This window comes from Kitasatospora sp. GAS1066B (assembly GCF_041262605.1).
In the GTDB taxonomy this organism is placed as follows: Bacteria; Actinomycetota; Actinomycetes; order Streptomycetales; family Streptomycetaceae; genus Kitasatospora.
Window position 1 is genome coordinate 55,713 of record NZ_JBGCCO010000001.1, and the last position, 115,343, is coordinate 171,055.

Annotated in this window: 49 protein-coding genes (2 of these 49 cut by a window edge); 14 read left to right on the top strand and 35 right to left on the bottom strand. The window is 73.3% G+C overall.

Annotated features, from left to right (window positions below):
* The 5 genes in view from ABH937_RS00275 to ABH937_RS00295 are tightly spaced (at most 17 nt apart) and all read right to left on the bottom strand, a layout consistent with a single transcriptional unit that may run on beyond the window.
* Positions 1–234, bottom strand: the start of a protein-coding gene (locus ABH937_RS00275) for an ABC transporter ATP-binding protein (protein WP_280693375.1). It extends 768 nt beyond the left edge of the window; 234 of the gene's 1,002 nt are visible here — the first part of the coding sequence; the start codon lies at positions 232–234; its stop codon lies off the left edge, out of view.
* Positions 231–1,157: an ABC transporter permease gene (locus ABH937_RS00280; RefSeq protein ID WP_280693374.1), complete on the bottom strand. Its 927-nt coding sequence runs from the start codon at positions 1,155–1,157 to the stop codon at positions 231–233. Before ABH937_RS00280 ends, ABH937_RS00275 begins: the two co-directional genes overlap by 4 nt.
* Complete coding sequence (locus ABH937_RS00285; RefSeq protein WP_280693373.1) at positions 1,154–2,101, bottom strand: ABC transporter permease; 948 nt, start codon at positions 2,099–2,101, stop codon at positions 1,154–1,156. Before ABH937_RS00285 ends, ABH937_RS00280 begins: the two co-directional genes overlap by 4 nt.
* Positions 2,101–3,765, bottom strand: coding sequence for an ABC transporter substrate-binding protein (locus ABH937_RS00290; protein ID WP_280693372.1), 1,665 nt, complete (start codon positions 3,763–3,765; stop codon positions 2,101–2,103). Before ABH937_RS00290 ends, ABH937_RS00285 begins: the two co-directional genes overlap by 1 nt.
* A 17-nt stretch (positions 3,766–3,782) precedes the next feature.
* A complete protein-coding gene (locus ABH937_RS00295; protein WP_280693371.1) occupies positions 3,783–5,447 on the bottom strand; it encodes an amidohydrolase in 1,665 nt (554 codons plus the stop codon).
* 218 nt (positions 5,448–5,665) lie between these two features.
* On the opposite strand from ABH937_RS00295, the gene ABH937_RS00300 reads away from it, so the two are divergent.
* Both ABH937_RS00300 and ABH937_RS00305 read left to right on the top strand, forming a co-directional pair.
* Complete coding sequence (locus ABH937_RS00300) at positions 5,666–6,397, top strand: TetR/AcrR family transcriptional regulator (RefSeq protein ID WP_280693370.1); 732 nt, start codon at positions 5,666–5,668, stop codon at positions 6,395–6,397.
* Positions 6,398–6,424: 27 nt separating this feature from the next.
* Entirely contained in the window at positions 6,425–6,634 is a 210-nt protein-coding gene (locus ABH937_RS00305; RefSeq protein ID WP_280693369.1) for a hypothetical protein, read from the top strand.
* Positions 6,635–6,649: 15 nt separating this feature from the next.
* On the opposite strand, the gene ABH937_RS00310 is transcribed toward ABH937_RS00305, so the two are convergent.
* Complete coding sequence (locus ABH937_RS00310) at positions 6,650–7,609, bottom strand: alpha/beta hydrolase family protein (protein ID WP_370216704.1); 960 nt, start codon at positions 7,607–7,609, stop codon at positions 6,650–6,652.
* 179 nt (positions 7,610–7,788) lie between these two features.
* Between ABH937_RS00310 and ABH937_RS00315 the strand changes: the two genes are divergently transcribed.
* Complete coding sequence (locus tag ABH937_RS00315; protein WP_370216705.1) at positions 7,789–8,379, top strand: TetR/AcrR family transcriptional regulator; 591 nt, start codon at positions 7,789–7,791, stop codon at positions 8,377–8,379.
* On the opposite strand, the gene ABH937_RS00320 is transcribed toward ABH937_RS00315, so the two are convergent.
* Complete coding sequence (locus ABH937_RS00320; RefSeq protein ID WP_370216706.1) at positions 8,362–8,847, bottom strand: Lrp/AsnC family transcriptional regulator; 486 nt, start codon at positions 8,845–8,847, stop codon at positions 8,362–8,364. The genes ABH937_RS00315 and ABH937_RS00320 overlap by 18 nt on opposite strands.
* Before the next feature lie 94 nt (positions 8,848–8,941).
* On the opposite strand from ABH937_RS00320, the gene ABH937_RS00325 reads away from it, so the two are divergent.
* From ABH937_RS00325 to ABH937_RS00335, 3 genes are all read left to right on the top strand, one after another.
* Positions 8,942–9,805, top strand: a complete 864-nt coding sequence (locus ABH937_RS00325; protein WP_370216708.1) for an LLM class flavin-dependent oxidoreductase — start codon at positions 8,942–8,944, stop codon at positions 9,803–9,805.
* Positions 9,802–10,230 (top strand): nucleoside deaminase, encoded by a 429-nt coding sequence (locus tag ABH937_RS00330; RefSeq protein WP_280693364.1) that lies wholly within the window; start codon positions 9,802–9,804, stop codon positions 10,228–10,230. The genes ABH937_RS00325 and ABH937_RS00330 overlap by 4 nt, the downstream gene beginning before the upstream one ends.
* A gap of 85 nt (positions 10,231–10,315) precedes the next feature.
* Positions 10,316–10,912: a hypothetical protein gene (locus tag ABH937_RS00335; protein WP_370216709.1), complete on the top strand. Its 597-nt coding sequence runs from the start codon at positions 10,316–10,318 to the stop codon at positions 10,910–10,912.
* Positions 10,913–10,952: 40 nt separating this feature from the next.
* Here ABH937_RS00335 and ABH937_RS00340 read toward each other — a convergent pair whose 3' ends face one another.
* The 4 genes from ABH937_RS00340 to ABH937_RS00355 form a co-directional block, all read right to left on the bottom strand.
* Entirely contained in the window at positions 10,953–12,344 is a 1,392-nt protein-coding gene (locus ABH937_RS00340; RefSeq protein ID WP_370216710.1) for a lanthionine synthetase C family protein, read from the bottom strand.
* Positions 12,345–12,451: 107 nt separating this feature from the next.
* Positions 12,452–15,772 carry a lantibiotic dehydratase gene (locus ABH937_RS00345; RefSeq protein ID WP_370216711.1) on the bottom strand — a complete coding sequence of 1,107 codons (3,321 nt, stop codon included), beginning with the start codon at positions 15,770–15,772 and terminating at the stop codon, positions 12,452–12,454.
* Positions 15,773–15,967: 195 nt separating this feature from the next.
* A complete protein-coding gene (locus ABH937_RS00350; protein WP_280693360.1) occupies positions 15,968–16,138 on the bottom strand; it encodes an FDLD family class I lanthipeptide in 171 nt (56 codons plus the stop codon).
* A gap of 385 nt (positions 16,139–16,523) precedes the next feature.
* On the bottom strand, positions 16,524–20,783 hold the full coding sequence (locus ABH937_RS00355; protein ID WP_370216712.1) for a hypothetical protein: 4,260 nt from the start codon (positions 20,781–20,783) through the stop codon (positions 16,524–16,526).
* A gap of 352 nt (positions 20,784–21,135) precedes the next feature.
* Here ABH937_RS00355 and ABH937_RS00360 point away from each other — a divergent pair, with 352 nt between their 5' ends.
* Positions 21,136–22,119, top strand: coding sequence for a Gfo/Idh/MocA family protein (locus ABH937_RS00360; RefSeq protein ID WP_370216713.1), 984 nt, complete (start codon positions 21,136–21,138; stop codon positions 22,117–22,119).
* Positions 22,120–22,200: 81 nt separating this feature from the next.
* Here ABH937_RS00360 and katG read toward each other — a convergent pair whose 3' ends face one another.
* The gene (gene katG / locus ABH937_RS00365; protein WP_370216714.1) at positions 22,201–24,432 is read right to left on the bottom strand and encodes a catalase/peroxidase HPI; all 2,232 of its coding nucleotides are present in this window, start codon (positions 24,430–24,432) and stop codon (positions 22,201–22,203) included.
* Positions 24,433–24,741: 309 nt separating this feature from the next.
* Between katG and ABH937_RS00370 the strand changes: the two genes are divergently transcribed.
* Positions 24,742–25,152 (top strand): transcriptional repressor, encoded by a 411-nt coding sequence (locus ABH937_RS00370; protein ID WP_280694316.1) that lies wholly within the window; start codon positions 24,742–24,744, stop codon positions 25,150–25,152.
* Between the two features lie 74 nt (positions 25,153–25,226).
* Here the strand turns inward: ABH937_RS00370 and ABH937_RS00375 are convergent, their stop codons facing one another.
* Genes ABH937_RS00375 through ABH937_RS00385 form a run of 3 tightly spaced genes read right to left on the bottom strand, consistent with a single transcriptional unit; the run spans position 25,227 to position 28,449 of the window.
* Positions 25,227–26,090, bottom strand: a complete 864-nt coding sequence (locus tag ABH937_RS00375; RefSeq protein ID WP_370216715.1) for a hypothetical protein — start codon at positions 26,088–26,090, stop codon at positions 25,227–25,229.
* A complete protein-coding gene (locus ABH937_RS00380) occupies positions 26,087–27,967 on the bottom strand; it encodes a GMC family oxidoreductase (protein WP_370216717.1) in 1,881 nt (626 codons plus the stop codon). The genes ABH937_RS00375 and ABH937_RS00380 overlap by 4 nt, the downstream gene beginning before the upstream one ends.
* Positions 27,964–28,449 carry a hypothetical protein gene (locus ABH937_RS00385; protein WP_370216718.1) on the bottom strand — a complete coding sequence of 162 codons (486 nt, stop codon included), beginning with the start codon at positions 28,447–28,449 and terminating at the stop codon, positions 27,964–27,966. Before ABH937_RS00385 ends, ABH937_RS00380 begins: the two co-directional genes overlap by 4 nt.
* Positions 28,450–28,815: 366 nt before the next feature.
* Here ABH937_RS00385 and ABH937_RS00390 point away from each other — a divergent pair, with 366 nt between their 5' ends.
* A complete protein-coding gene (locus ABH937_RS00390) occupies positions 28,816–30,420 on the top strand; it encodes a flavin-containing monooxygenase (RefSeq protein ID WP_370216719.1) in 1,605 nt (534 codons plus the stop codon).
* Positions 30,421–30,486: 66 nt separating this feature from the next.
* Here ABH937_RS00390 and ABH937_RS00395 read toward each other — a convergent pair whose 3' ends face one another.
* Positions 30,487–30,789: a hypothetical protein gene (locus ABH937_RS00395; protein ID WP_370216720.1), complete on the bottom strand. Its 303-nt coding sequence runs from the start codon at positions 30,787–30,789 to the stop codon at positions 30,487–30,489.
* A gap of 348 nt (positions 30,790–31,137) precedes the next feature.
* Between ABH937_RS00395 and ABH937_RS00400 the strand changes: the two genes are divergently transcribed.
* On the top strand, positions 31,138–33,015 hold the full coding sequence (locus ABH937_RS00400) for a galactose oxidase-like domain-containing protein (protein ID WP_370216721.1): 1,878 nt from the start codon (positions 31,138–31,140) through the stop codon (positions 33,013–33,015).
* An 83-nt stretch (positions 33,016–33,098) separates the two neighbouring features.
* On the opposite strand, the gene ABH937_RS00405 is transcribed toward ABH937_RS00400, so the two are convergent.
* Positions 33,099–33,968 carry an LLM class F420-dependent oxidoreductase gene (locus ABH937_RS00405; protein WP_370216722.1) on the bottom strand — a complete coding sequence of 290 codons (870 nt, stop codon included), beginning with the start codon at positions 33,966–33,968 and terminating at the stop codon, positions 33,099–33,101.
* 421 nt (positions 33,969–34,389) lie between these two features.
* Here ABH937_RS00405 and ABH937_RS00410 point away from each other — a divergent pair, with 421 nt between their 5' ends.
* Complete coding sequence (locus ABH937_RS00410; protein WP_370216723.1) at positions 34,390–35,370, top strand: aldo/keto reductase; 981 nt, start codon at positions 34,390–34,392, stop codon at positions 35,368–35,370.
* Between the two features lie 40 nt (positions 35,371–35,410).
* Here the strand turns inward: ABH937_RS00410 and ABH937_RS00415 are convergent, their stop codons facing one another.
* The 3 genes from ABH937_RS00415 to ABH937_RS00425 form a co-directional block, all read right to left on the bottom strand.
* Complete coding sequence (locus ABH937_RS00415; RefSeq protein ID WP_370216724.1) at positions 35,411–36,505, bottom strand: chitinase; 1,095 nt, start codon at positions 36,503–36,505, stop codon at positions 35,411–35,413.
* Between the two features lie 201 nt (positions 36,506–36,706).
* Complete coding sequence (locus ABH937_RS00420; protein ID WP_280694306.1) at positions 36,707–37,780, bottom strand: acyl-CoA desaturase; 1,074 nt, start codon at positions 37,778–37,780, stop codon at positions 36,707–36,709.
* 191 nt (positions 37,781–37,971) lie between these two features.
* Positions 37,972–38,136, bottom strand: a complete 165-nt coding sequence (locus ABH937_RS00425; protein ID WP_280694305.1) for a hypothetical protein — start codon at positions 38,134–38,136, stop codon at positions 37,972–37,974.
* A 615-nt stretch (positions 38,137–38,751) separates the two neighbouring features.
* Between ABH937_RS00425 and ABH937_RS00430 the strand changes: the two genes are divergently transcribed.
* A complete protein-coding gene (locus tag ABH937_RS00430; protein ID WP_370216849.1) occupies positions 38,752–39,117 on the top strand; it encodes a tetratricopeptide repeat protein in 366 nt (121 codons plus the stop codon).
* 127 nt (positions 39,118–39,244) lie between these two features.
* On the opposite strand, the gene ABH937_RS00435 is transcribed toward ABH937_RS00430, so the two are convergent.
* Positions 39,245–39,988 (bottom strand): TetR/AcrR family transcriptional regulator, encoded by a 744-nt coding sequence (locus ABH937_RS00435; protein ID WP_370216850.1) that lies wholly within the window; start codon positions 39,986–39,988, stop codon positions 39,245–39,247.
* Positions 39,989–40,220: 232 nt separating this feature from the next.
* Here ABH937_RS00435 and ABH937_RS00440 point away from each other — a divergent pair, with 232 nt between their 5' ends.
* Positions 40,221–41,234: a medium chain dehydrogenase/reductase family protein gene (locus tag ABH937_RS00440; RefSeq protein WP_370216852.1), complete on the top strand. Its 1,014-nt coding sequence runs from the start codon at positions 40,221–40,223 to the stop codon at positions 41,232–41,234.
* 116 nt (positions 41,235–41,350) lie between these two features.
* Here ABH937_RS00440 and ABH937_RS00445 read toward each other — a convergent pair whose 3' ends face one another.
* The 8 genes from ABH937_RS00445 to ABH937_RS00480 form a co-directional block, all read right to left on the bottom strand.
* The gene (locus ABH937_RS00445) at positions 41,351–42,421 is read right to left on the bottom strand and encodes an alkene reductase (RefSeq protein ID WP_370216725.1); all 1,071 of its coding nucleotides are present in this window, start codon (positions 42,419–42,421) and stop codon (positions 41,351–41,353) included.
* A gap of 61 nt (positions 42,422–42,482) precedes the next feature.
* A complete protein-coding gene (locus ABH937_RS00450) occupies positions 42,483–43,415 on the bottom strand; it encodes a pseudouridine-5'-phosphate glycosidase (RefSeq protein ID WP_280694303.1) in 933 nt (310 codons plus the stop codon).
* Positions 43,412–44,392, bottom strand: a complete 981-nt coding sequence (locus ABH937_RS00455; protein ID WP_370216853.1) for a DMT family transporter — start codon at positions 44,390–44,392, stop codon at positions 43,412–43,414. The genes ABH937_RS00450 and ABH937_RS00455 overlap by 4 nt, the downstream gene beginning before the upstream one ends.
* Before the next feature lie 8 nt (positions 44,393–44,400).
* Positions 44,401–45,066 (bottom strand): uracil phosphoribosyltransferase, encoded by a 666-nt coding sequence (upp, locus tag ABH937_RS00460; protein ID WP_370216726.1) that lies wholly within the window; start codon positions 45,064–45,066, stop codon positions 44,401–44,403.
* A gap of 52 nt (positions 45,067–45,118) precedes the next feature.
* Positions 45,119–45,802: a phosphoribosylanthranilate isomerase gene (locus tag ABH937_RS00465; RefSeq protein ID WP_370216727.1), complete on the bottom strand. Its 684-nt coding sequence runs from the start codon at positions 45,800–45,802 to the stop codon at positions 45,119–45,121.
* Positions 45,803–46,101: 299 nt separating this feature from the next.
* Positions 46,102–47,868 (bottom strand): acyl-CoA dehydrogenase, encoded by a 1,767-nt coding sequence (locus ABH937_RS00470; RefSeq protein ID WP_370216728.1) that lies wholly within the window; start codon positions 47,866–47,868, stop codon positions 46,102–46,104.
* Positions 47,865–53,828, bottom strand: a complete 5,964-nt coding sequence (locus ABH937_RS00475) for a beta-ketoacyl synthase N-terminal-like domain-containing protein (RefSeq protein WP_370216729.1) — start codon at positions 53,826–53,828, stop codon at positions 47,865–47,867. Before ABH937_RS00475 ends, ABH937_RS00470 begins: the two co-directional genes overlap by 4 nt.
* On the bottom strand, positions 53,825–55,681 hold the full coding sequence (locus ABH937_RS00480; protein WP_370216730.1) for a methyltransferase: 1,857 nt from the start codon (positions 55,679–55,681) through the stop codon (positions 53,825–53,827). The genes ABH937_RS00475 and ABH937_RS00480 overlap by 4 nt, the downstream gene beginning before the upstream one ends.
* 166 nt (positions 55,682–55,847) lie before the next feature.
* Between ABH937_RS00480 and ABH937_RS00485 the strand changes: the two genes are divergently transcribed.
* The gene (locus ABH937_RS00485; RefSeq protein WP_370216731.1) at positions 55,848–56,048 is read left to right on the top strand and encodes a hypothetical protein; all 201 of its coding nucleotides are present in this window, start codon (positions 55,848–55,850) and stop codon (positions 56,046–56,048) included.
* Positions 56,049–56,084: 36 nt separating this feature from the next.
* On the opposite strand, the gene ABH937_RS00490 is transcribed toward ABH937_RS00485, so the two are convergent.
* The 6 genes from ABH937_RS00490 to ABH937_RS00515 form a co-directional block, all read right to left on the bottom strand.
* The gene (locus ABH937_RS00490; protein ID WP_370216732.1) at positions 56,085–57,476 is read right to left on the bottom strand and encodes a hypothetical protein; all 1,392 of its coding nucleotides are present in this window, start codon (positions 57,474–57,476) and stop codon (positions 56,085–56,087) included.
* Positions 57,477–57,797: 321 nt separating this feature from the next.
* Positions 57,798–61,280 (bottom strand): type I polyketide synthase, encoded by a 3,483-nt coding sequence (locus ABH937_RS00495; RefSeq protein WP_280694295.1) that lies wholly within the window; start codon positions 61,278–61,280, stop codon positions 57,798–57,800.
* Positions 61,281–61,346: 66 nt separating this feature from the next.
* The gene (locus ABH937_RS00500) at positions 61,347–76,802 is read right to left on the bottom strand and encodes a type I polyketide synthase (protein ID WP_370216854.1); all 15,456 of its coding nucleotides are present in this window, start codon (positions 76,800–76,802) and stop codon (positions 61,347–61,349) included.
* The gene (locus ABH937_RS00505; RefSeq protein ID WP_370216733.1) at positions 76,795–86,256 is read right to left on the bottom strand and encodes a type I polyketide synthase; all 9,462 of its coding nucleotides are present in this window, start codon (positions 86,254–86,256) and stop codon (positions 76,795–76,797) included. Before ABH937_RS00505 ends, ABH937_RS00500 begins: the two co-directional genes overlap by 8 nt.
* Positions 86,256–86,486 carry a hypothetical protein gene (locus tag ABH937_RS00510; RefSeq protein ID WP_280694293.1) on the bottom strand — a complete coding sequence of 77 codons (231 nt, stop codon included), beginning with the start codon at positions 86,484–86,486 and terminating at the stop codon, positions 86,256–86,258. The genes ABH937_RS00505 and ABH937_RS00510 overlap by 1 nt, the downstream gene beginning before the upstream one ends.
* 10 nt (positions 86,487–86,496) lie before the next feature.
* Positions 86,497–115,343: the 3' portion of a type I polyketide synthase gene (locus tag ABH937_RS00515; protein WP_370216734.1), read on the bottom strand. Its footprint extends 6,688 nt past the window's final position; 28,847 of the gene's 35,535 nt are visible here — the last part of the coding sequence; the start codon falls outside the window, past its right edge; the stop codon is at positions 86,497–86,499.

Consider the following 115,343-nt stretch of genomic DNA (forward strand, 5'->3'; position numbering starts at 1 on the left):
GCCGACGTCGGCGCCCTCGAAGCGGATCGTGCCCGAGGCCCGCGCCGCGGCCGGCAGCAGCCGGGTGATCGCGCGCACGGTCATCGACTTGCCCGAGCCGGACTCGCCGACCAGGCCCAGCGCCTCGCCGCGGGCGAGGGTCAGGTCGATGCCGTCGAGCAGCGTGCGCGGGGCGCCGTCCTCGGTGGCGATGTCGACCGTGAGACCCGACAGTTCCAGCAGTGGCCCGCTCATCCGACGGCTCCCACGGTCGTCTCCTTCTGGTTCGGCGTCCCCACGGGCGCCGTGTTCGGCACTCGCCGGTCGCCGGTGCGCTTCGCGCGGCGCAGGTAGCGCGGCGGTTTCTCGCCGCTGATCCGCGCGCCGAGCACGGTCAGTGCCAGGACGGTGAGCACGATCAGCACGCCCGGTGCGATCACCGGCAGCCAGTACCCCTTCAGCAGCGCGTCGGTGTCGCTGACCATGACGCCCCAGTCGGGCGTCGGGGCCTGGACGGCGAGGCCGAGGTAGGAGAGCGAGGCGAGGTCGAGCAGCGCGTAGCCGAAGGCGATCGCTGCCTGGCCGACCACCGTGGGCGCGATGTTGCGCAGCACGTGGCCGACCGAGATCCGCAGCACGCCGAAGCCCTGCACCGACAGGGCGTCGACATACGGGCTGACCCGCTGCTGGCGCGCCGCCGCCCGCACGATCCGGGCCAGGAACGGCACGTAGGCGATCGAGAGCGCGGCGACGGCCGGTGTCAGGCCGGGCCCGAACAGGGCCACCGTCAGCACCGCGAGCAGCAGCCCGGGCAGCGCGTAGATCAGGTCGAAGACCCGGGCCACCACCGCGTCGACCCAGCCGCCGTACCAACTGGCCAGCAGCGCCAGCGGGATGCCGACCAGCAGCGAGACGCCGACGACCAGCGCCGGGCCGAGCAGGCTGGTGCGCGCACCGAACATCAGCCGGGACAGGATGTCGCGGCCGATGCCGTCCGCGCCGAGCAGGTGCGCGGCGGACGGACCGGTGTAGGCGTCCAGCAGGCTCTGCCGGTTGGGGTCGGCCGGGGCGAGCAGCGGCGCGGCGAGCGCGATCAGCAGCACGACCAGCAGGAACACCGCCGAGGCGGTGCCGGCCAGGCCCAGCCTGCCGGTCGTCGTTCTCAGCTTCTCTCTCACGAGGTGCTCCCGGCCGTGCGCAGTCGCGGGTCGACCAGGGCCTGGATCAGGTCGCTCGCCGCGTTGCAGACCACGAACGCGGCGACCAGCAGCAGGGCCACGGCCTGGACCACCGGGAAGTCCTTCTGGGCCACCGACTGGATCGTCAACTGCCCGATCCCCGGCACCGCGAAGGCGGACTCGACGACCAGCGTCGAAGCGAAGGTGCCGGCGGTCAGCAGGCCGATGGCGGTGATGATCGGCGGCAGTGCGTTGCGCAGCACGTGGCCGCGGAGCACCACGAGCCGGGGCAGGCCGCGCACCAGCGAGGTCTGCACGTGCTCGCGCGCCAGCTCCTCGCGGACCGCGTTGCGGGTGACCCGGGCCAGGAAGCCGCAGGAGATCACCGCCAGCGCGCAGGCGGGCAGCACCAGCGCGTCGATCTTCCCGCCCAGTCCTTGGCCGACGCCGGAGGCCGGGAACCAGCCCATCCTGATCGCGAAGACCGAGATCAGCAGCGTGGACGCGACGAACGGCGGCACGCTCACCGAGACCGAGGTGAACGCGCTGACCGCGCCGTCGACGCGGCCGGGCCGCACGGCCGCGGCCAGCCCGAGGCCCAGGCCCAGGACCACCACCAGCACCATGGTCATCAGCACCAGCAGCAGCGTGGTGCCGAGCCCGGCGCTGATCCGGTCGGCGACCGGCTGACCGGTGACCATCGAGGTGCCCAGGTCACCGTGGAGCACGCCGGTCAGCCAGTCCCAGTAGCGGACCGGCAGCGGCTGGTCCAGGTGCAGCCGGTGCCGCACCGCCACGCGGGCGGCGGCGCTCGGCATCCGGCTGCCGAAGAGCACGTTCTCCGGGCTGCCGGGCGCGAGGTAGAGGCTGCCGAAGATCAGCACGCTGGACAGCAGCAGCGTGGTGAGCAGCCCGCCGAGGCGGTGCAGCAGCAGACGGGTCATCAGGGCGCCCCGATCGCGGTCACCCAGGCGTTGTCCATGTAGGAGAAGGTCAGCGGCGCACCGGTGACGTCGTGGCTCTGGAAGAGCAGCGCGCGCGGCGCGACGATCGGGATCCAGGGCAGGTCCTGCCCCAGCACCGTCTGTGCCTTCAGCACGGCCTGGGCCCGGGCGGTCGGGTCGTCGGTGGCCTGGGCCGCGTCCAGATCCTGCTGGACGGCCGCGCTGTCGTAGCCGTTGAAGTTCTGCGCGCCGGTCGCGGTGGCGTAACTCGCGTACATGGTCTGCGCTTCCGGGTACTCCATGTAGTTGATCGTCAGGAACCCGTCGTAGGCGGCCCGGGCCTTCGGGTCGGTGAACAGGCTGCCGTACTGCTGGTCCGGCAGGCCGACGATCTTGATGTCGAGGCCGATCGCCTGGCCGGTCTGCTGGAGCACCTGGGCCAGCTGCGCGGAGGACGGAGTGCCGGCCGCGTACGCGATGGTCACCGGCTTGCCGCTCGCGCCGGCCTGCTTGACCAGGGCGGTCGCGCCCGCGAGGTCCGGGCCCTTGGCGAGCTTGTCGTAGGCCGTGCGGTAGACCGACTCGGCGGGGTTGCCCTGCCAGAAGCCCGGCCCCGCGACGGCGTAGAGCGGGTCGGCGGCGCCGCTGTAGATGGTCTTGGCGATGCCGGCCCGGTCGATCGCCATGCTCAGCGCCTGCCGGGTGCGGGCGTCGGCGAGGCCGCCGCTGAAGCTGGAGACGACCAGGTCGACGTTCTGCGTGGTCGAGCCCTCGCCGCCGATGTAGAGCTTGCCGCCGGCCGCCCGGCTCAACTGGCTGATGGTCGAGGCCTGCAGGTCGAACGCGCCCTGCACGGCGTTCGAGGCGAGCGCGTTGGCGAGCGCGGACGGGTCGCCGAGGAACTTGAAGGTGACCGTGTCCGCCTTGCCCGCGTGGCTCGGGTCCCAGTAGTTCGGGTCGCGCTTGAGCACCATCTGGTTGGTGCCGTCGAACGACTGGACGGTGTAGGGCCCGGCGCAGACCACGCCGACGTCGGCGTTGCCGAAGTCGGTGCCGGCCTTGACCGCGAAGGCCTGCTCCACGACCGCCGCGCCCAGGGTGCCGAGGGTGCGGACGAAGACGTAGTCGGGCTTGGACAGCGTGACGGTCACCTGCGAGGGCCCGGTGGCCTTGATCGAGGCGACGTCGTTGTAGGAGTCGGCGTAGTTGCTGGCGACCTGCGGGTCCATGTTGCGAGTCAGGCTGTAGACCACGTCGTCGGCGGTGACCGGCTTTCCGTCGCTGAACCGCGCCCGCGGGTCGAGCTCGAGCACCACGTGCTCGGCGTCGGGCTGGCTCCAGGACTTGGCGATGCCGGGGTGGACCGAGTAGTCGGCGGCCACCCGGAGCACCGGCTCGCAGACGTTGCCGAGGATGGTCTCCTCGGGATAGTCGGCCGTCTTCACCGGGTCCTCCGCGTACGGCGCGCGGTAGTCCCCGGACCAGGTCAGCGAGTTGATCGGCTTGGTACCCGGCGCGGTGGTGACCTGCGCGGTGGAGAAGTTGCTGTTCGCGTGCGGCGAGGCGGCGCTGCCGCCCGAACCGCACCCGGTGGCGAGCAGGGCCACCGTCACGGCGCAGAGGGCGGCACGTGGGACTCTCGTGTTCACGGTTCCGGTGTTCATGGTGCTGACTCCTCGGCTCACTCGAACTCGGCGTAGTGGACCAGGTCGCCCTGGACGTAGGTGCGCAGCACCCGGGTCTCGGCGATGGCCTGGCTGGGGCCGGCGAAGGGGTTGCGGTCGAGCACCACCAGGTCGGCGAACTTGCCGGTCTGCACCGAACCGGTGCACTCGTCGAGGTGGTTCACGCGGGCGGTGCCGGCCGTGTAGGCGGCGAGCGCGGTGGCCAGGTCGATCCGTTCCTCGGGGACCAGCGCCCGGTCGGGGTCCTCCTCGCCGGTGCGGTTGACGGCCACGTGGACGCCGGCCAGCACGTCGGGGGTGCTCACCGACCAGTCGCTGCCGGCCGCGAGCATCGCGCCGGCTCGGACCAGCGAGCCGAACGGGTACTGCCAGCCGGCCCGGCGCTCGCCGAGGAACGGGATGGTCAACTCGTCCATCTGCGGCTCGTGGCAGGCCCAGAGCGGCTGGATGTTGGCGGTCGCGCCGAGCTCGCGGAAGCGGGCGATGTCGTCGGGGTGGACCACCTGGAGGTGCGCCAGGTGGTGCCGGTTGCCGCGGTCGCCGTTGCGGCGGATGGCCTCCTCGACGGCGTCCAGGGCGTTGCGCACAGCCCGGTCACCGAGCGCGTGGAAGTGCACCTGGAACCCGGCCGCGTCCAGTTCGGCGACGTAGCCGCCCAGTTCGGCGGGGTCGACGAAGTCCATGCCCGCGTTGGCCGAGGAGCAGCCGCAGCCGTCCAGGTAGGGCTCCAGCATCGCCGCGGTGTGGTTCTCCGCGACGCCGTCCAGCATGATCTTGACGGTGCCGGCCCGGAAGCGCTCGCCGTTGCGCTCGGCCTCGGCGCGGCGGTCCTGGAACCCCGGCAGCTGCTCCAGCCCGCCGTCCCGGTTCCACCACTGCGCGCCGCGGACCCGCGCGGTCAGCGTGCCCTCGCGGTCGGCCCGCAGGTAGGCGCCGTAGACGTCGCCGGGGCCGAAGTCGGCGCCGACACCGGCGTCCTGCCAGCCGGTGATGCCGAAGGAGTGCAGGTAGGCCTGGCCGGCCAGCAGGCCCTGGTAGAAGTCCTCGTCGGTGAGCGGCGGTATGTGCCGGGTCACCAGCTCGGCGGCGCCCTCCTGGAACATGCCGGTCGGGGTGCCGTCGGCGTCGCGCTCGATCCGGCCGTCGGCCGGGTCCGGCGTCTCGGCGGTGATGCCGGCGATCTCCAGCGCGCGGCTGTTGGCCCACAGGCCGTGGCCGTCACGGTTGGGCAGGGCGACCGGGCGGTCGGGGCAGACGGCGTCCAGCAGCGAGCGGTGCGGCGTGCCGCCCGGGAACGCCTCCATGCTCCAGCCGCCACCCGTGATCCAGGCGGCCTCGGGCCGCGCGGCGGCGTACTCGGCGACGGCCCGCTGGTACTGGTCGGCGGTGCTCAACTCGTGCAGGTCGCAGCTGCGCAGCGTGGTGCCGGCCAGCACGGGGTGCACGTGGGCGTCCTGGAAACCCGGCAGCAGCAGGCGTCCGGCGAGGTCCACGACTTCGGTGGCGGGGCCGATCAACGGCCGGACGTCGTGGTCCTGACCAACCGCGACGATGCGCCCGTCGCGCACGGCGACGGCGGTGGCCCAGGACCGGGCGGGGTCGACGGTATAGACCGGGCCGCCGTGGAAGACCAGGTCGGCGAACGGGGGATCGAGGTGCACGGGCGCTCCAGAGCAGTGGGGGGAGACAGGAGACGGCGGGACCTGAACGGCGGGCCACGGGGAGGGCACTGCCGGATGATGGGAGAAGAAAAGCTGATGACAATGGCGATGTCAATGGCATTGACACGGGCCCGCCGTTACGATCGAGTGAAGCGACCCGGCGTTTCGGCGCCGTCGTGGCGAAGCCGGAACCGAGCGAACGATGAGGAGCGGCCCGCGTGGAGGCCCAGGTGGCGGAAGAGTCCAAGGCGAAGCGACGCGCGGCGCTCACCAGAGAGTCGATCCTGGAGGCCGCGCTGCGCCTCTGCTCGCCCGAAGGCGGCGGCCAGCTCAGCTTCAGCCGCCTCGGCAAGGAGCTGGGCGCGGACCCGACGGCGGTCTACCGCCACTTCCGCGACAAGGACGAACTCATCCTCGCGCTCACGGATCTGACGATCCAGGAGGGGGTGCAACTGGCCCGGGCGGCGCTGCCCGACGGTCCGTCGGACGACTGGCGCGCCTGGCTCACCGTCACCGCGCGCAGCGTACGGAACGCCTACCTCGCCCGCCCGGCGGTGGCGGTGCTGGCCGCGGCGCGGACGACGGCGAGCCCGGCGGAGACGAGCAGCGTCGAGGAGCTGATCTCGGTGCTGCACCGGGCCGGCCTGCCGGTCATCGAAGCAGCCGAGTGCTACCGGCAACTCCTGGATCTGACACTGGCGATGACGCAGTACACGGCGGCGTTCTGCTCACTCGACCCGGCCACGCAGGCGAAGGACGACGCCGCCTGGGCGGTCAAGTACGGCATGCTGCAGGAGCGGGACTTCCCGCTCCTGCACGCCAGCGCCGCGCGGCTGACGGAGCTGTTCCGCAACGACGAGGAGGTCTTCGAGCTGATCCTGGCGACGTTCCTGGACGGCATCGCCGTCCGGATCGAGCGTGCGCGGGGTGTCCGGGAGAGCGCTGACTGAGACAACGGTCCCACCGGCCCGCAGTACATGAGCGACACCTCGGAGTTCGCGGCCAGCTTCCACGTGTACCTGAACGAGAACGAGCTCTCGATGGACTCGTACACGGCGGCCGACCTCAACCGCGACACGTTCCGCTACATCGACGAGCTCGACCACAAGGAGAAGGAGTTCAGGACCTATTCGGACCTCTCCTGGAACGTGCTCCGGAAGGTGCTCGCGGACACGGCACTCGACTGACTCGACTACTGCGCCTTACTTGGATTCGACCCGTCCGAGCGGGTCGGGTCCGGCCGTCAGCGCGTCACATGCCGCCTGCCAGGCGGAGTCCCCGGGGTAGAGCTCGCTGCGGAGGTAGGCCCAGGTGAGCCGCTGGACCACGGCGACGCGCTCGGGGTTCTCGTCCGTGGTCTCGGCGACGTCGTATCCGGAGACCCCGCCGAGCCCGTGCTCCGCATCGAACAGCGTGAGCAGGGACTTGGGGCCCGGCGCGAGGACGTACGGATCGGCGTGCCACTGCGGGCCCCGGACCGTCAGGTGGGCGGAGGTGTCCTTGTCACCGGCGACCACGAGCGCGGGCGTCGTCATCGCGGAGAAGTCCGTGGTCGAGAGGAAGGGATAGTTCTCGGCCACGACGTCGGTGACGGCGTCGCCGCCCCTGCCGGGCGCGGCGAGCAGCACACCCGCTTTGATCCGGGGCTCGGCCAGGTTCGCTTCCGTTCCGTCCTCCGGATCGGTGAGCCGGGCGCCCAGCAGCAGGCTCGCGGTGTGCCCGCCCATCGAGTGCCCGGCGACGGCGACCCTGCCGCGGTCCAGGCGCCCGCGGAGCTGCGGCACGGCGGCCTCGATCACGTCGAACCGGTCGAGGACGCGCTTCATGTCCTCGGCCCGCGATCGCCAGTGGAGCGGCGCCCCGGGAGTGTCGGGAGGCAGGCGCAGCGTCGTCGAGCTCAGGTGGGTGGGCTGGATCACGACGAAGCCGTGCGCCGCCCAGAAGTTGACGAGGGGGGCGTAGCCGTTCAGCGAGGAGAGGTTGTTCGAGTAGCCCTGCCCGTGCGAGAGGAGGATGACCGGCAGGTCGCCCCCGGTCACGGGCGCGGAGACGCGCACCTCGAGGTCCACGGCTCGGCCCGGAGCCGGCAGCACGACCGGACTGACCGAGAGGACTGGGGTGGGCGAGCCGAACGTGCCGGCTGGGTGAGTCGATTCACTCATGATGCGTACTTCCCTTCACTGACCCCTGCCGCCGGCCTCATGCGGGCGGCGGGGGTGAGGCGGTCAGGAGCGTTCCGCTTCCGCTACGCTTAAAGCGGATCGTTGTTCCGATTAATATACGGAACACTGTTCCGCTTTGTCAACGGCCGTCGGACGTCGGAAGTCGGAAGGAGAGCGTGGTGCCCACAACAGACCCGTCCGGGGAGGCGCCGGCCCGAACCAAGCGGGCCGACGCGCTGCGCAACCGGCAGACGCTGCTCGACGCGGCCGCCGCAGTGTTCGTCACCTCCGGCGTCGACGCACCGATCCGTGAGATCGCGGCCAGCGCGGGCGTCGGGGTGGGGACGATCTACCGCCACTTCCCGACCCGGGCGGACCTCGTCGTCGCCGTCTACCGCCACCAGGTCGAGGCCTGCGCCGAGGTCGGCCCGACCCTGCTGGCCGGGGCCGACTCGCCGTTCGCGGCACTGCGCCAGTGGGTCGACCTCTTCGTCGACTTCCTGGTCACGAAGCACGGGCTGGCCAACGCGCTGCAGTCCGACAGCAGCGGCTTCGACGCGCTGCACACCTACTTCATCGACCGCCTGGTACCCGTCTGCGCGCAGCTGCTCGACGCCGCGGTCGACGCCGGCGAGATCAACCCCGGTACGCACGCCCTCGAACTGATGCGCGGCATCGGCAACCTCTGCATCGGACGTGACAGCGACCCGCGCTATGACCCGCGCCGCTTGGTCGATCTGCTCCTCCGGGGACTACAGCGACTGCGGTGACGCGGCCCGGGTCCGTGCTGCCCGGGACTCTCGTGGGCCGCGGAACGGCAGCGTCCGGCTGAGGACCAGGTCGGTGGTCGTGCTCCCGAACTGGGCCAGCGCGTCGACGATCTCCTCCAGTTGGGCCATCGACGTGGCCGCCACCTTCAGGACGTAGCAGTCGTCCCCGGTGGTGCGCAGGCACTCCAGGATCTCCGGGCGCTCCCCGAGCAGCCGGCGAAGCGGCTCGTGCCGGGTTCCCGGGTACTTCAGCCGCACCACGGCCATCGCCAGGTAACCGGTCCGCTCCAGATCCACCTCGGCCCGGTACCCCGTGATCACCCCGGTCGCCTCCAGCCGCCGCACCCGCTCCGTCGTCGCCGACGCGCTCAGGTTCACCCGCCGCGCCAGCTCCGTGTACGCGATCCGGCCGTCCTGCTGGAGCTCATCCAGGATCGCCCAGTCCGTCGCGTCAAGATTCCCGGTCATCCGCCCAGATTACCGGTGAATCCACGGGCGAACCGCCCCTGAACAGGCAGGAATCCCTTCTGACGGCCCGTGACACCTGGCTAGGCTCGGCGGTGTGAAAATCGGCGTCAACGTCCCCAATTTCGGCCCCGGCACCGACCCGGGAGTCCTGCGCAGCTGGGCCCAGACCGTGGAGGGCCTGGGCTTCGACCTGCTGATGGTCTCCGACCACATCGCCATCACGCCCGACGTCGCCGAGCGGTACCCGGCGCCCTTCTACGAGCCCTTCACCACCTTGTCGTGGCTGGCCGGCCTCACCACCCGGGTCCGGCTCGGCACGACGGTCCTCATCGCTCCCTACCGGCACCCGCTGCTCACCGCCCGGATGGCGGCCAACCTGGACCAGCTGAGCGGCGGCCGGCTGGTCCTCGGCGTGGGAGTGGGTTGGGCACGGCAGGAGTTCGCCGCCCTCGGGATCCCCTTCGAACGGCGCGGACGGCTGACGGACGATCACCTGCATGCCATCCGGGCGGCCTGGTCGGACACCGCCGACCACGGCACCCGCAGGATCCCGGTCTGGGTCGGCGGCAACAGCGACGCGGGGCTGCGCCGGGCCGTCCGGCTCGGGGACGCCTGGCACCCGCTGCGCTGCACCATGCCGTGGCTGCGCGAAGCCGCGGTCAGGCTGCGGGCCGCCGCGGCCGAACAGCGCCTCCCCGTGCCCGCGCTGGCCCCCCGGATCGCCCTCAAGCTCACCGCGACGCCGGTCAGCGGACCGCAACGGCTCGCCGGGGAGGGCACGATCGACCAGGTCATGGACGACCTCGACCAACTGCGGCTGCTGGGCGCCGAGACCGTCGTCCTCGACCCCTACACCGGCGACCCCCGCGAGACGTGCCACCCGCAGCTGGGCCGGCAGGCACTCGCCACGGTGGCCGCACACTTCTACCCGCCCCGCGGCCGAACGGAGCTCTCATGACCACCCCCGACGACCACACCCTCCTCCGGCGAGCCATCGCGCTCGCGGCCGAGGCACACGCGAGCGGCAACCCGCCCTTCGGGTCGCTGCTGACCGGACCGGACGGAACGGTGCTGGCAGAGGAGCAGAACACCACCCTCACCGACCAGGACATCACCGCGCACCCGGAACTCAAGCTGGCGAGGTGGGCCGCGCGAGAGCTGGACCCGGCCACGGCTGCGGGGACCACGATGTACACCAGCTGCCAGCCGTGCGGGATGTGCGAGGCGGTCATCCAACGGGCAGGGCTACGCCGGGTGGTGTTCGCCCTGTCCAACGAGCAGCTCCTGGACATCCGGCCGGGCAGCGGCCAACCGCCCGTGCCGCAGGACGGCCCCGCGCTGCTCGACGAGGTCCGGGCCGTGGTCGCGGAGTACTACCGCTGATGGCGGCTCAACCGGCGTGATCTGCCTCGGGCGGCGTTCATCTCGTCTGTCAGACTGCTCGGATGATCGTCGAGGGAAGGGCCTGATGGCCACGACAACGCGAGCCGACGGCACCGCCCCCGCACGGCTGCGATCCCGGCCGCTGCTCGCCGCCGCGACCGGGGCCGGGGCCGCCTGCTACGGGGCCGCGATCTCCTGGATCCCTTCGCCGGATGATCCGCGCGTCTTCTGGGTGAGCAATCTCTTCGCCCCCTGGCTGGCGATCGCCTTCTTCGCCGGGCGCCTCCAACGGTCGTGGCACTGGGCCGTCGCCGCGGGGACGCTCGCCGAGTTCGCATGCCTGATCGCCTTCTACGCCCGCCAGTTCGGATCCGGACTGAGCGTGGCGGGCTGGCTGCACTACATCTTCCGGGGCTCGCCGCCGTGGGGCCTGATCGCGCTGCCCGTCGGGGTGGTCTACGGCTTGCTGGGCAGCAGGTACGCCGGCACCCGATCGGTGGCAGCCGGGGCCTGCCTGAGCCTGGCACTGGTCGCTGAGCCCTGGGCCTGGCCGGTCTACGAGGGCTTCCGCCGAGGCCCGTTGGTCCTGTGGATCGTCGAGACCGCGGTCGGTGTCCTCGCCACCGGCTGGCTGTTCCTCGCCCGCCGACGATCCGCGTCGCCGGGCGGTCCCAGGGGCTGACGGAAGGGCGGCAAGGGCGCGCGGAGGTTCTGACCCGGTGTCAGGACAGCAGCAGGACACGGTCCCAGACGGGCTCGTCCTGCTCGTGGTCCGACGAACCGGGGCCGGGTAGCACCGAGAGGAGGGCGGCCGCGACGCCGGCCGCGCCCTCCAGGATCCCGGGGTTGTCCTCGGCGCTCGGCGGCCGGCCGGGCTGCCAGCCGCGGTCGCGGTGGGCCGGCGCCAGGTGCCGGTAGCCGTAGACGGCCTCCTGGTCGAAGGCCGCGGCCAGCCGGTCGGCCAGGCGCGCGCAGTGGTCGAGCAGGACCGGGTCCTCGGCCTGCCGCCCGAGCCGCCACAGGCTCTGCAGGAAGCCCGCCTCGCCGTGGCAGACGGTGGGGCCCTTCAGGTGGTCCAGGGTGCCGGGGCGGGCCAGCACGGCGTGGGCGCTGTCCAGGGCGAGCCGGTGCCAGGCCTCCTCGCCGGTCACCCGAGCCGCGCGCAGCAGGGCGCCCGCGATGCTGACGGAGCCGTAGCACCAGGCAGCGGCGGCGGTGGCGACGGGCGCGGCGGACGAGGTGGGCCCGCCGCAGGCCCGGGCGATCTCCTCGTCCAGCGGCAGCCTCGGCTGCCAGTACGGCCCGGACGCGTCGTGGTCCGCCCGCGCGGCCAGCCAGCCGCCGATCCGCCGCACGGCCGCGAGCTGCCCGTCGACCGTCACGTCCAGCTCGGCGCTGCGGGCGAGCAGCGCCAGCGGGCCCGCGATGCCGTGGGCCGTCCCGAGGTTGATGTCACCGCGCGGGAAACGTGCGCGGTCGGCGGCCGTTAGCTGGCGGTGACCCGGTACCCACCAGCCGGGCACCTGCCGGCCGCCCACCCGCACCGGCCGGCTGAGCGCGACGAGGTGGGCGAGGGTGGCGCGCAGCGCGGGCTCGGCCGTCGCCCGCTCCTCGGCGTCGCCGTCGGTGACCGCGGTGAGCAGCACCCGGCCGGTGCCGCTGGCGCCGGCGATGGCGTCGTAGGACGACCAGTCCACACCCGGTCCGGCCGGCTGGGCCGCGAGGCGGGCGAGCTGCTCGGTCGCGACGTGCGCGGTCAGGGTGTGGCGCAGGCGCGGATAGTGACCGCCGAGCCTCGCGGCCGCCTGAACGGCCACCAACACCGCGGCCGGACCGTGGTGCAGACCGACCGAGGCGGTGTTGGTCAGGGCCTTGGCCGCCACCGTGAGCCGGCCGTGCGCGGCGGGCAGCCGGCCCGGGTCGCGGCGGGCGAGCTCGGTGAGCAGGAGAGCGACGCCGGCCGCGCCGCCCAGTGCGGCCGCGGGGGCGGCGGGCCGGCCGGGGCCGTGCTGCTGCGGCTCCTCGGTGAGGGCGGCGGCCACCCGCTCGACGGCCGCCTCGATGCGCCCGGTGGTGCCGGGCGCCGCCGCCGTGGTCGCGACCGGTGTCGTCACCGGTTGCCTCACCGGTGTCGTTACCGGATGCGTCAGCGCCTCCGTGGTCACCGCCGTCACCCTCCCTGTCGCCGTGGTTACGGCTGCCGTGGTCGCTGTTGCCGTGGTCACCGCTGGTGCTTCCTTCGGTCGGCGTTTCCGGTCACGCAGGCGCGGGCGAGGGCGTGCGCGCGCAGCTCGGCCTCCCGGTCGGTCCCGAGCAGCCGGTTGCAGGACATGTGGAGCAGGCTCGCCACCACCGTGGGCAGTGGCGACCAATCGGCGCCGCGGGCGGCGAGTTCGTCCAGTTGCTCGCGGTAGGCACGCAGGTGTCCGGCCTGGTCGGCCAGTGCCTGCGCCACCTGGGCACCGAGCGGGTGTTCGGCCAGTGCGGGCCAACCGCCGGCCGGGTCGATCAGTCGCAGCCACTTGGCCCGGTTGGCCCGGTAGCCGGCCGGCAGCTCCTGGTCGACCGCGCTGCCGGCCAGCCAGGCGGCGGCCGGCTCCTGGTAGCGGGCCGGGGCGACGGCCTCCGGCGGCAGGCCGGCGGCGTGCGCGATGGAGGCGAGGGAGAGCGCGGCCAGCGTCTCCTTGTCCCACGGCACGTCACCGCGCCCACCGTCACTGGGCCCACCGTCACCGCGCCCACCGTCACCGGGCATCGCGGCGGCCTGCCGGGCGGTCCGCAGCAGGGTGAGGGTCGTACGGCTGTCGGCGGCGAAGAAGCGTTCGGCGGCCGCCTGGGCCTCGGGGCCGCCGTAGCGCTCCCACTCGGGGTCGTAGCCGTCCAGCACGAACCGTCCGACCAGCCCCTGGGCCGTCCACTGCCGCACCGCGCCGCGCAGGGGCGGTAGCAGCTCCTGCCACAGGGTGTCCGCCGGCCCGTGGAAGCGCAGCCGCAGGTGGTCGTCCGGGTCCCGGTAGCGGATGAAGAACCAGCGGTCGATCACCGCCTGGGCCGGGCCGGGCAGTTCGGCCAGGAACGGGTTCAGCCGCTCCTGGAGGAAGGCATCCGTGTGCCGGCCCGCGAGGTAGAGCTTCGCGTAGAGCCACTCGCCGCCGGGCTCGGCCAGCCGCGGGCCGGCCGGGCGCGCCGGTGGCACGAGGCGCCCGGCCGGGGCAGGCCGGCCGGTCGCCGGTGGCTGGGTGGCCGGCTGCGGCTGGACCGCCTGCGGCCGGCGGGCGAAGGCCAGCGCCAGCTCGGAGCGGTGGGCCAGGCCCTCGGCGTCGCGCAGCCAGCCGTCGGTCCGCTGCTCGCCGCCGGGCAGCTCGACGGCCAGCAGGCCGGGGTCCTTGGCGAGCGCGTCGCGCAGCAACTCACGGTGCCAGGCGTCGGTCAGGTCCACCGGCAGGCGGTGGTCGTAGCGGGTCAGCACCAGCTGCCGTGGCACCTGCCAGCGCTCCCGCCAGCGCTGCACCGCCGCGCCCCAGCCGGCCGGGTCGAGTCCGGTGTGCTCGGCCAGCTCGTCCAGCCGCCAGGTGGCGGAGGCGAGCACCACCCGGCCGTAGCGCACCCGCGGCAGGAACGGCGCACCGGCGGCCGGTCCCCAGTCCCAGGGGGTGTAGGTCCGGTAGGCGTCCCGGCCCACGTCGAGCAGGAACCGGGCGACGTTCGGCGCCTGGCCTCGCACGTCGAGCGCGTGGTGGGCGTGCGGCAGCAGCAACCGGCCGGTGGGCAGGTGCACCGCGTACAGGTGGTCGACGGTGGCGGCCACGCCGATCTCCTCCAGGCGCACGGCGGTTGCGGCCGGGTCCGGCGGCAGCCCGATGGTCACCTCGTGGTCCGCGGTGCGCGGGCTGTTGGCGACGTTGAGCGCCCGGGTGTGCCGCGGCTGGTAGGCGACGGCGAGATGCAGCGCGTCCGGTTGCTCGGGGAAGGCGAAGGCGGCCAGCTCCTCGTTGACCGAGCCGGCCAGTCCGGCGAACCGCCCGAAGGTGGCGCCGGCCTCGGTCTGGCCCGGTCCACCGCCGCCGACCAGCAGGAAGTCGCCGTCGGACAGCGCCTGTTCGTCGGCGGCGACCAGCGTGCAGAACAGCTCGCAGGAGCGCGGCAGCCGCTCGGACCGCGGCTCTCCGGGGGCCAGCCGCGCCACCAGGGCGTCGTCCAGCACCACCTCCCGGGCGCCGTCGCGCACCGCCTCGGCGGCCAGCCGGCCCAGCAGCAGCTCCCGGTCCCGGGGCACCGACCGTGCCGGTTCCTCGGTGCGGGTCGAAGGCGGCCACGCGTAGCCGGCCGGCGCGCCGATGCCGACCGTGTCGTCCAGCGCCTCCAGCACCGGAACGACGCGGTCCACGCCGTAGCGCTCCAGGAAGTCCCGGTGGTAGCCGCGCAGCGGCGGCGTGCCCGGACCGGGCGCGGACAGTCGCCACAGCACGCCCAGCCCGCGGGCCGCCTCGTCTGCGACGGCCTGCGGCAGGCGCACCTCGGCGCCCAGCGCCATGTCGACGTGGATCAGCCGCTCGGCGTCGGCCAGTTGCCGCATCTTCCGCTCCAGTGCGGCGAGCGCCGCGCGGCGCTCGCCCGGGGCGGCGGCGTCGTACCGGTCGCGGTCGGCGGCGATCGCGCGCAGGGCGGCCAGCAGGGGCAGCGGCCGGCCGGCGGAGTGCTCCGCGGCGGCCAGCACGCCGATCACCCGGCCGAGCGGGTCGCCGCCGTCGAGCACCGGGCGCAGCCCCGTGATCAGGAACTCCTGGCGGACCAGCGTGGCCAGCAGCCTGGCGGCCGCACCGGCCGGGGCCGTGGGGAAGCGCCGCTCCAGCTCGGTGACGGCCGCCGTGGCGGTGGTGCCGGCGGCGGCCAGCTCCAAGGCGGCGGTGACCACCGGCGTGATCCGCACCGAGACCTCGCTTCGGGTGCTGTCGCCCGCGGTGGCACCGGGGTTGGAGGGTGCGGCCATCACCAGCCGGCCGCCGCGCGGGACGGTGCCGGCGTGGACGTGCAGGGTCAGGTGCGGGAGCAGCTCGGGGTCCTGCTCCAGCCGCTGGACCAGGCGCAGGAGCCAGTCGAGGTCGACCCTGGTCCGGCTGGTCGCCGGCTGCGACCAGGACACCTTCGCCGCCGGGCCGTCGGCCGTGGCGCCGACCCGGACCGGGGCGACGCCGGCGAAGAGCCCGAACGGGGTGCTGCGGGAGCGCAGCCGGATCTCGTAGCGCAGCACCGAGACCGCGGCGCGCCGCAGTTGGGCGTCGGTGCGGGTGGCGAGCCCGGTGGGCTGCGTGCTCGCCTCCACCAGGTTGGCCAGCGTGGGGCTGGCGACCCGCAGCGCCTCCATGAAGAATCCGTCACCGGCCGCGCCGCGCAGCAGCTGTTCGCAGGCCGCCCGGTCGGTGGGGTCCGAGGGGGTGGCCACGGCCCAGGCAGCGCGGCGGTCGTGGCCGCGGAGCGGCGCGCGCAACAGGGCGACGGGGGCGGCGCGGAAGAGCGGTGGGGTGGCGGGCGGCAGCGGCATCGGTGGCAGTCCCTCGGTGGCGGTCCCTCGGTGTGGACGGCGCGTCGGCGTGGTGGCCGGGCGCGCGGGTGGGCCCGGGACCGGCGGCGCGCGCCGCCGGTCCCGTGAGCCCTCAGCCGCCGGCTCCGCCGGGCGTGCGCCGTCGGCGGAGCCGGCCTGCGGCCGTCAGAAGCAGCAGAAGGATCCCGGTGGCCGTTACCAGCCGCAGCAGGCGGTCATGATGCAGGAGGCACAAGTGACGCTGCAGACGACGCTGGTGAACGCGGCCTCTGCGGCGGTCTCGCTCACCTCGATGCGCACGTCGAGGTCGAAGAGGTCCTCCAGCTCGGTCACGTCTACGGCGACCGGGAGAGTGGCAGTGCTCATGGGGTTCTCCTGTGGGTGGTGTGGGTGGGGCGGTAGCACGTGCACCGTCAGTGTCGGCCGGGCGCCTCGAATGGATCTGGAGCGGATCCGGTAGGCGTGCTGGATGCGCTGGCCAGGGGCCGGGCCGGCCGGCGGACGGGCCCGCGCCCGCCCGGGCGGCTGAGCGTCAGCAGAGGAACGGGATCAGCCACTTGATGCCGCGATGGTGAGTCCTAGGGCCTGTACGGCGGATCTTTCCGGGCCCGCGACGCCGGGCATCCCGGCTGGACGCACGCCCGAATCGCCCAAGTACGTCCAGTACGAGGACGACTCGAGCGCACGCCCAGCCGGGCGCCCAACGCCGCGGGCTCATCCGAAAAGATCCGCCGTACAGGCCCTAGGCCTCTTACGCGTGTCGACCGAAGACGGCGATGTCCCGGCCGAACGCGCAGGCGAGCCATTCGACGTCGGACAGGGCCAGTGCCGAGCACTGGGCCGGCAGGTCGAGCACGTCCACCGGTGCCAGGCCGAGGAGGTCCCAGAACCGCACCGTGTGGTCGTCGGAGCCGGTGACGGCGACGGGGCGCCCGTCCAGCACCGCGCACGCCACCGCGGTCACCTTGCCGGTGTGACCGGTGAGCGGCCGGCCGATCGGCTTGCCGGCCGCCAGGTCCCACAGCCGCACCGTGTGGTCCTCGGAGCCGGTGACGGCCACCGGACGCCCGTCCAGCACCACGCACGCCACCGCGATCACCTTGCCGGTGTGACCGGTCAGCGGCCGGCCAACTGGCTTGCCAGCAGCCAGGTCCCACACCCGCACCGTGGCGTCCCAGGAACCGGTGACCGCCACGCGCCGCCCCTCCAGCACCGTGCACGCCAGCGCCGCCACCGCGTTGGTGTGACCGGTCAACGGCAGACCGATGGCTCGACCAGCTGTCAGGTCCCACACCCGCACCGTGGCGTCCCAGGAACCGGTGACGGCCACCGGACGCCCCTCCAGCACCGTGCACGCCACCGCCGCCACCGCGTTGGCGTGGCCGGTCAACGGCAGACCGATGGCTCGACCTGCCGCCAGATCCCACACCCGCAGGGAGGAGTCGATGGAGCCGGTGACCGCGACCGGCCTGCCGTCCAAGCTGGTGCACGCCGCCGCCGTCACCATGTCGGTGTGACCGGTGAGGGGTTGGCCGATCGGCCGGCCTGCGGCCAGGTCCCACACCCGCACCGTGCGGTCCCAGGAGCCGGTGACGGCCACCGGACGCCCGTCCAGGACGGTGCACGCCGCCGCGGTCACCGTGTCGGTGTGACCACTCAGCGGCTGCCCCAACGGCCGGTCCACGCCCAGGTCCCACACCCGCACCGTGCAGTCCTTGGAGCCGGTGACCGCCACCGGCCGCCCGTCCAGCACCGTGCACGCCACCGCGGTCACCGTGTCGGTATGGCCGTTCAGAGCCTGGCCCACGGGCTGACTAGCCGTCAGATCCCAGACCCGCACCGTGCAGTCCTCGGAGCCGGTGACCGCCACCGGGCGTCCGTCCAGCACCGTGCACGCCACCGCCGCCACGATGTCGGTGTGGCCGGTGAGGGGTTGGCCGATCGGCCGGCCGGCGACCAGGTCCCAGACCCGCACCGTGCGGCCCCCGGAACTGGTGACCGCCACCGGGCGCCCGTCCAGCACGGTGCACGCGACATCCACCATCCCCCTGGTCTGGCGCAGGGGTTGGCCGAGGGGTTCGGCGGTGGTCAGGTCCCACATGCACACGGCGTCATAGGAACCGGTGACGGCGACGACGACGGGGCGGCCGGCCAGTTCCGTGCACGCCACCGCCCGCACCCCACTGCCGTGCCCGCTCAACGGCTGCCCGACGGGCTGCCCGGTCGCCAGATCCCACACCCGCACCGTGCCATCGTAAGAACCGGACACCGCCACAGGCCGCCCACCAAGTTCCGCACACACCACCGCCCGCACCCCACCACCGTGCCCACTCAACGGCTGCCCGACCGGCTGACCCGTCGCCAGATCCCACACCCGCACCGTGCCATCGTAAGAACCGGACACCGCCACAGGCCGCCCACCAAGTTCCGCACACACCACCGCCCGCACCCCACCACCGTGCCCACTCAACGGCTGCCCGACCGGCTGACCCGTCGCCAGATCCCACACCCGCACCGTGCCATCGACCGAGCCGGTCACGGCCACCGGGCGTCCGTCCACGACGGTGCACGCCACCGCGGTCACCGCGTCGGTGTGTCCGCTCATGGTGTTGCACAGGGCGGCGGACACGGTGCTGCCGGTGGCGTGCCGCGGCACCCAACCGCCTGGAGGGGCTGGTCTGTTGAGCGTGTTGAGCAGGCTTGGATGGTTGTAGCGGGCGGCGTCCAGCGCCAGGATCCGGCGGCGGCGACCGGGCGTCGTGGTGCGGTGCGTACCGATGGAGCTGCGGTAGACGGCCGCGGCCAGCCGGGCGGGCTCGGCCTGGGCGGCGTGCAGATGGGGGACGAGTCCGTCCGGGTCGGCGTGCACCAAGTAGCCGGTATCCGTGACGGCCGCGTCGAGAACCCCGCCCAGGGTGGCGTGGCCGGCCAGGTACCGCAGGACGTAGGGGTGGGCGCGGGACCAGTCCGGTGTGCCGTCGGCGCCGTAGGGGACGTGGTCGGTCAAGGTGCGGGCGAAGGCCGCGTGAACGGCGGTGTCGTCGGCGCCGCTGCGCAGGTGCTCCGCACGGAGGTGTTCGGCCAGCGCCTGGTGGTAGAGGCGGTAGGCGGAGCGGCCGTCCGCGACCGCCTCGACGACGTAGGCGCCGGCCTTCTCCCGCAGCCAGCTGATGTCCGCGTCGGTGTAGTGACGACCGCTGATGCCGCCGGCCAAGGCCGCCCACAGGTCCTCCCAGGGCAGGCCCTGGCCCTGGGCGTAGGCCAGCGGGCGCAGCAGGTCGGCCGCGCGAGCCGCGTCCGGCCCCAGACGCACCGTCAGGTCCTTCGCCATGGCCTCGTCCGCGTGCCTGGGCAGGCTCCGGTGCCAGGCGGGGTCGTGCAGGTCGGGGAGCTCGGGCACGGCCGCCAGCGTGCCGGCTGCCAGGCGGGCGACCAGGAACGAACGGCCCGCCGTGGCGGCGACGGCGACGGCGACCTGTCGGGTCAGGACCGGTTCGCAGCTGCGGTACGGCGAACCGGCGTGGGCCTGCAGCAGGTTGCGGACGGTGTAGGTCAGGACGGCCTCGGGGTCGGCGTAGCGGCCGGCGTCGAGGTCGATCTGCTGGTCGCGGGGCAGGCCAAGCCGGGGCAGCAGGTGCGGTCGGGTCCCCAGGAGCAACCGGATGCGGCCGTCCGCGTGAGCGATCAGGGGGCGCAACACCCCGGTGCACAGGGTGTCGGGGCTGTCGGCTTCGTCGAGGCCGTCGATCAGCACGGTGAGCGGCCGGCTGCGGCCGTCGAGCGCCGCGAGGAGTTCGCCGACCGTGGCCGCCCGGACCCGGACGGCTGCGGCGAGCGCGTCGAGGACCTGCTGGTCGGTCAGGGTCCGTGCGTAGACGGCGAGATCGACCAGCCGGGCCGACTCGACCGTCGGTTGCCCCAGGCCGAGCGAGTGGACGGGGACGGCGTGGCGCAGCACGGGATGCGCGAGGGCGGCGATGACTCCCAGGACGGCGGTCTTTCCCGAGCCGGGGCCCGCGGTGACGGCCAACGCGGGGCGCGAGAAGGCGGATCGGGGCGAGTCGGCGAGCCAGTCGGCGAGGTCGGCCAGGGCGGTGCGGCGGCCCGCGAACCACCAGCCCGAGCCGGTGCCGTGGTGGCCCGTGGCCCGGACCAGCAGCCGGGTGCTCAACTCGACGTCCCGCAGGTCGGCCTGGCGCTGCCAGGCGGCTTCCTGACGGACGGCCAGGTCCACGGCGGTCGGCTGCGGTTCGTCGCTCGGCCGCGCTTCGCGGCGCGGGTTGGGCAGGAACGGGGGGACTGCCCCGGTGAGGCCGACCTGGGTGAGGCCGATCCGCTGGCACCCGGGGGCGGCGTTCATCCGCTGCACGACGGCTTCCAGCGCCAGGGTGGCCGGTGCGTGGCCGGCGACGGCCAGGTCCTCGGCTGCCTCGCGGAGCAAGCGGGGGAAGGCCCCGGTCCGGGCCTGCTCCAGCGGCTGCGCGGAGGAGACGATCGCCAGGCCGGAGCCGGGCGTCGCACCCCAGCGCCGGCTCATCCGCTCCAGTGCCGAGGCGGTCAGCTCGTTGCCGCCCTGACCCGAGTAGCAGGTGTCCAGCATGAGCAGCAACCGGCGCACCCGGGTACCGGTGAGCATCTTGCGGGCCAGGGTCTCGGTCGGCAGGGCGTCGGCGATGTCGTCGGGCTCGCTGTCGTGGGTCAGCAGGACGTGGCCGCCGCCCTCGTCCTCGTCCAGCACCTCGCCGTGGCCGGCGACGTACACCGCGATCAGGTCGTCCTCGCGGCGTTCCGGAGACTTGCAGAACAGCCTCAGCTGCTCGGTGAGTTGATGCTCGGTCGGGTTCAGTCCCAGGTCGCTGACGTGCTGGTAGCCGAACCGCTGCGTGAAGAGGTCGATGACCTCCTGGCGGGCCTCGACCAGGCCGGGGCGGTCCCAGTCGGGCTCGTTCTTGTAGTGAGCGGTGGCGGTGGCGATCAGGAACCGGCGCGGCCCGACGGGCTCGGCGGCCATCCGCATCACCCGCGCCACAGTCCAACCCCCTACTCGACAGATCACCTGGAGCGCAGACCACTTTAGAGCCCGGTAGGACGATGCGGATCACCAGACCATGACGTCTGGCGTACGGGGCCGCCCGCCCGGCAGAATGCGGCTAGGGCCTGTACGGCGGATCTTTCCGGGCCCGCGACGCCGGGCATCCCGGCTGGACGCACGCCCGAATCGCCCAAGTACGTCCAGTACGAGGACGACTCGGGCGCACGCCCAGCCGGGCGCCCAACGCCGCGGGCTCATCCGAAAAGATCCGCCGTACAGGCCCTAGGGCCTCTCCCGTTCCGCACCGCGCAGACCCCGTAAGGGATTTCCCATGACGCAGCTCCGTATCGGTGTCCTCGGCGCCGCCCGTATCGTCCCCATGGCGCTGGTCCGGCCTGCGGCCCGGGTGCCGGAGGCCGTGGTGGCCGCGATCGCGGCCCGGGATCCGCAGCGGGCCCGCCGGTTCGCGGCCAAGCACGGCATCGCCACGGTCCACGACGGCTACCAGGCGCTGGTGGACGACCCGGAGATCGATGCGGTCTACAACCCGCTGCCGAACGCGCTGCACGCCGAGTGGACGTTGAAGGCGATCGCGGCGGGCAAGCACGTGCTGTGCGAGAAGCCGTTCACCTCGAACGCGGCGCAGGCGCGCGAGGTGGCCGACGCGGCGGCGGCCGCCGGCCTGGTCGTGATGGAGGCGTTCCACTACCGCTACCACCCGCTGGCCGCCCGGATGCGCGAGATCGTCGACAGCGGCGAACTGGGCCCGGTGCGCTCGATCGAGGTGGCGATGTGCTTCCCGCTGCCGAGCTTCGATGACATCCGGTACAGCTATCCGCTGGGCGGCGGCGCGCTGATGGACGCCGGCTGCTACGCGGTGAACTGCCTGCGTCTGCTCGGTGACGGCACGCCCGAGGTGACGACCGCCCGGGCCAAGCTGCGCGGACCGGACATCGACCGGGCGATGACCGCCGAACTGCGGTTCCCGGACGGGTCCGCCGGGCGGATCACCGCGTCCATGTGGTCGGCGAAGGTGCTGGACATCAGCGTCCGGGTGGTGGGTGACCGGGGCGAACTCAAGGTCGTCAACTTCGTCGCCCCGCAGATCTACCACCGCCTGTCAGTGCGGACCGCCGCCGCGCGGCGCCACGAGCGGGTGCGGGGCGAGCAGACCTACACCTACCAACTGCGCGCCTTCGCCGACGCGGTGCTGCGCGACGGTCCGGTGCTGACCTCGGCGGAGGACGCCGTGGTCACCATGACCCTGATCGACGAGATCTACCGCGCCGCCGGGATGCGCCTGCGCGGGGCGTGATCGTGCCCTGTTCCGGAAAGCAGTCCGGAAGCGTCCAGGCCGGCCCTCGCGGGCCGGCCTGGACGCTTGCACCACGAGTGATCAGGCGAGGTCGAACCGGTCGAGCTCCATCACCTTGGCCCAGGCGGCGACGAAGTCGTTGACGAACTTCTCCTCGGCGTCATCGCTCGCGTAGACCTCCGCGACCGCGCGCAGCTCGGAGTTCGAGCCGAAGACGAGGTCGGCGCGGCTGCCGGTCCACTTGACCGCCCCGGTGGCGGCGTCGCGACCCTCGAACGTGTGCGCGTCCTCGGACGTCGCCTGCCAGGTCGTGCCCAGGTCGAGCAGGTTGACGAAGAAGTCGTTGGTCAGCGACCCGGGGGTCTTGGTGAAGACGCCGACCGGCGACTGCTGGTGGTTCGCGCCCAGCACGCGGAGGCCGCCGACGAGGGCCGTCATCTCCGGGGCGCTCAGGTTCAGCAGGTTCGCCCGGTCGATCAGCAGGTACTCGGCCGGCAGCCGGGTGCCCTTGCCGACGTAGTTGCGGAATCCGTCGGCGGTCGGCTCGAGCGCGGCGAACGACTCCACGTCGGTCTGCTCCTGCGACGCGTCCACGCGGCCCGGCGTGAACGGAACCTCGACGTCGAAGCCGGCGTCCTTGGCGGCCCGCTCGACGGCCGCGCCGCCGGCGAGCACGATCAGGTCGGCGAGCGAGACCTGCTTGCCGCCGGTCTGCGCGGCGTTGAAGGTCTGCTGGATCCCCTCCAGGGTGCGCAGCGCCGTCGCCAGCTGGTCGGCGTCGTTGACCTCCCAGCCGCGCTGCGGCTCGAGGCGGATGCGCGCACCGTTGGCGCCACCGCGCTTGTCGCTGCCGCGGAAGGACGAGGCCGCCGCCCACGCGGTGGCCACCAGCTGGGAGACCGGCAGGCCCGAGGCGAGGACCTGACCCTTGAGGGAGGCGACGTCGCCGGCGTCGATGAGCTCGTACGTCACCGCGGGCAGCGGGTCCTGCCACAGCAGCGTCTCGGTCGGGACCTCGGGGCCGAGGTAGCGCGCCACCGGGCCCATGTCGCGGTGGGTCAGCTTGAACCACGCCCGGGCGAAGGCGTCCGCGAGCTCCTCGGGGTGCGCCAGGAAGCGGCGCGAGATCTGCTCGTAGGCCGGGTCGAGCCGCAGCGAGAGGTCGGTCGTCAGCATCGTCGGCGCGTGAGTCTTCGACGGGTCGTGGGCGTCGGGGACGGTGCCCGCGCCGGCGCCGTCCTTCGGCTTCCACTGGTACGCGCCGGCGGGGCTCTTGGTCAGCTCCCACTCGTAGCCGAACAGGGTCTCGAAGAAGCTGTTGTTCCAGGTCACCGGGGTCGGCGTCCAGGCACCCTCGAGACCGCTGGTGATCGCGTCGGCGCCCTTGCCGGTGCCGAAGCTGCTCTTCCAGCCGAGGCCCAGCTGCTCGAGCGGGGCGGCCTCGGGGTCGGGGCCGACGTGGTCGGCCGGGCCCGCGCCATGGGTCTTGCCGAAGGTGTGACCGCCCGCGATCAGGGCGACCGTCTCCTCGTCGTTCATCGCCATCCGGCGGAACGTCTCACGGATGTCGCGGGCCGCGGCGATCGGGTCCGGAGTGCCGTTCGGGCCCTCCGGGTTGACGTAGATGAGGCCCATCTGGACCGCGCCCAGCGGGTCCTCCAGCTCGCGGTCGCCGGTGTAGCGCTCGTCGCCGAGCCAGGTGGTCTCGGGACCCCAGTAGACGTCCTCGTCGGGCTCCCAGACGTCCGCCCGGCCACCGCCGAAGCCGAAGGTCTCGAAGCCCATCGACTCCAGGGCGACGTTGCCGGCGAGGATCATCAGGTCGGCCCACGAGAGGTTGCGGCCGTACTTCTTCTTGACCGGCCACAGTAGGCGGCGGGCCTTGTCGAGGCTCGCGTTGTCCGGCCAGCTGTTCAGCGGGGCGAAGCGCTGCTGGCCGGCCCCCGCACCGCCGCGGCCGTCGCTGATCCGGTAGGTGCCCGCGCTGTGCCACGCCATCCGGATCATCAGCGGGCCGTAGTGGCCGAAGTCGGCCGGCCACCAGTCCTGCGAGGTGGTCAGCGTCTGCGCGATGTCGCGCTTCACGGCGGGGAGGTCCAGGCTCGTGAACGCCTCGGCGTAGTCGAATTCCTCGCCGAGCGGGTTGGCCACGGCGGGGTTCTTGGCGAGGATCTTCAGATTGAGCCGATCCGGCCACCACTGGCGGTTTCCGCCGCCCTGAGTCGGGTGCGGGGCCCGCCCGTGCGCGACCGGGCAACCTCCCGCGCCCTCCGCCTTCGCGTCTGTGACGATTGCATCATGGTTCTCAGACATGGGATTCCTTCCGGACCAAGCGGATCATGGTGCTCAGTAACTGCGGACGGTGGAGCAGTCGGGGCACAGGACGCAGTATGTGACTCGGCCTCGTCGATCGAGCGGAACCGGGCCGTACTGTCGTCCGGTCCGCTGCGGGGGTGCCGTGCTGGTGCCGTACTGGAGTCTTCCTACCCCTTGGCTATCGCCAAAACCGATCCTACGATTGACCGAGTCCAAGTCAAGAAGAGCGTCAACTCCATACCTCATCGGAAACCGGACAGTACTGGTAGGGACAGCCGTCCACCGGACCTGAATAGGTGAGCTGATATGAGTGACCTGCTGGAGCGACTGCGGAGGCGTGGCTGGCGGATGACCTCCCAGCGGCGTGTCGTGGCGGAGGTGCTCGACGGCGACCACGTGCATCTCACGGCCGACGAGGTGCACGCCCGCGCGGCCCGGCGGCTGCCCGAGATCTCCCGCGCGACCGTCTACAACACCCTGGGCGACCTGGTCTCCATCGGCGAGGTCACCGAGGTCTCGACCGACGGCCGGGCCAAGCGCTACGACCCCAACGCGCACCGCCCGCACCAGCACCTGGTCTGCTCCAACTGCGGCACCATCCGCGATGTCCACCCGACCGGCGATCCGCTGGCCGACCTCCCGGCGGAGGAGCGGTTCGGTTTCACCGTGTCCGAGGCCGTGGTCACCTACCGGGGGCTGTGCGCGGCCTGCGCCTGACCGGGGCCTGATGAGGACAGCGGTCCGGCCGGCCCTGGCGTGGCAGACCGCCGGGACCGGCCGGACGGCTTCGCTCAGCGGGGCTGGCGGCTCGGCAGGTAGTAGGGGTGGTTGTGGGCGGCGACGGGCGCCGACTGGTAGGTCCAGGCGGCCACCGCGGGCGCCCGCCCGATCAGGGTGCTCAGGTGTTCGCCGATCTCTGACGCCTCGTCATGCACCGTGAGCAGCACCCGCTCAGCGTCCTGCGCCGCCAACGGGTGGTACTGGTAGGGCTGGTAGACGTTCATCGGGCCGGCCAGCGGGCGCCCGTCCGGATCGGTGCCGTAGCCGGTGATGGGCGTGTTGTTGACCGGCGTGCGGGCCAGTCCCGCGAGGTCGGCGTGGAAGGAGAACAGGCCCTCGGGCCGGCGGTCGAGACCGTCGCCGCCCTCGGTGAACGCGGCCCGCTTGCAGGTCACCGACCACGCCTCGCCCGCCGGGCCGTTGAGGGAGGGCATGGTGGACTCGAACCAGGCCGGGTACTTCGGCTCGCCGTAGAGCCTGGTGCCCGCGTCGATGGCCAGCGGGTTGTCGCAGAGCACGTGCAGCCGGGCGATCCCGAGGAGCTTGGTCTGGTCGCGGCCGTCGGCGAACTGACGGTACGTCAGGCGCGCCAGGCGATCGGCGCAGGCGGTGGGATGGGCGATGACGCTGAACTCCACCTCCTGGGTGATGCCGGCGCCGTTCGCGTACTGGGCGAAGTACAGCTGGTAGTTGAGCGTGGCGCAGGCCCGGCCGTCGAACTCGGCGAGCGTCAGGTCGGGATGGCGCTTGGCGAGCAACTCCCGCGCCGGGGTGGGGTCGACCAGGTAGTCGAGTCCGATGTTGTGCAGGGCCCCGTAGTGGAACGGGAGTTGGTAGGGAGCAGCGACGGGCGGCAGGGTCAGGTCGGGGTTCATCGGGCGGGTTGCTCCTCGCTGGGGATGTCCCCGGCCGACGGCTGGGGGAGGGTGACGGCACGGCGGGCCCGGGTCAGGTCGCGGTCGATCTGCTCGGCGCTGCGCAGGGTGAGGGCGGCCATGGTGAGGGTGGGGTTGGAGGTGCCCAGCGAGGGCATGCTGCCGCAGCCCACGGCATAGAGGTTGGGGTGGTCCCAACAGCGCTGCCAGGAGTCGACCACGGAGTCGGCGGGGCGGTGGCCCATGACGTGCGTGCCGCCGCCGTGGCCGGCGCCCCGGTAGACGTACGGGCGGCCCTGGTACTCGAACCAGCCCGGTGTGCTCGGCCCGGGCAGGTAGGCGGTGTGGTCCTCGGCGCCGAGCAGGGCGAAGATCTGGTCGGAGACCGCCTTGGCGGCCGCCATCCCGGCCTTGACGTGCTCGGACAGGTCGTAGGCGAGCACCGGACGCGGGTTGCCGAGCTGGTCCCGGTGGCGGTGGTCGAGGGTGACGCGGTTGCCGGGCTCGGCGCTCTGCTCCATCTCGAACTGCAGGGCGAACTGGCGGCCCACCCGGTCGCCGAGCACCCGGCGCAGGTCCTTTCCGAAGAGCCCCAGCCCGTTCGGTGCGGCCGGGTCGCCGGTGCCCAGGACGGCCGCGACCTCGTCGTCGGGCGGGGCGGCCGCCCAGCCCCAGCCCCAGTTACCGATCTCGATCCGGAACGGCGCGCGGTCCGCCCGGGTGGGTCCGAAGCGGAAGCCCTCCAGTCCGGAGGTGGAGCCCGGGCCGCGGTAGGCGCCGATCGGCTGCGGCATCAGGCCCCAGGTGAGCAGGACCGGATGGTCCATCAGGTTGCGGCCGACCTGGTCGCTGGAGTTGGCCAGGCCGGAGGCGAGCAGCAGCCGGGCGTTCTCGATCGCGTGCGCGGCCAGCACGACGATCTCGGCGTGCGCCGTGTGCACGGTGTGGGCGGCGCGGTGCGGGTCCTGGTAGCGCTGGTACTCCACGCCCACGGCCCGGCCGCCGGAGTCCACCAGGACGCGGCTGACCACGGCGCGGGTGAGCAGGGCGACGGACGGCGCCCAGCGGGCCTGGGTCCGCGCGGGGGTGTACTTCGCACCGGTCGGGCAGACCGGGATGCAGCTGGCGCTGCCGGCGCAGGCCGGTCCGTACGCGCTGCTCGGCTCGCTGTTGCGCCCGTGCGGCGTGCCCACCACGCGAAGCTCGGTCGGGCCGGGCGCGGTCGGATCCTTGACCTTCCGGCCGTCCAGCCGCGCGGCCAGCACCCGGTCGAGGTGGCTGGCGGGGATCGGGGCCATCGGGAACGCGTAGCCGTCGGCGAACGGCAGGCCGACCGCGTCCCGCTGTTCGGCGACATCGGCGGCGACCCCGATCTCCCGCTCGGCCGCCCGGTAGTAGGGCTCCAACTCCGGGTAGCCGATGGGCCAGTCGCGGCCGTAGCCGAAGTCCTCGGTGTGGAAGTCCTCCGGGTGCATGCGCGGGGTCAGCCCCGTCCAGGCGGTTCCGGTGCCGCCCTTGACCCGCAGGTAGCCGCTGGCGTACGGCAGCGGGCCGCGCTGGACGAAGTACCCGTCGGCGCGGAACCCGCCGCCGGCCAGACCCGCGAGGTCCAGCACCTCGGGCGAGGGGACCAAGGCGTTGCCGGCGATGGCGGCGCTGGGCACCTTCGCGAGCGCCCGCTGGAACCTCGCGACGTCGGCCTCGTGCCCGCCGGCGGCCCCGTGCTCGCCGGCCCGGTCGCTCGCGCCGACGCCGGCCTCCAGCACCAGGACCCGGCGTCCCCGCTCCCCCAGTCGCTTGGCCAGCAGTGACCCGGCGATGCCGGCCCCCACCACGATCACGTCGTACCGCTCAGGGCGGGCTGTCTCCAGGCTCACCGTCGCGCTCCTTCCACGGTCGCGGCGCGGTCGGCCCTAGCCGGCGAAGGCTGGGCCGGCGCTGGCGGTTCGGCCGCCGGTGGCGGTTCCGCCGGCGCCGGCGGTTCGGCCCAGCTGCCGAAGCCCGGCGCGTGCGTGCCGGGCGCGTGGCTGCCCATGGCCCGCCACAGCAGCCCCTGCGCGTACGCCGCCGCCGACGGCCGCACGGGCGCCTGGTCGCCCGGCTGCCCAGGGAGCCCCGGCCACACCCCCAGGTACCAGAGGTGGCAGAGCGCCCGCGCGACCTCCAGCAGTGCCGGATCGGCCAGGCCCCGCGGATCGCCACCCGCCTCGGCCAGCGCCTCGGCCAGGCGCCCCAGCGTGGTGTCGCCGAGTTGCCGGAGCACCAAGGCGCGGTAGGTCTCGACCATCCCGGTCTCGGCCAGCTCCGCCGCCTCGAAGCCCGTCAGCGCGACCGACAGTCGCACGAAGTCCGCACCCACGCCCCAACTCCCCCCTGCGGCCGGGCTCCGACTGCGAGTCCCGGATCATGGTCATGCCATGGTGATCCCTCAGTGATCCCTTCCTCGGAAGCGCCGGCTTCATGCATGAACCCGAGCCCTGGATCAACTGGCGCTCGCGGAGCCCGAGGTGACGCCGCGTTCGACGGCGGCCTCGCGATCCGAGGGTGACCTCCGGGCCCTCGCTCCCGTTCTTCAGGCGTGACTCCGGCGGCAACTCGCCGGAGTCACGCTCAGCCGAGCTGCCACCGGAGTGGCTCGCTCGGCAGCGCACACCGAACGCGACGGAGAGACGGCCCAGATGAGCGAGACCCAGCTGACCGCGACGAACGCCACAGGACCGGAACTGTGATCCCGGCGCAGGCCACTCGGCCGAGCGAACGCGTGGACGCCGTGGTCGTCGGCGCCGGGTTCTCCGGCATCGGCGCCGCCATCCGGCTGCGCCAGGCCGGATTCCGCAACGTCGTCGTCCTGGAGAAGGCGTCGCAACTCGGCGGCACCTGGCGGGAGAACACCTATCCGGGCTGCGCCTGCGACGTGCCCTCGACGCTCTACAGCTACTCGTTCGCCCCGGACACCGCATGGAGCAGGATCTTCGCCGGACAGCGCGAGATCCACGCCTACCTGCGGGCGACGGCCGAACGGCACGGGATCGACGAGGTGTTGCGCTGCGGAGTGGAGGTCCGGGGAGCCCGGTGGGATCCGGCGGCCGGGTGCTGGCGGCTGGAGACCAGCGACGGGCCCTACAGCGCCGCCGTCCTGGTCCTGGCCACCGGGCCGTGGCACCTCCCGCGCGAGCTCGACGTCCCCGGCGTCGAGGAGTTCGACGGGCCGGTCCTGCACACCGCCCGGTGGGACGAGAGCATCGATCTGACGGGCCGTCGGGTGGCCGTGGTGGGCAGCGGCGCCTCCGCCGTCCAACTCGTCCCGGCCATCGCGGATCGGGCAGCGGCCGTGCACCTCTTCCAGCGGACCGCCCAGTGGGTCCTGCCCAAGCCCGATCTGCCGGTACCCGCGGCGGTCAACCGGCTGCTGGACCGCCTGCCCGGTGCCCGGCGCGCCCTGCGCGCCGGGCAGTACGCCTTGCAGGAGGGCTTCAACTACGCCTTCCGCCACCCCCGGCTCGCCCGCCTGCTCGAGGTGGGAGCCCGCGCACAGCTGCGGCTCGCGGTCCGCGACCCGTTGCTGCGCCGGGCACTCACCCCGGACTACCGGCTGGGCTGCAAGCGGCTGCTGACCTCCAGCACCTTCTACCGCGCCCTGGCCCAGCCGCACGTCCGCCTGCACCCCACCGCCGTTGCGGCCGTGCACGGCAACGAGATCGTCGGCGCCGACGGCACCGCGGTCCAGGCGGACGTCCTCATCACGGCCACCGGCTTCCGGATCGGCGAACTTCCGCTGGCCCAGAGCCTGTACGGCCTCGACGGCCGGACCCTGGGCGCAGTCTGGGACGGCGAGCCGCAGGCGTACCTGGGCACCACCGTCACCGGCTTCCCCAACCTGTTCCTGCTGCTGGGGCCCAACCTGCTCGGCGGCTCCACCTCCGCGATCACCGTCCTGGAGGCCCAACTGAGCTACCTCACCGCTGCCTTGGCCCAGCTCGACCGGCGAGAGCGGCAGGCCCTGGAGATCGACGCGGCCACCCAGGCCGCGCACAACGCCGCGGTGCAGGAGGCGTTGCGGACCACCGTCTACAACTCCGGTGGCTGCAGCAGCTACTACTTCAGCCCGAGCGGGCGCAACACCTTCGCCTGGCCGTGGTCCACCGGGCAACTCGTGCGCCAACTGGGCCACTTCGACCCAGCCGCCTACAACTGGCATGCGGCGACCGGACCCGCGCCGCTGCCCGCGGTGGCCCTGCCCGCTGTGACGCTGCCCGCTGTGACCCTGCCCGCTCCGGGCAAGGCACCGGACGACAACCGGACGGCTCCGGCCCGGGGAGAGCCGCGGTGACATGCGGCCGGCCCACCCGCGCGAGAATCCGGCGCGGGCGGGCCGGCCCGGGAGGGCGCCCGTCGATCAGGCCATGGTGCTCGACTCGCCCTCGGTGCAGACGACCTGGAGCGTGAGATCGGCCGGCTCGGCACCGTTGCCGGCGGCTGACAGGTCCTGCTTGCGGACCGCCACGATCCAGCCGGTGGCGTCAGCGGTGGGCCGGCTCGTCAGGACGTCGGCCGGGGTCGACTCGAGGTGCCGCCCGGCCCCGGGAGAGACGCTGAAGCCGCCGCCCATGACGTTCTCCTCCGGCGGACACATCAGCGTCCGCTCGGTGCCGTCAGCACCGTTCTTGATGACCTCTCCGCTGACCGTGTGTGGCTGCATGGCCCTCCTCACGGGGCTTGCCGCCGCACTGGTGCCGGTGATGACCACGAGCAGTGCGGCACCTACGGCAGCGACCGTGCTGATGCGGGTGGTGCTGATCACTGGAGCGTTCCCTTCCGCCGAGCGGGTTTTGGGGTCATCTCAGCACGGGGCCGGCCAATTCCACTGGCCGACACGCAACGTGATGAGCAGTCGGTGAATCCATTCGGCGTTCTCCGGTGGACAAAGGCGTGTCTGCATGCGAACGGATTCCCGAAGTGGTTCTCTGATGACCGTCAGCCACCGTCCGCGCGACGCCCTGGCTGCCGTAGGCCCATGCGCCCCATGCAACCCCATGCAAGGAGTTCCATGTCCCGCAGGAGACTGTCAGCGGCGTTCGCGGCCGGCGCCGCCGCCCTCGCCCTGACCACCACAGCCGTACTGACCACACCGCTGTCGGAAGCCCCCGCCTTCGCCGCCGACCAGCCCGGCGGTTTCGGCGCGCTGCGCATCACTCCCGAACAGCTGAGAGGGGAGGTGCGCTCCGACGAGGTGGCGGTCTTCGGCCAGTCCACCGCCGAGTCGATGGCCAGGGACCGGATCGGCCTGCGGGCCGTCGGCGAGTACCCGGACCCGATCCGGACGATGCGGTTCAAGTCGCTGACCGACTCGCAGGCCGCGCTCAACGCCAAGTTCACCGACACGGCGAAGTTCGGGCGCTTCACCGACTACTTCAAGTCCCCGGACTTCGGTGACCACGTCGCCCTGCTGCCCACCGGCAAGGTGCTGCTGTTCTCCTTCGAGCGCATCGAGACCAATCCGCAGAAGGAGCCGGCCCCGACCCAGACCATCGGGAAGGAGAACGCCGGCCGCGCGTACCTGTGGGATCCGAGCAAGGGCACCGGCCCTGACGCGTTCAAGGCCGTCCCGCCGCCCACCGTCAACCTGGACGACGGCAAGAACGAACCGCGCCCCGCACCGCTCTTCTGCGCGGGACACTCCTACCTGCCCAACGGCATGGTCGGCGTCTTCGGCGGCAACTTCGGCGGCAACAACGGCGCCGGGGCCAGGTTCTCGATGGTGTTCGACCCCTGGAAGGAGACCTGGCTGCAGCAGCAGGACATGGCGGTCGGCCGCTGGTACCCGAGCGTGGTCACCACCTCGGACGGCCGGCAGCTGATCATGTCGGGCCAGACCGAACTGGGTTGGGGCACGCCCACCCCGCTCATCGAGCGCTTCCCGGTGAACACCTCCGACGTCCCCTACGGCGAGAACTTCACCGCGAACAACCCCGTGTACCAGTGGAAGAACGCGGACGCGCCCTACCGGATGGACTATCCGCACCTGTTCGCGCTGAACGACGGCAAGGTCTACGGCTTCGGCCGCGACGCCGACCAGCAGTTCCTGTTCGATCCGGCCAAGGAGACCCGCAGCCAGCTGCCCAACCGCCCGGACGGCGGCCTGCGGATGTACGGCTCCGCCGTCGCGCTGCCGAACGGCACCGCCGGCCCGAACTCCGTCATGGTCCTGGGCGGCAACCACGACGACAAGAACACCTACCGGTTCGCGGGCGGCCGGTGGACCACGGACACCCCGCGGGCGTTCGGCCGCGCCCAGGACGACACGCTCATCCTGCCCAACGGCCAGCTGTTCACCGTCAACGGCTCCTACGGCATCCGCGACTACGGCTTCGGGGACTACAACCCCAACGCCGACCTGAAGTACCGCCAGACCGAGCTGCGCGCCGCGAACGGCACCTGGACGCTCGGCCCGGCCGAGCGCCTGCCGCGCGGCTACCACTCCAACGCGGTGCTGCTGCCGGACGGCCGGATCATGGTGACGGGTGACGAGCTCCAGCAGCTCGCCAGCAACCCGGACATCAAGGACCCGAACGCGAACGGCACCATCGAGATCTACGAGCCGCCGTACCTGTTCCAGGGCCCGCGTCCGGAGCTGACCAGCGTCCCGAACACCCCGGTCGGCTACAACCACTACTTCCCGGTGGGCACCACCTCGACCGGGATCAGCAAGGCCGTCCTGGTCGCGCCGATCACCTCGACCCACTCGGTGGACACCAGCCAGCGGTACATCGAGCTGCCGATCGCCAACACCGGCCGCAACCAGCTCCTGCTGAAGTCGCCCACGAGCGCCGAGGCGGCCACCCCCGGCGTCTACATGCTCTTCCTGCTCAACGACAAGGGCGTGCCCAGCATGGCCAAGTGGGTCCAGCTCGACCCGAACGCCTGACCCGCACCCCGATCTCCCGCCCTGCCGTGACCTACTCTGCCCTGGCTGGTCGCCCCGACGGCGACCAGCCAGGGCAGGGCTGCTCACGGAGCATGGGCGAGCCACCGGTCGGCGAGGGCGCCCACCCAGCCGGCGGCCGCGTCCGGCCTCGCCGGTGGCGCGTCGACCACGACCAGTTCGGTCACGCCGGCTTCGGCCAGGCCGGGGAGCAGCTCGGGGGCGCCGTCGCTCAGCGCGACCGCGACGGTCAGCTCGTCCACCCGGCGGCCCTGCCGTTCGCAGTACCCGGCAAGGGCGCTGAGGCGCTCCGCGACGGTGGCGGCCGGGAGGTTGAAGCCGTACCAGCCGTCCCCGAGGGCGGCGGTCCGGCGCAGGGCCGCGTCGCTGTTGCCGCCCACCACGATCGGCAGCCGTCGCCCCCGCACCGGCTTGGGATTGACCCGGATCGCCTCGAAGCGCACGAACTCCCCGTCGAACGAGGCGACGTCCTGCGACCACAGCGCACGCATCGCGGTGATGTACTCGGCGGTACGCCGACCACGCCGGGCGAAGGGCACCCCGAGCGCGGCGAACTCCTCGGCGGACCAACCGACGCCGACGCCGAGGGTGAGCCGCCCCGCCGAGAGCACGTCCAGCGTCGCGGCCTGCTTGGCCACCACCACCGGATGGTGCTCGGGCAGCAGCAACACGCCCGTGGCCAGGCCGATCCGGCCGGTCACGGCCGCGGCGAAGCTCAGGGTGAGCAGCGGGTCCAACCAGTCGGCGGGGGCGGGGATCGGGATCCTCCCGTCGGCGGAGTACGGGTAGCGGGACATCGGGTCGTCGACCAGCACCACATGCTCGCCCACCCACAGCCTCGCGAACCCGCGAGCCTCGGCGGCTGCCGCCACCGCACGGATCACCTCCGGCCGAGCGCCGTTCCCGATGCCCAAGGCGTGCAGGCCGATCCGCATCCGTGCCACCTCCTGAGGCCGCAGCGCCGCGCCACCGCACCGCCGCGCCGACAGGGGCCCGAACGACCAGCGTATCGAGGGTTCGGACGGCCGGCCACGCGAGCGGACGTTCCCCTTCGGCAGAGCCGAACTGCCAATCATGCGAATCCAGTTGACCGTGGCCGGACGTCAGAGCAGCTTCCCTCGTCAAGCAAGGAAGCTTTCCTGACGGGAACTCCTCCCCCACGGGAGGGAACGCACATGAACAGATCGGCCAGAACACCGGGTACGCCCAGCAGCCGTTCGATCTGTCCGGCTACGCGGGGCAGACGGTGACGCTGAAGTTCACCGGGCGTGGCGGCGGCGTGGCAGCGGCGTGGTCCGCCGGGCGACGCGGGTACGGTGGCGGGAAACGTCACCTCCGAGCAGGGAGCACCCGCCCGTGTCCTTCGAGCACCTCGTTGCCGCCGCACCGACACCTCGGTTCGGGCTGGGCCTGGCCGCGCTGGGCCGGCCCGGCTACATCAACCTCGGCCGGACCGAGGACCTCCCGGTCGAGCGCACGGTGTCCGCGATGCGCGATCGCGCCCACGAGGTGCTCGACGCCGCGTACGCGCAGGGCGTGCGCTACCTGGACGCGGCCCGGTCCTACGGCCGTGCGGAGGAGTTCCTCGCCGAGTGGCTGGACCGCCGCCCCGAGGCCCGGGACGTCGTGGTCGGCAGCAAGTGGGGCTACACCTACACGGCCGACTGGCGGGACGACGCGGAGGTGCACGAGGTCAAGGACCACAGCGTGCAGACCTACGACCGCCAGCTGATCGAGAGCCGCAACCTGCTCGGCAAGCGGCTGGACCTCTACCAGATCCACTCCGTCACGCCGGACAGCCCCGCACTCACCGACCCCGCGCTGCACCGCAGGCTGGCCCGGCTCGGCGCCGAGGGCGTGCTCATCGGCCTGTCCACCAGCGGTCCGTCCCAGGCGGACGCCATCCGTGCCGCGCTCACCATCCGGGTGGACGGCGCGCCGCTCTTCCGCAGCGTGCAGGCCACGTACAACCTGCTCGAACCCTCGGCCGGCGCGGCCCTCGCCGCGGCGCACGAGGCCGGCTGCGTCGTCATCATCAAGGAGGGCATGGCCAACGGACGCCTCGCCGGGGGCCCCGCCGACGCGGCCTCGACCGCCGTCCTGCAGCAGGTGGCCAAGGAGGCGGGCACCAGCTGCGACGCGGCCGCCCTGGCCGCCGTCCTCCACCAGCCCTGGGCGGACGTGGTGCTGTCCGGCGCGGCCACCGTCGAGCAGCTCACCAGCAACCTGCGGGCCGCCACCGTCCAGCTCGACGCGGAGCAACTCACCCGGCTCGCCACGCTGGCCGAGCCCGCCGGCGCGTACTGGCAGCACCGGTCGCAGCTGCCCTGGAGCTGACCTCAACCTGCCCGGGGCCGGCGGTCGGTGCCGCAAGGGGTCAACCGGGCAGCTGCCAGGGATGGTTGACGGTGCCGGCGGCGCCCGTACCGCCGGCACCGGTCACGGCGTTGAAGGTGCCGGAGAACTGGTACGGGCGCTGCGCGGTGCCGCTGCAGGCGTCGGAGAGGGTGCCGGTGCTCGCGCAGGCCTGGTCGCGGCCGAGTGCCCAGAACGACAGCTCCTGGATGCCGTTGGCCGCCGCGAACCTCTCCAGGGTGGTGGCGTCGTCGGCGCTGAAGACCTCGTTGGTGGCGTCGTTGACCCCGATCATCGGCGTGTTGCCCTCCATCGCCCAGAGCTGGGCGGAAGTCTTGGCGCTCCAGATCCGGCCGAGCTGGTCGTGCAGCGCGCTCGCGGCGCCGGTGGCGGCCTGCCCCATGTCCAGCGAGTCGCCGTAGTCCATGGTCATGATGTTGACCAGATTGACGTTCAGGCCCTCGCTCCGGGCGTTGCCCAGCAGGCTCAGCGCGTTGGCGCTCAGGCCGTTCGGGTTCACCGGCAGGGTGTAGTCCACGTCCAGCGTCCGGCCGTCCGCGGCGTACTGCTGCTGGAGGTTGGCCAGGGCCTGGTCGCGCCGGTCGTTGGCGTCGGTGTCGTCCAGCGCGGCGCCCTCGATGTCCAGGTCGATCCTGGTCAGGTTGAGCGTGTCGATCACCTGCTCGTACTGGGCCTGGAGCGAGGGGACGTCGGGACACGCCTGGGCCAACTCGGTGCCGGCCGCCCCGCCGAAGGAGGCGATGACATCGCCGCCGGCGGCGCGCAGGCTGTTGATGGCGCCGGTCCAGCTCGCGTCGTCGACGGCGTCGTCGCCGTTGAAGGTGGCGTTGCAGCTGCCGTCGCTGAGGACGAAGGCCAGCGTGAAGTACTTCAGACCGGTGGCCGACTGGACGGCGGTCATGGCCGAGGGGGCGTTCCACGTCTCGACGTAGGGTGCGGCGTACTGCGCCGGGAAGCCCGGGCCGGGTTTGGCCGTGGTGTGCGCGGCCTGCGCGGCGTGTGAGGCCGTGCTGCCGCCGAGCAGCAGCGCGGTCGCGGCGAGCGCGACGGCAGCTGCCGGCAGCCTCCTTCGGGCGCGGGATCCGTATCGGGGCATGGTGGGTCCTCCAGCCGGCCGCAGGGCAGAGAGTCGAACTGATGGACCGTCAGTCGGCAGCTGGGGCAGCGGACTTCGCATCCAGAACGTGAACGCGAAGCACCGTTCCTTCGCCGCCTGGTTCAAGGCTTGATTGAACTGGTGCCGCATGGCCGCGTCAAGGATCCGGGCCGATGCCCGCCGGCACCGTTCTGATCACCGCTACTGCGCCGACCGCAGCGGTGCGCCCACCTCGTGCATGTGGCGAAACGCCTGCCGGTAGGAGTCGAGCAGTGACGTCTCGGCGTACGGGATCCCGACCGCCGCGCAGTGGGCCCGGACCAGAGGCTGGGCGAGCCGCAGGTGGGGCCGCGGCATGTTGGGGAACAGGTGGTGCTCGATCTGGTAGTTGAGGCCGCCGAGCGCCCAGTCGGTGACCAGGCCGCCGCGCACGTTGCGGGAGGTGAGCACCTGGCGGCGCAGGTGGCCCCAGCCTTCGCCGTCCGGGTCGGGCATCTCCATGCCCTTGTGGTTCGGGGCGAAGGTGAGGCCGAGGTGCAGGCCGAACAGGGCATGGTGCACCAGGGCGAAGACCAGGGCCCGGCCCGGGGAGAGCACGCTCAGCAGCAGCGCCGCGTAGCCGACCAGGTGGGCCACCAGGAGCAGCCCCTCGACGGCGCGTTCGCGCGGCGCCTGGCGCTTGAGGTCCTGGAACCCGTACACCTTCAGCGCGATGCCCTCCAGCAGCAGCATCGGCAGGAACAGCCGGGCCTGGTTGCGGGTGAGCCAGCGGGCGAAGCCCGCGCGCTGCTCGGCCTGCTGCTGGGTCCAGACGAGCGCGCCGACGCCCACGTCCGGGTCCTTGTCGACATGGTTGGGGTTGGCGTGGTGACGGTTGTGCTTGTCGTTCCACCAGCCGTAGCTCAGCCCGAGCAGCAGGTTGCTGTGCAGCAGGCCGACGGCTCGACCGGCCCGCTTGCCACGGGTGATCTGGGCGTGGCCCGCGTCGTGCCCGAAGAAGGCGGTGCGCGCCCACAGGACGGCCAGCGGCACGGCGAGCAGCACGGTCCACCAGGAGTCGCCGACGAGCACCATGGCCGCGACCGTGCCGGCCAGGGCCAGCAGGTTCGCCGTGGTGCCGGCCGCGTACCAGCCGATCCGGCGGTCGAGCAGACCCTGCTCCCGGACCGCCCGCAGCAGGGGTGCGAAGTCGCTGCCCGCACGGGGTTCGGCAGTGCTGGTCGGAGTGGTGCTGGTCGGAGTGGTACTGGTCAGGGTCGTGCTGGCGTGTGGCATGGCGTCTCCGGCCGGTCGTCGTCCCCCGCAGTGACCTGCGCTGACCCCATGAAACGTACGGACGCGGCACCTTCGACGACCATGACGGCACCACCCCGAAGCCGCCGGGGGCAGCCCCCGGGGCAGGGTGGTGCTAGCCCTACCGTCCGGTCCTGGTCCGGTCCTGGTCCGGCAAGGTCATTGACTACCGGTCAGCGGCCCCGGCTCCGGGCGTGCCGCAGCCCGGCCCGCGCGGCTTTCGCACCCGCCGTCGCGGCGACGGCACCGGCAACGGCGGCCCAGGCTCCCGCCGCGGCGGCGACGGCGCCGCAGGTGGCGGCCGCTCGCGTGGCCCAGCGGGTGTACGTGTCGTCCATCTCGGCTCTCCTCGCGACAAGGGGGCAGCGCCCCAGGCCGACCCCTCCCCCACCAGCATGCGCGACGAGAAGCGGATCGCCTCGTGGTGCCAGGCGGCAGCACCCCGCCGTCCCTGGCGACTACCGGCTGGCATATGCCGCGCCAGCCTGCACAGACACCGCCCGGCGAGCCGGACGGGCCGGCGGGCGGGCCCGGCCGGCGGACGAAGGATCCGGGCCGGACGACCTGATGGCCGGAACGGGACCCAGGAGTCCCAGCCGGTCTTGTGAGGCGCGATTCCTCCGCACAGACTCCATCACACAGAACCTGACCGAACGTGATCACTCCGTTTCCGTCCGTGGCCCTTGGGGCCCCTGAGGTCGGCAGCGAACGACGCGTCATCCTCGCGGGAAGGGTGAGTTGCATCAGTGCCGCTGCTTCTTGAAGAGCACGAGGCCCTCGACTCCGCACATCGAGAGCAGTTCGCGGACACGGGATATCGGGCGGCTGACCGTGGGGAATCAGACGGTGAAGTTGATGGTTCAACCACCCGAGGGCGAGGCAGCAGCCGACACCCTGGCACCACACCGGGAGGAGTTCTCGTGACCGTCCACTTCAACGCCTGGACCCCCGAGCTGCCGCCGTTCGACGGCGAGAACGGCTCGACCCGCACGGAGACCGTCACCGAGCGCTGGGGACGGGCGGAGCTGTTCTTCGACGCCAAGGACTACACCGAGGCGGCGCGCCTGCTCGCCACCATCGTCGAGCGGGTCCCCGAGCAGGTCGCCCCCCGGCTGCTGCTGGCCCGCGCCTACTACCACTCGGCGCAACTGCGGCGCGCCGAGGAGCAGTTGCGCGAGGTGATCGCGCGCGACCCCGTCGAGCACTACGCCCACCTGATGCTGGGCCGCACCCTGGAGCGCCAGGGCCGCGCCGCCGAGGCCGCGCCCTGGCTGCGCATGGCTGCCGCCTTCACCGGCGAGGCCGCTGCGCGGAGTTGAACCATCGGCGCCCCGACCGGGCTCACCGCCCGGCGGGCGCCGACCCGATCTCGACCACAGGGGCCCACTGGGGCAACACTCTTGCTGGAGGGCGGAGTCGGCCTCCACCTACGGCCGACCACTCCCGCTACGCCCGTGAGTCGCCGGGCTGCCCGAGCTCGCCCGGGTGCGGGTGCTGCGCCTGGTGGATGAGGCCGTCGACCTCCGCCTGGTAGAGCAGGGCGGGGTCGACGCCGGTGGAGGCCAGGTGGTGGCCCAGCTCCAGGCTGATCACTCCGTGCAGCCTGGTCCAGCAGAACAGACCCAGGGCGAGCACCCGCTGGGGGAGGTCGGGCAGGGCGGTGCGTGCGGCCCAGGCGCGGATCTGGTCGGCCAGGTGGTGGTCGTCGAGGCCCTGGGCCGGGCCGTCGGCCGTGGCGCCGGCGAGCGGGGCGAGGGCGCTCAGCAGGGCGACCATGCTGCGCGAGGCCGCGGGGATGGTGCGGTCGGGGGCGAGGTCCTGGCCCGATCCGCTGGTGGTCTGGAAGATCAGCCGGTAGGCGTTCGGGTGCTCCAGTGCCCAGGACCGGCAAGCCTGTGCCACCGCGGTGAATCGCTGGACCGGGGTGCCGAAGGGGCGACCGGCGGCCTCGATCTCGTCGGCCAGCGCGTCGTACACCTCGACCACGAGGTCGGCCAGCAGGGCGTCGCGGTTGTCGAAATAGCGATAGATGGCCGCCGGCGACATGGCCATGGTGCGGGCGATGCCGTTGAGCGAGACCGCGTCGGGGCCGCCGGCCGCGATCTGCTCCATCGCCAACGCCTTGATCTCCTGCAGCGTCTGCTCGCGCCGCTGCTCGCGCCGACTCGGCCGAGCCTCCCCTGCCACCATCTGCGTCACCCGTTCACTCTGCGATTGCCTTGACATCGTAACGGCTGCTCCATACTGTGATGGGTATTAACTTTTCTATAGAGCATAGCAAAGTACCGATCACCAACAAGGAGCGTGGGCCGTGAACAGCAAGCAGACCCAACAGGCCGAGAACGCCGCGCAGGCCGCACAGGCCGCGCAGGCGGCGCAGGCGGCGCAGGCGGCGAGCCGCGAGACCGACACCGCCGTCGAGATCGTGCTGCCAGGACTGGTCGAACCGGACGGGCTGATCGTCCGCCGGCGGCCGATACCGACCGCCGCCGCGGGGCAGGCACTGATCCGCGTGGAGGCGAGCGGGGTCTCCTTCGCCGAGCAGGGGATGCGCCGGGGTCGGTATCCGGGACAGCCGAAGTTCCCCTTCGTGCCGGGCTACGACCTGGTCGGGACGGTCGCCGCGGTTGGACCTGGCGTCGACGCCGCCCTCCTCGGCACCCGGGTGGCCGCGCTCACCAAGACCGGCGGATGGACCTCGCACGCGGTGCTGGCCGCCAACACCCTGGTCCCCGTGCCGGCCGGGGTGGGACCGGCCGAGGCCGAGACCGTCGTCGTCAACGGCCTGACCGCGTGGGGGTTGCTGCACCGCAAGGCCCGGGTCCGGCGCGGCCAGACCGTTCTGGTGCACGGCGCCAACGGCGGGGTCGGCACGGTGCTCGTCCAACTCGCCCGCCACGCCGGGGTGCGGGTGATCGGCGCCGCCTCGCCGCGCCACCACGACGCGCTGCGCGCCCTCGGCGTCGAACCGGTCGACTACGCCGACCCCGACGCCCTGGTCGCCCGGGTGCGGGAGCTCGCCCCGGGCGGGGTGGACGCGGTGTTCGACAACATCGGCGGGGCCACCCTGCACCGTTCCTGGCAACTGCTGGCTCCCGGGGGCACCTTGGTCAGCTACGCCATCGCCTCCGCGACCAAGGGCACCGGCGCGCTGGCTCCCCGGTTCATCGCACTGCTCGCCCGGCTGGCCGCCTGGACCATGCTGCCCAACAAGGGACGCCGCGCCACCTTCTACCACGTCTGGAGCGGCCACCGGATGCACGCGGCCCGCTTCCGCGCCCACCTGCGCCAGGACCTGAGCACGGTCCTCGGCCTGCTCGCCGACGGCACCCTGACCGCCGAGATCGGCGCCCGCTTCCCGCTCGCCGAGGTAGGCGCGGCGATGCGGCTGGCGGAGTCGCACACCGTCCGGGGCAAGGTCGTGCTGCTTCCGTGAAGCCCGAGGACGCACGCGGCCCCGGGCACCTGGATCGGTACCCGGGGCGGCGCGTCGTCGGTGCTACAGCGCGAAGATCTCCCGGACGTCGCGCTCGGTACCCCGGGCGGCCGACGTCACCGGCCGAGCACGGGGTAGTCGGTGTAGCCGTGCTGGTCGCCGCCGTAGAAGGTCGACTCGTCGGCCGCGTTGTAGGGGCCGTCGGCCTCGATCCGGGCGGGCAGGTCGGGGTTGGCCAGGAAGAGGGCACCCAGCGACACGGCGTCGGCCAGGCCCTCGTCGAGCACCTGCTGGGCGGTCTTCGCCGTCGCGGGGAACGAGTCCGGCGTGGCGTGCGGGTTCACGATCATGTTGCCCTGCCACAGGACCCGGATCTCGCGGGTGGCCGGGCGGTTGACGATCTCGCAGACCTCCAGGAAGGCCAGCTCCGGCAGGGCCGGGATCAGCGCGGCGTACAGCGCCTCGGTGTCGCCCTCGGCGATGTCGTTGTAGGGGTTGGCCGGCGAGACCCGGATGCTGGTGCGCTCGTTGCCGATCGCGGCGACGACGGCCTCGGTGGCCTCGACGGTGAAGCGGATCCGGTTGGTGATCGAACCGCCGTAGCCGTCGGTGCGCCGGTTGGTGTTCTCGGCGAGGAACTGGTGCGGCAGGAACCCGTTGCCCGCGTGCAGTTCCACGCCGTCGAACCCGGCCTCGACGGCGTTGCGGGCGGCGGTCACGAAGTCCTCGATGGTGGCGGTGATCTCGGCGAGGGTCAGCTCGCGCGGCACCGGGTAGTCCTGCGGGCCGTCCGGGGTGTAGTTCTGGCCGCCGGCGGCGATCGCGGACGGGGCGACGGACTGGTGCGCGCTCTCGTACAGCGAGGGGTGGCCGATCCGGCCGGCGTGCATGAGCTGGGCCACGATCCGGCCGCCCTTGGCGTGCACGGCATCGGTGACGGCCCGCCAGCTGCGCACCTGCTCGGGGTCGTGCAGGCCGGGCGAGTTGAGGTAGCCCTGGCCGACCTGGGAGGGCTGGATGCCCTCGGTGATGATCAGGCCGGCCGAGGCGCGCTGGCTGTAGTACTCGGCCATCAGCTCGGTGGCGTTGCCGTGCGGCGTGGCCCGGTTGCGGGACATCGGCGCCATCACGAGCCGGTTCTTCAGGGCGATCTTGCCGAAGGTGGCGGAATCGAACAGCGAGGTCATCTGAGTACGCCTTCTCGAACAGTGGGTCAGGAAACGGTGGGTCGGGGCGGGGACCAGTGGCTCAGGACTGGTCGGACAGGTGGCGGGTGTAGGCGGCGGCCAGCCGCCCGCCGACCTCGGCCGTCGAGATGAGGACCGCCATGTTGGCCTGCGCGGTGCGGCCGCCGGTGGCCCGGTCGACCGCGTGCATCAGGTACTTCGTCAGGCCCTGGCCGGTGACGCCGTCCCGCTCGGCCTGGGCGAGCGCGTCGTCGATGGCCGCCTCGGCCACGGCCGGGTCGACCGCGTCCTCGTCGCGCGGCGGCGCGGTGATCACCACGCCACCGGGGTGCCCGGCGGCCCAGTGGGTGCCGACCACCTTGGCGATCTGGTCCTCGTCGTCGATCCGGTGGGGTGAGCGGATGCCGCTGGACGCGCAGTAGAACGCGGGGAAGTCATCCGACCCGTAGGAGATCACCGGCACGCACTGGGTCTCCAGGTACTCCATCGTCAGCTTCAGGTCGAGGATCATCTTCGCGCCCGCGCAGACCACCGCGACCTTCGAGCGGGTGAGCTGGATCAGGTCCGAGGAGATGTCCATGGTGGTCTCCGCTCCCCGGTGCACCCCGCCGAGCCCGGCGGAGGAGAAGAACGGGATGCCGGCCAGCTCGGCGGCGACGAGCGAGGAGGCGACGGTGGTTGCGCCGCGGCCACCGCCGGCCAGCACCACGGGCAGGTCGCGGCTGGAGACCTTGGGGATCCCGGCCTGGGAGGCGAACCGCTCGATGTCGGGGCCGGTCATGCCGACCCGGATCGCGCCGTCCTCGATGCAGATCGTCGCCGGGACCGCGCCGCCCTTCCGGACGGCGGCCTCGACCTGCTGCGCGGTCTCGGCGTTGTGCGGGTACTTCAGGCCGTGCGTGATGACGTTGGACTCCAACGCCACCACCGGGCGGCGCTCGTGCAGCGCCTCGCGGACCTCTTCGCTGTAGACGATCGCGATGGTGGTGCTCATCGGATTCCCTCAGTCGGAACGGGTGGGGTGGTGGTGCCGCCCGTGGGACTCTGCTGGAGCGGCGCGGGCTGTGCTGCGGGCTCCGTTGCGGGCTGCGGCGCGCCGGACCGCGCGGCCCGGCCACGGCGGGGCTGGGCGATGACCACCGCGCCGATCACGGCGACCCCGCCGAGCAGTTGGAGCGGGCGCAGCGACTGGTGCAGGAACAGGTACCCGAGGACGGTCGCGCACAGCGGCGAGGCGAAGGAGAGGAACGAGGCCGCCAGCGCGGGCAGTCGGGCCAGGCCGCGGAACCAGAGGGCGTAGGCGATCAGCGCCCCGATGATGCCCAGGTAGGCGAAGCCGCCGATGTTCTTCCAGCTGAGGTGGTCGGGCAGGGTCTCGGTGGCCAGGGTGATCGGCAGCAGCAGGACACCGCCGACGGTGAGCTGCCAGCCGGTGAAGGTCAGCACGGTGACGCCCTCGGGCCGGCCCCAGCGCTTGACCAGCACGATGCCGGAGGCCATGCAGAGCGCGCCGAGCAGACCGGCCACCACCCCGATGCCGTCCAGGCCGGCCTTCGGTTCGAGCACCAGCAGCGCGACCCCGACCGCGCCCAGCACGCAGGAGACGATGTGCTGGGGCAGGATCTTCTCGCGCAGCAGCACGGCGCCGAGCAGCAGCACGATCATCGGCTGGATGCTCATCACCAGCGCCGCCACCCCGCCGGGCAGGTGGTAGGCGGCCAGGAAGAGGAAGTAGAAGAACGCGCCGATGTTCAGCACGCCGAGCACCACCGCCCGCCACCACCAGATGCCCTTGGGCAGCACCCGGGTGAACCCCAGCAGGATCAGCCCGGCCGGCAGGGCGCGCAGGGTGGAGGCCAGCAGCGGCTTGTCGGACGGCAGGAACTCGGTGGTGATCAGGTAGGTCGACCCCCAGACGAGGGGGGCGAGCGCGGTGACGGCGGAGGTGGTCGCGAGACGCTGACTGCTCAGCTGATTGCTCATTTCACGGCTCCGGAATCCGTGGTGCCGAAGAACCGGTCACCGAAGTCACCGATTCCGGGGATCATGAACGCGTGCTCGTTGAGCCGGTCCTCGATCGCGCTGGTGACGAGCTGCACCCCGGGCCGCTCGACGAGGACCCGTCGCAGCCCCTCGGGTGAGGAGAGGAAGTTGATCATGATGATCTTCTCCTCCCGCACGCCCGCCTCCAGCAGCACGTCGATGGCCGCCAGCGCCGAGCCGCCGGTGGCCAACATCGGCTCCAGCAGCAGCACATGGCCCTCGGCGATGTCGTCGGGCAGCTCCTTGTAGTACAGCCGCGGCAACTTGGTCCGCTTGTCACGCTGGATGAGGATCTTGCCGATCCGGATGCCCCGTTCGACCTCCAGCAGTTCGCCTTCCATCGCCTCGCCGGCCCGGATCACCGGCACCGCGCACACCTTGGTCCCGAACTCCAGCCCCGGGTACGTGGCGCCCGCCGGGGTGGTGACCTCCCGCTGCTCGAACGGCAGCAGGTCCATCCCGGCTTCGAGCAGATGGCGGATGATGCGCCGCGAGTAGAACCGGAAGTCCTCCTGCGTGCACTCCCTGTCGCGGATGATCGTATGCATGACGCGGAGCTCGTTCGTCTGCGGGAGCAGATGGACGTGCTGTTCGGCGCTCACGGCTCTACCTCCTCGGTGGTCGAGATCGCGACTTGACGGAACACCGAGCGGATCAGCCGATCTCGTCGAAGGCACCGCGCGCCTGCGCGATGAACTTGACGACCTTGGCACGGTCCTTGCGGCCGTCCGGGCCCTCGAGCCCGGTGTGGGCATCGATGGCGGCGGGCCGGACGGCGCGGATCGCGTCGGCGACGTTCTCGGGGTTCAGGCCGCCCGCCAGCATCAGCGGCTTCGGGGAGCGGCGGACCAGTTCGGCGGAGACGTTCCAGTCGTGAGTCAGGCCAGTGGCGCCCTTGGCGCCGGTCTTCGGGTCGAAGGTGTCCGTGATGTACATGTCGACGAACGGGTGGGTGTCGTCGACGAGTTGGAGCAGCTCGTCGAGGTTGTCCGCCTTGACCACCAGCGACTTCAGCACGAACAGCTCGGGACGCAGCTCCTTGAGCCGGCGCAACTGCTCGGTCGCCACCTCACCGTGCAGCTGGACCGCGACGACGCCGAGCTCGGAGCAGAAGTCGCTGACCTCCTGAGCATCCGTCAGATAGCTGATCAGCACGCCCGCGTGCGGAGCCTCGAGTCCCTTGATGATCAGGGCGGCATCCTGCTCGGCGATGTCATCCCGGCCGGACGGCAGGCGCAGCGCGAAGCCGATCCAGTCCGCCCCCTCACCGATGACCATCTCGGCCTCGTCGGCATCGATGATCCCGGCGACCTGAACGAGCTTGTTGACGGTGGTCATGAAGGTTCCCCAGTCAGTGGAATGTGAAGCGGCGACGGGCAGGCGAAAGCCGCCCCCACCGCTCCGGAGCACGTCGGCGCGCGCAGGCCTGGCCGACACGGGTCGGCACACGGTCCCCTACGTTCGCCCCCGATTCGACGTCAAACGTTCCGATATCGAGAGACTACGAAGAGATTGCCCGGATCTCAGCCTCTGGCGGCTACACGGGCTGGACTACGCCACGTTGGTGCACGGTGGACCGGCTCAGGCGTCGGGTTCCGGGTGTCAGGGGGCAGGCGTCAGGAGTCAGGGGTCAGGGGTCAGGTCAACGCCTCGACGTAGTCCGGCGCGGCGAGCGGACCCAGCAGGGCGGCTCGGGGTGTCGCCATCAACTCGACCAGTTCGTCGACTCGGGGCAGCAGGCGCCGACACAGCGCGTCGAGCCGGTCCGGCAGGGCTCGGGCCTGAGCGGGGGTCAGCAGTCCCTCGATCAGGAACCAGCCGACGTTCACGGAGACCTCCTCCAGCGCGCCGAACCGGCCGAGGTCGCGCAGCAACGCTCCAGCCGGGGCCTCGGCGGCCTCCAAGGCCTCGGTTTCCAGGGTCTCGGCGGTGGTGCGGGCCAGGTGGGCCTCGGCGAAGAGCAGCGCCAGGCCCGAGTGGTCGTCCCAGGCCTGGGAGGGCGCCACACCCGCGTCCTCCCAGGCCCTCAGACGGTCCGTCAACTGGGCGTGCAGCAAACGCTCGCGAGCCCGGAAGAGGGCACAGAATTCCTCCTCCTCGGCCTCGTTCTCGGCCGGCGGACGGTAGGCGAGCGATTCGGCCATGGCCCGGGCGGCGTCCAGCAGGATCAGCCGGTTGTCGCCGCCCGCCGAGTGGAAAGCCATGGTCAACGCCTGATACTCGATCAACCGGTTCTCCGAGAAGAAGCCGAGCGCACCGGCCGCCGAGCGACAGCGGGCCACCGCCTGGTCGGCGAGCCGGTCGACGCCCGCCTTGGTCAGCGCGAGTCCGCGCATCACCTCGGCCGGCGGGCCGCTGCCCCGGCCACCACCCGGGGGGATCCGCCAGCAGGCCGCCGTCGCCCGGCGAGCCAGCACGGTGGCCGTCTGCGCGGCAGCGGCCGCACCGAACAACAGCCGTTGTTGGTGCAGGAGTTCGAGGGCCGGCCGGTCACCGGCCGCTCGGTCGGTGGTGACTCGCCGCAGGGCGTGTGACAGGGAGATGGCAACGGCCGCCCGGGCGGCCGCGGCGAGCCCGGCGGTGACCGCGCCCCAGGCGAAACGGCTCATCGCCAGACTGCGGCGGGTGCGCTGCTCCGGCCCGCCGGTCGGATCGTGGAAGCCGCCGTCGGCCTCGAAGCCGGCGCCGTCGGCCAGCCAGCGGTGGCCGGGCACCCGGACGCCGTCGAACCGCACGGTGGCGTAGTCCAGCGGCAGCAGCGCGGTGGGCGGGCGGCGCCCGATGGTCACCCCGGCCGCCGGCCCGTCCTCGTCCCTGAGCGCCACCAGGAAGAGGAAGACACCCCGATCAGTGCCGTCCACCCGCAGCCGGGCGCTCACCACCGCGAGCCGGGAGAGCCCCTGTTCCCCCACGTTGGGCGGGTACTTGGCCGCCCCGGCCACCGGCGTGTGCAGCACGAACTCGCCGCTCGCCCGGTCCAGGACGGCTTCGGTCCGGATGCCGGCGCTGCTGTTGCCCCGGCCCAGCTCCGTCATCAAGGCCGCACCGATCGAGCGGCCCTGGGCGAGCTCGGCGACGTCGGCGGCGAGCGCGCCGTAGTCCAGCGCGGCACCGATGGTCATGCAGTGGTGCAGGAACATCACGTGGAACAGCCGGGGATCGGCGGCGGCGGTGACTTCGAGCAGCGCCCTCAGCGTGGCTTGGTCGGTGGCCAGCAGGGCTTCGCCGCCGCCGAGTTCGGCGGTGATGCGGCGCAGCGCCGGATAGGGCGAGACGTCGGGGCGGCCGGCGCCGGCCCGCAGGATCGCGCCGGCCAGGGCGTCACGGTCAGCGGCGTCGCGGTCAGCGGCGTGACGATCAGCGGCGTGACGATCAGCGGCGTCGCGGTCGAGGTCGGTGCTCACGGGGCGGGCTCCTCGGGGAGGGTGGGACCAGCCGGCGGCCCGGCGGCGGCCCAGGAGTCGATCTCCCGGGCCACCAGGGCCGCGTGCTCGGTCAGCATGGTGAAGTGGTCGCCCGGGACGTCGGCTCGGGCATGCGGAAGTGCCCACGGGGTGAGGGCGCCGACTCCGTCCAACGGCCGTTCGGCCCGGACCAGCAGGGTCGGCGTGGACACCGCGCCAGGGGTGCGGCCGTCCAGCAGCCGCAGGTAGGCGCCGGTCGCGGTCAGCCGGGTCGGGTTGACGGGCTCGGCGGCGAGCGCGCCGGGCCGGTCGGCCAGCAGGGCCAGGACGGCGGGCAGGGTGTCGGCCTGGAAGCCCCGGTCCGGCCAGGGCGTGTCGAGCAGCACGAGACCGGCCGCCGGCCGCCCGAGTCGCTCCAGATGCTGCGCGAGCGCCTGGGCGATGAGCCCACCCGAGGAGTGGCCGCACAGCAGGACGGGCGCGGCGCCGGCGTGCCGCAGCGCACCCTCGGCATGGGCGGCGATCAGCGCAGCCAGGTCCTGCGGCACCAACTCTCCAGGGAGGAAACCAGGTTGTGGGAGCACCGCCGTCTCCCACGCGCCGAGATGGCGGGCCAGCTCCGTGTACTCGTGCGGACCTCCGGTGGGCAGCACCGACGGCAGGCAGAGCAGCACGGGCGCCCGTCGCTCCGGCCCAGCCGCCTGACCGCCCATCCGCCCGGCCGCCTGACCGGACAGGCGGACGGCGACCGGTGCGTGCTCGGCCGCCACGTCGCCGGCGAAGGACGGCCGCAGCCGCGAAACGGTCCGCAGCAGGTCGGCGGCGACCGTACCGAGGCCGCTGCGGCAGGCGTGGCGGTACAGGGCATCCAGGCCGTCAGGCAGTTCGCCGTCGAGCGGCGCGCCGGTGGAGGGTGTGGCGCCGGCGGAGGCTGTGGCGGCGGCGGAGGCTGTGGCGGCGGGCCGGTGGCGCCGCTCCACCAGGTGGGCGGCGAGCCGCCGGGGCGTCGGGTGGTCGAGGAGGGCGGTGGCCGACAGCGCCAGACCGAGCTCACCGCCCAGCCGAACGCGGAGTTCGACGGCGGCCATCGACCCCGCACCCAGCTCCTGGAAGGCGACGTCAGCAGGCAGCCTGGCCCCCTCGGGGTGGCCGAGCACGGCGGCCGTGTGGGCCAGCACCACGGCCAGCACATCCGGCTCAGACTCCGCCGCGTGCGGTGTCTCGGCGCCGGGCACTTCGGGTGCGGGCCCGGGCCGGCCGGTGGACCGATCGACCGTCAGCCAGTAGCGCTGCCGCTGGAACGGATAGGTCGGCAAGTCGACATGGCCGTGCTCCACCCCGGTGAACGCGGCCTCCCAGTCGACCGGTACGCCGCTGAGCTGCGCTTCCGCCGCCGACAGCAGGAACCGGTGCGGGCCGTCCGCCGCCCGGCGCAGGGTGGCGACCGCCGCCGCGGTGATACCGGCGGCCTCCGCCGTCTCCTCGACGGCCTGGACCAGCACCGGGTGCGGGCTGATCTCGACGAACCTGCGGTGGCCCCGTTCCAGCAGGGCCCGGACCGTATCGTGCAGCCGGACCGGCTGCCGCAGGTTGCGGTACCAGTACTCGGCGTCCAGGCGGGTGGTGTCCAGCGGGCCCGGTTCGAACGCGCCGACCGGCCCGAGCGGTTCGAGCGCCCCGACCGTGGAGAAGAACGGCACGCTGCCCGGGCGGGCGACGATGCCGGCCAGGCTCCCGGCCAACTCCGCCGCCAACTCTTCGACCGCCGCGGAGTGCGAGGCGTACCCGACCGGCAGCACCCGGGCCGGGACGCCCCGCCCGGTGAGCTCGGCGACCAACTCCTCGACGTCCTCGACGCCGCCGGCGATCACGGTGGACCGTGGCGAGTTCTCCGCCGCCACCGCCAGACCGGGGCGCCGGGCCAGCAGGCCGCCGACCTCCCGGGCGGGCAGGCCCACCGCCGCCATCCGGCCGGGCGCCAACCGCCGCACCGCCCGCGCGCGGACCGCCACCACCCGGGCCGCGTCCGCCAGCGTGAGCGCGCCGGACACGTGGGCGGCGGCGATCTCGCCCTGGCTGTGCCCCACCACCGCGTCCGGGTGGACGCCGAAGGAGCGCCAGAGCGCGGCGAGCGAGACCATCACGGCGAAGAGCGCCGGCTGGGCGACGTCGTCGCGCGTCAGCGGGGGCGCGTCGGGTTCGGCGCGCAGCACCGCCCCGAGCGAGAAGTCGACGTGCGGCGCGAACGCCCGCTCGCACTGCGCGATGGAGTGGGCGAAGGCCGGGAAGGCGTCCAGCAGGTCGGCGGCCATGCCGGGCCACTGCGCGCCCTGGCCGGGGAACACGAAGACCGTCCGGCCCTCTCCCGCGCCGCCTGTCTCTCCCGCACTGCGTCCCTCCCCCGCGCTGCGGACCTGGACCACGTCCGCCGACCAGTGCCCTGACGCGACAGCGGCCAGCCCGGCCCGCAGGCCGTCCCGCTCCCGCCCGACGACGACAGCCTGGTGCTCGTAGCAGGGCCGCGACCGGACCAGAGCGGCCCCGACCGCGGCCGGAGCGGGGGCCGGATCCGTCCCGATGGCCGCGGCGAGCCGCACCGCCGCCGCGCGCAGCGCCTCGGGGCTGCGCGCCGACAGGACCCAGGGCACCGGCCGGCCCGCCCGCGCCCCCGACACCGCCGGCGCAGGCGCAGGCGGACTCGACGGCGCAGGCGGCTCGGCGAGGATCACGTGGGCGTTGGTCCCGCTGATCCCGAAGGCCGAGATCCCGGCGCGCCGCGGCCGGACCGAGCCGGGCCAGGGCCGCGCCGCGTGCAGCAGCCTCACGGCCCGGGTCACTTCGCCGGCCGACGGGTCGGTCGGCAGGGCGGCCCCGTCGACGTGAAGGGTGCGGGGCAGCAGCTCGTGCCGCAGCGCGAGCACCATCTTGATCAGCCCCGCGGCCCCGGCCGCCGCCTGGGTGTGGCCGAGATTCGACTTCACCGACCCGAGCCGCAGCGGGCGTTCGGGTGCCCGGTCCGGACCGAACACGGCGGTCAGCGCGCCCGCCTCGACCCGGTCGCCCAGCGGAGTGCCGGTACCGTGCGCCTCCACGACATCGATCTGATCCGGCGTCAGACCCGCGTCGGCCAGGGCCAGCTGGATCACCTGCTGCTGGGCGGGCCCGCTGGGTGCGGTGAGCCCGTTGCTGGCACCGTCCTGGTTCACCGCGGACCCGGCGACCACCGCGAGCACCGGGTGGCCGTGCGCGCGGGCGTCCGAGAGCCGCTCCAGGACCAGCACCGCGGCCCCCTCCCCCCAGCCCGCGCCGTCGGCGTCGGCGGCGAAGGCCTTGCACCGCCCGTCGGAGGCCAGCGCCCGCTGCCGGGCGAAGTCGACGAAGGAGGCCGCGGTGGCCATCACCGTCGCCCCGCCGGTGATGGCGAGGTCCACCTCGCCACGGCGCAGCGCCTGGACGGCGAGATGGAGGGCGACCAGGGAGGAGGAGCAGGCGGTGTCCACGGTGAGGGCCGGCCCGGTCAGCCCGAGCAGGTAGGCGAGCCGCCCGGACGCCACGCTCGAAGCGTTGCCGGTGAGCAGTTGGCCGTCGTAGAGCTCGGGTGCCTCGGTCAGCCGCGGCGCGTAGTCGGCGGCCATCAGGCCCAGGTACACCCCGGCCGCCGTGCCGCGCAGGGTCGCGGGGTCGATCCCCGCCCGCTCCAGCGCCTCCCAGCCGGTTTCGAGCAGCAGGCGCTGCTGCGGGTCCATGCCCAGCGCCTCGCGTGGCGAGATGCCGAAGAAGGCGGCGTCGAAGGCGCCGGCGTCGGCGAGGAAGCTGCCGCCGCGCGCGGTGGTGCGACCTGCCCTGCCCGGCTCCGGGTGGTGGAGCCGGTCGAGGTCCCAGCCCCGGTCCGTGGGGAAGCCGCCGACCGTCTCCCGGCCCTCGGCGAGCAGCCGCCAGAGGTCCTCGGGTGAGTCGACCCCGCCGGGGAAGCGGCAGCCGATACCGGTGATCACGACCGGATCAGCGCCGGACTCCGGGCCTGGGGCCTCTCTTACGGATCTTGCCGGGGAGACGGAGGAGGCCGGGGACGGGTCGGGTCCGGCCGCCGCGAGGATGTGCCGGGCCAGCTCCCGAGGGGACGGGTGGTCGAACGCCGCGGTGCTCGGCAGCGGCCGTCCGGTCAGGTCGGCGAGCCGCGCCGCTAGCCGGACAGCGCCGGCGGAGTCCAGGCCCAGCTCCCGGAACGGCGTTCGCGGGCCGGCCCCGCCGTCCGCCGGTGGCACACCCTCGGCCGGCCGCCCGGTGACTGCGGCGACCTCGGCCTCGACCATCGCGAGCACGGCGTCCAGGCTCGCCGAAGCAGGCGGAGCGGGGCGCGCCGGCGCACCGCCCTCCAGCAGTGGGGCGAGCCGCCCCCGCGCCACCTTGCCGGTCGGCGTCACCGGGATCCGGTCGACGATCAGCAGCTCCAACGGCCACTTGTACGGGGCGACCCCGGCGCCGGCCAACCAGGCGTGCACCTGCGCGAGTTCCAACGTGCACCCGGCGCGGAGCTCGGCCAGCAGCACCGGGTACTCGCCGAGCCGGTCGTCGGGCCGGGCGGCCACCGCGAGCGCCTGCGGCTGGGGCAGGCCGCCGAGCACCGTCTCGACCTCCGAGGCGGTGAACTTCAGCCCGCCCACGTTGATCAGCTCGGCGTGCCGGCCCCGGTAGCCGAAGGTGCCGTCCGGGTCGCGCCGGGCGCGGTCGCCGGTGCGCAGCCAGCCGTCCGGGGTGAAGGCCGCGCGGGTGGCCTGCGGATCGTCGAGGTAGCCGCGGAACAAGGACGGGCCGCGGTACTGGAGTTCACCGGTCTCCCCGTCGCCGCACGGTGTGCCGTCCGGTCCGGCCACTCGGGCCCGGGCGCCGGGGAGCGGCCGGCCGATGCTGCCGGCCGCCACCTCGGGCGGGTCATCCGGTCCGGTGACGGTGCCCGCGCCCAGCTCGGACATGCCCCACTGCACGACCGTTCGCGCACCGAGCACCTCGCGGATCCGGGTGACCAGTTCGGCGGGCACGGCCGCGCCGCCGGTCCTGACCTCCCGCAGGGTGCTCGAGACGACGTCGCCCGCCCGCACCAGGTCACGCAACTGCGCGGGCACGGCGAACAGCACGCTCGCGCCGCCGGCCCCGGCCAGCCGCCCGAAGGCGGCCACGTCCCAGCGCGGCAGCAGCGCCTGCCGCCCGCCGGTGAACAGACTGAGGTGGACGGAGAGCAGGCCGAAGAGATGGCTGAACGGGCTGGCGCTGACCAGCACGTCGTCCGCGGCGGCCCGGCCGTACTCGGCGACCGCCGCGGCGTTGGCGAGCAGGCCACCGTGCGCGTGCAGGCAGAGTTTGGGCCGCTCGGAGGTGGTGCCGGAGGACGGCATCAGGACGAAGGGGAGATCCGGCGTCACCACCGTCGGCCTCGGCCGGGCACCGAGGTGCCGGCGGATCAGTTCGGCGAGGTCCCCGGCGCCCGGCTCCGGCCCGACCAGCAGCAGCCGTTCGAGCGGCGGCGCCCCGGCCGGCGGGCGGGGCTCGGGGGCGCCACCCGGGGTCGCGGGCTCGGCCACCCGCACCAGGGCCCTGGCCCGCGCCCGGGCCAGCAGCGAGGCGACCTCCCGCTCCCCCAGGGCCAGGTGCAGCGGGAGCAGCACCGCGCCGAGCTCGGCCACCGCCACGTGGGTGACCAGGAACTCCCAGCAGTTGGGCAGTTGGACGGCCACCACGTCGCCGACACCGATGCCGTACTGCTGGAGGCCGGCGGCCAGCGCGGACGACTCGGCCCGCCACCGGGACCAGCTGTACGCGCGGCCGCCGCCGTGCACCGCGACCGCCTCGCCGAGCCGGCCGGCCACCGCGTCGAAGAGTGCGGGCAGGGTTGCGGTCAGCGTGGAGCGTTGGGCCGTCTCATCGGGAACCTCGACGAGGTAGTCCCCGGTGGTCACGGTCACGCGGCCGCCGTCGCCGGGTCGCCGTCGCCCGCGGCCGTCGCCAAGTCCCCGTCGTCCGGCCCGCGGCGGGCCCGGAGCAGGAAGCCGTCCAGCGGCAGCGGGCTGACGGCCACCAGGGACAGGCCCGCCGCCGCCAGCAGCCGCCGGTAGTGGTCGGCGGTCCGCTCCCGGCCGCCCACGTTGCAGAGCATGTGCACGTCCCAGGCGACCGCCAGCGAGACACCCTGGTCCGGCGCCGCTCCGTCCTCCTCGGGCAACAGCCGTTCCACCAGCAGAAGTTCGGCGTGCTCGGGCATCGCTGCCACGCAGCGCCGCAGGATCTCCACGCAGCGCGCGTCGTCCCAGTCGTGCAGCACCCGCGAGAGCAGGTAGCTGTCGCCGCCACCGGGCACCGCCCGGGTGAAGTCGCCGACCACCACCTCGCACCGGTCGAGCAGCCCGGCGGCAGCCAGCCGGTCCCGAGCGGCCGCCGCGGCGTGCTCGCGTTCCAGCAGGACGCCTCGGGCGTGCGGGGCGGCGGTCAGCACGCGGGCGAGCAACGCACCGTCACCACCGGCCACATCGACGACCGTCCGGGCGCCGGACGCGGCCACCGCCTCGGCCACCGGGGCGAACATCGGGGCGCTGGCGGCCATCGCGCCGTCGAACAGGGCGGCCAGGGTGGTGTCTTGGGCGAAGTGCTCGAAATGGCCCTGGCCGAAGACGTGCTGGAACGCCTCCTGTCCGGTGCGCACCGAGTACGCCAACTCGCCGAAGGAGCGGTAGAAGGGGCCGCCGTAGAGCAGCGCGAGCGGGCGCAGGCTGTGCGCGGCGTCGGCGCGCAGCGGCACGCCGAGCGGCCCGAGCCGGTAGGCGGGGGTACCGGTGTCCGGCACGGCAGTTTGCTCCTCCGGCGCCGCGGCCCCGTCCTCCGGTGCCGGTACCGGTGCCGGTTCCGCAGCCGCGATCCGCAGCGCCGCGAGGTGCCGCAGCAGCCGGCCCAGCGCGTCCGGATCCGTCCCGGTCCGGTGGGCCAACTCCGTTGCGTGCAGCGCCGGTCCGTCGCCCGGCGGCAGTGCGTCGACGATGCCGAGCGCGGCCGCCGTGGCGATCGTCTGGGTGGTCCAGGCGCCGGTCATCAGCTCCAGCAACCGCCGCTCCGGCTCGGGGGCCCGGGCCCGCAGGTGGGCGGCCAGCACGGCGGGGTGGCAGCCTCGGGCGTGCAGTTCCAGCCGCCGGCGTCGGCCCCGCTCCCCCGCCCCCGGACCGGGCGCGCCGCTGCGGAAGTAGAGGACGGTGCCGTCCTCGTGGGCGTTGTAGCCGCCGCCGTCGGGCAGCAGCTCCCCCCGGTCCACCAGCAGTGCCCGCAGCCCGTGCAGCACGACACCGTCCGGCCGGGTCACCCGGAGCGCGAGGTGGGCCTCGTTGGCTTCGGCCCGTTCCCGCTCGGCGACCCGATCGAGGCCCGATCCCGCCGGCACCGCCACGGCGAATATCTCCAGCTCCCGCGCGCTCCCGTCGGCCGCGGCGACCGGGGCCCGCAGGATGTCGACCTCCAGTCGCGCCGGGTCCAGGCCGTAGCGCTCGGCCAGTCGCTGCCGGACCACCACGCTCGGGGCCGGCTCGCCGACCGGCAGGCCCCAGGAGCGAAGCGCCTCGGGCAGTCGGTCGGGCGAGCGGGTGAAGACCGCGACCGCCGCGTGGATCAGCGTGCAGTGCGCCGCCAGATCGGCGCGCTCCGCCGAGGCGACGGCCGGCAGCAGCTCGGTGAGGACGTCCGTGAGGTCGGCGGAGCGGATGAGCTCGGTGGCCTCGGCGACCATCGCGAGGTCCGCCGGATCGATCGCCGGTCGGCGGGATATTCGGGTTGTCATGCACCTACCTCTGTCCACTTCCACCAACGACCATGCGAGCGGGGTCCGACCCCCTGCCGGTCCTCGAGTGGCCTCGCGAAGCGCGGCGCAGGACAGGACAGGTGATGACATCGAGGAGGCAGCAGAGTAGAAGAGAAGACAGACCACCGTTTGCGTGGGAGAGACGATGAACGAGACGTTCTCGCCGGGGTCGGCGCGCCCGACGCTGGTGCCGAGTCACGTCGCCGTGGCGCCGACCCGGGGCGGTTTCGGGTGCTCGGCGCTCACCCCGACGGTCCGGGTCGGCCGGACCCGGCGGCACAAGGTGCGGCAGCGGTGCGCGGCGGCCGACCGTGGCGCGCTGTGGGTGCTGCGGCACAGCAGGTGAGGCGCCAGGTCCTGACGGGCGCGCCGGACGGGCAGCTCAGCCGTCCTCGGTACCGGTGCCGGGCTGCGGGCCTGTGCCCGGCTGCGGGTCGCTGTCGGGCTGCGGGGCAATGCCCGGCTGTGCCAGACCCGGGCCCGGAGCCAGGAACTCGCGGATCCCGAACGCGGCCAGCACCGCGACGGCGAACCAGATGATGACCAGGCCCGTCGGATGATCCACCGTGATGAAGATCGCGGCGGCGATCAGCAGAATCGCGATCCCGATCCAGCGCTTGTGACGGCGGACGAACGGCTCGACCGGTCCGGCACGGAACCCGATCGACTCCGCGACCCGGCGAACCCCGCCGACCCCGGCGCTGCCCGCTTCACGCACGGTCGTCGCGACGCGGGACGGGCCGATCAGGAAGGCCCCGAGCGCCACGAGCAGCGCCAGCACGCCGACCGACCGCACCGCCTGCCGCAGGAAGTGCACCAGCGCGTCGTAGACGGCGCCGGCCGCCGCCGGGGAGGCGTCGGTGGGCAGCTGGTCCAGGAAGTAGGAGCGGAAGACGGCCAGTGCGACCCCGAGCAGCAGCATCGCCGCCGCGATCCCGAGGGCCGCCCCGATCAGCGCTCTGCGCCGGTTCCAGGCGAGGTAGACGCCCCCGGCCGCGACCAGCACCGCGATGACCGGGAGCCAGTTGCCGAGGATCTGCAGCAGCCGGAAGCCCGACCTGATCTTGGCGATCTGCGGCGACGCGAAGACGGTGAACTGGGTGTGCACGGTCGGGATACTGCCGGCGAGCGAGAATCCCGAGCTGACCAGCTGGGCCTTCACCTGGTCGATCACCGGCCCGAGGTCGATGTTGACCTCGTTGTTCGTGAGCTGGATGGCGCCGCCGCCCTGGCCGGTGAGCGCCTTCTCGATCGAGGAGTGGGCGGCGCGGATGGCGTTGGCCCAGATCGACGCGAACGCGTCGCTGGTGACGACCCGGTCGACCGCTGCGCCGACGAGGCTGTTCAGACCGCTGCCGATCGGGCCGCTGAGCCCGTTGATCAGATTGGCGGCCTGCGGCGGGACGCCGTTCTGGGCGGCGGCCTGGGAGAGCTGGTTCACCAGGCCGGGGACGTTGATCTGCTGCACGACCACGGTGGTCACCCGGTCGGAGACCGCGGCCTGGACCTGGGGGTCGCGCGCCAGCGGCGCCATGGTGGCGACGAAGCGATCGGTGTCCGTCACCTGGTCCTGTGCCCAGACGGAGAGCACGGACAGCAGCGACAGCACCGAGGCGATGATGATCAGCAGCACCGACCCGGTGGTCCGCAGCCGGTGGTGCGATGGGGCCTCCGGTGCGGTCGTGGTCTCCAACTGGGCCACCCGCCGCCGGAGTTCCGCCAGCTCGTCATCGTTCGGGCGCTCGGACGGCGGCTCGGCACCCGTGGACGACATGGCGGACTCCCGGTTCTCGCTGTGCTCTCTGCTCACTGCGCGAATGCCCGGTCGGCCGACCGGGCATCCACCCACCAAGCAAAGCCGCGCAGCCGACCCACCACGACCGGTGATCCCCCAGCCGGGTGGCGCGGCGTCCGCCGGCTCGGAGCTGCCGATCGCGGCCCGGATCTCCCCGGGGCCGCCCGTGAATGATGGGGCAGAGTGACGTCGAGATGTCCCGAGGGGTCTTGGCGCGGCGCCAGGTCAACTGAGACTGAGCCAACCGCGCCGAGACCGTCGGTCCGGCCGCCCCCATGGGCAGCCGGACCGACGGGCAGCTCAGGCGAGGTCGTTGATGAAGGCGAACAGCTCCTCGTCCGAGGCCTCGTCGAGACCGTCGATCTCCGCCTGGTCGGCGTCGGCCGAGGCGGCCTCCGCCGCAGGCTGCTGGGCCTCGCCGAGCCGGGCGGCCAGGGCGTTCAGGCGCATCTGCAGCCGGGCCCGGGTGACGCCGTCGGGGGTGCTCGCGGCCAGCGCGGCCTCCAGCCGGTCGAGCTCCTCGGTCACCGCGCTGTCCGGGTCCTCGCCGCCGGCCAGCAGTTCCTTGCGCAGGTAGGCCGCGAGCAGGGCCGGCGTCGGCTGGTCGAAGACCAGCGAGGCGGGCAGCGACAGGCCGGTGGCATCCGCCAGGCCGTCGCGCAGCAGCACCGCCAGCAGCGAGTCCACGCCGAGGTCCTTGAACGCCTGGCCGGGCTCGATCTCCTCCGGTCCGCCGAAGCCGAGGATGAACGCCGCCTCGGTCCGGACCAGGGCGAGGACCACGCTCTCGCGCTCGAACTCGGCCATCCGCGCCAGGCGGACCGCCAGCGGGGCGTCGGCGTCGTCCGGGTCTGTCATCTCCGGCTCGGCGGCCCGGTCCGTGGTGGTGGTCGGCGCCGCCGCGGGCTGCCCTTCGTGCCGGCTCTGGAACCAGGAGGACATCGCGGGCAGCGCCGCGCTGAGCGGCTGGTCGCCGTCCAGGCCCAGGGTGGCGAGCAGCGCGGCCAGGTCCTCGCTCTGGACGGCGGCCCAGAACTGCTCGTCCACGGCGAGCGGCGCCGGCTGCTCGTCCGCTGCCTCCTCGGGCCAGAAGCGGCGGCGCTGGAAGGCGTAGGTGGGCAGGTCGACCCGGCGGGCGTCGCTGCCGGCGAAGAAGGCCGACCAGTCGACGCCGATGCCACTGGCGTGCGCCTCGGCGAGCGCCCGGATCACCGCCTGGGTCTCGGGACGGTCGCGGCGCAGCACGGGCGCGAAGATGCCGTTGCCGGCGCTCTCCTTGCCGAGTGCGGTGAGGGTGCCGTCGGGGCCCAGTTCGAGGAAGGTGCGGGTGCCCTGGCGCTCCAGGGTCTGGACGGCGTCGGCGAACCGGACGGCCTCGCGGACGTGGCGGACCCAGTACTCGGGCGAGGTCAGGTCGGCCTGCTGGTCGAGCGTGGAGACGATCGGCAGCTGCGGCGGGTTGAAGGTCAACCCCTCGGCGATGGCACGGAACTCGGCCAGCATCGGGTCCATCAGCGGCGAGTGGAACGCGTGACTGACCGTCAGGCGCTTCGTCTTGCAGCCCTCGGCGGCCAGCTCCTCGGCGACCTCCAGAACAACCGCCTCGACGCCCGAGATCACCACCGAGGTGGGCCCGTTGACGGCGGCGATGCCGATCTCGTGCTCGCGGCCGTCGAGCAGCAGCAGTACCTCGTCCTCGGTCGCCTGGACGGCCACCATCGCGCCGCCGGCCGGCAGTTGCTGCATCAGGCGGCCGCGCGCGGCGACCAGTTCGGCCGCGTCGGCGAGCGAGAGGATGCCCGCGACGTGCGCGGCGGCCAGCTCACCGATCGAGTGCCCGGCCAGGAAGTCGGGGCGCAGGCCCCAGGATTCGAGGAGGCGGAACAGCGCGACCTCGATCGCGAAGAGCGCGGGCTGGGTGTAGGCGGTCTGGTCGATCAGCGCGTCGGCGTCCTTGAGCGGCGTCGCCAGGTGCCGGTCCAGCTCCGTGCAGATCTCGTCGTAGGCAGTCGCGAACACCGGGAAAGCGCGATACAGCTCGGCGCCCATGCCCGCCCGCTGGCTGCCCTGGCCGGTGAAGAGGAAGGCCAGCTTGCCCTCGCCCGCAGTGCCCCGGACCAGTTGCCGGGCGGCCGAGCCGGACGCCAACGCCGCCAGGCCGCTGAGCAGTTCGGCACGGTCTGCGGCCACCACGACCGCGCGGCGGTCCAGCGCCGCCCGGGTGGTCGCCAGCGCGTGCGCCACCTCGTGCGCGGTGAGAGCCGGTCGGGTGTCCAGGAACTCGTGCAGCCGCGCCGCCTGGGCGCGCAGCGCCTCGTCGCTCTTGCCGGAGAGCGGCACCGGGAGCACGGCATGCGGCGAGCGCGCGGGCCCGGCGGCGGCCGTGGGGGTGTCCTCGGCGGGGGCCTGCTCCAGCACGGTGTGCGCGTTGGTGCCGCTGATGCCGAAGGAGGAGACCGCGGCCCGGCGCGGGCGTCCGGTCTCGGGCCACGGCTGGTTCTCCGTCAGCAGCGCGACCGCGCCGGCCGACCAGTCCACCTGCGGGCTCGGCTCGTCCACGTGCAGGGTGCGGGGCAGCACGCCGTGCCGCAGGGCCATCACCATCTTGATCACGCCCGCGACACCGGCCGCCGCCTGGGTGTGCCCGAGGTTGGACTTCACCGAGCCCAGCCAGAGGGGCCGGTCCTCGGGACGGCCCCGGCCGTAGGTGGCGAGCAACGCCTGGGCCTCGATCGGGTCGCCGAGCTTGGTACCGGTGCCGTGCCCCTCGACCACGTCGATCTGGTCGGCCGTCAGCCGGGCGTTGGACAGCGCTTGCCGGATCACCCGCTGCTGGGACGGGCCGTTGGGGGCGGTCAAGCCGTTGCTTGCGCCGTCCTGGTTGACCGCGCTGCCCTGGACCACGGCGAGCACCTGGTGCCCGTTGCGCCGGGCGTCGGAGAGCCGCTCGACCAGCAGCAGGCCCACGCCCTCGGCCATGTTGGTGCCGTCGGCCGCCCCGGCGAAGGACTTGCAGCGGCCGTCGGCGGCCAGCCCGCGCTGGCGGCTGAACTCGATGATGGTGCCCGGGTTGGGCATCACGGTGATGCCGCCGGCCAGCGCCAGCGTGCACTCGCCGGTGCGCAGCGCCTGCACCGCCAGGTGCAGCGAGACCAGCGAGGCCGAGCAGGCGGTGTCGACGGTGACCGCCGGGCCCTCCAGGCCGAAGGTGTAGGAGAGCCGCCCGGACATCACGCTCGCGGTGTTGCCGGTGCCCAGGTGGCCCTCGAAGTTCTCGCTCGAGCGCATCAGGACCGGGGTGTAGTCCTGCCCGTTGGTGCCGACGAAGACACCGGTGCGGCTGCCGCGCAGCGTCGTCGGGTCGATGCCGGCCCGCTCGAACAGCTCCCAGGAGGTCTCGAGCAGCAGGCGCTGCTGCGGGTCCATGGCGAGGGCCTCGCGCGGCGTGATGCCGAACAGCGCGGCGTCGAAGCCGTCGATGCCTGCCAGGAAGCCGCCCTCGCGGGTGTAGGAGGCGCCCTGCGCGTCGGGGTCCGGGTCGTACAGCCCCTCGATGTCCCAGCCGCGGTCGGTCGGGAAGCCGGAGATCGCGTCACCGCCCGAGGCGACGAACTCCCACAGCTCCTCCGGGCTCTGCACACCGCCGGGGAAGCGGCAGCTCATGGCGACGATCGCGATCGGCTCGCGGGCCTTCTCGTCCAGGTCGCGCAGTTGGGTGTGGGCCTCGTCGAGGTCCTTCAGTACCCGCTTGAGGTATTCGCGGAGCTTGTCTTCATTGGCCATCGGAGCGCTGCCCATTCGGATCGTCGGGGTAGGGGGTGGGGGTGCGGAGCACGGCGGGCACGCCGCTCAGCCCCTGCCGAACTTCTTGTCGATGTAGTCGAAGATCTCGTCGTCGCTGGCCTCGTCGATGCCCGCCGCGTCCGCGCTCTCGTCGGCGCCGCGAGCGGCGTTCCAGCTCGCCAGCAGGGTCTGCAGGCGGACCGCGATCTGTGCGTGGGCGGCGTCGTCAGGGGCGACGGCGGTGTGCTCGTCCGCGCTGAGCGAGGCGACTGCCGCCTCCAGCCGGTCGAGCTCCTCGAGGAGTTGGGGCGCCGCCGGCTCGCCGGCCGGAGCCAGCTCGGCCAGCAGGAACTCGGCCAGCAGGGTGGGCGTCGGGTGGTCGAAGACCAGGGTCGCGGGCAGCCGCAGCCCGGTGGCCTCGGTCAGCCGGTTGCGCAACTCGACGGCGGTCAACGAGTCGAAGCCCAGCTCGCGGAAGGCCTGCCCGGCACCGACCAGCTCCACCGAGGTGTAGCCGAGCACGGCCACCACATCGCCACGCACCAGATCGAGCACCAGTCGTCGCTGCTCGGTCGTCGACAGGCCGGCCAACTTCTGTGCCAGCGTGGCCTGCTCGACCTCGGCCGGGGCCGCGCTCGCGACCGCACGACGGGCCGGCATGCGGACCAGACCCTGGAACGGCCCGGGCAACGCGTCAGGCACCGTCGCCAGCGCACGCAGCGCCCGCAGGTCCAGGTGCATCGGCACCAGCACCGGCTCGCCGCTGACCGCGAGGGCGTCGTCGAAGAGGGCCAGTCCCTGCTCGGCGGTCATCGGGAGCACCCCGCCGCGCGCCGACCTGGCCAGGTCCACCTCGCTCAACCGGCCTGCCATGCCCCGCCGTTCGGCCCACATGCCCCAGACCAGCGAGACCGCGGCCAGGCCCTGGGCGTGGCGGTGGCGGGCGAGTGCGTCCAGGAAGACGTTGGCCGCACCGTAGCTGCCCAGCCCCGCGCCGCCCAGCGTGCCGGCGGCGGCCGAGAAGAGCACGAACGCGTCCAGGTCCAGGTGCGCGGTGAGTTCGTGCAGGTGCACCGCCGCGTCCACCTTGGGGCGCAGCACCCGCTCGACCCGCTCGGGGGTGAGCCCGCCGATCACGCCGTCGTCCAGCACGGCGGCGGTGTGCACCACGGCCGTCAGCGGATGCTCGGCGGGCACCTGGGCCAGCAGCTCGGCCAGCTCCTCGCGGTCGGCCACGTCACAGGCCGCCATCGTCACCTCGGCGCCCAAGTCACCCAGTTCGGCGACCAGTTCGGCCGCACCCTCGGCGGCGAGGCCACGCCGACCGGCCAGCAGCAGGTGGCGGACGCCGCGCTCGGTCACCAGGTGGCGGGCGAGCAGCGCACCGAGTCCGCCGGTGGCGCCGGTGATCAGCACCGTGCCCTCGGGGTTCAACTCGCCTGCTGTGGGCAGCTGTTCGTCGCTCGCGGCCGGACGGGCGACCCGGGCCAGCCTGGGCACCCGCACGGTGCCCGCGCGCAGCGCGAACTCGTGCTCGCCGCCGGCGACCGCGAGCGGCAGCAGGCGGCGGGACTCCTCGTCGTCGTCCAGGTCCACCAGCACGAAGCGGTCCTGGTTCTCGAGCCGGGCGGCCCGCACCAGGCCCCAGATCGGGGCGTGGACCAGGTCGATCGCCCCGTCACCGGAGCCGGCCGCCACCGCGCCGCTGGTCACCAGCACCAGGCGGGACGCGGCGAGCCGGTCGTCGGCGAGCACGCCCTGCACCAGGCCGAGGGCCTGTTGGGTCGCCGCGTGGACCTCGGCCGCGAGCTTCCCGCTGTCGCCCGGCGCTACCGGGAAGGCTGCGGGGAACGCCGCTGGGAAGGCCGCCACGACGGCGTCCGGTGCGGGCCGGCCGGCTGCGACGGCTGCGCTCAGCTCGGCCAGGTCGGCGTAGAACTCGGTCTGCTCACCGGTCAGTTCGAGCGTCGCCCCGATCTTGAGCTGGTCGGCGCCGAGCACCGCCCAGCTCGTGGCGCGACGGGTCGCGGCCGGCGCCGACTGCGACTGCGACTGCAGATGCGGCAGCGGCGTCCAGTCGACCCGGAAGAGCGCGTCGTGCCGACCGGCCGCCGTGCCCCGGCTGAGCTGCTCGGCCGAAACCGGGCGCAGTTCCAGCGAGTCCACCGAGGCGACCGGCGCACCCGAGCTGTCCGCCACGGTCAGCGACACCGCATCCGTACCCGTGGGCGTGAGCCGCACCCGCAGCGCCGAGGCGCCGGCGGCGTGCAGGGCGAGGCCGCGCCAGGCGAACGGGTGCCGGCTCTGCGGCTCGTCCCGGGCCGGGTCGGCCGTACCCGGTGCGGGGGTGAGCGCCAAGGCCTGCAAGGCGGCGTCAAGCAGCGCCGGGTGCAGGCCGTAGGCGCCCGCCTGCGGCTGCAGCTCCTCCGGCAGCTGGACGGTCGCGTAGATCGCGTCCTCGTGCTGCCAGGCCTTGCGCAGGCCCTGGAACGCGGGCCCGTAGCACAGACCGGCCAGCGCCAGCCGCTCGTAGCGGCCTTCGACCGGCAGCTCGACGGCCCCGGCCGGCGGCCACGCGGCGGCCGGGTCGAGCGGCGTGGCGAGGGTGGCGGTGGCGGTGGCAGTGGCGCTGGCCAGGGTGCCGCTCGCGTGCCGGGTCCACGGCGCGGCCGGCGCCGCCTCGTCGGGTCGCCCGTAGAGGTTCAGCGACCGGCGGCCCGCGCTGTCCGGACCGCCGACGACCAGCTGCAGCTGAAGCGCGGCCTCCTCGGGCAGCACCAGCGGCACCTCCACCGTCAGTTCCTCGACCAGGTCGCAACCCACCTGGTCGCCGGCCCGGATGGCAAGCTCGACGAACGCCGCCCCCGGCAGCACCACGGTGTCGCCCACCGCGTGGTCGGCCAGCCAGGGGTGGGTGCGCAGGGCGAGCCGGCCGGTGAACAGGAACCCGTCGGAGTCGGGCAGTTCGACGGCCGCACCCAGCAGCGGGTGCTCGGCGGAGGCCAGACCGGCCGAGGCGACATCCGCGCCGGCGGCAGCGGTCAGGGCAGGCTGCACCCAGTAGCGTTCGCGCTGGAAGGCGTAGGTGGGCAGGTCGATCCGGTGGGCGCCGGTGCCGGCGAAGTAGGCCGGCCAGTCGACGGCCGCCCCGTTCGCGTGGGCCAGGGCGAGCGCGGTGGTGATCGTCCGGGCCTCGGGGCGGTTGGCCCGCAGGGTCGGTGTGAAGGCGCTTTCCTCGGCCGTGGCGCACTCCTGGGCCAGCGCGGTGAGGGTGCCGTCCGGACCCAGCTCCACGAAGGTGCGCACGCCCTCGCGCTCCAGCGTCACGATCGCGTCGGCGAAACGCACGGCCTCGCGGACGTGGCGCACCCAGTACTCGGGGGACGTCAGGTCGGCGGACTGGTCGAGCGTGGAGACGATCGGCAGCTGCGGCGCGTTGAACGTCAACTCCGCGGCGATGGACCGGAACTCGGCGAGCATCGGGTCCATCAGCGGCGAGTGGAATGCGTGGCTCACGGTGAGGCGCTTCGTCTTACGGCCCTCGGCGGCCAGCTTCTCCGCCACCTCCAGGACAGCCGCCTCAGCACCCGAAAGCACCACCGAGGTCGGACCGTTGACAGCGGCGATACCGACGTCCGAGCGGTCCGCGAGGAACGGCAGCACGTCCGTCTCGGCGACCTGCACCGCCACCATCGCGCCACCCGAGGGCAGCGCCTGCATCAGACGACCACGCGCCGCCACCAGCCGGGCCGCATCGCCCAGCGAGAACACACCCGCCACATGCGCGGCCGCCAGCTCACCGATCGAGTGACCCGCCAGGACATCGGGGCGCAGACCCCAGGACTCCACCAGCCGGAACAGGGCCACCTCGATCGCGAACAGGGCGGGCTGCGTGTACGCGGTCTGGTCGATCAGCGCGTCGGCGTCCTTCAGCGGCGTCTCCAGGTGCCGGTCCAGCTCCGCGCAGACCGCGTCGTAGGCCGCCGCGAACGTCGGGAAAGCGCTGTACAGTTCGGCGCCCATGCCGAGTCGCTGGCTGCCCTGGCCGGTGAAGAGGAACGCGAGCTTGCCCGGCGTCCCCGTGCCCCGGACCGCACCGGTGGCCGCGTCGCCCGACGCCAACGCGCCGAGCGTGTTCAGGACTTCCTCGCGGTCCTCGGCGACCAGCACCGCGCGGTGCTCCAGCTGGGCCCGGCTGGTCGCCAACGAGTAGGCCACATCGACCGGTTCGGTCTCCGGCCGGTCCGCCAGGAAGGTGCGCAGCCGCTCCGCCTGCGCCCGCAGCGCCGGCTCGGTGCGTGCGGAGATCACCAGCGGGAGGGCCGCCGGGGCCGGGGCCGCCGGCTCGGCCACCGCGTCCACAGCGGCGGCGGGGGCCTGCTCCAGGACGACGTGGGCGTTGGTACCGCTGAGACCGAAGGAGGAGACGCCGGCCCGGCGCGGCCGACCAGTCTCCGGCCACACCTGGTTCTCCGCGAGCAGCGCCACCGCACCCGCCGACCAGTCCACATGCGGAGTCGGCTCGTCGATGTGCAGGCTCTGCGGCAGCACACCATGGCGCATCGCCAGCACCATCTTGATGATGCCCGCGACACCAGCGGCGGCCTGAGTGTGACCGATGTTCGACTTGATCGAGCCGAGCCAGAGCGGCCGGTCGACCGCCCGGTCCTGCCCGTAGGTGGCCAGCAGAGCCTGGGCCTCGATCGGGTCACCCAGCTTGGTGCCCGTGCCGTGCGCCTCGACCGCGTCGACCTGGTCCGCCGTCAGGCCTGCGTTGGAAAGCGCTTGCCGGATCACCCGCTGCTGCGAGGGACCGTTCGGGGCGGTCAGACCGTTGCTGGCTCCGTCCTGGTTGACGGCGCTTCCACGCACGACCGCCAGCACCGGGTGCCCGAGGCGCTGAGCCTCGGAGAGCCGCTCCACGAGCAGCATGCCGACACCCTCACCCCAGCCCGTACCGTCCGCGCCGCCCGCGAACGGCTTGCAACGCCCGTCGGCGGCCAGTCCGCCCTGGCGACTGAACTCGACGAAGGCACCCGGCGAGGACATCACCGTCACACCACCGGCCAGCGCCATCGTGCACTCACCGCTGCGCAGCGCCTGCGCCGCCATGTGCAGGGCGACCAGCGAGGAAGAACAGGCGGTGTCGACCGTGACCGCCGGGCCCTCCAGGCCGAAGGTGTAGGAGAGCCGGCCGGAGACCACGCTGGCGGCGTTGCCGGTGCCGAGGAAGCCCGCGAGGTCGTCGGAGGCGTCCATGGCCAGCTGGAGGTAGTCCTGGCCGTTGGTGCCGACGAAGACGCCGGCCCGGCTGCCGCGCAGCGTGGCCGGGTCGATGCCGGCCCGCTCGAACGCCTCCCAGGAGGTCTCGAGCAACAGCCGCTGCTGCGGGTCCATCGCCAGCGCCTCACGCGGCGAGATGCCGAAGAAGGTCGGGTCGAACTCCGCGACCTCGTAGAGGAATCCGGCGCTGCGGGTGTGCGAGGAGTGTGCCTCGTCGGTGTCGGTGTCGAACAGCGACGCCAGGTCCCAGCCGCGGTCCGTCGGGAATCCGGAGATCGCGTCGCCGCCGGAGACCAGCAGTTGCCAGAGGTCCTCGGGCGAGCCGACACCGCCGGGGAAGCGGCAGCTCATCGCAACGATCGCGATCGGCTCATCATCCACCGCGGTCGGCGCGGCGGCGGTCGGAGTGGCCACCACCCCGCCGAGCAACTCGTCGCGCAGGTGGTCGGCCAGCGCGGCCGTGGTCGGGTAGTCGAACACCAGGGTGGCGGGCAGCACCAGTCCGGTCGCGGTGCCCAGCAGGTTGCGGAACTCGACGGCGGTGAGCGAGTCGAAGCCGAGTTCGCGGAACGCCTTGCCGACCTCGACGGACTCCGGGTTGCTGTAGCCGAGCACGGCCGCCACGTTGCCGCGCACCACGTCGAGCAGCGCGCGCCGCTGCTCGACCTCGGGCAGCGCGGCCAGGCGCTGCGCGAGCGCACCGGCTCCACCGGAGGTGGCGATGGCGTCGGGGGTGGCCGCCTCGATCGCCGCGCGGGCCTCGGGCAGCCCGTCGAAGAGGCGGCTGGGCCGGGCGGCGACGAAGGCCGGGGCGAACTGCGCCCAGTCCAGGTCGGCAGCGGTCACCGCAATGTCCCCGACGGAGAGCGCGCGGTGCAGGAAGGCCAGTCCCAACTCCGGTGCCATGGTGTGCAGGCCGCCGCGGCGCATACGCTCGGCCAGCGCCTCGTCGGCCGCCATGCCGCCCTGTGCCCAGGGGCCCCAGGCGATCGAGGTGGCGGGCAGGCCGTCGGCGCGGCGCTGCTCGGCGAGCGCGTCCAGATAGGCGTTGGCGGCCGCGTAGTTGGCCTGACCGGCGCTGCCGACGACACCGGCGATCGAGGAGAAGAGCACGAACGCGCCCAGGCTGCTGGTGAGTTCGTGCAGGTTGCGGGCGGCTTCCACCTTGGGACGGGCCACGACAGCGAACCGCTCGGCCGTCTGGCCGTCCAGCACGCCGTCGTCGAGCACGCCGGCGGTGTGGAAGACAGCCGAGACCTGGTGGGCCGCCAGCAGCTCAGCCAGCGCCGCACGGTCGGCCACGTCGCACGCCACGACGGTCGCGGCCGCGCCCAACTCGGCCAGCTCGGCGACCAGTTCCTCCGCACCAGGGGCCTGCGGGCCGCGTCGGCCGACCAGCAGCAACTGCTCGGCACCGTTGCGGGCCAGCCAGCGCGCCACCTCGGCGCCCAACGCCCCGGTGCCACCCGTCACCAGCACCGTGCCGGACGGCTGCCAGGCGACCGCCTCACTGCGCGGGGCGCGCAGCAGGCGGCGAGCGAGGGCACCGGACGCGCGGACGGCGACCTGGTCCTCACCACCGGCCCCGCCCAGCACGCCGGCCAGGCGGGACAGCGCACGGTCGTCCAGGTTCTCGGGGAGGTCGATCAGACCGCCCCAGCGGTCGGGGTGCTCCAGCGCCACTACCCGGCCCAGGCCCCAGAGTTGGGCCTGCTCGGGGTTCGCCAGCCGCTCGGCGGACCCGGTGGCGACCGCACCTCGCGTCACGCACCACAGCGGCGCCGCGATCGCGGCATCGCCCAGCGCCTGCACCAGCGCGAGCGTCCCGGCCACGGCCAGCGCCTCGTCCAATCCGAGCAGCGAGAGCACGCCCGCCACCGGGTCGGCGCCGGCCGCCTGCCGCAGGCGCTCGGCGAGCGGGGCGCGCTCGGCCTCCGCCGCGGTGAGGTCGATCCGCTGCACCGCGACGCCGCGATCGGTCAGCAGGCGCAACGTGTCCAGCACCGCGGCGTCCTCGGCGGCGCCGACCGGCACCGCCACCAGCCAGCGGCCCGCCGGGCCGCCATGGCCGGCGTCGGCGATCGGCTGCCAACCGGCCTGGTAGCGCCAGCCGTCCACGGTGGAGCGGTCGCGCTGCTGCCGGCGCCAGGCCGACAGAGCGGGCAGCAGCGAGCCCAGCGGCCCTTCGCTCCGGGCCTCGACGGCGAGCGCCGCCGCGAGGCTGTCCAGGTCGCCGCGCTCCACCGCGTCCCAGAACTCCGCGTCCACCGGGTCGGTCGCCGTGCTGCCGGAGGTCGGCGCCGCAGACTCCAGCCAGTACCACTCGTGCTGGAATGCGTAGGTCGGCAGGTCCACCCGGCGGGCATCCCGGCCGGCGAACACCGCCGTCCAGTTCACGGCCACGCCACGGGTGTGCAGCGCGGCGAGCGCGGTGGTCAGCGCGCGGGCCTCGGGGCGGTCGGCGCGCAGCACAGGCGCGAAAGCGCTTTCCTCAACGGTGGCACAGTCCTGGCCCATCGCCGAGAGCACCCCGTCCGGGCCCAACTCGACGAAGGTGCGGACGCCTTGGCCCTCCAGGGTGGCGATCGCGTCGGCGAACCGGACGGCCTCGCGGACGTGGCGCACCCAGTACTCGGGGGACGTCAGGTCGGCGGACTGGTCGAGCGTGGAGACGATCGGCAGCTTCGGCGCGTTGAAGGTCAACTCCGTGGCGACCGCGCGGAACTCGGCGAGCATCGGGTCCATCAGCGGCGAGTGGAACGCGTGGCTGACGGTGAGGCGCTTGGTCTTGCGGCCCTCGGCCGCGAGTTGCTCCGTGATCTCCAGGACGGCCGCCTCGGCGCCCGAAAGCACCACCGAGGCAGGCCCGTTGAGGGCGGCGACACCGACGTCCGAGCGGCTCGCCAGCAGCGGCAGCACCTCGTCCTCGGTCGCCTGCACCGCCACCATCGCGCCACCCGAGGGCAGCGCCTGCATCAGGCGGCCACGCGCCGCGACCAGTTTGGCAGCATCGGCGAGTGACAGGATGCCCGCCACGTGCGCGGCGGCCAGCTCGCCGATCGAGTGACCCACCAGGACGTCCGGGCGGATGCCCCAGGACTCGACCAGCCGGAACAGCGCCACCTCGATCGCGAAGAGCGCGGGCTGGGTGTACGCGGTCTGGTCGATCAGCGTGTCGGCGTCCTTGAGCGGCATCTCCAGGTGCGGGTCCAGCTCCGCGCACACGGCGTCGTAGGCGGCCGCGAACACCGGGAAAGCGCTGTACAGTTCGGCGCCCATCCCCGCCCGCTGGCTACCCTGCCCCGTGAACAGGAACGCGAGCTTGCCCGGCGTCACCGTGCCCCGGAGCACACCGGCCGCCGCGTCACCCGCCGCCAACGCGCCCAGCGCGCCCAGGAGTTCCTCACGGTCCTCGGCGACCAGCACCGCGCGGTGCTCCAGCTGGGCCCGGGTCGTCGCCAACGAGTAGGCCACATCAACCGGTTCGGTCTCCGGCCGATCCGCCAGGAAGGCGCGCAGCCGCGCGGCCTGTGCCCGCAGCGCGTCGCTGTCCTTCGCTGACAGCAGCCAGGGCAGCACGGTCGTGCGCACCGGCTCGGCGGCGGCCCGGGCCGGCTCGGCGGCCTCGGGGGCCTGCTCGAGGACGGTGTGCGCGTTGGTGCCGCTGATGCCGAAGGAGGAGATCGCCGCGCGGCGCGGGCGGCCGGTCACCGGCCAGGGGCGCGCCTCGGTCAGCAACTCGACCGCGCCGGACGACCAGTCGATGGTCGGCGACGGCTGGTCCACGTGCAGGGTGCGCGGCAGCACACCGTTGCGCATCGCCATCACCATCTTGATGATGCCCGCGACACCGGCGGCGGCCTGGGTGTGCCCGATGTTGGACTTGATCGAGCCGAGCCAGAGGGGCTCGTCCTGTGCCCGCTCGCGGCCGTAGGTGGCGAGCAGGGCCTGGGCCTCGATCGGGTCGCCCAGCGTGGTGCCGGTGCCGTGCGCCTCCACCGCGTCGACCTCAGCGGGTGTCAGCCCCGCGCTGGAGAGCGCTTGCCGGATCACCCGCTGCTGGGACGGGCCGTTCGGCGCGGTCAGACCGTTGCTGGCGCCGTCCTGGTTGACGGCCGAACCGCGCACCACGGCGAGCACCGGGTGCCCGAGGCGCTGCGCGTCGGAGAGCCGCTCGACCAGCAGCATGCCCGCGCCCTCGCCCCAACCGGTGCCGTCGGCGGCGGCGGCGAAGGACTTGCAGCGGCCGTCGGCGGCCAGGCCGCGCTGGCGGCTGAAGTCGACGAAGGTCTCGGGCGTCCCCATCACGGCCACGCCGCCGGCCAGCGCCATCGTGCACTCGCCGGTCCGCAGCGCCTGGATCGCCCAGTGCAGCGCGACCAGCGAGGAGGAGCAGGCCGTGTCCACCGTGACCGCCGGGCCCTCGAGGCCGAAGGTGTAGGCGACGCGTCCGGACACGATGCTGCCGGAGTTGCCGGTGCCCAGGTAGCCCTCGACGCCCTCGGGCAGTTCGCTGATCCCGCTGGTGTAGTCGTGGTACATCAGGCCGGCGAAGACGCCGGTCCGGCTGCCGCGCAGGGTGGCCGGGTCGATGCCCGCGCGCTCGAACGCCTCCCAGGAGACCTCCAGCAGCAGCCGCTGCTGCGGGTCCATGGCGAGCGCCTCGCGCGGCGAGATGCCGAAGAAGGACGGGTCGAAGAGGCCCGCGTCGTGCAGGAAAGCGCCTTCACGGGCGTACGAGGTGCCCTGGTGGTCCGGGTCCGGGTGGTAGAGACCGTCCAGGTCCCAGCCACGGCCGGTCGGGAAGCCGGAGACCGCGTCCTCACCCTCGAAGACCAGCCGCCACAGGTCCTCCGGCGAGGCCACCCCGCCCGGGTAGCGGCAGGCCATGCCGACGATCGCGATCGGCTCGTCGTCCGCCGCCGTGAACACCGGGCCTGCCACGGCCGTCTCGGCCTCGTCGCCCAGCAGCTCGGCCCGCAGGAAGGCGGCCAGCGCGAGCGGGCTCGGGTAGTCGAAGACCAGCGTCGCCGGGAGCCGCAGGCCGGTCACACCGTTCAGCTCGTTGCGCAGCTCGACGGCGGTCAGCGAGTCGAAACCCAGCTCCTTGAACGCCCGGCTGCCCTCGACGGCACTCGCGTCCGGGTAGCCGAGCACGGCCGCCACCCGGGCGCGCACCAGGTCCAGCAGCGCGGCCTCGCGCTCGCCCGCAGGCAGTGCCAGCAGGCGGGTTGCCAGCTCGGAGCCGCCGGCTTGGAGTGCGCGCGCGGCCCGGCGGGCGGGCGCCCGCAGCAGCCCGCGCAACAGCGGCACGATCTCCCGGCCTACGTCCTTACCCAACGCAGCCTTGCTCAGCCCCGCCAGGTCCAGCCGCATCGGGATCAGGGTCGCGGTGTCCGCGCCGAGGGCGGCGTCGAACAGCGCCAGGCCTTCGGCGGCGGCCAGCCCCTGGACGCCGGAGCGCGCCATCCGGTCGACGTCGCCGTCCCCTAGCGCGGCGGCCATCCCGGTGCCTTCGGCCCACAGGCCCCAGGCGAGCGAAGTAGCAGCGAGCCCCTGGGCCCGGCGCTGCTCGGCCAGGGCGTCCAGGAAGACGTTGGCGGCGGCGTAGTTGCCCTGGCCCGGACCGCCGAAGGTGCCGGCGGCGGACGAGAAGAGCACGAACGCGCTCAGGTCGCTGGTGAGTTCGTGCAGGTTGAGCGCCGCGTCCAGCTTCGGACGCAGCACGGTGTCGAGCCGCTCGGGAGTGAGCGAGGAGACGATTCCGTCATCCAGCACACCGGCGGTGTGCACCACCGCCGACACCGGATGCGCCGCCAACAGCTCGGCCAGCGCGTCACGGTCAGCCACGTCACACGCGGCGACCGTCGCGACGGCGCCCAACTCAGCAAGCTCAGCCACCAGTTCGGCCGCACCCGGCGCATCCACACCACGCCGCGAGACCAGCAGCAGGCTGCGCACCCCGTGCTCCGCCACCAAGTGGCGAGCCACCAGACCACCCAGGGTGCCGGACGCGCCAGTCACCAGCACCGCGCCGTCACCGTCGAAGACCGGCGCCGGGTCGACGGCAGCGGTGGCGCGGGCCAGGCGGGGCACCCGCACGGCGCCCGCACGGACGGCGAGTTCCGGTTCGTCGGTCGCCAGCATGCCCGCCAGGAGGGCACCGGAGGCACCGTCGGCGTCAAGGTCGAGCAGCACGAACCGGCCGGGGTTCTCGGACTGTGCCGAGCGCACCAACCCCCAGAGCGGGGCGTGCACCAGGTCGTTGAGACCAGTCGCGTCGGCGGCCACCGCACCTCGGGTCACCAGCACCAGGCGGGAGTCCACGAACCGCTCGTCCGCCAGCCACTCCTGGACCACCGCGAGCACACGGTGCAGGACAGATCGGACAGTTGACGCAGTGTCAGTCTCGGTTCCCGCATCCAGTGCGAGGAAGACCACCTCGGGCGCGGCCAGACCGCCGTCCACCGCCGCACCCAGCGCCGCCAAATCGGCGAAGGCCGGCGCACCGAACGTCTCTGCGCCCAGCGCGGCCCAGTCGCCGGCCGACCCGGTCGAGACCGCGAGTGGCTGCCACGCCACGCGGAAGAGCGAATCCGTGAACCCGCCACCGGCGGCGCGCACCTGCTCCTCGGACACCTCGCGCAGCACCAGCGAATCGACCGCGGCCACCGGCTGACCGGTCTCGTCGGCCAGTTCCAGCGCGATCGCGTCCGGTCCGGTGCGCGACAGGCGGGCGCGCAGCACGGCGGCGCCCGAGGCGTGCAGGGTGACGCCGCTCCAGGAGAACGGGAGCCGGCCGCGCCCGGTGTCGTCCAGCAGGGTGCCGATGCCCACCGCGTGCAGCGCGGCGTCCAGCAGCGCGGGGTGCAGGCCGAAGGCGGCCGCGCTGTCGCGGGCCTCCTCGGGCAGCGCCACCTCGGCGAACACCTCGTCCGCTCGCCGCCAGGCCGCCCGCAGGCCGCGGAAGAGCGGCCCGTAGCCGAAGCCGGCCGCGCTGAGCCGCTCGTACAGGTCGGTCACGTCGACGGCGTCCGCGCCGGCCGGCGGCCAGGCGGTCAGCTCGAACGACGGCTCGGCAGCCGTGCCCGGTGCGAGCACACCGGTGGCGTGCCGGGTCCACGGCTCTTCCGCCGGGGCGTCCTCCGGACGGGAGTGCAGGCTCAGCGGTCGCCGGCCCGACTCGTCCACCGCGCCCAGGGCCAGGCGTAGTTGGACGCCGCCGTGCTCGCGCAACACGAGCGGCGCCGCCAGGGTCAGCTCCTCCAGCACCGAGCAGCCCACCTGGTCGCCGGTGCGGATCGCCAGCTCGACGAAAGCGGTCCCCGGCAGCAGGATCGAGCCCAGCACGGCGTGGTCGGCCAGCCACGGGTGGGTCTGCACCGAGAGCCGGCCGGTGAACACCAGGCCGTCCCAGTGCGGGAGTTCGACGCTCGCGCCGAGCAGCGGATGCCCGGCGGCGGTGAGCCCGAGCGAAGCCGGGTCGCCCGTCGAGATGCCGCCTTCGAGCCAGTAGCGCTGACGCTGGAACGGGTAGGTGGGCAGGTCGATCCGGCGGGCGCCGGTGCCGGCGAAGACCGCCGACCAGTCCACGGCCAGGCCGCGCGCGAAGCCCTGGGCCAGGGCGGTGGTCAGCGCGCGGGCCTCGGGGCGGCCGGCCCGCAGGAGAGGCGTGAAAGCGCTTTCCTCGGCAGTGGCACAGTCCTGGCCCATCGCCGAGAGCACCCCGTCCGGGCCCAACTCGACGAAGGTGCGGACGCCTTCCCGCTCCAGCGTCTCGACGGCGTCGGCGAAGCGGACGGCCTCACGGACGTGGCGCACCCAGTACTCGGGGGACGTCAGGTCGGCGGACTGGTCGAGCGTGGAGACGATCGGCAGCTGCGGCGCGTTGAACGTCAACTCCGCGGCGATGGCGCGGAACTCGGCCAGCATCGGGTCCATCAGCGGCGAGTGGAACGCATGGCTGACCGTGAGCCGCTTGGTCTTGCGCCCCAGCTCCGCCAGCTGTCCGGCGACCTCCGACACGGCCTGCTCAGTACCCGAAACCACCACAGAGGTGGTCCCGTTGACGGCGGCGATGCCGATCTCGTGCTCGCGGCCCGCCAGCAGCGGCAGCACCTCCTGCTCGGTCGCCTGCACCGCCACCATCGCACCGCCGGCGGGCAGCGCCTGCATCAGGCGGCCGCGCGCCGCCACCAGCTTGGCCGCGTCGGCGAGCGAGAGGATGCCCGCGACGTGCGCGGCGGCCAGCTCACCGATCGAGTGCCCGGCCAGGAAGTCGGGCCGCAGGCCCCAGGATTCGACGAGGCGGAACAGCGCCACCTCGATCGCGAACAGCGCCGGCTGCGTGTACGCGGTCTGGTCGATCAGCGCGTCGGCGTCCTTGAGCGGCCTCTCCAGGTGCCGGTCCAACTCCGCACAGACCTCGTCATAGGCCGCCGCGAACGCCGGGAAAGCGCTGTACAGCTCCGCGCCCATCCCAGCCCGCTGGCTGCCCTGCCCGGTGAAGAGGAACGCCGACCGGCCCTCGACGACAGCGCTCTCGACGACGTTGCCCGCCGGCTCCCCCGCCGCCAGCGCGGCCAGCCCGCTCAGCAGTTCTTCGCGCTCGCCGGCCACGACCACCGCACGACGCTCCAGCGCCGCCCGACCCGTCGCCAACGAGTGCGCCACATCCACCAGTTCGGCGTCCGCGACGACCGGCAGCAGCCGCTCGGCCTGCTCCCGCAGCGCACCCGCGTCCCGCCCCGACAGCACCACCGGCAGCACCGGCAGCACCGAGGACGACGCCGCCGGCTCGGCCACCGGCTCCGCCTCGGCCGAAGGCGCCTGCTCCAGGATGGTGTGCGCGTTGGTGCCGCTCACGCCGAACGCCGAGATGCCGACCCGGCGCGGCTCGCCGGTCTGCGGCCACCCGGTGGTCTCGGTCAGCAGCGAGACCGCGCCCGCCGACCAGTCCACATGGGGCGACGGCTCGTCCACGTGCAGCGTCTTCGGCAGCACGCCGTGCCGCATCGCCATGACCATCTTGATCACACCGGCGACACCCGCCGCCGCCTGGGTGTGACCGAGGTTGGACTTGAGCGAGCCGAGCCAGAGCGGCCGTTCGGCCGCCCGCTCCTGGCCGTAGGTGGCGAGCAGCGCCTGGGCCTCGATCGGGTCGCCCAGCGTGGTGCCGGTGCCGTGCGCCTCCACCGCGTCGACCTGATCGGCCGTCAGCCGGGCGTTGGACAGCGCTTGCCGGATCACCCGCTGCTGCGACGGCCCGTTCGGCGCCGTCAGACCGTTCGAAGCACCGTCCTGGTTGACCGCCGAGCCGCGCACGACGGCGAGGATCGGGTGCCCGTTGCGGCGGGCGTCGGAGAGCCGCTCGACCAGCAGCATGCCGACGCCCTCGGACCAGCCGGTGCCGTCGGCCCCGGCGGCGAAGGCCTTGCACCGGCCGTCGGCGGCCAGGCCGTGCTGCCGGCTGAACTCGACGAACACGTCCGGGGTGGCGAGCACCGTCACGCCGCCGGCCAGCGCCAGCGAACACTCGCCGTTGCGCAGCGCCTGGACGGCCAGGTGCAGCGAGACCAGCGAGGAGGAGCAGGCGGTGTCGACCGTGACGGCCGGCCCCTCGAAGCCGAAGGTGTAGGAGACCCGGCCGGAGACCACCGCCGCCGCGTTGCCGGTCAGCAGGTAGCCCTCGACGCCGTCCGGCAGTTGGTCGGTCACGCCCGCGTAGCCGGAGGCGGAGGCCCCGACGAAGACGCCGGTCCGGCTGCCGCGCACCGTCTCCGGGTCGATACCGGCCCGCTCGAAGGCCTCCCAGGAGGTCTCGAGCAGCAGCCGCTGCTGCGGGTCCATGGCCAGCGCCTCGCGCGGGCTGATGCCGAAGAACGCCGGGTCGAACCGGTCGGCGCCGGCCAGGAACCCGCCGCCACGGGCGTAGAAGGTGCCCTGGCGGTCGGGGTCCGCGTCGTACAGGTCGGCCAGCTGCCAGCCGCGGTCGGCCGGGAACTCGCCGATCGCGTCCACGCCCTCGGCGACCAACCGCCACAGCGCCTCCGGTGACTCCACGCCGCCGGGGAAGCGGCAGCTCATCGCGACGATCGCGATCGGCTCCTTGGAAGCCGCGATCAGCTGCTGGTTCTGCCGGCGCAGCCGCTCGGTCTCCTTGATGGAGGCCCGAAGCGCGGCAACGACTTTTTCGTTCGGCGTGGTCATCATGGGCTCCGCTTCGGACGGGTCAGGAATCGTTGCTGTCTAGAGCGATGTCGATCAGGCTGTCGAGGTCGAGCGAGTCGATCAGGTCCAGCCCGTCGCCGCTGTCCGGGAGCACGCTGTCGGCACCGGGATCGGCCAGGCTCAACAGGGTTTCCAGCAGCCCCAGTTCGCGGAACCGGGCCAGCGGAATGGCTGCCAGCGCCTGGCGCAACTCGGCCTCCTGGGGGTCCAGGGCGGCTTCGCGGGCCTGGTCGGGGAACAGCTCGTCGCGCAGGTGCTCGGCGAGTGCCGCGGGCGTGGGGTAGTCGAAGACCGCGCTGGCAGGCAGTTTGAGGCCGGCCGCCCCGGCGAGCCGGTTGCGCAGCTCGACCGCCGTCAGCGAGTCGAAGCCGAGCGCCCGGAACGCCCGGGCGGGCTCCACCGCGTGCGCACCGGCGTAGCCGAGGACGTCGGCCACCTGGCCGCGCACCAGCTCCAGCAGTGCGCGATCGCGCTCGACGCCGCTCAACTCGGCCAGCCTGGACCGAAGTCCGCCCTCCTGACCGTCGGCGACCGGCGCGGCTGCGGCCTGCTCGGCAGCCAACGCCTGCCGCACCTCGGACAGTTCGCCGATCAGCGGGCGCGGCCGGGCGGCGGTGAAGGACGGCACGAAGCGGGCCCAGTCGACGTCGGCGACCACGCCCGTGGCAGCCCCGCTGTCCAGGGCCAGTTGCAGGCCGAGCAGCGCGGCGGCGGGATCCATCACCGGCAGGCCGAACCGGCGCAGGTGCTCCTCGGCCGCCTCGCCCGCCGCCATGCCGGCCTCGCCCCAGGGGCCCCAGGCCACCGAGGTGCCGGACAGGCCGCGGGCTCGGCGAGCGTCCACCAGGGCGTCCAGGAAGGCGTTGGCGGCGGCGTAGGCCGCCTGGCCGCCGCTGCCCCAGACTCCGGCGATCGAGGAGAAGGTCACGAAGGCGTCCAGCTCGGCGTCGCCGAGCAGCGCGTCCAGGTGCACCGCGCCGGTCACCTTGGCAGCGATCACCGCTGCCAGGTCGGCGAGTTGACTGTCCATCAGGCTGGCGTCGGCCACCACGCCGGCCGCGTGCACCACCGCACTGAGCGGGCGGTCCAGCGAGCCGAGCAGCGTCGCCAGTGCCTCGCGGTCGGCGACGTCGCAGGCCGCGATGGTGACGGTGACGCCCAGGGCGGTGAGTTCCTCGCGCAGCTCGGCCGCGCCGGGGGCCTGCGGGCCGCGCCGGCTGGTGAGCACCAGGTGCTCGGCGCCGCCCCGGGCCAGCCAGCGGGCCACCTGGGCGCCCAGCGCGCCGGTGCCGCCCGTGACCAGCACGGTGCCGCGCGGGCGCCAGGCGGTGCCGGTCGCGGGCTGCGACGCCCGGACCAGCCGGCGGGTGCGCAGGCCGGCGGGGCGCACGGCGAGCTGGTCTTCGCCGTCACCGGTGGCGAGCGCGCCGACCAGCAGGGCTTGGGCGCGCTCGTCCAGCTGCTCGGGAAGGTCGATCAGGCCGCCCCAGCGGTCGGGGTGCTCGAGCGCCACCACCCGGCCCAGTCCCCAGACTTGTGCCTGCCCGGGGTTGGTCAGACGGTCGGCACGGTCGGTGGCGACCGCGCCACGGGTCAGGCACCAGAGCGGTGCCGCCGACTCCACGTCGCCCAGTGCCTGCACCAGCAGCGCGGTGGCCGCCAGGCCCGCGGGCAGCGCGGGGTGCGCGGCGTGCGGGGTCTCGTCGAGGGCGAGCAGCGAGACGACGCCGGCCAGCGGGCCGGTCACGGCGAGTTCGGCGCGCAGCCGGTCGGCGAGGGTGGCGCGGTCGGCGTCCGCCGTGCCGACGGTGAGCTGCCGGACGTCGGCGCCGTGCCCGGTCAGCGCGGCGCGGGTGGCCGCGGTGAGCTCGGAGTCGGCGTCGGCGGCCGCGGTGACGAGCAGCCAGCTGCCGGTGAGCGCGGCGGCGGGCGTGCCGGTGACGGGGTGCCAACCGACCTGATAGCGCCAGCCGTCCACGGTGGAGCGGGTGCGACTCTGTCGACGCCAGGTCGACAGCGCGGGCAGCACCGAGCTGAGCGGCTGGTCGCCGTCCAGGCCCAGGGTCGCGGTCAGCGCTTCGAGGTCCTCGCGCTCGACGGTCTCCCAGAAGCGGTCGTCCGTGGTGTCCCGGCCGCGGTCTCCGGCGGACGGGGCGTCGGCGGACGGGGTCGGCCAGTAGCGTTCGCGGTGGAAGGCGTAGGTGGGCAGGTCGATCCGGTGGGCGCCGGTGCCGGCGAAGTAGGCCGGCCAGTCGACGGCCGCGCCGTTCGCGTGGGCCAGGGCGAGCGCGGTCGTGATCGTCCGGGCCTCGGGGCGGTTGGCCCGCAGGGTCGGCGTGAAAGCGCTTTCCTCGGCCGTGGCGCACTCCTGCGCCAGCGCGGTGAGGGTGCCGTCCGGACCCAGCTCCACGAAGGTGCGCACGCCCTCGCGCTCCAGCGTCACGATCGCGTCGGCGAAACGCACGGCCTCGCGGACATGGCGCACCCAGTACTCGGGGGATGTCAGGTCGGCGGACTGGTCGAGCGTCGAGACGATCGGGAGCTGCGGCGCGTTGAACGTCAACTCCGCGGCGATGGACCGGAACTCGGCCAGCATCGGGTCCATCAGCGGCGAATGGAACGCATGGCTCACGGTGAGCCGCTTCGTCTTACGGCCCTCGGCAGCCAGCTTCTCCGCCACCTCCAGGACAGCCACCTCGGCACCCGAAAGCACCACCGAGGTCGGGCCGTTGACAGCGGCGATACCGACGTCCGACCGGTCCGCCAGCAGCGGCAGCACGTCCGTCTCGGCGGCCTGCACCGCCACCATCGCGCCACCGGCCGGCAGCGCCTGCATCAGACGACCACGCGCCGCCACCAGCTTCGCGGCGTCGCCCAGCGAGAACACACCCGCCACGTGCGCGGCCGCCAGCTCACCGATCGAGTGACCCGCCAGGACGTCGGGGCGCAGACCCCAGGACTCCACCAGCCGGAACAGCGCCACCTCGATCGCGAACAGGGCGGGCTGCGTGTACGCGGTCTGGTTCAGCAGCTCGCCGTCGCCGGCTTCGAACAGCACCTCCCGCAGCGGACGCTCCAAGTGCCCGTCGAACTCCGCGCACACGGCGTCGAGAGCCTCGGTGAACACCGGGTACGTCTCGTACAACTCAGCTCCCATGCCCAGCCGCTGACTGCCCTGGCCGGTGAAGAGGAAGGCGAACCTGCCGCCCGTGGCCGAGCCCCGGATCACAGTCGCACCGGGGTCACCCGAGACCAACCCCTCAAGACCCCCCAGGAACCCCTCATTACCGCTGGTCACCACTACGGCCCGGTGCTCCAGCGCCGCCCGGCCTGTCGCCAGCGAGTAGGCCAGGTCCAGCAACCCGGCCGGGTCCGGCCGGTCGCCGGCCCAGGAGCGCAGCCGCTCCGCCTGTGCACGCAGCGCGGGCTCGGTGTGGGCGGAGAGCAGCAGCGGCACGGTGCCGAGGGTGCTGGGTGCGTCAGCCGACTCGGCCACGGCGGCTGCCGGTGCCTGCTCCAGGACGACGTGGGCGTTGGTGCCGCTCATGCCGAAGGAGGAGACGCCGGCCCGGCGCGGCCGCCCGGTCTCCGGCCACACCTGGTTCTCGGCCAGCAGCGTGACCGCGCCCGCCGACCAGTCCACATGCGGGGTCGGCTCGTCGATGTGCAGGCTCTGCGGCAGCACACCATTGCGCATCGCCAGCACCATCTTGATGATGCCCGCGACACCAGCGGCGGCCTGGGTGTGACCGATGTTCGACTTGATCGAGCCGAGCCAGAGCGGCCGGTCGGCCGGTCGGCCCTGCCCGTAGGTGGCCAGCAGAGCCTGGGCCTCGATCGGGTCACCCAGCTTGGTGCCGGTGCCGTGCGCCTCGACCGCGTCGACCTGGTCCGCCGTCAGGCCGGCGTTGGAAAGCGCTTGCCGGATCACCCGCTGCTGCGACGGTCCGTTCGGGGCCGTCAAACCGTTCGAAGCGCCGTCCTGGTTGACAGCGCTTCCACGCACGACCGCGAGCACCGGGTGCCCGAGGCGCTGAGCCTCGGAGAGCCGCTCCACGAGCAGCATGCCGACACCCTCACCCCAGCCCGTACCGTCGGCGCCGCCCGCGAACGGCTTGCAGCGCCCGTCGGCGGCCAATCCGCCCTGGCGGCTGAACTCCACGAACGCCCCGGGGGTGGACATCACGGTCACCCCGCCGACCAGCGCCATCGTGCACTCACCGCTGCGCAGCGCCTGCGCGGCCAGGTGCAGGGCGACCAGTGAGGAGGAGCAGGCGGTGTCGACCGTAACGGCCGGGCCCTCCAGGCCGAAGGTGTAGGAGAGCCGGCCGGAGACCACGCTCGCCGCCGTGCCGGTGCCCAACTGGCCCGAGAGCTCGTCCGCCGAGGTCGCGGCGAGGGTGAGGTAGTCCTGGCCGTTGGTGCCGACGAAGACGCCGCCCTGGCTGCCGCGCAGCGTGGCCGGGTCGATGCCGGCCCGCTCGAACGCCTCCCAGGAGGTCTCGAGCAACAGCCGCTGCTGCGGGTCCATCGCCAGCGCCTCACGCGGCGAGATACCGAAGAAGGTCGGATCGAACTCCGCGACCTCGTAGAGGAAACCACCGTCGCGGGTGTGCGAGGACTGCGCCTCATCGCTGCCGGAAAGCGCTTCCAAGTCCCAGCCGCGGTCGGTCGGGAAGCCGGAGATCGCGTCGCCGCCGGAGGCGAGCAGCTGCCACAGCTCCTCGGGCGAGCCGACACCGCCGGGGAACCGGCAGCTCATCGCGACGATCGCGATCGGCTCATCAGCCACAGCCGCGCTGCGCGCGGTGGTCGACTCGGCGGCGGCCTCCCGGCCGAACAGCTCGGTGCGCAGGTACTGGGCGAGCGCCGCCGAGGTCGGGTAGTCGAAGACCAGCGTGCTCGGCAGGCTCAGGCCGGTGACGGCGTTCAGGCGGTTGCGCAGCTCGACGGCGGTCAGCGAGTCGAAACCCAGTTCCTTGAACGCTCGGGCCGCGTCCACCGCGTCCGGCCCGGGATAGCCGAGCACGGCCGCCACCTCGGTACGGACGGCTTCGAGCAGCGCGCGGTCCCGCTCGGTCGGGGCCAGGCCGGCCAGGCGCTGCGCCAGCGGACCGTGCTGCGCCTCCTGCTCGGCACCGGAAGCGGCACCGGCCGACGCCAGGGCCTGGCGGGCCTCGGGGATCGCGTCGAACAGCATGGTGGCGCGGCGGCTGCCGGTGGCACCGCCGAGCAGCAGGTCCCAGCTGATGTCGGCGACCGCGAGTGCGGTGTCGCCGTTCTCCAACGCCTGCTGCAGGGCGGAGATCGCCGGGGCCGGGGCCATCGGCGGCACGCCCTCGCGGCGCAACCGCTGCTCCAGGGCCCCGTCGGTGGCCATCCCGCCACGACTCCACGGCCCCCAGGCGATCGACGTGGCCGGCAGGCCGTCGGCGCGACGCTGCTCGGCGAGCGCGTCCAGGTAGGCGTTGGCGGCCGCGTAGTTGGCCTGACCGGGGTTTCCGATGACGCCGGCGGTGGAGGAGAAGAGGACGAACGCGCCCAGGTCGCTGGTGAGTTCGTGCAGGTTGCGGGCGGCGTCCACCTTGGGACGGGCCACGCTCTCGAACCGCTCGGCGGTCAGGCCGTCCAACACGCCGTCGTCGAGCACGCCGGCGGTGTGGAAGACGGCCGAGACCGGCTGGGCCGCCAGCAGCTCGGCCAGCGCCGCGCGGTCGGCCACATCGCATGCCACGACGGTCGCGGTGGCACCCAACTCGGCCAGCTCGGCGACCAGTTCCGCCGCACCCGGGGCTTCCGGGCCACGCCGGCCGACCAGCAGCAGCTGCTCGGCGCCGTTGCGGGCCAGCCAGCGCGCCACCTCGGCGCCCAGCGCCCCGGTGCCACCGGTCACCAGCACCGTGCCGGACGGCCGCCACGGGGTCGCCGCGCCGCGCGGGGCGCGGACCAGGCGGCGGGCGAGCAGGCCCGCGGAGCGCACCGCGAGCTGGTCCTCGCCGCCGACGCCGCTCAGCACGGCGGCCAGCAGCGACAGCGCGCGGTCGTCCGGGGCTGCGGGGAGATCGATCAGACCGCCCCAGCGCTCCGGCTGCTCCAGCGCGGCCACCCGGCCCAGGCCCCAGAGTTGGGCCTGCACCGGGCTCGTCAGCCGCTCCGCGCGCTCGGTGGCGACCGCGCCGCGGGTCACGCACCACAGCGGCGCCGCGATCGCGGCATCGCCGAGCGCCTGCACCAGGGCCAGCGTCCCGGCCACGGAGGTGGCTTCGTCCAGCGTGAGCAGGGAGAGCACACCGGAAACCGACGTTCCGTCAGAGAGACTGTCATTGAGCTGAGTTGTGACGGAACCGCGCTCGGCGCCGGTCAGTTCCAGCAGCCGGACCGTCGCGCCGCGCGCGGTCAGCAGCCGCGCCACGCCCTGGACGAGCGCCTCGTCGCGCTGCCCGGCCGGGAGCGCCACCAGCCAAGTGCCCGACAGCGCAACCGATGCGGCGTCTGCGAGCGGCTGCCAGCTGATCCGGTAGCGCCAGCCGTCGACCGTGGACTGAGCGCGGCTCTGCCGGCGCCAGGCCGACAGGGCGGGCAGCAACTCGCCGAGCGCGCCGCCGTCCTCGACCGCGAGCGTCGCGGCCAGCTCCGTGACGTCCTCGCGCTCAACCGCTGCCCAGAACTGCGCGTCGGTCGCATCGGCCGCGGCGGCCCCGGCCAGGGTGCCCGCACCACCCGACTCCAGCCAGTACCAGTCGTGCTGGAAGGCGTAGGTCGGCAGGTCGACCCGGCGAGCGGGGCGGCCTGCGAAGAGTGCCTCCCGGTCCAGCGCGCCGCCGCGCACCTGGACCCGGGCGACGCCGGTCAACAGCGTCTCCACCTCGGGCCGATCGGCGCGCAGGGTCGGCGCGAAAGCGCTTTCCTCGGCGGTGGCGCAGTCCTGGCCCATCGCGGAGAGGGTGCCGTCGGGGCCCAACTCGACGAAGGTGCGGACGCCTTCCCGCTCCAGGGTCTCGACGGCGTCGGCGAAGCGGACGGCCTCACGGACGTGGCGCACCCAGTACTCGGGGGACGTCAGGTCGGCCTGCTGGTCGAGCGTGGAGACGATCGGCAGCTTGGGCGCGTTGAACGTCAACTCGGCGGCGATGGCGCGGAACTCGGCCAGCATCGGGTCCATCAGCGGCGAGTGGAACGCATGGCTGACCGTGAGCCGCTTGGTCTTGCGCCCCAGCTCCGCCAGCTGTCCGGCGACCTCCGACACGGCCTGCTCAGTACCCGAAACCACCACAGAGGTGGTCCCGTTGACGGCGGCGATGCCGATCTCGTGCTCGCGGCCCGCCAGCAGCGGCAGCACCTCCTGCTCGGCCGCCTGCACCGCCACCATCGCACCACCCGAAGGCAGCGCCTGCATCAGACGACCACGCGCCGCCACCAGCTTGGCCGCGTCGGCGAGCGAGAGGATGCCCGCGACGTGCGCGGCGGCCAGCTCACCGATCGAGTGCCCGGCCAGGAAGTCCGGCCGCAGGCCCCAGGATTCGACGAGGCGGAACAGCGCCACCTCGATCGCGAACAGCGCCGGCTGCGTGTACGCGGTCTGGTCGATCAGCGCGTCGGCGTCCTTCAGCGGCCTCTCCAGGTGCCGATCCAGCTCCGCACAGACCTCGTCATAGGCCGCCGCGAACGCCGGGAAAGCGCTGTACAGCTCCGCGCCCATCCCAGCCCGCTGGCTGCCCTGCCCGGTGAACAGGAAGGCGAGCCGGCCGTCGGTGACCTCGCCCCGCACGACCCGCTGACCAGTGGTCTCGCCGGCCGCCAGCGCGCGCAGCTCGCGGCGGAAGTCGTCCAGTTCGGCGGCGACCAGCACCGCGCGGTGCGACAGTGCGGCGCGGGTGGTCGCCAACGAGTAACCCAGGGCGGCCGGATCAAGGTCGGCGTCGGTGTCGGCGGTCAGCTGGGTCAGCAGCCGTCCGGCCTGGGCGCGCAGCGCGTCGGCGCTCTTCGCCGACAGCAGCCACGGCACCACCGCGGTCAGCACCGGGGCCGCGGTGGTGACCGGCGCCGCCGGCTCCTCGGCGACCTCGGCCGGGGCCGGCTCCGGCGCCTGCTCCAGGATGGTGTGCGCGTTGGTGCCGCTGACGCCGAAGGAGGAGACCGCGGCCCGCCGGGGCTCGCCCGTCCGCGGCCAGTCCCGGGCCTCGGTGAGCAGCTCCACGGCGCCCGCCGACCAGTCCACGTGCGGGGTCGGCTCGTCCACGTGCAGGGTCTGCGGCAGCACTCCGTGCCGGATCGCCATGACCATCTTGATCACACCGGCGACACCCGCCGCCGCCTGGGTGTGCCCGATGTTCGACTTCAACGAGCCCAGCCAGAGCGGCTGTTCGGTGGCGCGCTCGCGTCCGTAGGTGGCCAGCAGGGCCTGGGCCTCGATCGGGTCGCCCAGCGTGGTGCCGGTGCCGTGCGCCTCGACCACGTCGACCTGGTCGGCCGTCAACCGGGCGTCGCCCAGGGCCTGGCGGATCACCCGCTGCTGCGCCGGGCCGTTGGGGGCGGTCAGGCCGTTGCTCGCGCCGTCCTGGTTGACCGCGCTGCCGCGCACCACGGCGAGCACCGGGTGCCCGAGGCGGCGGGCGTCGGAGAGACGCTCGACCAGCAGCATCGCGACGCCCTCGGACCAGCCCGTGCCGTCCGCGCCGGCCGCGAAGGACTTGCAGCGGCCGTCCGCCGAGAGGCCGCGCTGGCGGCTGAACTCGATGAAGACGTCCGGGGTGGCCATCACGGTGACGCCGCCGACCAGGGCCTGCGAGCAGTCGCCGCGGCGCAGCGCCTGGCACGCCCAGTGCAGCGCCACCAGCGAGGAGGAACAGGCGGTGTCCAGAGTGGCGGCCGGGCCCTCCAGGCCCAGGGTGTAGGCGATCCGGCCGGAGAGCACGCTGGTCGCGTTGCCGGTCAGCAGCCGGCCCTCGACGCCCTCCGGCACCTCCTTCAGCTCCGAGCCGTAGCCCTGGTAGCTGCCGCCGACGTACACGCCGGTCCGGCTGCCGCGCAGCGTGGCCGGGTCGATGCCGGCCCGCTCGAACACCTCCCAGGACGCCTCGAGCAGCAGGCGCTGCTGCGGGTCCATCGCCAGCGCCTCGCGCGGGCTGATGCCGAAGAACTCCGGGTCGAAGCGCCCCGCGTCGTGCAGGAAGCCGCCGCCGGTCGCGTAGACCGTGCCGGGGTGGTCGGGGTCCGGGTGGTACAGGCCGTCGACGTCCCAACCCCGGTCGGCCGGGAACGGGGTGATGGCGTCCCCGCCGGTGGCGACCAGCCGCCACAGGTCCTCCGGCGACCGCACGCCGCCGGGCAGGCGGCAGGTCATCGCCACGATCGCGATGGGCTCCTGCTCGGCGTCCTCGACCTCGCGCAGCTTGCGGGTGGTCTTGCGCAGCTCGGCCGTCATCCACTTGAGGTGGTCGAGGAGCTTCTGTTCGTCTGCCATCAGAGGGCCACCTTCGGGGAAGCCGGAACACGTGCGGTCGGGGAGCGGAAGATCGCGGTCATGAGCTGACCGATGGTGAGCTGATCGGCTGTGGCGATGAGGTGATCAGCCGTCGGCTGATCGGCTGTGGGCCGGTCGAGCGCGAGCTGGTCGAGCGTGGGCCGGTCGAGCGTGGGCTGGCCGGGCAGCAGTTGCTCGGTCGGCGGCCGTTCGGGCGGTGCGGAAGTCATCTCGGTCGCCTCAGTCCCGGCCGAATTCACGGCTGATGATGTCGAAGAGGTCGTCGGCCGACGCGTTCGCCAGCTCGTCGTTCTCGGCGTTGTCGGCCGCTTCCTCGGTCGCGTTCCACTTCGCCATCAGGGCCTGGAGTCGGGCCGTGACCCGGGCCCGGTCGGCGTCGTCGGAGTCCATCGCGGCCAGCGACCGGTCGAGCGCGTCCAGTTCGGCCAGCACCGGCGCGGCGGCGTCGGCCGCATCGGGCACCAGCTCCGCGCCCAGGTACTCGGCCAGCGCCTTCGGGTTCGGGTAGTCGAAGACCAGGCTGGTCGGCAGGCGCAGACCGCCGGCCGCGTTGAGCCGGTTGCGCAGTTCGACGGCGGTGAGCGAGTCGAAGCCGAGCTCGTTGAAGGCCCGTTCGGCCTCCACCGCGCCGGCCCCGGCGTAGCCGAGGACGGCGGCGACCTCGGTGCGGACCAGGTCCAGCAGGGCGCGGTCCCGGTCGGCGGCGGGCAGCGCCCGCAGCCGCTCCTGGAACGCGGCCGACTGCTCGGCCGCGTCGCCCTCGCCGGCGGACGTGGTGTCCGCCAGGGCTTCGCGGGCCTCGGGGACCTCGTCGATCAGCGGGCGCGGCCGGGCCGCTGCGAACGCCGGGGCGAACAGCGCCCAGTCCACGTCGGCGACGGTCAGCGCCGTCTCCTGGTGGTCCAGTGCCTGCTGCAGGGCCGTGATCGCGAGCTCCGGGGCCAGCACCCGCAGGCCACGGCGGCGCAACTGGTCGGCGGCCTGCGGGTCCTCGGCCGCCATGCCGATCTCGCCCCACGGGCCCCAGGCCACCGAGGTGGCCACCAGGCCGGCCGCGCGGCGCCGCTCGGCGAGCGCGTCCAGGAAGGCGTTTGCCGCCGCGTAGCCCGCCTGGCCACCACTGCCCCACACCCCGGCGATCGAGGAGAAGAGGACGAAGGCGTCCAGTTCGGTGTCGCCGAGCACCGCGTCCAGGTGGATCGCGCCGGAGACCTTGGCGTCCATGACCCAGGAGAGTTCGCCCAGGTCGCTGTCGGTCAGCGCGGTGTCCTGGGTGACACCGGCCGCGTGCACGACCGCGCGCAGCGGCATGCCGTCGTACTCCTCCGCGGTGAGCCGCTTGAGCAGCGCCTCCACGGCCGAGCGGTCGGCGACGTCGCACGCCTCCAGGGTGACTCGGGCGCCCAACTCGACCAGCTCGTCCTGGAGTTCCTCGGCTCCGGGGGCATCGGCGCCGCGTCGCCCGGTGAGCACCAGGTGTTCGGCACCGTTGCGGGCCAGCCAGCGGGCCACCTCGGCGCCCAGCGCCCCGGTGCCGCCGGTGACCAGCACCGTGCCGCGCGGCTTCCAGGCCGGCACGGACGCCTGCGGCCGGCCGGCCCGCGCCAGCCGGCGGACCAGGACGCCCGAGCGGCGGATCGCCAGCTGGTCCTCGCCGGCGGTGCCGACTCCGGCTGTGGTTCCGGCTCCAGCTGTGGCTTCGGCGAGGACGGCGGCCAGACGGTCGGCCGCGCGCTCGTCGGCTGCCACCGGCAGGTCGACCAGACCACCCCAGCGCTCCGGGTGCTCGAGCGCCACCACCCGGCCCAGGCCCCAGATCTGGGCCTGCGCGGGGTTGCCGATGGTGTCGGCAGGACCGGTCTGGACCGCACCGGTGGTCGCGCACCAGAGCGGCACGCCGACACCCGCGTCACCGAGCGCCTGGGTCAGCACCGCGGTCGCGGCGAGCCCGGCGGGCAGCACCGGGTGGGTCGGGTGCGGCTCCTGGTCCAGCGCGAGCAGCGAGAGCACACCGGAGAGGCCGCCGGTCTCGGCGGTCGCGGTGCGCAACTCCTCGGCCAGGTCGGCGCGGTCGCACGCGGTGTCGATGGTGAGGCGTCGGACCTGGGCACCGGCGTCGGCCAGGGCCTGGTCGGCGGCGGACACCCAGCCATCGGCGGCCCGCGCGGCCGGGACGACCAGCAGCCAGGTGCCGGTCAGCAAGCCCGTCGGCTCGGCCGCCAGCGGCTTCCAGTCGACCCGGTAGCGCCAGGTGTCCACCAGCGACTGCTCACGCTGCTGGCGTCGCCAGGCCGCCAGCACCGGCAGCACCGGGCCCAGGGCGCTCAGCGACGACTGCGCGTCGTGGGCGTCCACCTCCAGGGTGGCGGCCAGCACGGAAAGGTCCTCGCTCTCGACGGCCTCCCAGAAGCGGGCGTCCGTGCTGTCCACTGCGGTCCGGCTCGCGCCGGGTGCGGTGGCGGCGGGCAGTCGCTCGGGCCAGTACGACTGGCGCTGGAAGGCGTAGGTGGGAAGGTCGATCCGGCGGGCGCCGGTGCCGGTGAAGACCGCCGACCAGTCCACCTCCAGGCCGCGCACGTGCAACGCGGCGAGGGCGGTGGTCAGCGTGCGGACCTCGGGGCGGGCGGCGCGCAGGGTCGGCTGGAAAGCGCTCTCCTCGCCGGTAGCGCAGTCCTGACCCATCGCGGAGAGGGTGCCGTCGGGGCCAAGCTCCAGGAAGGTGCGGACACCCTCGCGCTCCAGCGTCTCGACGGCGTCGCGGAAGCGGACGGCCTCGCGAACGTGACGCACCCAGTACTCGGGGGACGTCAGGTCGGCCTGCTGGTCGAGCGTCGAAACGATCGGCAGCTGCGCCGCGTTGAACGTCAACCCCTCAGCGATGGACCGGAACTCGGCCAGCATCGGCTCCATCAGCGGCGAGTGGAACGCGTGGCTCACGGTCAGACGCTTCGTCTTGCGACCCCCAGCCGCCAGCTGCGCGGCCACCTCCAAAACAGCCGCCTCGGCACCCGAAAGCACCACCGCCGTAGGCCCGTTGACGGCTGCGATGCCCACCTCGTCCGTGAGCAGCGGCAGCACCTCGTCCTCGCTCGCCTGGACGGCCACCATCGCGCCACCGGCCGGCAGCGCCTGCATCAGACGACCACGCGCCGCCACCAGTTTCGCGGCATCGGCGAGCGACAGGACACCCGCGACATGCGCGGCCACCAGCTCACCGATCGAGTGACCCGCCAGGAAGTCCGGGCGCAGACCCCACGCCTCAACCAGCCGGAACAGCGCCACCTCGACCGCGAACAACGCCGGCTGCGTGTAACCCGTCTGGTTCAGCAACTCGCCCTCAGCGGCGAACATCACCTCACGCAGCGGCCGATCCAAGTACTGGTCCAGATGCGCGAACACCTCATCCAACGCATCCGCGAACACCGGGAAAGCGCTGTACAACTCCGCGCCCATCCCCGCCCGCTGACTGCCCTGACCGGTGAACAGGAAGGCCGTCCGACCCTCCACCACCGAACCCACGACCACCTGAACCGCCGACTCCCCCGCCACCAACCCGCGCAGACCGCCCAGCAGTTCATCCCGCTCACCCGCCACGACCACCGCACGACGCTCCAGCGCCGCCCGACCCGTCGCCAACGACACCGCCAGATCAGCGATGTCGGCATCCGCGACAACCGGCAGCAACCGCTCGGCCTGAGCCCGCAGCGCAGCATCGGTCTTCGCGGAGAGGAGCACCGGCAGCACCGACGGCGACACCGTCGCCTCGACGACCGGCTCCGGCTCGCCCGAAGGCGCCTGCTCCAGAATCGTGTGCGCGTTGGTGCCACTGATGCCGAAGGCCGAGATGCCGACCCGGCGCGGGGCGCCGGTCTGCGGCCAGTCGGTCGTCTCGGTGAGCAGTTCCACCGCTCCTGCCGACCAGTCCACGTGCGAGGTGGGCTCATCGACGTGCAGAGTACGAGGCAGTACGCCGTGCCGCATCGCCATGACCATCTTGATCACGCCCGCCACACCGGCGGCCGCCTGGGTGTGCCCGATGTTCGACTTCACCGCACCGAGCAGCAGCGGACGGCCCGCCGGCCGCTCCTGCCCGTAGGTGGCCAGCAGCGCCTGCGCCTCGATCGGGTCACCGAGCCTGGTGCCCGTGCCGTGCGCCTCCACCGCGTCGACCTGGTCCGCCGTCAGCCCCGCGCTGGAGAGCGCTTGCCGGATCACCCGCTGCTGCGAAGGGCCGTTCGGCGCCGTCAGACCGTTCGAAGCACCGTCCTGGTTGATCGCGCTACCGCGGACCACCGCCAACACGGGGTGCCCGTTGCGCTGCGCGTCGGAGAGCCGCTCCACGAGCAGCATGCCCGCACCCTCACCCCAGCCCGTACCGTCGGCCGCACCCGCAAAGGCCTTGCACCGGCCATCGGCCGACAGGCCGCGCTGGCGGCTGAACTCCACGAACAGGTCAGGCGTCGACATCACCGTCACACCACCGGCCAGCGCCAGCGAGCACTCGCCGTTGCGCAGCGCCTGAACCGCCATGTGCAGCGCGACCAGCGAGGCCGAGCAGGCGGTGTCGACCGAGACCGCCGGACCCTCCAGGCCGAAGGTGTAGGACAGCCGTCCGGAGATCACGCTGGTGGCCGTCCCGGTCAGCCGGTGGCCCTCCACCCCCTCCAGGCCGTCGACCAGCAGGTTGGCGTAGTCCTGGCCGTTGGTGCCGATGAAGACACCGGCCTGACTGCCGCGCAGGCTGGTCGGGTTGATACCGGCCCGCTCGAACGCCTCCCAGGAGGTCTCCAGCAGCAGGCGCTGCTGCGGGTCCATCGACAGTGCCTCGCGCGGCGAGATGCCGAAGAAGGTCGAGTCGAACTCCGTGACGCCGTCCAGGAATCCACCGCCACGGGCATACGTGGTGCCCTGGTGGTCCGGGTCCGGGTGGTAGAGGTGCTCGATGTCCCAGCCACGGTCGGTCGGGAACCCGCCGATCGCATCCTCGCCGGAGAGCAGCAGCTGCCACAGCTGCTCGGGGGTGCTGACACCGCCGGGGAAGCGGCAGCTCATGGCAACGATGGCGATCGGCTCGTCATCGGCCGCGGCGGCGAAGGTGGCCGGGACGACCGTGGTCACCGGCTGCGCGCCGAGCAGTTCGGAGCGCAGGTGCTCGGCCAGCGCGGTGGCCGACGGATAGTCGAAGACCAGCGTCGCCGGCAGCCGCAGACCGGTCGCCGCGTTCATCCGGTTACGCAGGTCGACCGCCGTCAGCGAATCGAACCCGAGCTCCTTGAACGCCCGACCACCCTCGACAGCACTGCCGTCCGCGTACCCCAGCACGGCCGCCACCTGCGCCCGCACCAACTCCAGCAACGCCCGACCCTGCTCCACCGACGACAGCCCCGCCAGACGGCGCATCAGCGAGGACTCTCCGTCAGCGGCAGCGGCCGGCGCAAGCGCGGCCTCCATGACCTTTCGAGCTTCGGGGATCTCGTTGAACAGCTTGCTCGGGCGGACGGCGGCCGTCTCGGCCGCCACCTTGTCCCAGTCGACGGCTGCGATGGTGACGGCGGCGTCGCCGTTCTCCAGCGCCTGCTGCATCGCCGTGATACCCAACGCCGGTGCCATCCCGACCACACCATCGCGGCGCAGCCGGTCAGCGACCACCTCCTCCGTCGCCAACCCCGCCTCAGCCCAAGCACCCCAAGCAATCGAGGTAGCCGGCAGACCGTCAGCCTGCCGCTGCTCCGCCAACGCGTCCAGGAACGCGTTCGCCGCAGCGTAGTTGGCCTGACCAGCACTACCGACCGAACCCGCCATCGACGAGAACAGCACGAACGCACTCAAACCATCGGTCAGTTCATGCAAGTTGAGCGCCGCGTCCACCTTCGGACGAGCCACACTCGCGAACCGCTCCGCCGTCTGACCGTCCACCACTCCGTCGTCCAGCACACCCGCCGTGTGGAACACCGCCGACACCGGCCGCTCCGCGAGCAGCGCGGCCAACGCCTCACGATCCGCCACATCACACGCCGCGACCGTCACCTCCGCGCCCAACCCCACCAGCTCATCGCGCAGTTCCACCGCGCCCGGCGCCTCCAGGCCACGCCGGCTCGTCAGTAGCAGACGCTCAGCGCCGTTGCCCACCAGCCAACGCGCCACCTCCGCACCCAGCGCACCCGTACCACCCGTCACCAACACCGTCCCCGACGGGCTCCACGCCACCGCCTCACCACGCGGCGCCCGCACCAGCCGGCGACCGAAGACCCCCGACGCACGAACCGCGACCTGGTCCTCACCCCCCGCTCCGGCCAGCACACCCGCGAGGCGGGACAGCGCCCGATCGTCCAGCATCTCCGGGACGTCCACCAGACCACCCCAACGGTCCGGGTGCTCCAATGCCACCACCCGACCCAGGCCCCACAGTTGGGCCTGCACCGCACTCACCAACCGCTCCGAGCGACCCGTCGACACCGCACCCCGCGTCACACACCACAGCGGCGCACCAATCTCGACATCACCCAGCGCCTGCACCAACGCCAACGAACCGGCCACAGCGTCCACTTCGTCCAGCGCCAGCAGCGAGAGCACGCTGGCCATCCGGTCCTCGCCCGCTGCCTGCTGGAGGCCGGCGGCGATGAGGCCGCGCTCCGCGTCGGCAACCGTGACCTGGCGGACGTCCACGCCGCGCCCGGTCAGCATCGCCAGCACGCCGGCCACCGCCGGGTCCTCGGCCTGACCGGCCGGGACCACCACCAGCCAACTGCCCGACAGCACACCCGAACCCGCGTCCGCCACCGGCTGCCAGCTGATCCGGTAGCGCCACGCGTCCACGGTCGACTGCTCGCGGCTCTGCCGGCGCCAGGCCGACAGCATCGGCAGCACGGCACTCAGCTCGCTGCCGCCTTCGACCTCCAGGGTCGCGGCCAGCGCGTCCAAGTCCTCGCTCTCGACCGCCTCCCAGAAGCGCGCGTCCAGCTGGTCGACCGGCGCGATGGCTGCCACCGGCGCCATCGCCTCCAGCCAGAACAGCTCGCGCTGGAAGGCGTAGGTCGGCAGCTCGATCCGCCGCGCGCCACGATCGGCCAGGAACCCGTCCCAGTCCACCCGGATGCCGCGCACATGCGCCTCGGCCAGCGAGGCGAACAGCCGCTCCAGACGGCCCTCGTGGCGACGCAGCGTCCCGAACGCCACCGCGTCCCGCTCGCCGGCCTCGATGCTCTCCTGCACCGCCATCGCCAACACCGGATGCGCACTGACCTCGACGAACGTCCCGAAGCCGTCCGCCAGCAAGGACTGAACCGCCCCCTCGAACTCCACCGTCGTGCGCAGATTGGTGTACCAGTACTCGGCGTCCATGCCCGAGCCGTCCACCAGCTCGCCGGTCACCGTCGAGCGCAGCGGCACCTGCCCGGCGCGCGGCCGCACCGGCGCCAGCAACTCCAGCAACTCAGCGCGGATCGACTCCACCTGCGCCGAGTGCGACGCGTAGTCGACGGGGATCCGCCGCGCCCGAACCCCGTCCGCCTCACACGACGCCAGCAGTTCGTCCAGCGCCGCCGGCTCACCCGACACCACCACCGACGACGGCCCGTTCACCGCCGCCACCGAAATCCGCGACTCACCCCACACCGCAAGCCGCTCACGCACATCGGACACCGGCAAGTTGACCGACACCATGCCGCCCAGCCCCGCCAACCCACCCGCGATCGCCCGGCTGCGCAACGCCACTACCCGCGCGCCGTCCTCCAAGGACAGCGCACCAGCCACCACCGCAGCCGCGATCTCACCCTGCGAGTGACCGATCACCGCAGCCGGGCGAACACCCGCCGCCCGCCACACCTCCGCGAGCGACACCATCACCGCCCACAGCACCGGCTGGACCACATCCACCCGCTCCAACCACGCCTCACCAGCCGTGCCCCGCACCACGTCCAACAATGACCAGCCGTCCGCGAACGGCGCCAACGCCGCCGCGCACTCCGCCATCCGCTCCGCGAACACCGGCGAGCTCTCCAGCAACTCCACCGCCATCGCCGCCCACTGCGAGCCCTGGCCCGGGAAGACGAACGCCACCTTCCCCGCCGACCCCGTCACACCGCGCACGACCTCCGCCGCGACCTCACCCGAGGAGAGCGCTTCCAGCCCGCGCACCGCCGCCTCGCGGTCACCCGCGACCACCACCGCCCGGTGCTCGAACGCAGACCGCGACGCCAGCAGCGAGTGGCCCACGTCCAGCAGGCCCGCGTCCGGCCGCTCCGCCAGCAGCGAGAGCAGCCGCGCCGCCTGCCCCTCCAACGCCGCACCGCTCTTCGCGGACAACACCAGCGGCACCGGGCCGGTGGCGGCAGCAGCAGCCGGCTCCACCACCGGAACCTGCTCGAGGAGGACGTGGGCGTTGGTGCCGCTGATGCCGAAGGACGACACCGCCGCACGACGCGGCCGACCATGCTGCGGCCACTCCCGCGCCTCGGTCAGCAGCTCCACCGCACCCGAAGCCCAATCCACCTTCGGCGACGGCTCGTTCACATGCAACGTCCGCGGCAACACACCATTGCGCATCGCCATCACCATCTTGATGATGCCGCCCACACCCGCCGCCGCCTGCGTGTGACCGATGTTCGACTTCAACGAACCCAGCCACAACGGCTGGTCCGCAGACCGCTCCTGGCCGTAGGTGGCCAGCAGCGCCTGCGCCTCGATCGGGTCACCCAGCGGCGTCCCCGTCCCGTGTGCCTCCACCGCGTCGATCTGATCAGCCGTCAGACCAGCGCTGGAGAGCGCTTGCCGGATCACCCGCTGCTGCGACGGCCCGTTCGGCGCGGTCAGACCGTTGCTGGCGCCGTCCTGGTTCACCGCCGAGCCACGTACCACCGCCAGCACCTGGTGGCCGTTGCGCTCGGCGTCGGAGAGCCGCTCGACGAGCAGCATGCCGACGCCCTCGCCCCAGCCCGTGCCGTCCGCATCGTCCGAGAACGCCTTGCAGCGCCCGTCGGTCGACAGGCCGCGCTGGCGGCTGAAGTCGACGAAGACCTCCGGGGTGGACATGATCGCCACGCCACCGGCCAGTGCCATCGTGCACTCGCCGTTGCGCAGCGCCTGGATCGCCCAGTGCAGCGCGACCAACGACGAGGAGCACGCGGTGTCCACCGTGACCGCCGGGCCCTCCAGGCCCAGGGTGTAGGAGACCCGGCCCGAGGTGATGCTGCCCGAGACTCCGGTGCCGATGTGTCCCTCGACGCCCTCGGGCAGTTCGCTGATGCCACTGGCGTAGTCGTGGTACATCACACCGGCGAATACGCCGGTCCGGCTACCTCGCAGGCTGGCGGGGTCGATGCCGGCCCGCTCGATGGCCTCCCACGAGGTCTCCAACAGCAGACGCTGCTGCGGGTCCATGGCGAGCGCCTCGCGCGGCGAGATGCCGAAGAAGGACGGGTCGAACAGGCCCGCGTCGTGCAGGAAACCGCCTTCCCGGACGTACGAGGTGCCCTGGTGGTCCGGGTCCGGGTGGTAGAGACCGTCCAGGTCCCAGCCACGAGAAGCCGGGAACCCGGAGATCGCGTCCGCGCCGGAGAAGACCAGCTGCCATAGATCCTCGGGCGACTCGACGCCGCCCGGGTAGCGGCAGGCCATGCCGACGATCGCGATCGGATCATCGCCGACGACCGTGGTCGGCACGGTCGGCGCCGACTCGGAGTCGTCGCCGAGCAGTTCGGCGAGCAGGAAGGACGCCAGCGCCAGCGGGCTCGGGTAGTCGAAGACCAGCGTCGCGGGCAGCCGCAGACCGGTCACACCGTTCAGCTCGTTGCGCAGCTCGACGGCGGTCAGCGAGTCGAAACCCAACTCCTTGAACGCCCGACTCGACTCCACCGCACTCGCATCGGCGTAACCCAGCACAGCCGCCACCCGGCCACAGACCAGCTCCAGCAGCGCGGCCTCACGCTCACCGGCCGCCAGCGCCAGCAGCGTCCGTGCCAGGGAGGAGCCGGCCGCCGCACCAGCGGGGCCGGCCTCGACGGCGCGTCGGGTCGGCACCCGGACCAGCCCGCGCAGCAGCGGCGGCAGCGTGCCGGCCACGGCCTCGGCCCGCAGAGCGGTCAGGTCGAGACGCATCGGCACCAGCATGGCGTCGTCGACGGCGCACGCGGCGTCGAACAGCGCCAGGCCCTCGGCGGCCGTCATGCCCTGGACGCCGCCGCGGCTCATCCGCTGGACGTCGACCTCGGCGAGGCTGCCGATCATGCCGCCGTTCGCCCAGGCGCCCCAGGCGAGCGAGGTGGCGGTGAGGCCCTGGGCACGGCGCCGAGCGGCGAGGGCGTCCAGGAAAACGTTCGCGGCGGCGTAGTTGCCCTGGCCGAGTCCGCCGAAGATACCGGCGGCGGACGAGAAGAGCACGAACGCGCTCAGGTCGCTGGTGAGTTCGTGCAGGTTGAGCGCCGCGTCCAGCTTCGGGCGCAGGACGGTGTCGAGCCGCTCGGGGGTGAGCGAGGAGACGATTCCGTCATCCAGCACACCGGCGGTGTGCACCAGCGCCGACACCGGATGCGCCGCCAACAGCTCGGCCAGCGCGTCACGGTCCGCCACATCGCAGGCGGCCACCGTCGCGACGGCGCCCAACTCAGCAAGCTCAGCCACCAGTTCAGCCGCACCCGGCGCATCCGCACCACGCCGCGAGACCAGCAGCAGGCTGCGCACCCCGTGCTCCGCCACCAAGTGGCGAGCCACCAGACCACCCAGCAGGCCGGACGCGCCGGTCACCAGGACCGTGCCCTCGGCGGCGAAGACCGGCGCCGACTCCACGGCGGCGGCCACCCGGGCCAGCCGGGGCACCAGGACCTCGTCCGCGCGGATCGCCAACTCCGGTTCGCCGGACGCCAGGGCGCCGGGCAGCGAGCCGAACGCCTCCTCGCCGTCCAGATCCAGCAACACGAACCGGCCGGGGTTCTCCGACTGCGCAGAGCGCACCAGGCCCCACACCGGAGCGTGCGCCAGGTCGTTGATTCCGCTCGCGTCGGCGGCCACCGCGCCCCGGGTCACCAGCACCAGGCGGGAGTCGGCGAACCGCTCGTCCGCCAGCCACTCCTGGACCACCGCGAGCACACCGTGCAGGCCAGACCGGACAGTTGACGCAGTGTCAGTCTCGGTGCCCGCGTCCAGTGCGAGGAAGACCACCTCGGGCGCGGTCAGGCTGCTGTCCACCGACGCACCCAGCGCCGCCAGATCGACGAAAGCCGGCGCACCGAACGTCGCTGCGCCCAGTGCCGCCCAGCGGCCGGCCGACCCGGCCGGCACCGCGAGCGGCTGCCACGCCACCCGGAAGAGCGAGTCCGTGAACCCGCCACCGGCAGCGCGCACCTGCTCCTCGGACACCTCGCGCATCGCCAGCGAGCCGACCGAGGCGACCGGTCGACCCGACTCGTCCGCCAGCACCAGCGACACCGTGTCGCGGCCCGCCGGGGACATCCGCACCCGCACCGCCGACGCTCCGGCCGCGTGCAGGGTCACACCGTTCCAGGCGAACGGGAGCCGCCCGCCGCCGTCGGTCTCCAGCAGGTTGCCCAGGCCCACCGCGTGCAGCGCGGCGTCCAGCAGTGCCGGGTGCAGGCCGAAGAGCGCGGCATCGCCATGCGCGGCCTCCGGCAGCCGGACCTCGGCGTAGACGTCCTCGCCCAGGCGCCAGGCGGCGCGCAGGCCCTGGAAGACCGGGCCGTAGCCGAAGCCGGCGGCGGCCAGCCGCTCGTACAGGTCCTCGACGCCGACCACGGTCGCGCCGGTCGGCGGCCACTCGGTCAGCTCGAACGACGGCTCAACAACCGAGCCGGGCGCGAGCAGACCGGTGGCGTGCCGCGTCCACGGCTCCACGCCGAGCGCGTCCTGCGGCCGGGAGTGCAGGCTGACCACGCGGCGGCCCGACGTGTCGGCGGCCTCCACCGAGAGCTGCAGCTGGACGCCACCGTGCTCGGGGAGAACGAGCGGGGCCTCCAGCGTCAGCTCCTCCAGGACCTCGCAGCCGACCTGGTCGCCGGCCCGGATCGCCAACTCCACGAAGGCGGTGCCCGGCAGCAGCACCGAACCCATCACGGCGTGGTCCGCGAGCCACGGGTGCGACTGCACCGAGAGCCGGCCCGTGAAGAGGAAGCCGTCGGCGGCGGCGAGCGAGACGGCCGCGCCGAGCAGGGGGTGGCCGGCCAGCGCGAGGCCGACGGCCGTGACGTCACCGGTGGTGGCGAACGGGCGCTCGGGCCAGTAGTGCTGGCGCTGGAAGGGGTAGGTGGGCAGGTCGATCCGGCGGGCGCCGGTGCCGGTGAAGACCGCCGACCAGTCCACGGCCAGGCCGCGCGCGAAGCCCTGGGCCAGGGCGGTGGTCAGCGCGCGGGCCTCGGGGCGGGCGGCGCGCAGGGTCGGCGTGAAGGCGCTCTCCCCGGCGGTAGCGCAGTCCTGACCCATCGCGGAGAGCACGCCGTCGGGGCCCAGCTCCAGGAAGGTGCGCACACCCTCGCGCTCCAGCGTCTCGACGGCGTCGCGGAAGCGGACGGCCTCGCGAACGTGACGCACCCAGTACTCGGGCGAGGTCAGATCGGCGGACTGGTCGAGCGTCGAAACGATCGGCAGCTGCGGCGCGTTGAACGTCAACCCCTCAGCGATCGACCGGAACTCGGCCAGCATGCCGTCCATCAGCGGCGAGTGGAACGCGTGGCTCACGGTCAGGCGCTTGGTCTTGCGACCCCCAGCCGCCAGCTGCGCGGCCACCTCCAGGACAGCCGCCTCGGCACCCGAAAGCACCACCGCCGACGGCCCGTTGACGGCGGCGATGCCCACCTCGTCCGTAAGCAGCGGCAGCACCTCGTCCTCAGCCGCCTGGACCGCCACCATCGCGCCACCGGCCGGCAGCGCCTGCATCAGACGACCACGCGCCGCCACCAGCTTCGCCGCATCGGCCAACGACAGGACACCCGCCACGTGAGCAGCCGCCAGCTCACCGATCGAGTGACCCGCCAGGAAGTCCGGGCGCAGACCCCACGCCTCGACCTGCCGGAACAGCGCCACCTCGACCGCGAACAACGCCGGCTGCGTGTAACCCGTCTGGTTCAGCAACTCGCCCTCAGCGGCGAACATCACCTCACGCAGCGGCCGATCCAAGTACTGGTCCAGATGCGCGAACACCTCATCCAGCGCATCCGCGAACACCGGGAAAGCGCTGTACAACTCCGCGCCCATCCCCGCCCGCTGACTGCCCTGACCGGTGAACAGGAACGCCGTCCGACCCTCCACCACCGAACCCACGACCACCTGAACCGCCGACTCCCCCGCCACCAACCCGCGCAGACCGCCCAGCAGTTCATCCCGCTCACCCGCCACGACCACGGCGCGCTGCTCGAAGGCCGCGCGCGTCGTGGCGAGCGAGTAGCCGAGGTCGGCGAGGCGCACCGCCTCGTCGGCGTCGACCTGGGCGAGCAGTTCCTGTGCCTGGGCGCGCAGCGCGGCGTCGTTCTTCGCGGAGAGGAGCACCGGCAGCACCGACGGCGACACCGTCGCCTCGACGACCGGCTCCGGCTCGCCCGAAGGCGCCTGCTCCAGGATCGTGTGCGCGTTGGTCCCGCTGACACCGAAGGCCGAGATGCCGACCCGGCGCGGCGCGCCGGTCTCAGGCCACGTGGTCGCTTCGGTCAGCAGCGAGACCGCGCCCGCCGACCAATCCACCTGCGGCGTCGGCTCATCGACGTGCAGGGTCGGCGGCAGCACACCGTGCCGCATCGCCATGACCATCTTGATCACGCCCGCGACACCGGCGGCCGCCTGGGTGTGCCCGATGTTCGACTTCACCGCACCGAGCAGCAGCGGACGGCCCGCCGGCCGCTCCTGCCCGTAGGTGGCCAGCAGCGCCTGCGCCTCGATCGGGTCACCGAGCCTGGTGCCCGTGCCGTGCGCCTCGACCGCGTCCACCTGATCGGCCGTCAGCCCGGCACTGGAAAGCGCTTGCCGGATCACCCGCTGCTGCGAGGGACCATTCGGCGCCGTCAGACCGTTCGAAGCACCGTCCTGGTTCACCGCCGAACCGCGCACGATCGCCAGCACCGGGTGTCCGTTGCGCTGGGCGTCCGAGAGCCGCTCCACGAGCAGCATGCCGGCGCCCTCGCCCCAGCCGGTGCCGTCGGCCGCACCGGCGAAGGCCTTGCACCGGCCGTCGATGGAGAGACCGCGCTGGCGGCTGAACTCGATGAACAGGTCGGGCGTCGACATCACGGTCACACCGCCGGCCAGCGCCATCGTGCACTCGCCGTTGCGCAGCGCCTGAACGGCGAGGTGCAGGGCGACCAGCGAGGCCGAGCAGGCGGTGTCGACCGAGACCGCCTGGCCCTCCAGGCCGAAGGTGTAGGACAGCCGTCCGGCCAGCACGCTGGTGGCCGTTCCGGTCAACCGGTGGCCCTCCATGCCCTCCTGACCCTCGCCCAACAGCGAGATGTAGTCCTGGCCGTTGGTGCCGATGAAGACACCGGCCTGGCTGCCGCGCAGCGTGGTCGGGTCGATGCCGGCCCGCTCGAAGACCTCCCAGGAGGTCTCCAGGAGCAGTCGCTGCTGCGGGTCCATGGTGGTCGCCTCGCGCGGGCTGATGCCGAAGAACGCGGGGTCGAACCGGGTGGCGTCCTGCAGGAAGGCGCCCTTGCGGGTGTAGACCTTGCCGAGCTGGTCGGGGTCGTCGTCGAAGAGCGAGTCGAGGTCCCAGCCGCGGTCGGTCGGGAAGTCCACGACCGCGTCGCCACCCTCGATGAGCAGCTGCCACAGCTGCTCGGGCGAGGTCACCCCGCCGGGGAAGCGGCAGCTCATGGCAACGATGGCGATCGGCTCGTCATCGGCCGCGGCGGCGAACGTGGCCGGGACGACCGTGGTCACCGGCTGCGCGCCGAGCAGTTCGGAGCGCAGGTGCTCGGCCAGCGCGGTGGCCGACGGGTAGTCGAAGACCAGCGTCGCCGGCAGCCGCAGACCAGTCGCCGCGTTCATCCGGTTGCGCAGGTCGACCGCCGTCAGCGAATCGAACCCGAGCTCCTTGAACGCGCGACCACCCTCGACAGCACTGCCGTCCGCGTACCCCAGCACGGCCGCCACCTGCGCCCGCACCAACTCCAGCAACGCCCGACCCTGCTCCACCGACGACAGCCCCGCCAGACGCGTGGTCAGCGGGGAGCCGGGGCCGGCGGTGGCATCCGTGCCGCCCGCCTGGGCGCCAGCCGCCTGGAGGCGCTGGACCTCGGAGATCTCGTTGAACAGCTTGCTGGGCCGGACGGCCGCGAACTCGGGAGCGAGCCGGTCCCAGACGATGTCGCCGATGGTGACGGCGACGTCGCCGTTCTCCAGCGCCTGCTGCATCGCCGTGATGCCCAACGCCGGTGCCATCCCGGCCACACCATCGCGGCGCAGCCGGTCAGCGACCACCTCCTCCGTCGCCAACCCCGCCTCAGCCCACGCACCCCAGGCGATCGAGGTAGCCGGCAGACCATCGGCCTGCCGCTGCTCCGCCAACGCGTCCAGGAACGCGTTCGCCGCAGCGTAGTTGGCCTGACCAGCACTACCGACCGAACCCGCCATCGACGAGAACAGCACGAACGCGCTCAGACCATCGGTCAGTTCATGCAAGTTGAGCGCCGCGTCCACCTTCGGACGAGCCACACTCGCGAACCGCTCCGCCGTCTGACCGTCGACCACACCATCGTCCAGCACACCCGCCGTGTGGAACACCGCCGACACCGGCCGCTCCGCGAGCAGCGCGGCCAGCGCCTCACGATCCGCCACGTCACAGGCCGCGACCGTCGCCTCCGCGCCCAACGCGGCCAACTCGTCCCGCAGTTCCACCGCACCCGGCGCCTCCAGGCCACGCCGGCTCGTCAACAGCAACCGCTCCGCGCCGTTGCGGGCCAGCCAACGCGCCACCTCCGCACCCAGCGCACCCGTGCCACCGGTCACCAACACCGTCCCCGACGGGCTCCACGCCACCGCCTCACCACGCGGCGCCCGCACCAGCCGGCGACCGAAGACCCCCGACGCACGAACCGCGACCTGATCCTCACCACCGGTGAGCACACCCGCCAGACGAGACAGCGCACGCTCGTCGAGCACCTCGGGAAGGTCGACGAGACCACCCCAACGCTCCGGGAGTTCCAGGGCCACCACCCGACCCAGACCCCACACCTGCGCCTGCACCGCGCTGACCAGCCGCTCCGAACGACCTGTCGACACCGCACCCCGCGTCACACACCACAACGGCGCACCAACGCTGGCATCACCCAACGCCTGCACCAGCGCCAGCGACCCGGCCACAGCGGTCGCCTCATCCAGCGCCAACAGCGACAGCACACCAGCCACCGGGGCATCGCCCATCGCCTGCTGGAGTCGCTCGGCCAGCTGAGCGCGGCCGACATCGGCCGGCTCGACGTTGATCTGACGGACCGTCATACCACGCCCGGTCAGCATCGCCACCGCACCCGACACCGCCGGGTCCTCAGCGCAGCCCGCCGGAACCACCACCAGCCAACTACCCGACAGCACGCCCGACGCGGCATCCGCCACCGGCTGCCAGCTGTCCCGATAGCGCCAACCGTCGATCACGGACTGCTCGCGGTGCTGGCGGCGCCAGGCCGACAGCAGCGGCAGGACCGAGCTCAGCGGCTGGTCCCCGTCCACGTCGAGGGTGGCGGTCAGTTCAGCAAGGTCGCCGCGCTCGACGGCTTCCCAGAAGCGGGCGTCCACCTCGTCGACCACGGCCTCGGCCCGCGCGACCGAGCCATCCGACTCCAGCCAGTAGCGCTCGCGCTGGAAGGCGTAGGTCGGCAGCTCGATCCGCCGCGCGCCACGATCGGCCAGGAACCCGTCCCAGTCCACCCGGATGCCGCGCACATGCGCCTCGGCCAGCGAGGCGAACAGCCGCTCCAGACCGCCCTCGTGGCGACGCAGCGTCCCGAACGCCACCGCATCCCGCTCGCCCGCCTCGATGCTCTCCTGCACCGCCATCGCCAACACCGGATGCGCACTGACCTCGACGAACGTCCCGAAGCCGTCCGCCAGCAAGGACTGAACCGCCCCCTCGAACTCCACCGTCGCCCGCAAGTTGGTGAACCAGTACTCACCGTCCATCCCCGAGCCGTCCACCAACTCGCCGGTCACCGTGGACAGCAACGGCACCACACCGGCACGCGGCCGCACCGGCGCCAGCAACTCCAGCAACTCACCGCGGATCGACTCCACCTGCGCCGAATGCGAGGCGTAATCCACCGGCACCCGCCGCGCCCGAACCCCGTCCGCCTCACACGAGGCCAGCAATTCGTCCAACGCCGCCGGCTCACCCGACACCACCACCGACGACGGCCCGTTCACCGCCGCCACCGAGATCCGCGACTCACCCCACACCGCGAGCCGCTCACGCACATCGGACACCGGCAAGTTGACCGACACCATGCCGCCCAGCCCCGCCAACCCACCCGCGATCGCCCGACTGCGCAACGCCACCACCCGCGCGCCGTCCTCCAAGGACAGCGCACCAGCCACGACAGCAGCCGCGATCTCACCCTGCGAGTGACCGATCACCGCAGCCGGACGCACACCCGCCGCCCGCCACACCTCCGCCAGCGACACCATCACCGCCCACAGCACCGGCTGGACCACATCCACCCGCTCCAACCACGCCTCACCAGCCCGGCCGAGCAGCACGTCCTCCAGCGACCAGCCATCGGTGAAGGGCGCCAACGCCGCGCCGCACGCCTCGATCGAGGCCCGGAACGCCGCCGACTCCTCCCAGAGCCGAGCACCCATCGCGGCCCACTGCGAACCCTGGCCCGGGAAGACGAACGCCACCTTCCCCGCCGACCCCGTCACACCGCGCACGACCTCCGCCGCGACCTCACCCGAGGAAAGCGCTTCCAGCCCGCGCACCGCCGCCTCGCGGTCACCCGCGACCACCACCGCCCGGTGCTCGAACGCGGCCCGCGACGCCAGCAGCGAGTGGCCCACGTCCAGCAGGCCCGCGTCCGGCCGCTCCGCCAGCAACGAGAGCAGCCGCGCCGCCTGCCCCTCCAACGCCGCACCGCTCTTCGCCGACAGCACCAGCGGCACCACACCGGCAGGTGCGGCGGCCGGCTCGTCGGCGGCCGCCGGCGCATCCACGGTCGCCGGCACGTACTCCAGGATCGTGTGGGCGTTGGTGCCGCTGATACCGAAGGACGACACCGCCGCGCGACGCGGCCGGCCGTGCTGCGGCCACTCCCGCGCCTCGGTCAGCAGCTCCACCGCACCCGAAGCCCAATCCACCTTCGGCGATGGCTCGTTCACATGCAGCGTCTGCGGCAGCACACCGTGCCGCATCGCCATCACCATCTTGATGATGCCGCCGACACCCGCCGCCGCCTGCGTGTGACCGATGTTCGACTTCAACGAACCCAGCCACAACGGCTGGTCGGCGGACCGCTCCTGGCCGTAGGTGGCGAGCAACGCCTGCGCCTCGATCGGGTCACCCAGCGAGGTGCCGGTGCCGTGTGCCTCCACCGCGTCGATGCCGTCGGCCGGCAGGCCCGCGTTGGACAGCGCTTGCCTGATCACGCGCTGCTGGGACGGGCCGTTCGGCGCCGTCAGACCGTTCGAAGCGCCGTCCTGGTTGACGGCGCTACCGCGCACCACGGCGAGGACCTGGTGGCCGTTGCGCTCGGCGTCGGAGAGCCGCTCGACCAGCAGCATGCCGACGCCCTCGCCCCAGCCCGTGCCGTCCGCGTCGTCCGAGAACGCCTTGCAGCGCCCGTCCGCCGAGAGGCCGCGCTGGCGGCTGAAGTCGACGAAGGTCTCGGGCGTGGCCATCACGGTCACACCACCGGCGAGGGCCATCGTGCACTCGCCGTTGCGCAGCGCCTGGATCGCCCAGTGCAGCGCGACCAACGACGAGGAGCACGCGGTGTCCACCGTGACCGCCGGGCCTTCGAGACCGAAGGTGTAGGCGACCCGGCCCGAAGCGATGCTGCCGGACACACCGGTGCCCAGGTAGCCCTCGACGCCGTCCGGCAGTTCGCTGATCCCGGTGGCGTAGTCGTGGTACATCACACCGGCGAAGACACCGGTCCGGCTGCCCCGCAGCGCGGCCGGGTCGATGCCGGCCCGCTCGATGGCCTCCCACGAGGTCTCCAGCAGCAGGCGCTGCTGCGGGTCCATCGCCAGCGCCTCGCGCGGGCTGATGCCGAAGAAGTCCGGGTCGAAGAGACCGGCGTCGTGCAGGAAACCGCCCTCGCGGGCGTAGGTGGTGCCCTGGTGGTCCGGGTCCGGGTGGTAGAGGCTCGCCAGGTCCCAGCCACGGGTGGCCGGGAAGCCGGAGATCGCGTCGCCGCCCTCAAAGACCAGTCGCCACAGGTCCTCGGGCGACTCGACGCCGCCCGGGTAGCGGCAGGCCATGCCGACGATCGCGATCGGCTCGTCGATCGCCATCGGGGTGTTCGGACCCGCCACGGTGATGTCGGAGACGTCGCCCAGCAGTTCGGCGAGCAGGAAGGCGGCCAGCGCCAGCGGGCTCGGGTAGTCGAAGACCAGCGTCGCGGGCAGCCGCAAGCCGGTCACGCCGTTCAGCTCGTTGCGCAGCTCGACGGCGGTGAGCGAGTCGAAACCCAACTCCTTGAACGCCCGACTCGACTCCACCGCACTCGCATCGGCGTAGCCCAGCACAGCCGCCACCCGGCCACAGACCAGCTCCAGCAGCGCGGCCTCACGCTCACCGGCCGCCAGCGCCAGCAGACGGCCGGTGAGCTCCGAACCGCCGGCCGAACCCGACCTGGCCACCCGGCGGTTCGGCACCCGCACCAGGCCGCGCAGCAGGGCGGGCAGGGTGCCGGCGGCGGCCTGCGCGCGCAGCGCGGCCAGGTCGAGGCGGATCGGCACCAGGGCGGCCTCGCCGGTGGCGGTGGCCGCGTCGAGCAGGCTCAGGCCCTCCACCGAGGAGAGCCCGTGGATGCCACCACGGCTCATCCGCTGGACGTCGAGCTCGTCCAGGCTGCCGACCATGCCGCTGCTGTCGGCCCACGGGCCCCAGGCGAGCGAGGTGGCGGCGAGGCCCTGGGCGCGGCGCTGCTCGGCCAGGGCGTCCAGGAAGACGTTGGCGGCGGCGTAGTTGCCCTGGCCGGGGCTGCTCATCGTGCCGGCGGCGGACGAGAAGAGCACGAACGCGCTCAGGCCCTCGGTGAGTTCGTGCAGGTTGAGCGCCGCGTCCAGCTTCGGACGCAGGACGGTGTCGAGCCGCTCGGGAGTGAGCGAGGAGACGATTCCGTCATCCAGCACACCGGCGGTGTGCACCACCGCCGACACCGGATGCGCCGCCAACAGCTCGGCCAGCGCGTCACGGTCCGCCACATCGCAGGCGGCCACCGTCGCGACGGCGCCCAACTCGGCAAGCTCGGCCACCAGTTCAGCCGCACCCGGCGCATCCGCACCACGCCGCGAGACCAGCAGCAGGCTGCGGACGCCGTGTTCGGCCACCAGGTGGCGGGCGACCAGTGCGCCCAGCAGGCCGGAGGCACCGGTCACCAGGACCGTGCCCTCGGCGTCGAAGACCGGCGCCGGCTCGACGGCGGCGGCCACCCGGGCGAGCCGGGGAGCGAGCAACGCACCAGCACGGACGGCGAGTTCGGGTTCGCCGGCGGCGAGGGCCGCCGACAGGGCCTCGCGGGAGAAGTCTCCGCCGTCGAGGTCGAGCAGAACGAGGCGGTCGGGGTTCTCCCCCTGCGCGGCGCGGACCAGGCCCCAGACGGGCGCGTGTGCCAGGTTGCCGAGACCGCTCGCGTCGGCGGCCACCGCACCCCGGGTGACCAGGACCAGACGGGAGTCGGCGAACCGCTCGTCGGCGAGCCACTGCTGGACAGCGGCGAGCACACTACGCAGTGCTGCGCGGACAGTTGACGCTGTGTCAGTCTCGGCGTCAGTGGTGTCCAGCGCGAGGAGGACGGCGTCGGGCGCGGTCAGGCCGCCGTCCACCGCCGCGCCCAGCGCGGCCAGATCGGCGAACGCCGGCGCACCGAGCAGCTCGGTGCCCAGCGCGGCCCAGCGGCCGGCCGGCGCGGCCGAGACCGGCAGCGCCGCCCACTCCACCCGGAAGAGCGACTCGACGAAGCCGCCACGGGCGCTGCGCACCTGGCTGTCGGAGACCTCGCGGGAGACCAGCGACTCGACGGCGGCGACCGGCCGGCCGGACTCGTCGGCCAGCAGCAGCGCGGCGGTCTCCGGGTTGCGCTCGGAGAGCCGCAGGCGCAGCGCGGTGGCGCCGGTGGCGTAGAGGGTCACGCCGTTCCAGGCGAACGGGATGCGGGCGCGCTTGGGAGCTTCCGCACCCTGCGGGCCGGTGATGTCAAGGCCGAGCGCGTGCAGCGCGGCGTCCAGCAGCGCGGGGTGCAGGCCGTAGTCGGCGGCATCCTCGTGCGCGGCCTCGGGCAGCCGGAGTTCGGCGTAGACCTCGCCGTCGTGGCGCCAGGCGGCGCGCAGGCCCTGGAAGACCGGGCCGTAGCCGAAGCCGGCGGCGGCCAGCCGCTCGTACAGGTCCTCGACGGCGACCTCGACGGCACCGGCCGGCGGCCACTCGGTCAGCTCGAACGACGGCTCAACAGCCGATCCGGGCGCGAGCAGACCGGTGGCGTGCCGCGTCCACGGCTCTTCGGCGTGCGCGTCCTCCGGGCGGGAGTGCATGGTCAGCGGGCGGCGGCCCGAGGCGTCGGCGGCGCTGAGCGCCAACCGCAGCTGGACACCGCCGCGTTCGGGGAGAACGAGCGGAGCCTCCAGCGTCAGCTCCTCCAGGACCTCGCAGCCGACGCCGTCGCCGGCCCGGATGGCCAGTTCGACGAAGGCGGTGCCCGGCAGCAGGATCGAGCCCATCACGGCGTGGTCGGCGAGCCACGGGTGCGACTGCACGGAGAGCCGGCCGGTGAACACCACGCCGTCGGAGTCCGGCAGTTCGACGCTGGCGCCGAGCAGCGGGTGCCCGGCCGCGCCGAGGCCGATCGACGCGACGTCGCCCGCCGCCATGATCGGCGTGCGCGGCCAGAAGCGCTGGCGCTGGAAGGCGTAGGTGGGCAGGTCGATCCGGCGGGCGCCGGTGCCGGTGAAGACCGCCGACCAGTCCACCTCCAGGCCGCGCACGTGCAGCGCGGCGAGAGCGGTGGTCAGCGTGCGGACCTCGGGACGGGCGGCGCGCAGGGTCGGCTGGAAAGCGCTTTCCCCGGCGGTGGCGCAGTCCTGACCCATCGCGGAGAGCACGCCGTCCGGGCCCAGCTCCAGGAAGGTGCGGACACCCTCGCGCTCCAGCGTCTCGACGGCGTCGCGGAAGCGGACGGCCTCGCGAACGTGACGCACCCAGTACTCGGGGGACGTCAGGTCGGCCTGCTGGTCGAGCGTCGAGACGATCGGCAGCTGCGGCGCGTTGAACGTCAACCCCTCAGCGATCGACCGGAACTCGGCGAGCATGCCGTCCATCAGCGGCGAGTGGAACGCGTGGCTCACGGTCAGGCGCTTGGTCTTGCGACCCCCGGCCGCCAGCTGTGCGGCCACCTCCAGGACAGCCGCCTCGGCACCCGAAAGCACCACCGCCGACGGCCCGTTGACGGCTGCGATGCCCACCTCGTCCGTGAGCAGCGGCAGCACCTCGTCCTCGCTCGCCTGGACGGCCACCATCGCGCCACCGGCGGGCAGCGCCTGCATCAGACGACCACGCGCCGCCACCAGTTTCGCGGCATCGGCGAGCGACAGGACACCCGCGACATGCGCGGCCGCCAGCTCACCGATCGAGTGACCCGCCAGGAAGTCCGGGCGCAGACCCCACGCCTCAACCAGCCGGAACAGCGCCACCTCGACCGCGAACAACGCCGGCTGCGTGTAACCCGTCTGGTTCAGCAACTCGCCCTCAGCGGCGAACATCACCTCACGCAGCGGACGATCCAAGTACTGGTCCAGATGCGCGAACACCTCATCCAGCGCATCCGCGAACACCGGGAACGCGCTGTACAACTCCGCGCCCATCCCCGCCCGCTGACTGCCCTGACCGGTGAACAAGAAGGCCGTCCGACCCTCCACCACCGAACCCACGACCACCTGAACCGCCGACTCACCCGCCACCAACCCGCGCAGACCGCCCAGCAGTTCATCCCGCTCACCCGCCACGACCACCGCACGACGCTCCAGCGCCGCCCGACCCGTCGCCAACGACACCGCCAGATCAGCGATGTCGGCATCCGCGACAACCGGCAGCAACCGCTCGGCCTGAGCCCGCAGCGCAGCATCGGTCTTCGCGGACAGGAGCACCGGCAGCACCGACGGCGACACCGTCGCCTCGACGACCGGCTCCGGCTCGCCCGAAGGCGCCTGCTCCAGAATCGTGTGCGCGTTGGTGCCGCTGAACCCGAAGGACGAGATGCCAACCCGGCGCGGCGCACCGGTCTGCGGCCAATCGGTCGTCTCGGCCAGCAGCGTGACCGCACCCGCCGACCAATCCACATGCGGGGTCGGCTGGTCGACGTGCAGGGTCGGCGGCAGCACACCGTGCCGCATCGCCATGACCATCTTGATCACGCCCGCCACACCGGCCGCGGCCTGGGTGTGCCCGATGTTCGACTTGATCGAGCCGAGCCAGAGCGGCCGGTCGGCCGCCCGCTCCTGACCATAGGTAGCCAGCAGCGCCTGCGCCTCGATCGGGTCGCCGAGTGCGGTGCCGGTGCCGTGCGCCTCCACCGCGTCGACCTGGTCCGCCGTCAGCCCCGCGCTGGAGAGCGCTTGCCGGATCACCCGCTGCTGCGACGGCCCGTTCGGCGCCGTCAGACCGTTCGAAGCGCCGTCCTGGTTCACCGCCGAACCGCGCACGATCGCCAGCACCGGGTGCCCGTTGCGCTGAGCGTCCGAGAGCCGCTCGACCAGCAGCATGCCGGCGCCCTCGCCCCAGGCGGTGCCGTCGGCGGCAGCCGAGAAGGCCTTGCAGCGGCCGTCGGCGGACAGGCCACGCTGGCGGCTGAAGTCGAGGAAGGTGTCCGGGGTGGCCATCACGGTCACACCGCCGGCCAGGGCGAGCGAGCACTCGCCGTTGCGCAGCGCCTGGACAGCGAGGTGGAGCGCGACCAGCGAGGACGAGCAGGCGGTGTCGACGGTGACCGCCGGACCCTCCAGCCCGAACGTGTAGGAGAGTCGCCCTGCCAGCACGCTGGCCGAGGTGCCGGTGCCGAGGTGACCTTCCAGCTCCTCCGGCGAGTTCATCAGCAGCGCGAGGTAGTCCTGGCCGTTGGTGCCGGCGAAGACGCCGGTCCGGCTGCCGCGCAGGGTCGCCGGGTTGATGCCGGCCCGCTCGAACGCCTCCCAGGTGGTCTCGAGCAGCAGGCGCTGCTGCGGGTCCATCGCCAGCGCCTCGCGCGGCGAGATGCCGAAGAAGGCGGGGTCGAACTCGGCCGCGTCGTAGAGGAATCCGCCCTCGCGGGTGTAGATCTTGCCGACCTGCTCCGGGTCCGGGTCGTAGAGCGAGTCGACGTTCCAACCCCGGTCGTCCGGCAGGCCGGACATCGCGTCGCCGCCCGCGAGGAGCAGCTGCCACAGCTGCTCGGGCGAGGTCACCCCGCCGGGGAAGCGGCAGCTCATGGCGACGATGGCGATCGGCTCGTCATCAGCTGCGAAGGTGGCCGGGACGACCGTGGTCGCCGGCTGCGCGCCGAGCAGTTCGCTGCGCAGGTACTCGGCGAGCGCCGCGGCCGTCGGGTAGTCGTAGACGAGCGTGGTCGGCAGGCTCAGGCCGGTGGCCGCGCCCAGGCGGTTGCGCAGCTCGACGGCGGTCAGCGAGTCGAAGCCGAGCTCCTTGAAGGCCCGCCCTGGCTCGATCGTCTCGGTGCCCGTGTGGGCCAGCACTGCGGCGACGGTGCCGCGGACCAGGTCGAGCATGGCGCGCTGCTGCTCGGCCGGGGTGAGGCCGGCCAGCCGGCCGGCCGGCGCGTAGGCGGCGTCAGCGGCAGCGGTGACCGTGCCACCGGCGGCGGGCCGGGCCTCGGGCAGGTCGCTGAACAGCTCGCTGCGGCGGGCGGCCGTGCTGCCCGGCAGGAAGACGTCCCAGGCGATGTCGGCGACCGTCAGGGCGCCGTCGCCGTGGTCCAGCGCCTGCTGGAGCGCGGCGATGGCCAGCGCCGGGGCCATCGGCGGGACACCGTCACGGCGCAGCCGCTGCTCGATACCTGCGTCGGCGGCCATGCCGCCCTGTGCCCAGGGGCCCCAGGCGACCGAGGTGGCGGGCAGGCCGTCGGCGCGACGCTGCTCGGCGAGCGCGTCCAGATAGGCGTTTGCGGCCGCGTAGTTGGCCTGACCGGCGCTGCCGACGACACCGGCGATCGAGGAGAAGAGCACGAACGCGCTCAGGTCGCCGGTGAGTTCGTGCAGGTTGCGGGCGGCGTCCACCTTGGGGCGGGCCACGGCGGTGAAGCGGTCGGCGGTCAGCGCGTCGAGCAGGCCGTCGTCGAGCACGCCGGCGGTGTGGAAGACGGCCGAGACCTGGTGGGCCGCGAGCAGCTCGGCCAGCGCCGCACGGTCAGCCACGTCGCAGGCGGCGACGGTCGCGGCCGCGCCCAACTCGGCCAGCTCGGCGACCAGTTCCGCCGCACCAGGAGCCTGCGGCCCGCGTCGGCCGACCAGCAGCAACTGCTCGGCACCGTTGCGGGCCAGCCAGCGCGCCACCTCGGCGCCCAACGCCCCGGTGCCACCCGTCACCAGCACCGTGCCGGACGGCCGCCAGGCGGCGGTCTCCCCGCGAGTGGAGCGCAGCAGGCGGCGAGCGAAGAGGCCCGAGGCGCGCAGCGCCACCTGGTCCTCCGCACCGCTCAGCACGCCGGCCAGGCGGGCGAGTGCGCGCTGGTCCAGCGCCACCGGGAGGTCGATCAGACCGCCCCAGCGGTCGGGGTGCTCCAGCGCCACCACCCGGCCCAGTCCCCAGACTTGGGCCTGCCCGGGGTTGGTCAGGCGGTCGGAGCGGCCGGTCGAGACCGCGCCGCGGGTCAGGCACCAGAGCGGCGCGCTCAGCCCGGCGTCGCCCAGCGCCTGCACCAGGGTCGCGGTCGGCGCCGGGTCGCCGTCGGGCGACGCCAGCCACAGCACGCCGGCCACCGGCCCGCTCTGCGACACGGTGTCGCGCGTCACGATCTCGCCGAGCTGCGCCGCCACGGCGGCGCGCGTCACGGCGGCGGCGTCCAGTTCGACCCGCTGGACCTCGACGCCGCGCGCGGTCAGCGCCCGCAGCACGGCCGGCCCGGCGGGGTCCTCGGTCGCTCCGGCCTGGACCAGCAGCAGCCAGCGACCGGCGAGGGTGCGGACAGCGCTTTCCCGCACCGGCTTCCAGCCGGCCCGGTAGCGCCAGCCGTCCACGGTCGCCTGCTCGCGGCTCTTGCGGCGCCAGGCCGAGAGCGCGGGCAGCACCGAGCTCAGCGGCTGGTCGCCGCCCAGCTCAAGGGCGGTGGTGAGAGTGTCCAGGTCGCCGCTGTCGACGGCCGCCCAGAACCGGGCGTCCACCGCGTCGGTCGGTACCGCCTGCGGGGCCGCCGGGTCGGCGGAGTTCTCCAGCCAGTACCACTGGCGCTGGAAGGCGTAGGTCGGCAGGTCGACCCGGCGCGCACCCCGTCCGGCGAAGACCGCCGGCCAGTCCAGCACCACGCCGCGAACGTGCAGCGCGGCGAGCGCGGCGGTCAGCGCCCGGGCCTCGGGGCGGTCGGCGCGCAGCACCGGCGCGAAAGCGCTTACCTCAACGGTGGCGCACTCCTGGCCCATCGCCGAGAGCACGCCGTCCGGGCCCAGCTCCAGGAAGGTGCGGACGCCCCCGGCCTCCAGGGTGGCGATCGCGTCGGCGAACCGGACGGCCTCCCGGACGTGGCGCACCCAGTACTCGGGCGAGGTCAGGTCGGCGGACTGGTCGAGCGTCGAGACGATCGGGATCCGCGGCGCGTTGAAGGTCAACTCCGAGGCCACCGCGCGGAACTCGGCGAGCATCGGGTCCATCAGCGGCGAGTGGAACGCGTGGCTGACGGTGAGGCGCTTCGTCTTGCGACCCTCAGCCGCCAGCTGTGCGGCCACCTCCAGGACAGCCGCCTCGGCACCCGAAAGCACCACCGAGGTACGCCCGTTGACCGCCGCGACACCGACGTCCGAGCGGTCCGCCAGCAGCGGCAGCACCTCGTCCTCGGCGGCCTGCACGGCCACCATCGCACCACCGGCGGGCAGCGCCTGCATCAGGCGACCACGCGCCGCCACCAGCTTGGCCGCATCGCTCAGTGACAGCACGCCCGCGACGTGCGCGGCGGCCAGCTCGCCGATCGAGTGGCCCGCGAGGAAGTCCGGGCGGATGCCCCATGCTTCGACCAGGCGGAACAGCGCCACCTCGATCGCGAACAGCGCGGGCTGGGTGTAGCCGGTCTGGTCGATCAGCGCCGAAGCATCCTTCAGCGGCGTCTCCAGGTGCTGGTCCAGCTCCGCGCACACGGCGTCGTAGGCCTCGGCGAACACCGGGAAAGCGCTGTACAGTTCCGCGCCCATCCCAGCCCGCTGGCTGCCCTGCCCCGTGAAGAGGAACGCCGTCCGGCCGGCCGCTCCGGCGGTGCCGACGACCGCGTCACCGGCCGGCTCACCGGCGGCCAGCGCCGCCAGCGCGCGGGCGAACTCCGCGCGCTCACCGCCCACCAGTACCGCGCGGTGCTCCAGCGTGGTGCGGGTGGTGGCCAGCGAGAAGGCCAGCTCAGTGGTGGTCGCGTCAGGAGTGGTGTCGAGGTGGGCGAGCAGCGCCCGCGCCTGGTCGCGCAGGGCCTGCTCGCTGCGGGCCGACAGGAGCCACGGCTGGACGGCGGGCACCGGCGCCGTGGCCTCGGCCTCGGCCTCCTCGAAGGCCGGCGCCTGCTCCACGATGGTGTGGGCGTTGGTGCCGCTGAAGCCGAAGGAGGAGATGCCGGCGCGGCGCGGCCGGCCGGTCTCGGGCCAGGCCCGGGCCTCGGTGAGCAGTTCGACGGCGCCCGCCGACCAGTCGACGTTGGCGGAGCGCTGCTCGGCGTGCAGGGTGCGCGGCAGCACGCCGTGGCGCATCGCCAGCACCATCTTGATGATGCCGCCGACGCCGGCCGCCGCCTGGGTGTGACCGATGTTCGACTTCAGCGAGCCCAGCCAGAGCGGCTGGTCGGCCGAGCGGTCCTGGCCGTAGGTGGCGAGCAGCGCCTGGGCCTCGATCGGGTCGCCGAGTGCGGTGCCGGTGCCGTGCGCCTCGACCACGTCGACCTGATCGGCCGTCAACCCCGCACTGGAAAGCGCCTGCCGGATCACCCGCTGCTGCGAGGGACCGTTCGGCGCGGTCAGACCGTTCGAAGCACCGTCCTGGTTGATCGCGGTGCCGCGCACCACGGCGAGCACCGGGTGCCCGTTGCGCCGCGCGTCGGAGAGCCGCTCGACGAGCAGCATGCCGACGCCCTCGCCCCAGCCCGTGCCGTCCGCCTCGTCCGAGAACGCCTTGCAGCGCCCGTCGGCTGCCAGGCCGCGCTGGCGGCTGAAGTCGATGAACGCCTCGGGCGTCGCCATGACGGTGGCACCACCGGCGAGCGCCATGGAGCACTCGCCCTGGCGCAGCGCCTGCACGGCCAGGTGCAGGGCGACCAGCGAGGAGGAGCAGGCGGTGTCGACCGAGACAGCCGGGCCCTCCAGGCCGAGGGTGTAGGCGACCCGGCCCGAGGCGACGCTGCCGGCGGTGCCGGTGCCCAGGTAGCCCTCGACGCCCTCGGGCACCGCACCGATCCGGGTGGCGTAGTCGCTGGCCATCACACCGGCGAAGACGCCGGTGCGGCTGCCGTGCAGGCTGGCTGGAGCGATACCGGCCCGCTCGATGGCCTCCCACGAGGTCTCGAGGAGCAGGCGCTGCTGCGGGTCCATCGCCAGCGCCTCGCGCGGCGAGATGCCGAAGAAGTCCGGGTCGAAGAGGCCCACGTCGTGCAGGAAGCCGCCCTGGTCGACGTAGCTGGTGCCCTGGTGGTCCGGGTCCGGGTCGAAGAGCCGCTCCAGGTCCCAGCCACGGCCGGCCGGGAACTCGCCGATCG

Coding starts and splice junctions, on each gene's coding strand:
- ABH937_RS00285 (WP_280693373.1), bottom strand. CDS start 2,101: ATGACCCGTCTGCTGCTGCACCGCCTCGGCGGGCTGCTCACCACGCTG.
- ABH937_RS00290 (WP_280693372.1), bottom strand. CDS start 3,765: ATGAACACCGGAACCGTGAACACGAGAGTCCCACGTGCCGCCCTCTGC.
- ABH937_RS00305 (WP_280693369.1), top strand. CDS start 6,425: ATGAGCGACACCTCGGAGTTCGCGGCCAGCTTCCACGTGTACCTGAAC.
- ABH937_RS00310 (WP_370216704.1), bottom strand. CDS start 7,609: ATGAGTGAATCGACTCACCCAGCCGGCACGTTCGGCTCGCCCACCCCA.
- ABH937_RS00320 (WP_370216706.1), bottom strand. CDS start 8,847: ATGACCGGGAATCTTGACGCGACGGACTGGGCGATCCTGGATGAGCTC.
- ABH937_RS00330 (WP_280693364.1), top strand. CDS start 9,802: ATGACCACCCCCGACGACCACACCCTCCTCCGGCGAGCCATCGCGCTC.
- ABH937_RS00335 (WP_370216709.1), top strand. CDS start 10,316: ATGGCCACGACAACGCGAGCCGACGGCACCGCCCCCGCACGGCTGCGA.
- ABH937_RS00345 (WP_370216711.1), bottom strand. CDS start 15,772: ATGCCGCTGCCGCCCGCCACCCCACCGCTCTTCCGCGCCGCCCCCGTC.
- ABH937_RS00350 (WP_280693360.1), bottom strand. CDS start 16,138: ATGAGCACTGCCACTCTCCCGGTCGCCGTAGACGTGACCGAGCTGGAG.
- ABH937_RS00355 (WP_370216712.1), bottom strand. CDS start 20,783: ATGGCCGCCGAGCCCGTCGGGCCGCGCCGGTTCCTGATCGCCACCGCC.
- ABH937_RS00360 (WP_370216713.1), top strand. CDS start 21,136: ATGACGCAGCTCCGTATCGGTGTCCTCGGCGCCGCCCGTATCGTCCCC.
- katG (WP_370216714.1), bottom strand. CDS start 24,432: ATGTCTGAGAACCATGATGCAATCGTCACAGACGCGAAGGCGGAGGGC.
- ABH937_RS00370 (WP_280694316.1), top strand. CDS start 24,742: ATGAGTGACCTGCTGGAGCGACTGCGGAGGCGTGGCTGGCGGATGACC.
- ABH937_RS00375 (WP_370216715.1), bottom strand. CDS start 26,090: ATGAACCCCGACCTGACCCTGCCGCCCGTCGCTGCTCCCTACCAACTC.
- ABH937_RS00395 (WP_370216720.1), bottom strand. CDS start 30,789: ATGCAGCCACACACGGTCAGCGGAGAGGTCATCAAGAACGGTGCTGAC.
- ABH937_RS00400 (WP_370216721.1), top strand. CDS start 31,138: ATGTCCCGCAGGAGACTGTCAGCGGCGTTCGCGGCCGGCGCCGCCGCC.
- ABH937_RS00405 (WP_370216722.1), bottom strand. CDS start 33,968: ATGCGGATCGGCCTGCACGCCTTGGGCATCGGGAACGGCGCTCGGCCG.
- ABH937_RS00415 (WP_370216724.1), bottom strand. CDS start 36,505: ATGCCCCGATACGGATCCCGCGCCCGAAGGAGGCTGCCGGCAGCTGCC.
- ABH937_RS00420 (WP_280694306.1), bottom strand. CDS start 37,780: ATGCCACACGCCAGCACGACCCTGACCAGTACCACTCCGACCAGCACC.
- ABH937_RS00425 (WP_280694305.1), bottom strand. CDS start 38,136: ATGGACGACACGTACACCCGCTGGGCCACGCGAGCGGCCGCCACCTGC.
- ABH937_RS00435 (WP_370216850.1), bottom strand. CDS start 39,988: ATGGTGGCAGGGGAGGCTCGGCCGAGTCGGCGCGAGCAGCGGCGCGAG.
- ABH937_RS00445 (WP_370216725.1), bottom strand. CDS start 42,421: ATGACCTCGCTGTTCGATTCCGCCACCTTCGGCAAGATCGCCCTGAAG.
- ABH937_RS00450 (WP_280694303.1), bottom strand. CDS start 43,415: ATGAGCACCACCATCGCGATCGTCTACAGCGAAGAGGTCCGCGAGGCG.
- ABH937_RS00465 (WP_370216727.1), bottom strand. CDS start 45,802: ATGACCACCGTCAACAAGCTCGTTCAGGTCGCCGGGATCATCGATGCC.
- ABH937_RS00480 (WP_370216730.1), bottom strand. CDS start 55,681: ATGACAACCCGAATATCCCGCCGACCGGCGATCGATCCGGCGGACCTC.
- ABH937_RS00485 (WP_370216731.1), top strand. CDS start 55,848: ATGAACGAGACGTTCTCGCCGGGGTCGGCGCGCCCGACGCTGGTGCCG.
- ABH937_RS00490 (WP_370216732.1), bottom strand. CDS start 57,476: ATGTCGTCCACGGGTGCCGAGCCGCCGTCCGAGCGCCCGAACGATGAC.
- ABH937_RS00495 (WP_280694295.1), bottom strand. CDS start 61,280: ATGGCCAATGAAGACAAGCTCCGCGAATACCTCAAGCGGGTACTGAAG.
- ABH937_RS00505 (WP_370216733.1), bottom strand. CDS start 86,256: ATGGCAGACGAACAGAAGCTCCTCGACCACCTCAAGTGGATGACGGCC.
- ABH937_RS00510 (WP_280694293.1), bottom strand. CDS start 86,486: ATGACTTCCGCACCGCCCGAACGGCCGCCGACCGAGCAACTGCTGCCC.